Here is a 115,343-nt window from a genome sequence, read left to right as displayed (position 1 = left end):
ATTTTATTTGATCTTGTACTGAATCATACATCTTCTAAACATTATTGGTTTCAAGAAGCACTAAAAGGACCAGATAATCCTTATAGGGACTATTACATATGGAAAGAGGAAGAGGAAAAAGAAAAGTTGCCAAATAATTGGAAATCTTTTTTTGGAGGATCAGTATGGGAGAAAGAATCTGAAACAGGGGATTATTATTTTCACCTTTTTGATAAAGAGATGCCGGATTTGAATTGGCAGAATGAAGCTGTACGAAAAGAAATGATTAAAGTAGCGAAATTTTGGCTTGATAAAGGGATTGATGGATATAGACTGGATGCTTTTATTCATATGGAAAAAGCGGCTGGCTATCCTGATGCTCGCTATGCAGATCCTGGAAAGTTAGCTAGTGCAGAAGAATTTTTTGCTAATTTGCCTCAGGTAGATGACTATCTGAGAGAATTTTCTGCGTGTATTCGGGAAACATACCCTAATGCTTATCTCTTAGGAGAAGCCGCATCCGCAGTTCCAGAAAGAGCCCTCAACTATACGTTTCCAAAGGGGGAAGCGTGTGACTCTATCGTATCCTTCAAATACTTTCCAATGGATGAAAAGAAAAAAGATCACCGTTTTCCGTTAGAAAGTCAAGAAGGTAAATTAGATATCACAGCATTTAAAAAGGTAATGGATGAGTGGCAGCGTAAGGTTGGAGAAGTTAGTGAAATGACGCTTTATTTGAACAATCATGATATGCAGCGAGCTGTTTCTCGGCTAGGGGATCCAATGAAGTTTAGAGAAGAAAGTGCCAAAACGCTTGCAGTAGGGATGTATCTCCAACGTGGCGTACCAGTCATGTTAAATGGAGAAGAAATTGGTATGAAGAACCTTGTATTGAAGCGCTGGGAAAATACGCGAATCGAATGCATTCATGAAGTGTATGCAACGTTACTGGATAGAGGAATCTCCAAAGAGGAAGCACGAAATTATTTAAGTTCGATTAGTATTAATGCAAGTAGAGGTGCCATGCAGTGGACGGATGAACGCTTTGGTGGATTTTCTACCGTTGAACCTTGGAGTGGCGTGAATCAGGAAAGAATGTACAACGTTGCTGTACAAGAAATGGATGCTTCAAGTATTCTGACCTTTTACAAGCGGCTAATTCAAGTGAAAAAAACACCATTATTTACCCATGGAACCTATGAAATGCTAGTTTCTAAAAGTCCGATCATGTCTTATAGACGAGTCTATGAAAATAAACAAGCCTTCGTTTTATCCAATTTAAGCGATGAAACTCAAGAAAGTGAAATCGACTTACCGTTGTTTTCTGATCAAGATGCCGTACTGATCGTCGGAAAGTACAGCTATGGTGAAGGAACAATCAGGCTATCACCTTACGCTTCGCTTGTTATCAAAACTACATTATAAAGGGAGTCAATACAATGAATACAGCAGCACTGTACCATCGAACAGAAAGTGAACATGCCTATTTATACGAAAAAGATCACTTCCATATCCGTCTAAGAACACAAGCAGGCGACGTTGCACAAGTCGAACTGTTAAGTGGAGATCCATACACAATTGAAGGTGACAAATGGTATGAGAATGGAAAAGAAATGCGAAAAATTGCGAGTACGAATTTACATGATTACTGGCTAATTGATACACATGAGCAAACCAATCGTATGTCTTATGGATTCCACGTAACTGGTCGAGATGGGATTGAAGTATTCTATTCGGATCAAGGTGTTTATCCCTATGATGAAGCCTTTTTACAAGAGGCTAGTTTTTATTTTAGAATTCCCTATATCCACGAAATCGATGCATTCAAAGCACCTGAATGGGTGAAGAATACAATCTGGTATCAAGTATTTCCGGATCGTTTTGAAAATGGCGATGCCTCTATTGATCCTGAAGGAACATTACCGTGGGGAGATAAAGAGAACCCATCGCGTGATGACTTTTATGGTGGAGATTTAAGAGGTTTGATTAACCGATTGGACTATTTAGAAGATCTAGGGATCAATGGGATCTATCTCTGTCCGATCTTCAAAGCCTCTTCTAATCATAAATACGATACAATCGATTATTACGAGGTTGATCCTGGATTTGGAGACAAGGAAACCTTTAAAGAGTTAGTTGATAAAGCACACGAAAGGGGCATCAAGATTATGCTGGATGCTGTCTTCAACCATCTAGGCTGGCATTCACCACAATGGCAAGATGTATTGAAACATCAAGAAGCGTCTAAATATAAAGATTGGTTTTATATACACAGCTTCCCTGTCGATAATCTTGGTGACTTGACGACAGAGGAGTTAGAAGATGTTGGACGAGTTAACTATGAAACCTTTGCATTTACTGGACATATGCCGAAATTGAATACAGAAAACCAAGAAGTACAGGACTATCTATTGGCTATTGCAAAATACTGGATAGAAGCCTTTGATATTGACGGATGGCGCTTGGATGTTGCCAATGAAGTGGATCATTTCTTTTGGAAAAAGTTCTTCAAAGAAACAACTGCAGTGAAAGAGGATATCTATATTCTTGGTGAAATCTGGCATTCGTCACAAAAATGGTTGAACGGAGACGAGTTTCATGCAGTCATGAACTATGCGTTTAATGACAACATTGAAAACTACTTTTTGAAAAAAATCATCACACCATCAAGAATGGTATCTGGCTTGAATGCTCAAATGATGTTATACAGACAGCAAACATCGGAAGTGATGTTTAATTTATTAGATTCGCATGATACACCTCGTTTATTGACAAAAGCTAAAGGCGATAAAGAACTGGTTAAATCAGCACTTGCTTTTATGTTTGCACAAAAAGGAACACCGTGTATTTTTTATGGAACGGAAATCGGTCTTTATGGAGAAATGGATCCTGATTGTAGAAAATGTATGATATGGGAGGAAGAGCTACAAGACCAAGAGATGTTGGATTTTACAAGGAACCTAATTGCTTTTAGAAAACATTATCAGAAGATTCTGACCTATGGAGAAGTCAAATGGCATGATGTTCGAGACGATGAACAATTAATTGGATTCAAACGAACATTAGGAAATGAATCATTGATTTTTTATTTCAATCAAGACAAAGACGATGCCTTTTTAGATATGCTCCCGAGGGATGCCATATTATCTTTGGAGACAGCAACAGTTCATTATGACAATCAAGCGGTTCTTCATGAGAATGGTTTTGTGGTTTATTATCATGTGGATACAGAAGCAGAAAAACGCATGCGGACCGAACAAAAACGTCAACGAACAAAAGAAAGAATGAAACGCATGAAAGTTCTGCCTTCACATTTAGTCAGAAATTAAATCAAGCCGAGAGAATAAAGGGTGAATGGATTGAATCAACAAGCGGTCTACCACAAAGCGAATAGTGCTTATGCCTATATGAAAGATGCGCAAACCATGTGTCTGACACTTCGGACAGCGCATGATGTTGAGAGTGCCACATTATTGACGGATCATCCAGATGGATGGGTAAAGGATGAAAAAAAGGGCTATTACTGGAAAAAAACGGAAATAGAGATGAAAAAGCTCTACCAAACAGTACGCTACAGCTACTGGCAGGTTGAACATCATCCGTCAAACCATCAGATGCGATACGGGTTCTTACTGGAAGGAGAACAGGAGTATTTATTATATATCGAAAGAGGCTGGTTCTCACCAAAAGATCCCTTTATTGAAAATGATATCAATAGTTACTTTGCTTTTCCGTATATGCACGAATCCGAAGTCGTTCAAGCACCGAGCTGGGTCAATGAGACGATCTGGTATCAAGTGATGCCAGACCGTTTCTATGATCCTAGCAATCTTTCATGGGGAAGTTCAAAACAGTTTGGTCAATATGATTTTCATGGCGGGACACTGGAGGGGATCAGAGAAAAATTACCTTACTTAAGGAACTTAGGTATCTCCGGTATTTATCTTACACCGATTTTTAAAAGTCCAACAGCACACAAATATGATACTGAAGACTATATGGAAATCGATCCGAGTTTTGGGACTAAGGAAAGTTTCAAGTCACTGGTGGATGCGGCACATGCGCTTGGTATAAGAGTCTTGCTTGATGGCGTATTTAACCACATCGGAGACCAGTCAGTCTTTTTTCAAGATGTACTGAAACATGGGGAGCAGTCTATTTATAAAGACTGGTTTTATATCGAACAGTTTCCACTTGAAGATGAAGAGGATACTCGAATAGTTGACCATTATCGACATTTTACACCCAATATGCCAAAGTTGAATACACTTAATAAAGACGTTCAAACTTATTTAATAAAAGTCGCATTATACTGGGTAGAGGAATATAACATTGATGGATGGCGACTAGATGTGGTTAATGAAATCGATCATGCCTTTTTAAGAATACTGCGTGCGCGTTTGAAAGATGTACGTCCAGACTGTTACATCGTGGGAGAAATCTGGCATCATGCTGATGCTTGGTTACAAGGGGACCAACTGGATGGTGTAATGAACTATCCTTTAGGGAAACCGATTCTTGAATGGATTGCAGCGAATCGATTATCTACGCTTGAATTTCAGGAACAATTTGTACAGGCACTTTTACAATACTCAGAAAATGTTAATCAAGGTATGCTGACGCTGTTGGACAGTCACGATGCACCAAGGCTATACGAATACGCTGGTTATGACCGTGAAAAAACAGGACTATGTCTGGTCATGCTTTACTTATTGCCAGGATCGATTTGCTTATATTACGGCACTGAAATCGGTATGGATGGTGGAGAAGATCCAACAAATAGAAAACCGATGCAATGGACTGACGAGTTTAGTGTAGATTTTAAAACACTCATTAAACGGCTATCTAGTCTGAGGCAATGCAATATAGCCTTGTTTGCAGGAACCCAATTTGAGTTTTTAGCAGTTCAAGAAAATTTACTGGTCTTGAAAAAGAAGACAAAGACTCAAGCGCTGTATCTTTTGATCAATCAATCTCAGGAACAGCAGCGCATCGAGATCACGGAATTGAAAAATAGAAAAGGAAGAGACCTATTAGAGCAACAGCCTATTCTTATAGGAAACGCGATAGTGTTGGCTTCTACATCCTATAAACTTTATAATTTTGAAAATAACTAGAAAAAAACGAATATAAAATACTGATACCGGTAACATAAAGAAAACGATTGCAATGCTATGGTAATAAAATATAATTGAAAATGAAGGCAGGAACAGAAAGCTAGAGGAGGAAAAATAAATGATAAAATTTTACAAATTAGCAATGGCAGGTTCAGCAGCACTACTACTCGCAGCATATGGAAATGGATCAGACGAAAGTTCGGGTTCGGAAGGTGAAACAGAAAAAGATGGCGCAGCAACTGGTGAAATCGGTGGTTCGATTGAAGTGGGTGTTGGTGAAGATTACGTAGAATTCGTTGAAGCAATCGTTCCTGCATTTGAAGAAGAATACGATGTTGAAGTCACCGTATCTGAAAGAGATATGTTTGACACATTAGAAGCTGTACCTTTAGATGGTCCAGCAGGATTATCTCCAGACGTTCTGCTATCTCCATATGATCGAATCGGTGGTATGGGCCAACAAGGTCATTTGTCTGAAATGACACTCGCTGATGATGGGCGATATGATGAAACAGATAAACAACAAGTAACAGTAGATGATACAGTTTATGGTACACCATTCGTGATTGAGTCGCTTGTTCTTTTCTATAATAAAGATTTGATGGATACACCACCAGAAACTTTCGATGAATTGGAAGCACTTACGGAAGACGAGCAGTATGCATTTTCAGGACAAGCAGACACGAGTACAGCGTTCCTAGCAAATTGGGTCGATTTCTATAATTCTTATGGATTGATTTCTGGTTTCGGCGGTTATGTATTCGGCGAAGACGGTGAAGATACATCTGACATCGGTTTGAATTCACCTGAAGCAATTGAAGGGATTGAATATGCTCAAAAATGGTTCAATGATGTATGGCCAGAAGGGATGCTTGATGTAACAAGTGCTGGTGACTTCATTGATGATCAATTCATTCAAGGAAATGCAGCAGCTGTTATCAACGGTCCTTGGGGCGCAGCCAACTACAGAGATAGTGGTGTGAACCTTGGCGTAGCAGCAATCCCTACCCTACCTAATGGAAACGAATATGCACCTTTTGCTGGTGGTAAAGGTTGGGTTGTTCCTTCTTACACTGAAAACTATGAAACTGCAGCAGCATTTGTTGATTTCGTAACTAACGAAGAAAATATGATGATGCTATACGAAGACTACACAAATGAAATTCCTGCTAACCAGAATGCACGAAATGCCATCAATGAAGCAGGAGAGGATGAATTAGCTGTAGCTGTTATCGAACAATACAATAATGCCGTTCCAATGCCCAATATTCCAGAAATGGCGGAAGTTTGGACAGGCGCTGAATCAATGATGTTTGATGCAGGATCTGGAAATAAAAAAGCTGAAGAGGCAGCAAATGATTCTGTACAAATCATCAAAGAAAACATCGAACAAAAATATTAATCTTTAAATAGAAGACTAGATGATTCGGCAGAGATAGTAGGAGGATCTCTGCCGTTTTTATAATTGAAAGGACGTGTTACGGTTGGAAACTAAAAACAATGATCATTCACTTTTATCTGATAAAGATCAGAAAAAAGTCCGTACTGCTACGCTGCTCTCTATTATTCCCGGACTCGGTCAACTTTACAATAAGCAGCTTGTAAAAGGTGCATTATTTCTTGTTATATTTGCTGGATTCGTCATTGAATTAATACTATTTGGCGCCGGAGCAGTTCAGGGTCTGATTACACTAGGTACGGTTCCTAGAGAAGATCACTCTTTGTTCTTACTGATTGAAGGTACGATTCAAATTTTGATTATATTGATTTATTTTGTCTTTATGGCAGCCGTTATGATGGATGCTAACCGTGTGGCGAAGAAAAGAATCGTTAACCCAAACGCAGTCAATTACACTGTAAAATCCACAGCCGTTAGTGTTTTTGAAAATGGCTTTCCTTACTTATTAACGATACCCGCTTACTTGGTTATGATCTTTGCCATTGTATTCCCAGTGCTGGTAACTATATTCATTGCTTTTACAAACTATAATTTTCAAAATGTCCCACCAGCAAACTTAATAGATTGGGTAGGATTTGAAACGTTCAGCAGCATCTTTACGCTGACCGCTTATCGAGATACATTTTTTGCCGTTTTCTCTTGGACGATTATCTGGACGCTAGCTGCAACGACTTTGCAGCTGATCATTGGTGTATTCACAGCATTAGTGCTTAATCAGCCGCATATTCGATTCAATCGGTTCTTCGGAGTGATTATGTTGTTGCCTTGGGCAGTTCCGGCATTCATAACGATTCTGACTTTTTCAAATATCTTTAACCCCAGTGTGGGTGCAATCAATACGCAAGTGATCCCCTTCTTCAACCAGATTATTCCATTCCTTGAAATCCCAGCGATATCTTGGAAAACAGATCCTTTCTGGACGAAAATTGCCATCATTATGATTCAAGGATGGGTGGGATATCCGTACATCTATGTATTAACTTCAGGTATTTTACAGTCTATACCAAATGACTGGTACGAAGCTTCTGTTATTGATGGAGCAACAGCGATACAAAAATTCAAACATATCACTATGCCACATATTTTTGCAGTAGCAGCACCTATTTTTATTACACAATATACCGGTAACTTTAATAACTTCAACTTGATTTATCTATTTAACGAAGGGGGTCCCGGAAGTGTAGGAAGTGGTGCAGGATCGACAGATATCTTGATTTCATGGATTTATAAACTAACGACCGGAACATCACCGCAATACAACATATCAGCAGCCGTCACACTGATTATTTCTGCAATCGTCATTACGATTTCAATGGTTATTTTCAGTCGGACGCGCGCTTTTGAAATGGAGGATTAACATGAATAAACCAAAGCGAATTAAAACACAGAAAAACTCTCGTTTCTGGAACAAATTCTTTTCTTATGCTTATCTGATCGGTCTATCGGCCGTCATTATTTATCCTCTTCTGATCACAGTTACTTCTGCATTCAGAACGGGCAATATTATGGCCTTCGATTTAAACTTCAGAGGACCTTGGTCTCTAGCGAACTTTTCTCGATTATTCAATAATACGCTTTATGGCACGTGGTATTGGAACACCTTGAAAGTTGCGGGGACGACGATGGTCATTCAAGTAGCGGCAATCACGCTAGCCGGATACGCTTATAGTCGGTACCGTTTTATTGGAAGAAAACAAAGTATCAAGTTCTTCTTGATCATTCAAATGGTTCCAACAACCGCTGCTTTGACAGCTTTCTACGTTATGGCACTTCTTGTTGGAGGACTGAATACGCACTGGTTCTTAACGGTTATTTATATCGGTGGAGGAATCCCCATGAATACCTGGCTCATGAAAGGGTATTTCGACACGGTACCACTTGAATTAGATGAATCAGCTAAATTAGATGGTGCAGGACATTTAAGATCATTCTGGCAAATCATTCTTCCATTAGTTAAGCCGATGATTGCTGTTCAAGCACTTTGGGCATTCATGGGCCCATTCGGAGAATATATGCTAGCAAGATTCTTGCTTAGAACACCGGAAGTGTATACGGTAGCGATTGGACTACAAACGTTTATCAGTAATCCAAGAGAACAGCGTGTGACCTTATTCGCCGCTGGAGCCATTTTGATTGCTTTACCGATCTGTATTTTGTTCTTCTACCTACAAAAACACTTTGTATCTGGATTAACAGCAGGCGGAACTAAAGGATAAGATATAAAAATAAATGAGTCTAAAAAGTAGGAATGAGTATGAGAACAGATAGTTTTCCATTAAATTATTTTGCAAATATTTTTACTCCTAAGCGTGCTTTCTTTAATCGTAAGGCCATTGGGTGGCCAACAATCGTGATTGTGTTGATTTTCTTAAACGCATTGATCACGATACCCGTTTCACTGAATTTTGCGCAGACCGACACAATTGGTGTTGAGACGTTTTATCCTGAAGCTTTTGGTTTGATCGACGATGAAGTTGCTGAAACACTTGCTGACATTCCTATAGAAAATGGTACGTTAGCGATCGGTCAATCGACCGTTCAGACAAAAGCAGGAGGTGTGGTAGTAATTGATCAAACGGGCGCGCCATTAGTAGATAGTGACGTTGCAATTGTTTTTGAGCCAACGCTCTTTACCATTAGAGAACAGGGTCAGCCTGAATTAACTGTCAACTACACGAAAGATTTCACACTAGAGGGTGCATCAGTAGAAGAAATAAAAACAGAAATGAACCGACAATGGAGAATCAATAATCGTGTTTACATCGTAGCGGCACTTACTTTTCTGATTTCTTGTATGACACTTGTTATGCTAGTCGTTTTAACGCTAGGATCTGCAGTGTTTCTCTACTTGACGAAAAAGAGCCATTTAACGTCGATTACGACATACAAAGAATCTGTAGCGATTATTCTTTACGGATTAGGCTTACCGACCATACTGGCCTTATTATATGGATTGATTCAGTTTGATATTATCTGGATGATGACGATTCAAACAACAGGTCTATTAATTATCTTGGTGTTAATTTACTTTAAAACACAATTTAACGATGAAAAAGATCAAACTAGAGTACAGGAGTGAAGAGAATAAATGGAGAGATTATTTGGGATTGATCCGTGGAAATTAACGTCGGATACAGTAGGTGATAATAAAAGACTACAAGAAAGTCTTACAGCCATCGGCAATGGGTATATGGGTTTAAGAGGAAATTTCGAAGAAGGGTATTCTGGCGATACACATATCGGAACGTATATTGCTGGCGTATGGTTCCCAGATAAAACAAAAGTTGGGTGGTGGAAGATTGGTTATCCTGACTATTTCGGAAAAGTGATTAATGCAACTAATTTTATTCCAGTTGATATCTACGTTGATGAACATAAAGTAGATTTGGCTATTGATACGGTTGAACAGTTTCACCTAGAGTTAGACATGAAAGAAGGTGTTCTGAGGCGCTCGTTTATATGGAAAAAAGAAGAAGTATCGATTCTATTCCGCTTCACACGCTTCGTTAGCGCTCATACAAAAGAACTAGCAGTAGTGAATATCGAAGCAGAAATGCTGACTGGCATTGCTGAACTAACACTGATTCCGCACTTAGATGGAAATGTTGAGAATGAAGACAGTAACTATGAAGAACAATTTTGGAATGAACTGGAAAAAGGACATGAACCATTTCCATTTTTAAAAACAAAAACCAAAGAGAATCCTTTCGGAACAGAGCGCTTTACAGTAACGACAATGATGAGTAATCAGACTGACACAGCAACAAAAGAGGTTGGAAAAGAACAAGCCATGTATGTAGGCGAACGCTTTTTCTATCCATTGGAAGCAGGTGATCAGCTAACCCTTACTAAATATATAGCAGTCATAACGAGTCGTGATGTAGTATCAGATCAGCAAGTAGAAAAAGCTGCAAACATCATTCAATCAGCTAGGGATAAAGGTCTACAAAGTGTCTTGAAGGATCACTTAGCTGAATGGGAGACGCGCTGGAATAATGCAGATGTTCAAATTAGTGGAGATGACGCCAGTCAACAAGGGATTCGCTTCAATATCTTACAATTATTCTCAACCTATTACGGAGAAGATCCTCGTTTGAACGTAGGTCCAAAAGGCTTTACCGGTGAAAAATATGGCGGTGCAACATACTGGGATACAGAAGCTTGTATTCTGCCAATGTACTTGTCGGTTACGAATGAAGGAACTTTTAGACAGTTACTCGTCTATCGCCATAATCAACTCGAACAAGCTTACGAAAATGCAGCCAAACAAGGGCTCAAAGGTGCGCTATATCCAATGGTAACCTTCACTGGGATCGAATGTCACAACGAATGGGAAATTACTTTTGAGGAAATTCACCGTAATGGTGCGATTGCCCATGGGATTTTTAACTATACAACTTACACAGGAAACGAAGACTATCTTCTGAACCAAGGAATTGATGTACTCGTGGGTATTGCTAGATTTTGGGCAGACCGCGTCCATTATTCTGCAAGAAAACAACAGTATATGATTCATGGGGTTACAGGCCCTAATGAGTACGAGAATAACGTCAGCAACAACTGGTACACCAATACAATGGCACAATGGTGTCTGCAATATACGTTGGAAACATTAGAAAAAGTAACGGATGATAAAATCCGAGAATTGAAGGTCAGCGAAGAAGAACAACAAAAATGGACAGACATCAGCGGCAATATGTATCTACCAAAAGATGAAGCGTTAGCTGTTTTTGTTCAACACGATTCATTCTTAGATAAAGATTTGCGACCGGTTAACAGCCTTGATCCCTCAGAACGTCCTATTAATCAGAACTGGTCATGGGACAAGATACTGAGATCACCATTCATCAAACAAGCAGATGTTCTACAAGGACTGTATTTCTTGAATCATCACTACAGTCAAGAAGAGAAAGAACGGAACTTTAACTTCTATGAACCGATGACTGTTCATGAGTCTTCTTTATCACCGCTTGTTCACTCGATACTGGCATCTGAACTCGGTAAAAAAGAGAAAGCATTTGAAATGTACGAAAGAACAGCAAGACTAGACCTTGATAATTATAATAATGATACGGAAGATGGTCTACACATTACATCGATGAGTGGTGGGTGGTTATCTATCGTCCAAGGATTTGCAGGGATGCGTACACAAACAGGGACATTATCATTTGCACCATATTGTCCAGACCAATGGGATAGTTACCGATTTAAATTGAATTATCGAGAAAGATTACTCAACGTGGCAGTAGAAAAAACTGCTGTAACCTTCCAGTTAGAAGTAGGAGAATCACTGATTTTTGAAGTGTTCGGTCAATCCGTTACATTGGAAGATACTTTAACGATCGCCATTGAAGAAAATTCAAATTAAATTTAAGCAGTATAAAAGATTGGAAGGATGATAACATGATTAGAGGAGTAGTTTTAGATCTTGACGGTGTCATTACAGACACAGCGGAATATCATTACTTGGCATGGAAATCATTAGCAGAAAAAATCGGTATCGATATTGACCGAACATTTAATGAGCAGTTAAAAGGAATCAGCCGTATTGAATCACTAGAGTTGATTTTAGAGCATGGAGGAAAAGATCAAAGTTACTCAGAGGAAGAAAAAGAGATGCTTGCTGGTAAAAAAAATGATGAATACAAAACATTTATTGAGAGAATCACGCCGGCAGACCTTTGCCCAGGCATGAAAAAATTATTGTTAGATGCAAAGGAAGCTGGCCTGGCATTGTCGGTTGCTTCAGCAAGTAAAAATGCGTCAACCATCCTTGAACAGCTGCAAGTGAAGGATCAATTCATCGGAGTTGTCGACCCAAATAGTTTGAAAAATGGGAAACCAAATCCTGAAATATTCTATAAAGGGGCTGAACTACTTGGTTTGTCACCTGCAGAATGCATTGGCATCGAAGATGCAGAAGCAGGGATCGATGCCATCAATGATGCAGGTATGTTTTCTGTTGGTGTAGGATCAAAAGAGTCAATGAAAGCTGCTAACTACTTTGTAGAAAACACGGAAGAGCTTGACTTGAAAAAGATGATCGAAAAAGCAGAAAATAAGTGAAGGAAGTGAAAATGTGAAGTGGTGGCAAAAAGCAGTCGTTTATCAAATTTACCCAAGAAGTTTCCAAGATTCAAATGGAGATGGTATTGGAGATATCAGAGGGATCATTGAGCGACTCGATTATCTGGAAAAACTTGGAATCAATGCGATATGGTTGAGTCCGGTCTATCAGTCTCCTAATGATGATAATGGCTATGACATCAGTGATTACGAGGCGATTCATCCAGAATTTGGAACAATGGAGGATATGAATGAATTGATTGCTGAAGCTCAAAAACGATCCATTCGGATCGTCATGGATTTGGTCGTCAATCACACAAGTGACGAACATCATTGGTTTCAAGAAGCGAAAAAAGGGAAAGATTCACCTTACCGCGATTACTATATCTGGAGAGATCCGGTGAAAGGTAAAGAGCCGAATGATTTGAAGTCAACTTTTAGTGGTTCCGCTTGGGCATACGATAAAACAAGTGATCAGTACTACTTGCATCTTTTCAGTGAAAAACAACCCGATTTAAACTGGGAAAATGAAAAGATGCGTCAAGATATCTATAATATGATGAATTTCTGGTTAGAAAAAGGTATCGGTGGATTTAGAATGGATGTCATCGATTTGATTGGTAAAAAGCCTGATGAAAAAATCACAGGAAATGGTCCAAGACTACATGAATTTTTGCAAGAAATGAATCGAAAAACATTTGGACATTATGACGTAATGACGGTAGGAGAAACATGGAGTGCAACGCCTGAGAATGCTGAACTTTACTCTGGTTCGGATCGAGGAGAACTATCTATGATATTTCAGTTCGAACATATCGCATTAGACCAAGAGCCGATTAGTAAGTGGGCGCTGAAAGACTTGGATTTAGTTGAACTGAAGCAAGTCCTTTCCAAATGGCAGATTGCACTGGGTGAAACGGCTTGGAATAGTTTGTTCTGGAACAATCATGATACTCCAAGAATCGTTTCAAGGTGGGGAAATGACCAAGCGTTTCGTGTAGAGAGTGCTAAATGTTTTGCTGTTCTTTTACACTTGATGAAGGGAACGCCTTATATTTATCAAGGTGAAGAAATCGGCATGACGAATCGACCAGTAGGAAACATTTCTGAGGTCAATGATATCGAGAGCATCAATATGTATAAAGAAGAAATGGAGAATGGTAAAACAGCTGAAGCTTTACTCAATGCGATCAATTATAAAGGGCGAGATAATGCAAGAACGCCAATGCAATGGAATGATCAAGAGAATGGCGGTTTTTCAACTGGAGAACCATGGCTATCTGTAAATCCGAATTTCACGGAAATCAATGTTGAACAAACATTAGCAGATGAGCAATCTGTCTTCTATCTGTATAAGGATTTAATCCAATATAGGAAGGAAAATGAGACGGTTGTCAGGGGTTCATATAACTTATTGCTTCCAGATCATCAAAGTGTATTTGTGTACGAGCGTGTATATAATGAAAATAGGCTACTAGTCATCGCAAATCTTTCTACGGAAGAGAATACGATCGAATTACCGGAAATATCAAAAGAATCAACGATTCGATTTAGTAACTATGATAGACAAGTAGTGGATGCCAAGCAGTGTACATTAGCGCCTTATGAATGCTTTGTAGTTGATGTAAAGTAATATAAGTATACTTTTTGTTTGATACGACAAACGGACTACCTTTTTTTAAGAGGTAGTCCGTTTTCAGTTGGATTCGTCTAATTCCATCAAATAATCTACGTATTCTCTTCTTAAAGAATCCATTAGTTGGAAGATTGGCAATAGGCTGTACATGTCTTCTCCCATGTAGTTGACAGGGGTACTCTGAAAATACAAGTTATAGGTTGCCATAGATGCTAAGACGTTGTTTGATAAATTTGTAATAGAAAGTATAGGGATATTTTTCATTTTCAAAAGTCGAGTTACTTGTTCTGTTTGTTTTATATCACCACTTAAAGAGACAATGATAACGAGATCATCTGGTTGAACGGCACGTTGTACGATGACTTTAAACTCGCTTAAGGATTCTAGTAATAGCGGGAATTTTTTTAAATCTATCATACCACGGTTGAAATTCTTTAATACTGTCCGCTGCCCCCAACCAGTTCCGTAACAATAAATATTTCTAGCAGAATGAAAATGTTCAATGATTGGACGTATCTGTTGCTGGTTAAATAGTTTGGCAGTTCCATTTAAATCGGTCTCTTGTAAACTTGAGAAAGAAGTTGCCGAAAGAGATCTGGTGTCGTCATTATTTTTTAGTGCGTATTTGAATTCACTAAATCCTGAAAATCCCAACTTTTTTGTCAGTCGAAGTACACTAGACTTAGAGGTCAATGTTTCTTTCGCCAACATAGTAATCGTCATTTGTTTAATGGATTTTTTATGTTGCATCATATACTGTACGATATGTAAATCATTCTCATTTAATTCTGAATAATGCTGATTGATTAATGCCTCGAGATTCATCAGATACCTCCCTTGGAATAATAGTATAAGTATAACATACTAAGCAATTTTGAAAGGTATAAAATACTAAGATTAGACAAAAGGTAATAGGTTAATAAAATTATGTAATTAGTAAATAGTTTTTAAGGCAAGTATAGGAAGATTACATTTATCATACTAGATATAGTTTTTATAACTGGAATTTTATTGCAAAATAAAAAAGCTAAACAATTTCAAATGGTTTGCTATATGACTACGTGTGATATTTAAATTAAAATATTCTTGAATTTATTCTGTTTGAAAATTAAAATCCAATAGTTTTATAATTGTAATATATAAAGATGTTGAGAATACTTAATTCAAATAAAATAAAAACCCGGTTCCTTAAGTAAATAAGGGACCGGGTTTTTGCGTGGATTTTTAAGCTTAGTTAAGTTAATTCTGGCCAATATTCTTTATTTACTTCAATTAAATCATCCAAAATCTGTTTCGCTACTCGAGCGTTTGGCATCGTTTTTGAAAGGAAAAGTGCCTGCCATAGTTTTTGGTAAGATCCTTCTGTCCAGGCTTCTACAACGAGTTTTTCTACAGCAACTTGCTGTTCCATCAGACCTTTCTGGAATCGAGGGATTTCACCTTGAGTCAAAGGCTCAGCTCCTTGAGAACCTACGATACAAGGGACTTCTACCATAGCATCCTCATCAAAATTGACGATAGCACCTTTGTTAGGAACAATCAGCAGCATACGTTCTTTTGAATTATAGGCAATCGCTCTTGCTAGATCCACAATGTACGTAGCGTGTTCATCAGCTTCAAGTTTTGCGTCTTCAGCTGTTTGAATATCAGCAATTCTATTACATTCATTAAAAGTATTTTTCTCTCTGTGTTCCATTACTTCATTAGCGCGAGTATGTTCGGGATTACTATGCTCAACTTCGTCTTGAGGGTAGAAGTAATATTTTAAATAAGTGTTTGGTAAAGTATCGGGATCTAACCATTGCACTTCTTTTGCTTTACCAAATGTATAGAACCAGCTAGGTTCGACTTCTTCTTCAGCGGCCCCGTTCAATTCACCAGGAGTAATATACCCATTTTTTGATACCCACTCTTTTAATTCAGGCATCAAGTCTTTTCCGTCTTTATCACGTATATCAGTCCACCATCCAAAATGATTTAAACCATAATATTTTACAGTCATATCTTTTCTGGATTCTAGACCAAGTACATCTTTCATACGATTTTCAATTCCGACAGGCATGTCACAGATATTGATGATTTTACTATTTGGACGTAACTTTCTGGTCGCTTCAGCTACAATAGCTGCCGGGTTAGAGTAATTCAGCATCCACGCTTCTGGAGAGTACTGTTCCATATAATCAATTAACTCTAAAACTCCTCCAATTGAACGCATTCCATAAGCAATTCCACCTGGTCCACAAGTTTCCTGACCGATTACACCATATCTTAAAGGAATTTTTTCGTCTTTTTCTCGCATAGCATATTTTCCTACTCGAATATGGGCCATCACAAAATCAATATCAGTAAATGCTTCTTCGGGATCTGTGGTGGCTACGAATTTAATATGAGGTGCTCGTTCTTTTAATATAACTTCTGTGGCATCGGCAATTTGCTGCTGTCTTTCTTTATCATTATCATAAAATTTTAATTGACGGATGGGGAATTTGTCTAAATTTTCCAAAAGCATTAACACGATTCCGGGAGTAAAAGTACTCCCTCCACCAGCTACTAATATTGACTGTTCTTTAAGTGACATATAAACTACTCCTTTTATTTTATAGATTTAATCTTTTTGTTTTGCGACTTCATTTTCAAAATATTCTCTAACTTGAGGAACATCTAGTCCGACAATAACCTGCAGTGCTTTTCCATTTTTTACTAAACCATGTGCGCCATATTGTTTGAAGAATCCATCTTCTGCAACGAGTGATTCATCCGCAACACTAACTCTTAAACGGGTTGCGCAATTATTGATATTCGTTATATTATTACCACCACCTAATCCTTCTAAAAAGTGAATTGCTTTTTGGGCATTTGGATCTAGATCAGCAGTAGGATCGTTATCGCTCGAACCTTGGTCATGAGATTCTTTGTTTTTCTCTTTAGCTCTCTTCTCACGGTAGTCAGCTTTTTTAAACATCTTTGCTTCTCCAGTATCTTCTCTACCGGGTGTTTTAATATTCCATTTTAAAATAGCAAATCTAAATATGAAGAAATAAATGACACTAAAGACTAAACCGACTCCAAAGAATAGAAGAACAGCATTTAGGTGATTTGATGCCATAGGTACGATAAAATAAGAAATATTAGAAAGTAAACCACCGCCTATAACCGCTGATACACCTAATGAATACAAGGTGAAGCTTAATAAGGCTGCTAATAGGGCGTGTACTGCAAAGAGTTGTGGTGCTAAGAAAAGAAAAGTGAACTCGAATGGTTCAGTAATCCCAGCCATAATCGCTGTTAATGCAGTAGGTAAAACTAAAGCAAAAGTTTTCTTTCGGTTTTCGGGTTTTGCAGTAACGATGAAAGCTGTACCGATCCCGATTGGTGCAAACACTTTGGAAACATTGTGAAATCCAAATCCTGCTTCTGGAATAATATCTCTCAGATTTCCCGAAGTAGAAGCGATCTCATTTAAGTGTTCCATCCAATACGGAACAAGACCTCCTTCAACAACAGCTGGACCATATTCAAAAGGTTGATAAATGAAGTGATGCAATCCTGTAGGAATTAAGATTCTTTCTAAAAACACGTATAAGCCAACGCCAATTGAACCACTGCCTGCCATAAATCCCTGTGCCTGACTAATCAGATCTTGGATTGGTGGCCAGATCCAAACAGTCAAGAATGCAAGAATTAATGTAGTAAAGAATCCAATGATGACGACCATAGAAGTTCCTTGGAAAACACCGAGCCATTCCGGCAGTTTCTTTTCAAAGTAGTGATTGTGGATCCATACAGTAAGACCGGCAATGGCTAATGCACCAATTAAGTTTGTATCCAGGGTTTTGACGCCGCCAATTTCTTTCAGTCCACTGATTCCTCCAACAGTTTGAGAATAGTCAACGCCGAAATTGGAACCCCAAATACCTAAAATCCCAGCAATAAAGTTATTCCAGGTCATATAAACAACAAATGAAGCTAATGCGGCACGAGCACTTGCCTTATTAGCAAGACCGATTGGTAGACCGATTACAAACAATATTTCCATATTGTTAAAGATTGTCCATCCGCCGGCTTCCACTATTGACCAAATGTTACTCCAGAATGTTCCTTCACTTGCAAGTGTTCCTAATATTAATTCGCTTTGCATCGCAATTGAAAAAGCTAATAAAATCCCGTTAAATGCAAATAGTAAAACGGGTGTGAACATTGCACCTCCAAATCGCTGGAGTTTTTCCATCATATTTATACACTCCTTTTTTTCTATTTATAATATTTTGGTTCCGTTTACATTTTTATCTTAATTTAGTTAAGGGAAAGAGTAAATAGCTTGAGAACAAGGAGGGATAGAGTTCGTGGATAGAAAGTTTTCCCGATAACTGAGAAAATTCCCATCAAGCATAAAATATACAATTAAATTGCATAAAAAACAGTTATATATAATAAATAAACTATTTTAACTTATTATATTGCATAATTATCTATCTAATGGTATGATACTTTTCAATGTTAGCAATAGATAGAAATGAAGGTATGCAGATTTTATCCAATGATAGTTAATAAAATTTAGGGGGAAAGAGAATGAAAAAATATATTAAAGGTTTTATCGCATTTTTTGTACTTATAGTCATGTTATTTATTCCGGAGCATATTGCTTATGCTGAAGATGGGGCCTTGGAACAAGTAAAGGAAAACGGAGAATTAGTTATTGGAACAAGTGCCGATTTTCCACCGTTTGAATTTTATGCGGGTGAAGGGGATGAACAGGAAATTGTTGGAATGGATATTTTGATAGCTGAAAAAATTGCAGATGATTTAGGTGTTGAACTTGTAATTCAAGATATGGGATTCGACAGCTTACTACCGGCATTAGAATCAAACAAGATTGACATGATTGTTGCGGGGATGACCCCAACTGAAGAACGTCGTAAAAGTGTTAATTTTTCAGATATTTATTTTCAGACTTTTCAGAATATAATGGTACGTTCGGGGGATAAAGATATTTACGACTCAATTGAATCTTTAGCGGGTCAAACTATCGGTGTCCAGTCAGGTACATTGCAAGAAGAACTAGCTCAACAAATCCCTAATGCAAAAATTACAAAACTTGAGAATATTAATGATTTGATTTTGTCTTTAGAGACTAATCGTATTGAAGCAATAGTTATGCAAGGACCTAATGCTGTAGCACATGCAGAAAACAATGACGAACTGTATACTTATGAAGGAGATTTTGAATTAGATGAGCAGGATCAGGGATCTGCTATTGCCATAAGATATGGAGAAGATTCGCTAGTTGAGGCAGTTAATGAAAGTTTAGCTGAAATCTCTGGAAACAATCTTACGGAAGATTACCTAGCAACAGCGGGAGAATACATGTCACAAGATAAAGAAGGTGGATTTGTTAGTAAATATTGGAGATATTTCTTAGATGGAACAGCTATGACAATTTTCATCTCGCTGATCGGCGTACTTGTAGGATTAGTACTTGGATTTATTCTTTCTCTTATGAGATTAGCTAAAAATGTGATTATTCGTTTCTTGGGTTCCTCCTATGTTGAATTTGTTCGTGGAACTCCTCTATTGATTCAAGTAATGTTCATTTACTTTGGAGTAGGTGTATTCTTTAATTTACCGGCGCTAACAGCTGGGATTATTGCTGTATCGTTAAATAGTGGAGCTTATATTTGTGAAATTATTCGAAGTGGGTTGAATTCAGTAGATTCTGGACAATCAGAAGCAGCACGAAGTTTGGGAATGAGTAGAAATCAGGCAATGCGCCATATTATCTTCCCACAAGCTTTAAAAAATATTTGGCCAGCACTAGGGAATGAATTTATTACGATTATAAAAGAATCTTCAATTGTATCTGTTATTGGAGTTGGAGAACTAATCTTCCAGACAAGAGTTGTTCGTTCTGCATCCTTCGAAGGTATTTTACCGTTAATTATTACAATGATGATTTATTTTGTTTTAACCTTTACGTTAACAAAAATTTTGAATTACTTTGAAGGGAGAATGAATCATGATTAATATACAACATTTGAAAAAAGCATTTGGAAAAAACGAAGTACTGAAAGATATTACTGAAGAAATCAAACAAGGAGAAGTCGTTGTTGTGATTGGACCATCTGGTTCCGGAAAATCTACATTCTTACGTTGTCTTAATTTACTTGAAGAACCGACAGATGGAGAGATAATCTTTGAAGGCACGTCACTAACAGGATTGAATGAACAAAAACTGAATCAGTTGCGTCAGAAAATGGGGATGGTATTTCAACAATTTAATCTGTTTCCACATATGACTGTTCAAAAAAATTTAACGATCTCTCCGGTACAAACAAAAGGAACTAATGAATCTGAAGCGAATAGCAAAGCTGCGAAATTATTACAACAAGTGGGGTTAGAGGACAAACTTGATGCTTATCCATCTAGCCTTTCTGGAGGGCAGAAACAGCGTGTGGCCATTGCACGTGCACTTGCAATGGATCCGGATGTTATGCTTTTTGATGAACCGACGTCAGCTTTGGACCCTGAGATGGTTGGAGAAGTATTGAATGTTATGAATGAATTAGCTAAGTCTGGTATGACGATGGTTGTTGTAACACATGAGATGGGATTTGCTAGGGAAGTAGCAGATCGAGTACTGTTTATGGATGACGGACATATTGTCGAACAAGGAACGCCTGAAGAAATTTTTCAACATCCTGAAAACCCAAGAACTCAAGACTTCTTAGCAAAGATTTTATAATCATAATCAGGAAAGAGAACTAGTGAACATACTAGTTCTCTTTTTTAAAAGGAATTATAGGTTGGAAATATAACTATAATCTCCAAAATACTTATAATTAGTTAAATAATACTTAAAAGTGAAATAGAGCAGTTTATATTTAGCGAAGCAATGTTTATAATAAAAATAAAAAGGAGATTATAAACATGAAAAAATATTTTGTTGTCTTAGTATGGATGCTGGGGATAGGGATCTATTCAATTAATTATTCATCAGCAGAAGCAGCAGAGAATTTTACATACGATCTTGAGAAAGGAGGAGCACAATCAGGGAGTATTGAAATGCCGGACGGAGAAAATATTATCTTAACAGTTGAAGAAATACCAGATAGATTACCCCAAAATAGTATAAAAAGTAGTTTTCGTACTTTTGAAAATATCCAAAATAAGTCATACTTGATAAAAGGCTCGCAAGCGCTCATTTGGAATGCTAGTTTTAAAATTAAGGTACATAATAAGTTAATTACCAAAGCAACTGAGCCTAAAGCTTCTTCTCCAACTGGTCGAGTTTATTATAGTAAATTAAAATTATTTAATACGAAGAAAAAAGCTTCACTATTTTTCAAAATTGATCAATGGATTGGTGGGGTTAGGGCTGTTCAATTAGTTTCAACCATTCAGGGGAGCCAGTTGGTTATTACACATAATTAAAAAAAGCCGATCTTTTTTGTAATGACCGAGCCAACCTATATATATTAGACCAAAGATCTAATGTATAGTGGTTGGCTCATTTTGAGGTCAGCTTATTTTTCGATTTTTTCGAGGATAATTTCTGGTGACGGCTCATTTTCAACAGGCATTTCGGATTCTATAGGAATAACTTCTACATTCGTAAACCAACCAAATTTTGAACCTAGATACCCATAAGCAGTAAGGGTAATCAATAGTAAGGTTGCAACAACAGCGACAGCATAAAAGAGATTTTTCCGTTTATAACGAAGAGCTAAAATAGCCATTGGAAAAGAAATAAGTAAGAAAGCAGGATCTAAAACAATTGGAAATAAGGCAATCAGAAATAAAGCAATAAAATGAAAATTGATTATTTTCAAGAACTCTTTACAATTTTTAAAGGGAGAATTTCTTTTATAAGTATTCGGATTTTTAGATACATCAGATCTATTAAAAGAATTATTAGATGGGATTGAATCCGACTGTGATGCTTCAAAAGTAGCTGTACATGGAAAAGCATCGTCCTGATTCAATAAATCATCTAGAGATATATTGAAAAAATTACTAATTTGTTTTAAAACTTCATGATCAGGCTTACCAGCACCTCTTTCCCATTTTGAAACAGCTTGACGAGTTACATAGAGTTCTTTGGCTAATCCTGTTTGAGAATATCCTTTATCTACTCGTAATTGCTTAATTCTATCAGAAAATTCCAATGTAAACCCTCCTTATCTAAGTATTATTTTACTACACGATTTTAATCAATTAAAGGTAGAACATGAACATTTAATGTATTTTATGCTTGTTACTTGCTGAAATAAAAAGTTTAGTGGAAATATTCTCCAAGTAAAGACTTGACTTCTTTCGTTTACAAATGTAAACTTAAGTCAAATAATTATATTCTATAGAATAGAAGGGGAGATAAGTACTATGGAAAAAGTAACTCTAACTGTTAAAGGGATGAACTGTGAACACTGTGTAAATAAAGTTGAAACAGCGTTACAAAATCAGAATGGTGTTGCAAAAGTGAAAGTAAACTTGAAAAAGGGCATTGCAAAAGTGAAGTATGATGAAACACTTCAAACGATTGATAGACTGGTTTCTGAAGTAAAAGCAGCTGGGTATGAAGCGGAAGCTGTTAAATGAGGGGTTGTTAGGAAATGACGACTAAAACATTGAATATAGAAGGTATGACATGTGCTTCTTGTGCACAGACAGTTGAAAAAGCGACCAGGAATTTAAAAGGCGTGCAAGAAGCTAATGTAAACCTGGCAACTGAAAAGTTGAATATCAGTTACGATGAAAGTCTGCTTTCGGTTGAGGAGATTCAATCCACTGTTGCTCAAGTCGGATATAAAGCATTGACAGGTAGAGAGCATAAATCATTCAATATAGAAGGAATGACTTGTGCATCATGTGCCCAGACAGTTGAAAAAGCTACTGGTACATTAAATGGAGTGATCAGTTCCAGTGTGAATCTGGCAACGGAAAAGATGACAGTCGATTATGATCCCGCAATCTTAACAGTATCTGATATTACTCAAGCAGTTGCTGATTCTGGGTATGCGGCACATGAAGACATCGATTCAATGAATACTGCAGAAGACTCAAAAATGAAAAAGGGAAAATATATCCATTCTATGTGGAAAAGATTTGTAGCATCTGCAATAGTTACTGTTCCCTTGCTGTATATATCTATGGGACATATGGCTGGATTACCTTTACCATCCGTTATTGATCCAATGATGAATCCCGAAATATTTGCACTACTGCAACTGATATTGACCTTGCCTGTTATGTTTTTCGGGCGCCAATTTTTTACTGTAGGGTTTAAAACTTTATTCAAAGGACATCCTAATATGGATTCTTTAGTTGCGTTAGGTACGGGTGCTGCGTTTATTTATAGCGTTGGGGCAACCATTGCGATCTGGTTCGGGTATGGAGACTTTTCTGAAGTATTATATTATGAATCAGCGGCTGTTATTTTGACTTTAATCACATTAGGTAAATATCTTGAAGTTCGTTCTAAAGGAAAAACATCTGAAGCAATTGAAAAGTTAATGGGCCTAGCACCTAAAACTGCTTTAGTCGTAAGAGATGGAAAAGAAATAAAGATTTCTATTGACGAAGTGGCAGTTGGAGATACTGTTATTGTTAAACCAGGAGAAAAAATCCCAGTAGATGGTAAGGTATTAGAAGGGATGACTTCCGTTGATGAAGCGATGCTGACAGGTGAAAGTATTCCTGTAGAAAAAAACCCGGGAGATAATGTTATCGGGGCGAGTATTAATAAAAATGGAACAATTCAATATAAGGCAACAAAAGTCGGTAAAGATACAGCTTTATCACAAATTATTAAGCTGGTTGAAGAAGCTCAGGGTTCAAAAGCACCAATTGCTAAAATGGCAGATATCATCTCTGGTTATTTTGTACCAATCGTTATAGTTATAGCGCTGATTTCTAGCTTAGCTTGGTACTTTGGAGGAGAAGATGGCCTATTTTCTTTGACAATTGCGATTTCAGTACTCGTTATCGCTTGTCCATGCGCCCTTGGTTTAGCTACTCCTACAGCTATTATGGTGGGTACTGGTAAAGGGGCAGAAAATGGTGTACTAATCAAAGGTGGAGTTGCCCTAGAAACAACTCATAAAATTCAAACGATTGTATTTGACAAGACAGGAACGATTACAGAAGGGAAACCTAAAGTTACAGATATTATCACTGAAAATGGAATTTCAGATACTGAATTACTGCAGCTGACAGCTTCAGCTGAAAAAGGTTCCGAGCATCCGCTCGGAGAAGCAATCGTTAAAGGAGCAGAAGAAAAAGACTTGAAATTAAGCAAGTCTGAAAACTTCAATGCTATTCCTGGTCAAGGGATTGAAGTAGAAATTGACGGGAAAAAATTACTAGCAGGCAACAAGAAATTAATGGATACTCGTAATATTTCCTTGAAAACTCTTGCTGAAATAGCAGATACATTAGCTAGAAATGGAAAAACGCCCATGTACGTTGCAATCAATGATCAGATAGCTGGAATTATAGCAGTTGCGGATACGGTCAAAGAAAATAGTGTGGCAGCAATCGAAAAACTCCATAAAATGGGTATCGAAGTAGCGATGATTACAGGTGATAATAAAGGCACAGCGGAAGCAATTGCTAGACAAGTAGGAATCGATAGAGTGCTTAGTGAAGTTCTTCCGGAAGATAAAGCTAATGAAGTGAAAAAGCTTCAGTCTGGAGGGAAAAAAGTAGCGATGGTTGGCGATGGGATTAACGACGCGCCAGCTCTTGCTCAAGCCGAAATTGGCATTGCTATTGGTTCAGGGACAGATGTTGCGATAGAGTCTGCGGACATTGTATTGATGCGAAGTGATTTAATGGATGTTTCAACAGCGGTAGAATTAAGTAAGGCAACGATCAGAAATATTAAGGAAAACTTGTTCTGGGCATTTGCTTACAATATAATAGGCATTCCTTTTGCTATGGGGATTTTCTACTTTTTCGGCGGTCCTTTACTCAACCCGATTATTGCCGGGGCTGCAATGAGTTTGAGTTCAGTATCAGTGTTACTGAATGCTTTACGTCTAAAACGTTTCAAGCCTTCAGTAATATAGTACGATAGAGTTTAATCGAATAAAGGTATTTACTTTTATTAATAAATACAGAAGAAACAGAAATTTATTATAGATAAAAGGCATGTGCTTAGCAAGAAAGCATCATATTAATAAAGCATTTTATAGTTAGTATATTAGTGAAATGAGCTTAGTTTAATTAGTTTTCTACCAACTTTATAGGGCAACTCTTGAAGAGGATATAATATCCTCTTCAAGAGTTTTTTTGCGTAACCTATAAAAATTAACTATTTGAATTTAAATAAATGAACTAGATTTATAAAATAATTAGAGAGATGTCATTAAGAGCACACCATTATTTTTTTGTGTTTTAGGATAATATAGTTACAAATTAATTAGTGGGAGTGAGAGTCAATATTGAAAATCTTCAAAGTTCGAAATGAAATTTAAAAAAATAGTGAATTGTGACAGAAAAAGATATCTATAAAATTAAAATTTTAAACCCTTTTGTTTAGAGGTTTTTAGAGGGGGCAACGAAGCGTTGCTCCCTCTTTTTTTAAAAAAAAGGCATAATATAATTAAGTAAAAGCATTACTTTTTCTAGAGAGTAAATAAATAATTAGTCAAACAGTATATAGAAATTTAAAGAAGGGATAATAGCATGAAATTAATTTTGGCAGGTTTTTTACTTTTATTTATTAAAGTGAATTTCACAATTTTTGATTATAGCTTAATTTACATATTCACAAATATATTTGGTTATCTTTTAATCCGAATAGGGATCGAGAAAACTGATGAATCAGATGAAATTTTTATGAAAGATTCTCTGTGGTTTTATGCTACGATGAACTTAATCCTTTTGCTTTGTATGTTATTCGGAGTGCGACTGGAATCTATTTCACTTAATTATATTGATTCTTATATATTAGCTTTTACAATTTTATTCGCGCATATTTATTTATTTGTTTATCCAATGTATCTTTTTATGCAATTTATTTTTTATCTGGATAGAAAGTCTTTATGTCTAAAGGTGAGTAGAATTCAAAATATTATGAAAGTGACGATCGTTTTGGCAGTTATGATTAGCTTTAGCTCATTTCTTATATCGAGTATTCAGTATTTATGGATTATGGTAATTGGTTTGCAGCTTTATATGTTAATCGTATTAAGTAAAAACTCTAAAATGGATAAGTTAATCAATATTACTAAAAAATAGTAAAAAAACTATTAATGGTGAAAAGAGTATCTTAACTAGGTACTTTTTTTATTTACCTAATAGTCTATTTAGAATAAGGAAAGTGTATGAGTTGATTATTCATCATAATAGACGTAAAATGATTACAAACGTAATCGTTTATAAAATTATTTGTGAGGAGACTAAATAATGGAAAATCATCATCAACATGAGCAGACGAAGGATGAAAATCAAACAGAAGAAATGAATCATCATGGAGCTCATGGTGGACATGCTGGACACCATGATCACCATGCACACATGGTGGAAGATTTTAAAAAAAGATTTTGGATTTCATTGATAGTGGCAATTCCAATAGCCATTCTAGCTCCAATGCTACAGAATCTTTTTGGGTTTGAGGTTTCCTTTCCTGGTTCAGATGTGGTGTTATTTGTTTTAGCTACATTTATTTTCTTTTATGGAGGAAAACCATTTTTAACTGGAATTAAAAGCGAAGTCATTGATGCAAGAACTCCTGGAATGATGACATTAATATCTTTAGCAATTATCACCTCTTATGTATATAGTACGTTGACAACCTTTTTTATTGAAGGTAGCGATTTCTATTTTGAGTTAGCTACGCTGATCGTAGTTATGCTTTTAGGTCATTGGATAGAAATGCGATCTCAGATGGGTGCTTCAAAAGCACTGGAGAGTTTAATCGATTTGATGCCTAATGAGGCAAATAAACTGGATGAATCTGGAAATACAGAGGTTGTTTCAGTTGAAGAACTTCATCCGGGAGACCATATTCTTGTCAAAACTGGAGAAAAAATTCCTTTAGACGGCATTATTCTAGAAGGGAGCTCTTCCATTGATGAATCAATGCTGACTGGGGAATCCGTACCTGTTGAAAAAACGAAAGACCAAGAAGTGATAGGTGGTTCAATAAACGGTGAGGGTACATTGAAAGTTAAAGTAGATAAAGTTGGAGAAGATACTTATCTATCTCAAGTTGTAGAACTTGTCAGAAATGCTCAAATGTCAAAATCAAAAGCTCAAGGATTTGCAGATCTTGCAGCAAAATGGTTGTTTTACGTCGCCGTGGTAGCGGGATTAATTACATTTACGTATTGGATTATTGCTTCTGATTTTGAGTTTGCGCTTGAAAGACTTGTTACTGTTTTAGTCATAGCTTGTCCTCATGCACTTGGACTGGCAATGCCGCTTGTCAGTTCCGTGTCTACTTCTATAGCTGCTAGAGAAGGGCTGTTGATTCGTCATCGGACTCAGTTTGAAGATGCCCGAAAAGTGGATAAAGTCGTCTTTGACAAAACGGGGACTTTAACTGAGGGGAACTTTGGAGTAGAAGCACTCGTTCCAGAAGAAGGCACATCTGAAGAAGAACTTTTACAAGTTGCTTTTTCTATTGAAAAACAATCAGATCATCCTATAGGAAAAGGAATCGTTAGAGAAGCTGAAGAGCGCAATATTGAATCTTTAAAAGTCAGGGACGTTGAAACACTAACGGGAAAAGGATTGAAAGGAATTATCGATTCTAAAGAGATTAAGATTATCAGTCCCGGAGCAATGAAAGAAACAGAGATTAATTTTGATGAAGCTCAATTTCAAGCTCTTTCAGGAAAAGGAAATACAGTTGTTTTTGTCTTGAGAGATCACTCTTTAATGGGAATGATTGCTGTTGGCGATCAGATTCGCCAGTCTTCTTATGAAATTATTCGTGAATTAAAAGAAATGGGAATAGATACAGTCATGATAACAGGAGACAACCAGAAAGCGGCAGATGCGGTCGGAAAAGAATTAGGATTAACTGAAGTTATAGCTGAAGTCCTTCCGGATGGAAAATCAAAAGAGATCGAAAGATTAAAGGAACAAGGCAGTAAAAAAGTTGCGATGGTTGGAGATGGAATCAATGATGCCCCAGCTCTAGCTGCAGCAGATATCGGTATCGCAATAGGTGCTGGTACAGATGTTGCAATTGAAACAGCTGATATTGTATTAGTTGATAGCGATCCACGAGATCTATTAAGTATCTTGAACTTATCTAAAGCGACCCAGCGGAAAAATATCCAAAATCTGATCTGGGCTGCCGGATATAACATTATTGCAATTCCGTTAGCAGCAGGTGTACTCATTAACTTTGGTATCGTCGTAACGCCAGCAATCGGAGCAGCGATCATGTCATTAAGTACAATTGTTGTGGCGATTAATGCTAGATTGCTGAAAATAACACATAATGAATAATATTATAAAGAAGTAATTTTAAAAGATATTTCAATAAGTTAGTGAAACGCAAGATGATAAGACGAGTTTTATGAAACGTATATTAATTGAGACGGCTAATCATGATTTCTTTTCCCAAGTAGGGGCAGGCTATCTAATGGGGAATGCTGAAAACATGTCAGATGAAGACTATGAATTCTAAAAAAATTCAAAAATTGATTTTCCTCAATTTTTAAATTCTTGATCTTGTTTATACTATGAATATCAAGAAAGAGGAGGAAAAGAAAATGAAAAAAGCTGTATATCAATTAGAACCTTTAACATGTCCATCTTGTATTAAAAAAATCGAAACAACGTTAACAAAAACGGCAGGGATTGACTCTGTAAAGGTTTTATTCAATTCCAGTAAGGTTAAAACAGAATTTGATGAATCAATGGTCGAAAGTAATAATATTCAAGAAACACTTCAAAAACTAGGTTACCCAGTACTTTCTGTAAAAACATCATAATCATTAACCATAAATCGAAAAAGGATATCCACATGTCAAAATGGGTATCCTTTTTTTGTACAATATGATACTGAATAATGATTGTATTTCTGACAATAAAGTGATTGAAGACTATAGAAATTTTTATATAGAGAAATTATTAAAAATATAAGATATTCTTGAAATCTTGACCATGATCAATTTATAAACTTCCAAGAGAGCATACAATTTAAATATAGCAAAGAACAAGTACCACTTTTTGGAAAGTAATGTATGAAAATAGGAGGAAGATAAATGATTGGACATATCAATCACCATAAAAATCAGATTACCGCTTTGGCAGGTCTTTTAATCGTTATAGGATTTGTATTAGGGACCTTAGGAAATGAAAATCTACAGAATATTGCTTTAATTATCGCCACGATCATTTCCAGTGTCCCTATTTTTATTAAGGCTATTCAAGCTATACGAATGAAGGCTTTCAGTATTGATTTATTGGTCAGTATTGCTATACTTGGAGCGCTGTATATAGGAGAGTACACAGAATCTTCTGTTGTAACATTTTTATTCTTGTTCGGAGATTATTTAGAAATGAGAACTTTAGAAAAAACCCGATCTTCATTAAGAGAACTAGTAGATATGGCTCCTCAAGAAGCAGTTGTTTTGCGCGAGGGTGGAAATTCAGAAAAAGTGGCAATTGAAAAAGTTGAAGTAGGGGATCGAATCATTATTCGCCCAGGTGGGAAAATACCGGTAGATGGTTCAATTATTTCTGGTAAAGCTTCTATTAACGAGGCGACTATTACAGGAGAATCTATTCCTGCTTCAAAAACAGTTGATGATAAAGTTTTTAGTGGAACAATTTTAGATACTGGATATATTGAAATCGTTGCTGAGAGGGTAGGGGATGACACTACATTTGCAAAAGTCATTGAGCTAGTTGAAGAAGCTCAGGAGTCAAAATCAAAAGCTGAAAAATTCCTCGATAAGTTTGCGGGTATCTATACTCCTGCTGTGGTAGTGTTGGCTATTGTTGTTTACTTGTTTACTCAAGACCTTCATTTAGCCATTACATTTCTAGTTATTGCATGTCCAGGAGCATTAGTTATTGGAGCTCCAGTCTCTAATGTCGCGGGGATTGGAAATGGTGCAAGGAACGGAGTGTTGATTAAAGGCGGAGAGATAATGGATAAATTCTCGAAAGTAGATACATTGGTTTTTGATAAAACGGGAACATTGACTAAAGGAAAACCTGAAGTAACAGATATTCACACTTTCAATCGTTTGGATGAAGAATTCCTGTTGGGATTAGTCGCCAAAGCAGAAATGATTTCTGAGCATCATTTAGGACAGACAATTGTAAAAGCAGCTCAAAATCGAGGAATAGATCTTGCTTCTATGGAACAATCTGATGGAGAAGTAATCAAAGGAAACGGAATTAAAGCTCAAGTAAATGGTCATAGTATTATTGCGGGAAATCGAAAACTGTTACAATCAGAAAAAATTTCCTTAGTAAAAGCTGTTGAACAGTATGCAGTAGGTCGTGAGAAGCAAGGGAACACAGCTATTTTTATAGTCATTGATGGGAAAATTGCCGGAATGATCTCTATAGCTGATCAGATTCGTGAAGATGCTTATAAAGCTCTCGCACAAATGAGAGAAAATGGAATTAAAAAAATTGTGATGTTAACCGGAGATAACAAACATACAGCTAAAGCTGTAGCAACTGCCCTGGAATTAGACGAGTTTCATGCTGAATTATTACCAGAACAAAAAGTAAACTATGTAAAAGAACTAAAAAATTCTGGACATACTGTAGCTATGGCAGGGGACGGGGTTAATGATGCACCTGCGATTGCAACAGCTGATATTGGCTTAGCCATGGGTGAAGGCGGAACAGACATCTCAATGGAAACAGCGGATGTTGTCTTGATGGCAGATAAATTAATGCAGTTTTCTCATGCTTATTTACTGTCTAAGGTAACCATTAGAAATATGAAACAAAATATCTTTATTGCAGTTGGTGTTGTAGCGATCTTGCTAATAGGTGTTCTGATGGGAAGTGTCCATTTAGCATCTGGGATGTTTATTCATGAAGCAAGTGTACTGGTAGTTATTTTGAATGCTATGCGCTTGATCCGATTTAATCATAAGAATATGCATTCTAGCAAAAGGTTAGAAAGTGTACCTGCAAAAGCTTGATTAAAATAAAAATTTATTTGAAAGGGGGGATGAAAGGAAAAACGTATTACAGTTTATATTTAAAACTAATAGGAGGAATTAAAATGACTGAAAAATATACACCTGAAGAGTTACTCGAAAAAGAAATTGCACAAAATGAGAGAGAACATGATCATCATAATCCTACTGCAGCAGCTATGACTAACCATATTATTGCTAATCAAGGTATCTTGAATGTGAAATTACATCAATACCACTGGTACGTTAAAGGTCCAAATTTCTTTTCGTTACATGAAAAATTTGAAGAATTATATAATGAAAACAGTAAATATTATGATGAGATTGCAGAACGCTTAATTGCTTCAGGAGCTAAACCTGCCTCTACTACTGAGGAATACATGAAGTATAGTTTAGTTTCGGAATCTGCTCAAGATAAATACATGTCAGCCGAAAAAATGGTTGGAAATTTAGTAGATGACTTCCGAATCACCAGAGATCTAGCTATAAGGACAATTCGTTTAGCGCAGAATGAAAAAGATGATGTACTCGAAGATATGATGATTAATTATAAAAATTATCTAGATAAAACAATTTGGATGTTACAAGCTTTTCTTAATAAGTCAGCTCTAAAAGGAGAGGAAGAGGAGTAAGAATAGTATTTCGAAAGGCACCTGTCATATTCTTTTGATTATATGGCAGGTTCTTTCAAATAATAAACAAGAAAAAGAAGTTTTTCTTAATACAAAAGATAAAATACTGATATACTTTAAGAGAGAAATCATTAGTGGATTAGGAAATATAGTTTAATGGAGGGAATAAAATGAGCTATAATGCAGAACATGATCATGCTAGTGACCCACACAAAGCATGTGTCTCATTAGTGCCGATTTTTAATCACTTAGAAGATACACAGCTAGCAGAAATTATGGTAACGACTCAATCTGTATCTTATAAGAAAAACGAACTAATTTACCATGCAGGAGATGAGTCTGATTCTCTTTATATTATCAATAAAGGGAGAGTACGAATCTATAGATTAGCCGAATCTGGAAAAGAACAATTAGTCCGTTTTTTAAACCCAGGAGATTTTACTGGTGAAATGGCACTATTTTCAGAGTCTACACATGAATCATATGCTGAAGCGGTTATGGATACAACAATTTGCATGATTAAACGAGCAGATATACAAGAATTCTTATTGAAATATCCTTCTATTTCTCTGAAAGTTCTTGCAGAGTTTTCTAATCGACTGGAGGCATCTGAAAAACAAGCTACCCGCTTTTCAACTGAAAAAGTAGAAACACGTATTGCTTTATTTTTGGTAGAAAGTCTTAGTGAGGAAAAAACAGGAGAGAATGAACTGATTTTACCAATGAGTAAAAAAGACTTGGCTTCCTATTTAGGAACGACACCAGAAACAATCAGTCGCAAGTTTAATGAATTAGAAGATAAAGGCTATATTAAGCAAATAACACACAAAATAATTCGAATCCAGGATGTTGATGGGTTACTACTAGTCTAAAAATGAATATGCTTTAAATTTAGCGATAAAATAATAACTGCAGAACATTCTAGAGACCTTTTTTATTTTTAATGATAAAAGGTCTATTTTGAGTCTCTTTATTGTAACTTTATTAAGGGAATCATTACGTGATTGTTTATATGTTTCTAGGATAAAAACTACTTGACGCTTTAAATTTTTAATAAGTATGTTTAGGATCAAACTATTGTTTAAAGAAACTTATTGATTTTGATTAAGATTAACTTTGAACTAATAAATCCTAAAATAAGAGGAACAACAATTGAAGCTGCTGATGGCCAGAATTCGTTTGATTCAGTGCTATTAAAATAATCATTAAATATCCATAAACCTATGAGCATAAATGCAATACTTAAACCAATCCCGATCACATAAAAAAGAACGGTATGCAGAAATGAAGTAGAACCTGAACTTGATCCCTTTTCATCTTTGTTATTCATGCTGCCGACATCAAAATGTCCAAAGAGACCACTATTATCAGTGTTACTATTCAAGTCGCGACCTACATTAACACGGGCATGCATAGAACTGCTAATATTGCTCTCTCTAGTATGTTTATTTTGTTTATCTCTGTCGCTCATATTTATCACTACCTTTTTTTAGTCAGTATACACTATAAAAAGTTAAAATTGTAATAGGATATTTGATAATGGAAATAAATTGTTTACTTATGAGCAAACTATATTGATGGAGAGTATCAATAATGTCGTTTGGTAATTTATTTAAAGTAGTGTTGCTTTACTATTTCAGTGATCATATCTACATGAATGTATTTATGTAAAAAGTAGGCTCATGGGTAATGAGCTAAATTATTTTTTATTCAAAAACGAACAATATTATTTAAAAGATGATAAAAGTTCGACTAAAGCTTTTTATATCGCCTTTTTATTGTTAAAATACAGAAGAATAGTTTGTGAAAATTAATAATCATACAATAGGGGGCATTTTTTTGACAGTAGAAGTAGCGGTAATTATGGGAAGTACTTCAGATTGGGAGACGATGAAACCTGCTTGCGAAATATTAGATGAATTAGCTGTAGATTATGAAAAAAAAGTCGTATCAGCTCACCGGACACCAGAATTGATGTTTGAATTTGCAGAATCTGCAAGAGATAGGGGCATTAAAGTCATTATTGCCGGAGCAGGTGGAGCAGCGCACTTACCGGGGATGGTTGCAGCTAAAACGACATTGCCGGTTATCGGAGTGCCTGTACAATCGCGAGCGCTTAACGGATTGGATTCATTATTGTCTATTGTACAAATGCCTGGTGGAGTTCCAGTCGCAACTGTCGCGATCGGCAAAGCCGGTGCAACAAACGCAGGATTGCTTGCAGCTCAGATACTCGGAATAACGAATATAGAACTTGCTCAACGGATTGATAATAGAAGAGAAACGCTCAAACAAAAAGTCCTAGAAAGTAGTGAAGATCTTGTCTAATTTAATCGAACCAGGAAGTACAATTGGTATTATTGGTGGTGGACAACTGGGAAGAATGATGGCATTTTCAGCAAAAGAACGTGGATACAAAATAGCCGTTTTAGATCCGGCGAAAAACTGTCCAACTGCCCAAGTTGCAGATCACCATATTGAGGCCGCATATGATGATGCAGAGGCACTGGATAAATTGGCGGAAATCAGTGATGTTTTGACTTATGAATTTGAAAATGTAGATGCAGGCACGATTGAAAAAGTGATCGATCAAGTTAGAGTACCTCAAGGGACAGATTTGCTATTAGTTACTCAAAATCGATTAAAAGAAAAAGAATTTTTAAAAAAATCAGGGATTCCAGTGGCTGCCTATGCTAAAATTAGTACTATAGAAGAATTAGATATTGCAATAAATGAATTCGGGTATCCATCTGTTTTAAAAACCATTCAAGGTGGCTATGATGGTAAAGGGCAATATGTCTTAAAAGCTAAAGCCGACCTATCTGAAGCTGCTTCTTTACTTGAGAATGGGATATGTATCTTAGAAAAATGGGTCGAATTTGAAAAAGAAGTATCTATTATGGTGACTAGAAATGACAGAGGCCATATCTCAACGTTTCCTGCTTCTGAGAACATTCATCGAAATAATATTTTACTTAAAAGTGTTATACCTGCAAGAGTTTCTGAAAAAGTCCAAAATGAAGCAAGAAGGATTGCTGAAGAAATTGCTGAAAAGCTGCAGTTGGTTGGTGTTTTGGGGATAGAGTTATTTGTAACGAAGAATGATCACCTCTATGCCAATGAACTGGCTCCAAGGCCGCATAATTCGGGACACTACTCGATAGAAGCTTGTTCAAATTCGCAATTTGATATGCACATTCGTGCCATTTGCGGTTACAGTCTGCCTAAAGTAGAGCTTTTGAAGTCTGCGATCATGGTCAATATTTTAGGTGAGCATTTAAAAAAGGCACTTGAGTTGAATGAGTCCAAACCTTCTTGGCATGTACATGACTATGGAAAAATGGATGTGAAGATTGGTCGAAAGATGGGGCATGTTACTATTTTGACTGAGAATGTAGAGGAAACTTTAAAAGAAATCAATGAAACTAAAATCTGGTAAAAATCCTGTTATAGGAAATAGAGGAGTCATAAAATGATTGAACGTTATACAAGGCCGGAAATGAAAAAATTATGGTCAGAAGAAAATCGATATAATTCATGGCTAGAAGTAGAAATTTTAGCAGATGAAGCTTGGGCAGAATTGGGAGAAATCCCTAAAGAAGATGTTGAAAAAATACGAGAAAAAGCTTCCTTTGATATTGAACGTATATTAGAAATCGAAAAAGAGACAAAACATGATGTGGTTGCTTTTACACGTGCCGTATCAGAATCGCTGGGCGAAGAGAAAAAGTGGGTCCATTATGGATTAACCAGTACGGATGTCGTAGATACAGCTTATGGGTATCAATTAAAACAAGTAAATGATATTTTGCGCAAAGATTTAAAAAATTTGCTTGAAGTAATCGGAGAGAAAGCGATAGAGCATAAATATACCGTTACAATGGGGAGAACGCATGGCGTGCACGCAGAACCAACGACATTTGGGTTGAAGCTGGCCTTATGGTATTCAGAAATGAAACGCCATATTGAGCGCTTTGAACATGCTGCTAGAGGTGTGGAAGCTGGGAAAATCAGTGGAGCTGTTGGGACATTTGCTAATATTCCAACTTTTGTAGAAAAATATGTCTGTGAAAAATTAGGGACTCGTCCTCAAGAAATCTCTACACAAGTTTTACCGCGCGATCTGCATGCTGAGTATGTAAGTTCTATTGCGTTAATAGCTACCAGTGTAGAAAAATTTGCTACTGAAATCAGAGGACTACAAAAGTCTGAAACACGCGAAGTAGAAGAAGGTTTTGCAAAAGGACAAAAAGGTTCTTCAGCAATGCCACATAAACGTAATCCAATCGGTTCAGAGAATATGGCGGGATTAGCACGTGTGATTCGTGGACATATGATTACAGCGTATGAAAATGTCACTTTATGGCATGAACGAGATATCTCGCATTCATCAGCTGAACGAATCATTTTACCTGACAGTACAACTTTGCTGAACTATATGTTGAACCGTTTTACAAATATCGTCCGTAATCTAACAGTATTCCCAGAAAACATGAAGCGCAATATGGATGCTACATTAGGTCTGATTTATAGCCAACGTGTTTTACTGAAGCTAATCGATAAAGGGTTGAGTCGTGAAGAAGCTTATGACATGGTGCAGCCGCAAACAGCGGTCAGCTGGGATGAACAAAGACCATTCCAACAGCTTGTTTTAGAAGATAAAACGATTATGTCTTATCTGACGAAAGAAGACGTAGAGGATGCATTTGACTATAATTATCATTTGAAAAATGTTGACGAAATTTTTGAACGTGTCGGATTAGAGTAATAAAAAATCTCTTTGTATAGATGTTGAATTCTTACAAAGAGATTTTTAGGTTTAGTCTTTATAAAGGTATCAAGTTAATGGAGTGATATAAATGAAGTTGTTAATGTTTAGTGTCAGAGAAGATGAAAGACCAGCTTTAAAAGCGTGGGAAGAACGAAATGGAATAGAGGTAACCCCGATAACGGACCCTTTAACAACTGAAAATGTTGAATTAGTGATTGGCTATGATGGGATATGTATACAGCAACGAGTAGAGGTAACAGAAGAATTCATTTATGAGAAATTAAAAGAATTTGGAATAAAACAAATTTCGCTAAGAACAGCTGGATATGACATTATAGATCTAAAGGTTGCGAAAAAATATGATTTAAAAATAACGAATGTTCCAGCTTATTCGCCAACATCTGTTGCTGAATTAGTCGTGATGCAGGCACTACGACTAATTAGAAATAGCCCCATTGTAGAAGAGAATATGTCTCATGGAGATTTTCGTTGGGGAGGTCTGATTGCAAAAGAGATTAATACCTTAACTGTAGGAATCATCGGAGCAGGTAAAATTGGAGGAACGGCGGCAAGGTTATTTAAAGCATTAGGTGCAAATGTTATAGCGTTTGATCTGGTTCAAAGAGAAGATTTGAAAGATACTTTAACTTATTTGAATGCTCAAAAAGAAGTACTAGAAAAAGCAGATATCATAAGTTTACACGTACCTTTAGATGAGAAAACGAAACATTTAATAGATGCAGAAGCATTAAAACAAATGAAACCAGAAGCTTATCTTATTAATGCAGCACGAGGCCCTGTAATCGATGTAGAGGCGTTAATCAATGCCTTAATGCAGAAAAAACTAGCTGGTGCAGCTCTAGATACATTACCAAACGAACAATATTTTTTCAATTATGACTTAACTGGTCAAGCTCTACCAGATAAGAATTTAGAAAAGTTAATGAATATGAATAATGTATTGATTACTCCACATATTGGATTTTATACAACTGTAGCGGTACAGAATATGATTGATATTGCGTTAGGAAGTGCCTTAGATATCATTCGAATTGGCGAAAGTGAAAATGAGGTTTCTTAGATAAGTTTAATAGGTAGGAAGAAGTTCTTTATATATTTAAAAAGACAGTCTTTTATTAATTATTAATAACTGGTTAATAAAATATTTAAAAAAACGCTTGCAAGGTTTTTGAACGCATGTTATAGTAGCTTTAACAGATAAATAAAACAGTCTTTCAATGTTAAGGATTGTAACTGGACAAGTTGTCCGGGCAAAACCTAAATTGATCTGAAAACTACTTAATATAAGAGCAAAAACTCTTTGCTGGTAGTTTTGGGATGAGTTTAGGTTTTTTTTGATAAAATTTTATGTGGGGGTGTCATAAAAGTGAAATGAAAATAGAGAAGGTATTGAATAATAATGTGGTATTAGCATTTAATGAATCTGATCAGGAAATGGTCGTTATGGGAAGAGGAATTGCTTTTCAAAAGCATCCTGGCGATGAGATTGAAGAGGATAAAATAGAAAAAACATTTGTCCCTGAAGGCCAAGAGGTAATGGAGCACCTGTTGTCGTTATATCGAGATATTGATCCAGATATTCTTGAAGTGGCTACAAACGTGATAAAGTATGCACAAGGTGTTCTACGAGCAAGATTAAGCAATCATATTTATCTTACCTTACCTGATCACCTTAGTTACGCAATTAGTCGAGCTAAAGAAGGTTTAGACATTAAAAGTCCACTAACATGGGAAATTAAACGATTTTATAAGATTGAACATGAAATTGGATTAAAAGCGTTAGAACTTGTCGAAAAAAATCTGAATATTCAACTTCCTGAAACAGAAGCCGCAGCCATTGCGCTCCATATTGTAAACGCTAGGCAAGACGAACAAGATCTCCAAGTCACGATAAAAATGACTGAAATGGTTCAAGATATTTTAAATATCGTCAGCTATTATTATGGAACAACATTTAATGAATATTCATTTCAATATACTAGGTTTATCACGCATCTTCAATATTTTGCAAGGCGGTTATTACAGCAAGAAAGAAAAGAATCAGGGGATAGTTTTCTTTATGAACAAGTTAAACATAAGTATGAGAAAGCTTTCAAATGTACGGAGCGAATAAATGATTACCTTTCAAGTTCACAAGGAGCTACGCTGACTACGGACGAACAATTATATTTAGCTATTCATATTCAACGTGTTACAACTGAAGAATAATCTATCACAGATGGATTGTTACTGGTCTAATTACTAGATGCAGGCAAAACCTAAGTTGATAGTCAGAAGAAGCATCTCTTTTTAGAGGAGGATGTATTCATGACTATTCATTTAGGTTTTTTTATTACTATAAATACACATTATTTCAAAATAGAGAAAGAAGGAAAATGAAATGGCTTATGAAGAATTAGCAAAAGAAATCCTCGATAACGTCGGGGGCAAAGAGAATGTCAACAGTTTAGCGCATTGTATTACAAGACTGCGCTTTAAATTAAAAGATGAGGGAAAAGCAAACACGGAACATTTGAAAAAAATGGATGGTGTCGTGACCGTTATGAAAAGTGGTGGACAATACCAAGTAGTAATTGGGAACCATGTTCCAGATGTATATGCCCAAGTTGTTAAAGAAGGAAACTTAGATAACGCTTCTGATTCAGACAGTAGTGATTCAAAAGGGGCAAGTAATCCATTTGATGCCTTTATCGACATGATCTCTGGAATCTTCCAGCCAGTATTAGGCGTATTAGCTGCGACAGGGATGATCAAAGGTTTTAATGCCTTGTTTGTAGCAATAGGAGCTTATGCACAAACATCCGGAACTTATCAAATACTAAATGCTGCTGGAGATGCACTATTTTATTTCTTCCCAATCTTCTTGGGATACACAGCTGCTAAAAAATTCGGATTAGCACCATTTATTGGAATGGCTATTGGTGGGGCGCTTGTTTACCCTGATATTGCAGGATTAGCTGGAGATCCTTTATATACTTTGTTCGCAGGAACAATATTTGAATCACCGGTTATGATTGAATTTCTAGGCTTGCCAATTATACTACCACAAGGTGGCTATGGAACGACTGTTATTCCTATCATTTTAGCTGTTTTCTTTGCATCGAAAGTAGAAAAAGTAATGAAGAAAATTATTCCAGATGTAATTAAATTATTCTTAGTACCTTTTACAACAATTCTTATTGTTGCACCAATTACATTTTTATTAATTGGTCCTCTTGCAAACTGGGGAGCTAACATTATTGGGTCAGCAACTTTAGCTGTTTATGCCTTTAGTCCAGTACTAGCAGGACTTTTGATTGGTGGTTTCTGGCAAGTATTTGTTATCTTTGGATTACATTGGGGACTTATTCCAATCGCATTGAACAATATGACTACCGCTGGATATGACCCAATTTTAGCAATGTCATTTATTGCTTCATTTGCTCAAACTGGCGTAATTATTGGGGTATTATTGAAAACAAAAGAAAGAAAACTAAAAACATTAAGTATTCCAGCAATTATCTCTGGTATCTTCGGAGTAACCGAGCCAGCAATTTATGGAATTTCATTACCACTTAAAAAACCATTTATCATTAGTTGTATTGGCGGTGCGTTAGGTGGAGCAACCTTGGCATACTTTAGTGTAAGCACTTATGTACTGGGTGGTTTAGGTGTATTTGGTTATACAAATATGTTAGATCCTAATGTATCAGGTCTTCAAGATTTACCATTGATCATAGGTATATCAGTAGTTGCTGTAATTTTCGGTGCAGTGGCAACTTATTTAATGGGATTCGGTACTTTATTTGATGATACTGAAGTAGCAACAGATCAAGGAATCGAAACTAAAAATGCAGCAACTACTGAAGGTGCTATCGTTCAAGCAAATGGTGAATCATATGTTGAAAAAGAAGTAATCGAAAGTCCGGTAGCAGGACAAGTCTTACCATTGAGTGAAGTGAAAGATGAAGCATTTTCTTCAGGAGCAATGGGTAGAGGAATCGCAATAGAACCCACAGAAGGAAAAGTGGTTTCCCCTGTTAAAGGTAAAGTAACTGCTTTATTCCCAACAGGTCATGCAATTGGAATTACAAGTGATGAAGGAGTAGAATTACTCATTCATGTTGGCATGGATACCGTTCAACTTGATGGGGAAGGGTTTAAAACATATGTTGAAAATGGGGATACTGTCGAAGTAGGTCAGACATTGATCGATTTCGATATTCAAGGAATTAAAGAGGCTGGCTACCTAGTAACAACGCCAGTTTTAGTAACAAATGCAGATAATTATCTAGATCTTCTGACAACGGATAGTAAAACAATTGCCATGAATGATTATTTAATGACAGTTGTAATATAAAAATTGACCCAGGTAGCGTTTAGGCGCTGCCTGCTCAATTAATGATTGAAAGGTGGAAATATTTTGTCAACTAATGGATTTAGAAAAGATTTTTTATGGGGTGGCGCAACAGCTGCTAATCAATATGAAGGTGCATATAACGAAGGCGGAAAAGGATTATCTACTGCTGATATGGTCAAATTTGTGCCAAAAGAAGAACGTACTGGTGGTCATGCACTAGATGTTACAAAAGAAGAAATCAAAGAGATTTTAGAAGGCAAATCGACGGCAACTTTTCCAAAACGTTTTGGTACCGACTTTTATCATAGATATGAAGAAGACATTGCTTTATTAGCCGAAATGGGCTTTAAAGTATTTCGTATCTCTATCAACTGGGCTCGTATCTTTCCAAATGGAGATGATACGGAACCAAACGAAGAAGGGCTAGCATTTTATGATAAAGTATTTGATGAATGTGTAAAGTATGGAATTGAGCCGCTTGTTACTCTTTCTCACTATGAGACACCACTAGGATTAACGTTGAACTATAATGGCTGGACAGATAGAAGAGTAATAGATTTCTTCTTGAACTACGCTGAAACTGTCTTCAAACGTTACAAAGACAAAGTGAAATACTGGTTAACATTTAATGAAATAAATGTAGTTACTATGAGCCCTTATACAGGGGCTGGAGTACTAACAGAAGATGCTGAGAATCCTCTTCAACTAAGCTATCAGGCAGCACATCATCAATTTGTAGCGAGTGCATTAACCACTAAATTAGCACATGAAATAAATCCTGAATTCCAAATCGGATGTATGTTGGCACGTTCTACATTCTATCCAGAAACTAATAATCCAGAAGATGTATTACTAGCTCAACATGAAAACCAATTAAACTTATTCTTTACGGATGTACATGCACGTGGAGAGTATCCAAGTTATATGAACCGTTACTTTGAAGAAAAGGATATTCATATTCAAAAAGAACGTGGTGATGATGAAATCTTAAAAGCCTATACAGTCGATTTCATTTCTTTCAGTTATTACATGTCACTTTCAGCAAGCTCGAAAGAAAGCGATGATAGTGTTGGTGGAAATCTATTTGGTGGAGTGAAGAATACCTATCTGGAAACTTCGGACTGGGGATGGCAAATTGATCCAGTTGGCTTACGGTACACATTAAATGATATGTATTCACGTTATCAAAAACCTTTATTCATCGTAGAAAATGGTTTAGGTGCTTATGATAAAGTAGAAGAAGACGGCAGCATCCATGATGATTACCGTATCGACTACTTGAGAAAACACATTGAACAAATGAAAGAAGCTGTTAAAGACGGAGTAGACTTATTAGGATACACCAGTTGGGGATGTATTGATCTAGTCAGTGCCTCAACAAGTGAAATGTCTAAACGTTACGGTTTCGTGTATGTGGATCAAGATGACTTCGGTAACGGATCACTTGACCGTTCAAGAAAAGACTCATTCTACTGGTACAAAAAAGTCATTGAATCAAATGGTGAAAATTTAGGATAATAGAATAAAAAACTTATAAACGCAGCCATACCTTGCAGACTTTCTGATTGAATGCTCTGTAAGGTAGGGTTAGTTTATGTGGTGAAATCATGGTGCAAATGGGCATAATTAAAGAGAAGAGATTTTGCATTAATATTGTGATAGCGTTTTAAAAAAGCTGAATTTTTCGTAAACGATTAAAATTAATCTGAGTGTATTTCAGTATAGTTCTCTCTTTTTTATTCTTGAAAGGAATTAAAAAGAGTCAATAAATAATAGCTTTTATAAATCTATGTAGGAGAAGGAAATTATGAAAAAAATGAAGAGAAGCAGCAAAAGCTTCATATGGACTTCTGTTTGTGTCAGTGTCTTGCTTTCAGCGTGTTCTCAACCCAGTGGGAATTCAGCAACGAAAACAAATGAGAATGAGTCAACTGAAAAAACGACTGTCAGCGATACTGCAGCAACAAATGAAACTGTAGTCACTCAAACCAATCAAGAAAAGGCTAGAACAGTAATCACGACAGACGGGGAAGTTGATGACATGAATTCCGTTCTACGGGCTTTATTATATGCCAATGAAATGGATATCAGCGGAATTGTCTTGACCAGCTCAATGTATCATTATGCTGGTGATAAAGAAAAAGGTATTGAACCCTATAGATGGACAGGGACAGAATGGATTTATGATTTCATAGATGATTATGATAAAGTTTATGATAATCTAAAAGCTCATGACAGTGAATATCCAGAATCTGATGATTTGAGAGCGGTTACTAAAATAGGGAATATCACTGATAAAGGTGAAATGGAGGAAGAAACAGAAGGATCAGAATTTTTGGAAACTCTGTTTTTAGATAATGATAAGCGTAAGTTGTATGTACAAACATGGGGAGGAACAAACACTACAGCTCGAGCATTAAAATCCATTGAAGAAGACTATAAAGATACTGATCAGTGGGAAGAAATTCAGCAGAAAATTTATGATAAACTAATCCTCTATATTATCCTAGATCAGGACAATAGTTATAATGAATACATCGCAAAAAACTGGCCTGGACTGGAAACAATAAATGATCGCAGCAATTTCTGGCATTTTGCTTATGCTTGGCAAATGCATAGCGATGAACTGAATGAAACTTTAAAAGGAGACTGGACTTATGAGAATCTTGTGAAAGATAAAGGACCCTTCATGGAAAACTATGCTTTGATGGGCGATGGAAAAATGATTGATGGGGAACTTTACGAGGAACAGCGTGGGACTCAAAATTACTTAGATACTAATCCCCAGTATAGTCAATATGATTTCATTTCTGAAGGAGATTCTCCGTCATTCTTATATTTAGTAGACACAGGTTTAAGAAGTTTGGAAGACCCTTCATATGGTGGATGGGGCAGCCGGTTTGGTTCAGAGAACGATTCTTTGTACGTGAATAATGTGCTGGATTATAACCCTTACAGTGAACAACTCGAGGCTCAATATACGCTCAGCCGGTGGTTTACTGATATGCAGAACGATTTTGCGGCTCGTGTAGATTGGACTTTAACTGATGATACAGAGAGTACAAACCAAGCTCCTAGTGTTAATGTAGAAGAAGGAATTGATATTCAAGCAGATGCAGGAGAGACCGTTACGCTGACTGCAAATGGAGAAGATCCTAATGGTGATCAACTCACTTATAAATGGTGGCGTTATGCAGAGGCTGACACATATGAGGATAGCCCAGTAACTAATGAATCAGAAGTAGAAGAAATTGACGGGTTGCAAATCGATGTCACACGTCAACTTGGAGAAAATGAAAAATTAGATACGATTGAACTAGAAAATAGTGATACAAATCAAACTTCACTGGTTATTCCTGAAGATGCTGAATCTGGAGATACCATTCATATAATTGTAGAAGTACAAGATGATGGAGCGCATCAACTGAAGCATTATCAACGAGTGATTATTACCGTGAAATAAAACAAACTATAAAAATCTCCTAAGTATATTGATACTATCAAGTAGACAGTTCAAGAAAAGACTCATTCTACTGGTACAAAAAAGTCATTGAATCAAATGGTAAAGACTTAGGATAACTTTATAGTATTTAACAAGCAGAGAAGTAATCAATCTTTTCTGCTTGTTTTGTTTATCAGATGGAGAAGGTATCACTTGACTTAAACTGAACTTTAAGTGATAAAGTTAAGGTATCTAATAAGAAAAGGAGAGCGACAGAATGGAAACAGTTAAATTCGGCAACACAGGTATGGATGTTACACCAATCTGCTTAGGCGCAATGAGTTTCGGTGACCCTGAAAAATGGACACATGACTGGGTTTTGAAAGAAGAAGACAGTCGCAAGATTATTAAAAGAGCACTAGATCTTGGAATCAATTTCTTTGATACTGCAAATATCTATTCAAAAGGGGAAAGCGAAAAAATCCTAGGTCGTGCCTTAAAAGATTATGCTGATAGAGAGAAAATTGTGGTTGCTTCTAAAGTCTATTTTGATATACATGATGGACCTAATGCGAAAGGACTTTCAAGAAAATCAATTTTACATGAGATCGATCAGACCTTAGAAAGGCTAGACATGGACTATATTGATTTATATATCATTCACCGCTGGGATTATAATACTCCAATCGAAGAAACGATGGAAGCTTTACATGATGTAGTTAAGTCCGGAAAAGTCCGCTATATTGGCGCATCGGCAATGTATGCTTGGCAGTTCCAGAAAGCACAGTATGTGGCTGAAAAAAATGGTTGGACGAAGTTTGTTTCCATGCAGAATCACTATAATATGATTTATAGAGAAGATGAACGGGAAATGATTCCTTTCTGTGAAGATCAGAACATAGCGTTAACACCTTACAGTCCTTTAGCTTCAGGCAGACTTGCTCGAGACTGGTCCGTTCAGACAAAGCGCTCTGAAACAGATCAAGTACAAAAATCGAAATACGGATCGACAGAAGAGCAGGATAAAGAAGTTGTAAATCGTCTAGCAGAACTAGCTGAGAAAAAAGGTGTTCCTCGAGCACAATTGGCACTTTCCTGGTTACTACACAAACCACAAGTGGTCTCACCAATCATCGGTGCAACGAAAGAAAAATATCTGGATGATGCCGTAGCGGCTCTAAAAATTTCATTAACGAAAGAAGAAATAGAGTATCTGGAAGAATTATATGTTCCTCATAATGTAGTCGGAGCACTTTCGGATCCCAATAAATAGTCAAAATTAGTTTTCTAGCTAAGAAAGGTTTGAAGCCATGGGGCAACGATACGTTGCTCCTATTTTTTTATTGAACAAGATAATTCTGAAGGGTATAGTAAAAAAGAGAAGAGAGCATTTTGAGAAGGAGGTTAGGAAATGGATCGATTAAATTATTTATTAAAAAAATATCGAGACAGATTGATTATCATTGAAGAAAAGAAAAGCGACTTGGAAGTTCTCAGAGATTTAGTGGATTTAAGAGAATGGGATTTAAGTATTCTAGCACCTGTTCAAAGAGAAATATTTGAAAATAACATTCGTTTACAGCCGGAATATAGAGGAGAAGCAATTAATCTACACTTATTTACAGTGGTAGAAAATGCTAAAAGTCGATTGTACTATGAAGAGATATTGGCTCTAGGACGTAATATGTATCTACCATATTTTGATGAGCCTAAAATTATGGTCATTGGTGATGAAACCTTTGGCTTGCAGGAAGTAGACAGTAACCTCTTATACCAAGGTTGCATACTGTTAAGAGGACTAACACTTAGTGATATTGAAGAAAAGGATGTCTATCTAATGCATTACTTAGCTGCAATCGATTCCTGGGAAACTTCGCAGGAAGAATCTAGTGCTAAAGAGATCATATTTTTCAAATGATGGATAAATACTTTGAAAAATAAGAGCTCTTTCTCTTTACTTAAAGTTAACTTCAGGTGATATACTAAGTGCATATTGAAGGAGGCCGTAATATGAATATATCAAAAGTAGCAGAAGAGATGAATATGACTCCGTCGACTATCCGATATTATGAAAGTATTGATCTGATCCCTCCAATAACCAGAAATGAATCAGGTGTACGTATATTTGATGAACAGGATCTGAAATGGATTGATTTCGTAAAATGTATGCGTTCAGTTGGGTTACCTCTTGATGTGTTGAGAGAATATACTCAGCTTGTTAGAAAGGGTGCAGATGAAGCGTTAGAAAAAAGAAAACAAATATTAGTAGAAGAACGTGAAAATCTACTGAAGAAAAAAGAAGAAATGGAACAAGTTCTAAACCGATTAGATTATAAGATCAATGACTACGAAGGTCGACTTTCAGAAAAAGAGAATACAATGAAAAAACTAGTTAAGTAACATACAAAATGCTCTATACACTCTGAAAATGTAGAGTGTATAGAGCATTTTTCGATAGTAGTCTTTAAAACGCACAGCTGCCGTCTTCACATAAGCTGTCAGTGCTGCCGCCGACCACTTGTAAATCAGGCTTGATACCCATTTCATCGGCAACTTTTTTCAGTGTATCTTGAAACAGAGCCTGTGGCTGAGCTCCTGAAATGGCATATTTTCTTTCGAGTACAAAGAAAGGAACTCCTTGTAAGCCGATTGCTCTCGCTTCTTCTATATCTTGAGCAACTTCATCTGCATATTGATCACTAGAAAGTACTGCTTGAGCATCATCGCGAGATAATCCCACTGATTCTGCAACATTCACCAAAACTTCGTTATCATTTAATGCAAGATTATCTGTGAAGTGAGCAGACAATAAAGCCTCATCTATATCTCAGTCTTTGCCAACACTTTCCACTTCAAGCTTTCTTTCGCTCAAACATTGTACTTAGTACTACAATTCATCATATGAAACCACTCTCAATTCTTTAAAAAAACCTTCGGTTCCAATATCGACCCAAAGGCCGATACCACCTTGTGCATTGGGACCTTGTTTCAGGTCATTAACGATTAAGATTGGATAAGTGGAGTTGTTCAAATAGAGCTTGGCACGCTCATCTGTTACTTCAATTTTCAAGTCGATCCATTCGTCTAGCCCCATATCGGCATAGGATTCATATTTCTTGGGAGACTCTTCTCGAAAACGGTCGAATTTATAATCAGGATAGGAAAAGTATTGTGTCGAGGAATTTCTTCTAGATTGATCTTCACTTCTTCCATTCGTCGGGCGGATATAAATGCCTTCAAAATGTGCATTTTGTTCATCAATTCTAAATGCAACGCCGATGAATCCTCTCGCATATTCAGGAGCATCGGATAAAAGTCTGCTTAGTACCTTTACTTCAATCGTTCCGTTTTGAAATTCAATATCATTTATTCTTGCAAACGTCGGTTCATCTACATCGGTTACTGCTGAATCTTTAACTACTCGAAGAACTTCATTATTATCAATAGAGACGTTTTCGACAAATGTTTGAACAGGTACCCAAGAATCCATTCTTAAATTGATCTTATTCGTATATTGTGTCATGTAATTTCCTCCGTCTTTTATTGCAGTTAATTATATTTCTCCTATTTGTTAATGCACGATAAAGGTGAAACTTCTTTAATCTTTTATTTGTCAAAATCCCATACACTGATTCCTGTTAGAGGATCAATCATTCTTCCGATCTTGTTCTGTACGGGGATAATGGTAATTTCTCCTGTATATCGAACAGTAGCTTCCGTCAGATGCCCCGCAATGATAGAAGGCTCATTTGCGTCATTTAAGTACGAAAAGCTTGCATGACTATGCAGAAGAGGACTTTTATTATCATCCATTGAAATATTCCCCATTAATGATACTAGTTCAAGCATGCCCGTTTTTTTATGATCTATAAAATCATCTTTTTCCGACAGATAGGTAGAGACAATGACTTCTTTACAGGCTCCGATTCCTTGAAAATAGCCGGATAAAATATTTTCTTTTTTACAAATCTGCTGAATATGATCCAGAATTTCTTCATCCTTATCAATTCTCACAAAAATAATATCGTCTATTTTTTTATAATCCATATACTCTTCCTTTCAAAATACAACAAGATTTAAATTTACTTGTTATCATTTCTATCAAATTATGCTTGCTTAAGTTCTTTTCTTAATATAACAACTTTTCCAAAGCTATGGCTGCTTTCGAGAAACTCATGAGCTTTAGCGATATCTTTCAATTCAAATACTTTCTCTGGTTTGATTACAATTTTATTTTGCTCAATAAATTCCAACAATTGGTTCAACTTATTTCCATCAACATTAGCTGAGTGAAAACTAGTCATATAACTATTTATCTGAATATCCATAATGGGATCAAACTCTTCTAAAAACCATTTTCCACCCAGTTGGCCAGTACTGCAAAGAATGCCTTGTTCATTCATATGTTTAAAGCTATTTTTCACTGTTGCTGGACCAATTAATTCCAATATTTTATCGTAGTTTTTTTGAGTCTGTAATTGACCACTGCTGTCTTCTATGACATCATCAAACCCCGCTTGAATTAAATCATATTTTTTAGACAAGCTTCTACTCGTTCCATCTACCACAATATGGTTAAACTGCCCTTTTACTAAATTTAAAAAGGCAATTCCGACACCACTAGTGGCTCCACGTACTAAAACTTTATCACTTTCTTTAATCAGCAGGTTTTTCATCGAACCGAAAGCAGTATAATACGTTTCAGGAATCGTTGCTAACTCTTCCCATGATAAATGGGTATCTACGGGGTAAATTTGTTCATTGGGCAGCAAAACATACTCTGCATAGCTTCCATCAAAGGCTCTCCCCATTTCTCCCATAATTGAAATGACTTTTTGTCCTACAGGCAATAAATTTTCGTCGCTGGTTTCTTCAACAACCCCTACACACTCAATACCTAGAATGCGAGGAAATTCTACGGATGGAGATTGACCTTCTCTAGTAAATATCTCAGAATGATTGACGCCGAAACCCATAACTTTAACTAAAGACCAGCCTTTCTTTAAAACTGGTTTTGGTACTTCTTCATAAATTAATTTATCGGGTCCTCCAGCTTCGTAAACAGTTACTGCTTTCATATTAGTCCTCCAATTCTAAGTTTCTTAAAGTGAACTTTTCAATTAAATATAAAATGACATTACTGCAAATGCATAAAAAGATTGTCAGCAGTGATCCCCAGACAATTTTTACTATGCTTTGTGTTCTTAATCCATCAAATAAAACAGTTCCTAAGCCACCAGCATTGATTGTAGCTGCAATGGTTGCTATTCCGATGATTGAAGTCAACGCTAAACGAATACCACTGAATATGGATTTAGAGGCTAGAGGTAATTGGATTCTGAAAAAAACTTGATGATCAGTCATGCCCATTCCTCTGGCAGATTCAATAATCGTAGGGTCAATCTGTTTAATACCTGTTGAAAATGTGCGTAATAGAATATATTCACTATATAAGGATAAAACAATGACAGCCGTAGTGGTTCCTAAACCACTTAAGGGAATCAAAAGGGCAAAAAAAGCATAGCTGGGGATAGAATATAGTGCTGAAAAAAAATAAGTTAAACTACTTACCCATTTTTGATTATTTAAACAAGTAAGAATAACGACCATCGCAATAGCCAGCGCTACGACTATAGATATGGTGACTAACTGTAAATGATCTAATAATGCTTCTATCAATCTTGTATGGTAATCACGCCAGTACTCAATCATTTTAACATCCTCCATAGAGACTCTTCTTCATAAATGGTATCTAACAGATCTTTGACAAATTCAGTCTCGGGATTTTTAATAATATTTTTAGGTGTATCATATTGACTGATTTTTCCTTTGTCCATGATCATTACTTTGTCTCCAAGATAAAAGGCTTCATTGATATCATGTGTGACAAATAGGAAAGTTTTTCCATTTAGTTCCTGGTGTATCAGTTTGATTTGTTTTTGCAGTTCTTTTCTTGTGATGGCATCTACCGCACCAAAAGGTTCATCAAGCAACATGATCTGAGGATTAGCTGCTAAGGCTCTAGCCACTCCTATACGCTGTTGTTGTCCGCCAGATAGCTGATTTGGGTGACGATCACTATATTCTTCATAAGGAAGTTTGACTAATTCCATCAGTTCTTTTACACGAGACTGAGTTTTTGTTTTATCCCAACCTAATAGCTCCGGGACTGTCGCAATATTTTTTTCAACGGTCAGATGAGGAAATAAACCGATTTGTTGGACTACGTATCCAATTTTTCGTCTCAATTCAATCAAATTGATTTGTTCGATATTCTGTCCGTTAATTTCAATCACTCCGCTATCAGGTTCAACTAAGCGATTAACCATTTTCAATGTTGTTGTTTTACCAGATCCTGAGGAACCTAATATTGTAATAAATTCTCCAGCTTCTACCTCAAAGGAAAGATTTTCAATGATTGTTTCTGCTCCAAAAGTTTTTTGTATATGTTTAAAATTAATTGCTGAATTCGACACGGTTTTTCGACACCTTTCTAATAATACAGTCTAGGATAAACATACTGAATAAGGATAGGATCGTAACGGTTCCTCCACCAATCAATAATAAGTCCATGCGGTATAATCCTAAGCCAGTAAAAATTAAAGTTCCAAGGCCGCCGGCACCAATATAGGTTGCAAGATTAGCACTAGCGATGATCTCTACTAATGATAACTTTATCCCATTTAATATAAAAGGGATGGCTAAGGGAATTTCGATTTTGAGCATTAATTGATTTGAGTTCATACCTAATCCTGCAGCGACTTCTTTTGTAATGGCAGGAATTTCATTGAATCCAAGAATTGTATTAATCAGAATGGGTGGAATAGCTAAAAAGACCAGGGCAATTAAAGCAGGTAATTCTCCTACACCAATAATTGGAATTAAGATAAATAAAATGGCTAAGCTTGGAATGATTCTTAGTAACTGAGAGGACGTTGTGAAAAATTCAGCAACCTTCTTATGTTTATAGCTGATATATCCCAGAGGAACTCCTATAATCAAGGCAATCAGTAAAGCAATCATGCTTAATCGAATATGCTGTATGAGGTATTCTGCATACTGAGTTCCATTGCTTTCAAAATATTGAATGATTTCTGTCAACAAATTAAACTCCTCCATAAAACTGATGAGATTCTAACCAGTAGTCAAAATCAGTAATAATTTTATTTAATTCCCGTGCTCTTTTGGTCAATTCAAATCGTGTTCCTGAATAATGGTTTATTTTTATCAATAATTGATCATTATACATTTCCCATATGCTTGTTACTAAGAGTAATCTCTCTGGGGATAAACAATCAATTGAAAAGAAATCCATTAATTCATTAAAGGATACATTTGTTCCTTCACTTTCTTCCATAAATTTTAAAACCATAATTTTTATAGGATGATTGATGACTGTAAAAAAAATTTCTAGAGAATCCATATTAATAACTCCTCTCTATTTTCATTATAAATTTATAAATAAATAAAAGAAGTACGCACTTTTTTATTAGATACTTACAAAAAGGTAAGTGACTAATAAAAAAGTGCGTACTTCTCAACTAATGACTATCGACTTACAATAGAGTAAGAAAGCGAGGAATCTAATTATGAAAAAAATTGTAAGTATTTTAGCTGCAGTCTTTGTATTGCTTTTAGCAGGTTGTTCATCTAGTGAGTCAAACAAAGAAATAAAAGTTGGTTCAAAAGATTTTACTGAAAGCTTAGTAGTCAGTGAACTCTATGCTCTAGCATTAGAAGATCAAGGATATACTGTTGAAAGAGTACCGAATATTGCAAGTTCAGTCATTCCAGAATCTATTGAAAATGGAGAAGTAGATTTGTATCCAGAATATACAGGTACAGCTTTATTAACGATCTTTGAACTTCCATTGGAAACTGATCCGGATTCTGTTGCAGAAACAGTTAAAGAAGCATATGAAGAAGATGGAGTATTAACGACCCTTGAATATGCAGAAGCGAATGATTCTGCCGGTATTGCAATCAAGACGAGTGTATCAGAAGAATATGACATTACAACATTGAGTGATTTACAAGCGAATGCGGATAAAATCCGTTTTGCTTCTCAAGGTGAATTCGATCAGCGTGAAGATGGTTTGCCTGGTTTGGAACAGGTGTATGGAGAGTTTAACTTCCAATCTTCAACAGTTTACGATAATAGTCTGAAGTATCAAGTCTTACTGAATGATGAAGCAGACGCAACTCCTGCCTATACGACAGAAGGACAATTGTCTAATACCGATGAGTTCACTATTTTAGAAGATGACAAAAAATTCTGGCCACCGTATAATCTTGTTCCTGTTGTTCGTCAAGACGTTCTAGAAGAAAATCCGGAAATAGAAACAATCATTAATGGTATCAACGAAAACTTAGATACAGAAACAGTTATTGAACTTAATGCTCAAGTGGATATTGATGGAGAAGATTATCAAAAAGTTGCACAAGATTATTTTGAATCATTAAATTAATGCAAAATTGTTTAACAACATCATAGTAGGAGGAAATAATATGTCAAATGGTATTTTATATTTAGTGGAACTAGAAGTCTCTGAAGGAAAAGAAGAGGCATTACGCGAATTAGCAAAAGAAATGGTAGAAAGTACAGCAAAAGAACTCGGAACGTTAAACTATCACTGGGCATTAAATGGAAATATTTGTCATACCATAGAACACTACGAAAGTAATCAAGCTACAGCTGATCACTTAGCACATTTTAATGAAAATTTTGCTGACAGATTTATGGCATTGGGTACGGTAACAAGCTGTACTGTATATGGTGAACCAAATGAAGAAGTAAAAAATATTTTAGATGGATTTGGCTCAAAATATTTTTCAACTATTGAAACATACTCTCGTTAAGGAGAGTTAAACAGAAATAACCGACTAAATAAAAAAGATGATTCAAGAAAGAATATTTCTTGAATCATCTTTTTTACATCAAATTTTCTTTAATATAACTTGTTCCCCAGTCACTCATTGAATTAATAATTGGTCGTAATGAATCTCCTAACTCACTTAAAGAATATTCAACTTTTGGAGGAATCACTGCATACGCTTTGCGACTGATAATACCGTCTTCTTCCATTTTGCGCAAGTTTTCCGTTAAGACTTTCTGACTGATACCTTCTATTGATTTGTGCAATTCATTAAATCGTTTGGTTCCCTTAAGTAGTTCGCGCATAATCAATAATTTCCATTTGTTTCCGATTAAATCTACCGTGGTAGCAACTGGACAAAAAGGCAATTCATCTTTGCTTAACATATAATCCCTCATTTCAGTTATTTAAGGTTTCGAAAAGTAAGTTACTTCTTAAGTGATTGTATGATAATCTAGATACAAAATCAATACTATATAAAAATAACTGGACGCTTTTATGAATTATGTGCTGATAATTTAAATTAAATAGCGAAAGACGTAAGCATAGGCAATACGGTAATGCAGTGCTTTTTGTAAGGACACAAGTCAGTTCTTGAATTTTGAGAGTTGTAACAAAATAGTGTAAATAAAAAACTTGCCAGCAGAATCAAATTAATAATCAAAAAAAGTCGATATCTTCTGTTATAGCAGACAGATATCGACTTTTTAGCTCAATTATTTAATAGGACGACTGATTGAGAATTAATTAAAATGCACAGCTGCCGTCTTCACATAAGCCTTCATTGCTGTCGCCGACCAATTGTAAACCGGGCTTGATCCCCATTTCGTCTGCGACTTTCTGTAGGGTTTCCTGGAACAAGGCTTGCGGTTGCGCACCTGAAATCGCGTATTTACGTTCTAATACAAAGAAAGGAACGCCTTGTACACCGATTGCTCTCGCTTCTTCTATATCTTGAGCAACTTCATCTGCATATTGGTCACTAGAAAGTACTGCCTGAGCCTCTTCTTGTGATAGTCCTACTGACTCTGCAATACTCAACAATACTTCGTCATCATTCAATGCAAGGTTATCTGTGAAGTGAGCAGATAATAATGCTTCATCTATATCTGATCCTTTGCCTTGGCTCTCCGCAAATTTAGCCAGACGATGCGCTTTTTTTGTATTCGCATTTTTCATTTTAGAAAAGTCATAGTTCAATCCTACAGATTTAGCACGATCTGCTACGCTTTCAAACATTCCTTCAACTTGACTTTCAGACATTCCTTTTTTCTTCATCAAGCTTTCTTTAACCGGCGAGTCATCTTCTATAGAAGTTGTAGGATCCAATTCATAAGCTTTAAATTCGACGGAAACTTTACCGGCCAATCCAGTTTCTCTAATAGCTTGTTCTAATTCTCTTTTACCGATATAACAAAATGGACAAACATAATCTGACCATACTTCGATTCTCATCATTAAATGTCACTTCTCTTCCTAAAAGTAAGTTAGGTTCACTATAACAAGAGTACATCATAAAAACAATTAAATTTTATAATAAGGGAGAAAAATTTTGATAAATTTAAAGAGATAGATGCTTTAAAATAAATTGTATAGTTCGGGTTTTTTAGTCATAATCTGCTTTTTAATTTTTAAAAATTTTTAAGTATATTAAAAGGCGAACTATATATTAAAATAAGATGGCAAATACTCGCTAATAGGTTGACTATGATAGGGAGTATATTTAGTATGAAGTTAAATGAATACATTGGTTAATTGTTTAATGAAAATTGTTCGTGTTTTATTTGTTTATTCTTGAGAGGAGAACTTTATTTGGAAAAAAAAGAGTTGCTTTACGAAGGAAAAGCGAAAGAGCTTTATGAGACCGATGATCCAGATGTTCTTTGGGTCAAATATAAAAATCAAGCAACAGCAGGTAATGGTGCCAAGAAAGAAAATATTACCGGTAAGGGTAAATTGAATAACCAAATTACTAGTATGCTATTTGAAAAGTTAAAAGTAAAAGGAATCAATAGTCACTTCATTAAACAACTCTCTGAAACAGAGCAACTCATACAAAAAGTCAGTATGTTTTCACTGGAAGTTGTCGTTCGTAACGTAGCTGCAGGAAGTTTTTCCAAGCGTTTAGGCGTAGAAGAAGGAGAAAAACTCTCATTCCCCATATTAGAATTTTATTTAAAAGAAGATGCATTGAACGATCCTATTCTCAATGATGATCATGTCCGCGTATTAAAGCTTGCTACGGATAATGAAGTTTTGGAAATCAAAAAAAAGGCAATGGAAATTAATCAAGTGTTGATTGGATTATTTGAAAAAATGAACATTCGACTAGTTGATTTCAAATTGGAATTCGGAAAGACAAGTGATGGATCCATCATACTGGCAGATGAAATTTCACCAGACACTTGTCGTTTATGGGACTTGGATACAAATGACCGTCTGGATAAAGATGTGTTCAGAAAAGATCTGGGAGATATTATTCCGCTTTATCAGGAAGTTTTGACTCGTTTAAACCAACTTTAAAAGGAGAACTGATCATGTATAACGTAAAAGTATATGTAACCTACAAAGAATCCATTCTAGATCCTCAAGGAGAAGCCGTACGCGGTGCTGTTCATCGTATGGGATTCGATGAGATTGAAGATATCAGAATGGGAAAGTATTTTGAAATCAAAGTAGCAAAACAAGCAGACCGAACAGTTGAAGAAACGATTGAAACCATTTGTGATAAGTTGCTCGCTAATGTAGTAATGGAAAGTTACCGTTATGAAATTGAAGCAGTAAAGGAGACGGTATAACTATGCGGTTTGCAGTTATTCAATTCCCCGGTTCAAATTGCGATGTGGATCTGCTTCACGCAATCAGAGATGGTGTTGGCGAAAAAGCTGAATACGTCTCACATATGGAAACAAGTTTAGATGGATTTGATGGGATACTTTTACCTGGGGGATTCTCATATGGAGACTATCTGAGAAGTGGTGCAATCTCTCGTTTTTCAAATGTTATGAGCGAAGTCAGACGTTTCGCTGAAGAAGGCAAGCCAGTTTTTGGTACATGCAATGGATTTCAGATTTTAGTAGAAGCAGGCTTGCTTCCAGGTGCATTACAGAGAAATAAACATCTGCACTTTATCTGCAAATCTGTCCAATTGAAAGTTGAAAATAACAAGACGAATTTTACTTCATTATATGAACAAGGCGAACAATTAACGATTCCGATTGCACATGGAGAAGGCAGCTACTACTGCGACCCAGAAACCTTGGAAGAACTGGAAAGAAATAATCAGATCGTCTTCACCTATGCGTCAGAGAATCCTAATGGTTCAGTAGCAGATATTGCAGGAATCATCAACAAAAAGGGAAATGTACTGGGTATGATGCCACATCCTGAACGAGCAACAGAAGAATTGCTTGGCTCAAGTGACGGCTTAAGGTTCTTTCAGTCCATGATCAAGAACTTTGTAAAGGAGACCGCTAACGTATGAAAACCATTCAGGAACCGACAGCACAAACCGTTAAAGAACAGCGTATCTATGCAGAATGGGGCTTAACGGACGAAGAATATCGCATGATCTCAGAAGATATTCTGGGACGCTTACCGAATTATACGGAAACTGGACTGTTTTCAGTGATGTGGAGTGAGCATTGTTCTTACAAAAATTCTAAACCAGTTTTACGTAAGTTTCCAACTAGCGGTCCACAAGTTTTACAAGGTCCTGGAGAAGGAGCCGGAATTGTTGATATCGGTGATGGACAGGCAGTTGTCTTCAAAGCAGAAAGCCATAATCATCCTTCTGCCGTTGAACCTTATGAAGGAGCAGCTACTGGAGTTGGCGGAATCATCCGCGATATTTTCAGTATGGGTGCGCGTCCAATCGCATTACTGGATTCACTTCGCTTTGGCGAATTAGACAATGAACGGACAAAATACTTGCTGGAAGAAGTCGTAGCTGGAATTGGTGGATACGGAAACTGTATTGGAATCCCGACTGTCGGCGGCGAAATCGGGTTTGACCCAGTATACAAAGGAAACCCACTAGTCAATGCGATGTGTGTGGGCTTGATCGACCATAAAGACATTCAAAAAGGCCAGGCAAAAGGTGTCGGCAATACGATTATGTATGTAGGCGCCAAAACAGGTCGAGATGGTATTCATGGAGCCACATTTGCCTCCGAAGAATTCAGTGATGGAGAAGAATCTGAACGTTCAGCGGTTCAAGTTGGAGATCCATTTATGGAAAAATTATTGATGGAAGCTTGTCTGGAACTGATCCAGAACTATCAGGATATATTGATCGGAATCCAGGATATGGGTGCTGCCGGTCTTGTTTCATCCAGTTCAGAAATGGCTTCAAAAGCGGGAAGCGGCATGGTACTGAATCTAGATGATGTCCCGCAACGTGAAACCAATATGACGCCTTATGAAATGATGCTGTCCGAATCACAGGAACGCATGCTAATCTGTGTGAAGGCAGGATCGGAAGACAGCGTTAAAGAACTGTTTTCAAGATATGAATTAGATGCTGTAAATATTGGACATGTTACAGACGATGGGCAGTACCGTTTATTCCATCATGGAGTACAAGTAGCAGACTTGCCAGTCGATGCACTGGCAGAAGAAGCGCCTGTCTACAACAAACCTTACACTGAGCCAGAGAGAATCAAAAGATTTAAAGCATTAAAAGCATTTGAGCCTGTCGTAACCAATGCAGGGGAAACGTTGAAGCAGTTATTAAAACAACCAACAATCGCGTCGAAAAAATCGATTTTTGAAACATATGATTCCATGGTCCGCACGAATACTGTCGTAGGACCGGGAAGCGATGCGGCTGTCTTACGGATTCGCGGAACCCAGAAAGCTTTAGCAATGACGACAGACTGCAATGCCAGATACCTTTATCTGAACCCGGAAAGAGGCGGACAGATGGCTGTCGCAGAAGCAGCAAGGAATATTGTAGCAAGCGGAGGAGAACCACTAGCGATTACAGATTGTCTGAATTACGGAAATCCGGATAAACCAGAAGTATTCTGGGAACTTTGGACGTCTGCTGATGGCATTTCAAAAGCTTGTGAAACACTTGGAACCCCAGTGATTTCGGGAAATGTTTCTTTATACAATGAGACGAACGGTGAAGCCATTTATCCTACACCAATGATCGGGATGGTCGGGTTAGTCAAAGAACTCGCTCATGTAACCACTTCTGACTTTAAACAAATTGGGGATAAGATTTTTGTAGTTGGCGAAACAAAACCTGACTTTAACGGAACGGAAATTCAGAAAATGCAGCTTGGTCGTATAGAAGGTGAACTTTTCGACTTTGATATTGAAAAAGAAAAGGACATTCAAGATAAAGTATTGGAAGCGATCAGACGAGGATGGATTCAAAGTGCTCATGACCTTTCTGAAGGTGGACTAGCAGTAGCTTTAGCAGAATCAGCCTTTAAAAAAGGATTCGGTATGGACGTGACGGTTGATATGCCAAAAGATTGGTTATTCTCTGAATCACCATCCAGATTCGTACTGTCAGTGAAACCCGAAAATGCAACGGCAGTAAAAGCATTATTTGATCAAGATGTTACTGAGATCGGTAAAGTGACAGATTCAAAAACAGTCGTCATAAAAACACAAGATGAGAAAACCGAATTAGAAACCAATGAACTAAAAAAGGTATGGGAGGAGGCGATTCCTTGGTTGCTGAAATCAAAAGCTTAAATGAAGAATGCGGCGTCTTTGGTGTTTGGGGACACTCAGAGGCAGCAAGACTGAATTACTTTGGATTGCATAGCCTGCAGCACCGCGGTCAAGAAGGAGCGGGGATTGTTGCCAATAATCATGGTCGTTTAAAAGGACACCGAGATTTAGGTTTGCTTTCAGAAGTGTTCAAGGATGAAAGAGAAATCGAACGATTGACAGGAGACGCAGCAATTGGTCATGTTCGGTACAGTACAGCAGGAAGCAACAGTATTTTAAATATTCAGCCTTTCTTGTTCAAGTTTCATGATGAAGAATTGGCGCTCGCGCATAATGGGAATCTAATCAATGCGACGACTTTGAGAAAAGGTCTAGAAAAAGAAGGTGCAATTTTCCATTCTAATTCTGATACAGAGATCTTGATGCATCTGATTCGCAGAAGTAAACAAAGCACGCTGATGGAAAGAATCAAAGAAAGCTTGAACGCCATTAAAGGCGCATTTGCCTACTTGATTCTGACTCCAGATGCCATGATTGGAGCACTTGATCCGAATGGTTTCAGACCTCTGTCGATCGGGCAGTTGGAGAATGGTGCTTATGTTTTGGCAAGTGAGACATGTGCATTAGATGTAGTTGGAGCGACGTTTGTTCGTTCTGTTCAACCTGGAGAAATCGTCATCGTAAATGATGATGGTTACCAGATCGAGAAATATACAGAAGATACAATGCTTCAAATCTGTTCTATGGAATACATCTACTTTGCTAGACCCGACTCTAATATTGCAGGTGTAAATGTGCATACGGCCAGAAAAAATATGGGTAGAAGACTCGCACAGGAAGCGCCGATCGAAGCAGACATGGTGATAGGTGTGCCGAATTCTTCGTTATCTGCGGCAAGTGGATATGCAGAAGAAAGTGGGATTCCTTATGAAATGGGATTAGTGAAAAATCAGTACGTTGCTAGAACGTTCATTCAACCGACGCAAGAATTGCGGGAACAAGGTGTACGAATGAAATTATCAGCTGTCAGCGGGGTCGTAGCAGGGAAGAAAGTGATCATGGTTGATGATTCGATCGTTCGTGGTACTACAAGTAGACGGATCGTACAGCTCTTGAAAGATGCCGGTGCAGCAGAAGTTCATGTTCGAATCTCTTCACCGCCACTAAAATATCCATGTTTTTATGGAATCGATATCCAAAATCAGAAAGAATTAATTGCAGCGGAGCAGACAGTGGAAGAAATCCGGGAAACCATTGGAGCAGACAGCTTATCCTTTTTAAGCGTAGATGGAACAGTAGAATCTATTGGACTACAATTTGACGCACCTTACAATGGCTTATGTATGGCTTACTTTACTGGTGATTATCCAACGCCATTATATGATTACGAAAAAGATTACAGGAATACACTAGAAAAAAACAATGAACGTGCTCCACTGACAACATAAAAATTTTAGAATCAATTAAATCACAAAAAGAAGATAGGAGATCTAGCACAATGGGAAATGCTTATGCCAACGCTGGGGTAGATGTTGAAGCAGGGTACGAAACGGTTGAACGCATCAAGAAACATGCAAAACGAACAGAACGATTAGGTGTTATGGGTGCTTTAGGTGGTTTCGGAGGGGTGTTTGACTTATCTCAAATAGAGGTTAAAGAACCTGTGCTCGTTTCGGGAACAGATGGCGTAGGAACTAAACTGCTGCTGGCGATCCAGCAGGACAAGCACAATACGATTGGAATCGACTGTGTCGCAATGTGTGTGAATGACATTCTGGCTCAGGGAGCTGAACCTCTTTATTTTCTAGATTATATTGCAACAGGAAAAACTGTTCCAGAACGAATGGAACAGATCGTTGCCGGAATTTCTGATGGGTGTGTACAAGCCGGCGCAGCGTTAATTGGGGGAGAAACAGCTGAGATGCCAGATATGTATGAAGAAACTGCGTATGACCTTGCAGGATTTTGTGTAGGGGTAGCAGAAAAATCCGGATTACTCACAGCAGATAAAGTAAAAGCTGGAGACAAATTGATCGGACTGCCATCAAACGGTATTCATTCAAATGGGTATTCACTAGTAAGAAAAGTGTTTTTTGATAAGAATGGATATACATTGGAAACGATGTTTGAAGAATTAAACGGCAAAACGCTTGGGGAAGAGTTGCTGGAACCGACAAGAATTTATGTTTCAGCCGTTTTGCCTTTAATAAAAGAACAATTGATACAAGGTATTTCTCACATCACTGGAGGAGGATTTGTAGAAAATCTTCCTAGAATGCTGCCGGAAGGGTTGGCAGCTAAGATAGAAAAAGGGACATGGGAAATACCGGGTATTTTTAAATTGCTTGAAAAGGAAGGGCAATTAAAGCCTGAAGAGATGTATGAGATTTTCAATATGGGCATCGGTATGGTACTGGCCGTTTCTGAAGATAAGGTTGAGAAAGTTCTGAAAGAGCTAAAACATACGGGAGAAAAAGCTGCTATAATAGGTGAAGTTGTTGAATCTTCAGGAGATACAAATGAGGCGATTGTGTTTGAATAAAGAAAAAAATATTAAAATCGCCATTTTTGCTTCGGGAAGCGGAACAAATTTTGAAGCTGTCGCCCAAGCGGTCAAACACGGAAAAGTCAAGGGAAGTCTTGAGTTGCTGGTTTGTGATAATGTTGAGGCTTATGCTTTAAAACGAGCTGAAAAATTAAAGATTCCTGCCGCAGTTATTTTGCCTAAGTCTTTTATATCAAAAAAGGAATTTGAATTAAAAATATTAGAGCAACTACGGGTACATTCGATCGATCTGATTGTCTTGGCAGGATACATGCGCATTGTAGGAGATACATTACTTGAAGTTTATCCTGAGAAGATTTTGAATATCCATCCTTCTTTGCTGCCTGATTATCCTGGAAAACAAGGAATCAAGGATGCTTATAATGATGGAGCAATAGAAACTGGTGTAACGGTTCATTTAGTAGATCAGGGGATTGATACAGGACCAATATTGGCACAAGAAAGAATCATGATTGAACCCGAAGAAACACTCAATTCTCTTGAAGAAAGGATACACAGAGTAGAACATAAATTGTATCCAGCAGTTATTCAACAGTATATTGAAACGCTACAAAAGGAGCAGGTATATAGATGAAACGAGCATTAATCAGTGTATCAGATAAAACAAATATTGTAGAATTCGCACAAGCTTTAGTCAAGCAGCGAGTTGAAATTATTTCAACAGGCGGAACAAAAAATGTGCTTGATGAAGCCGGCGTACCCACTGTTTCTATTGATGAAGTAACTGGATTTCCAGAGATGATGGATGGACGGGTCAAAACTTTGCATCCCCTGATTCATGGAGGACTACTTGGTCGTAGAGATTTAGATAGTCATTTAGATGCAATGAAGGAACACAACATCCAACCGATTGACTTTGTCTGTGTAAATCTTTATCCATTCAAAGAAACAATTTCAAGAATGGATGTAACACCAGAAGAAGCGATTGAGCAAATCGACATTGGTGGCCCAAGTATGCTGCGCAGTGCTGCAAAGAATTTTGCTTCGGTTACAGTGGTGGTTGATGCAGCAGATTATACAAAGGTAATAGAAGAACTGCAGACAAATGGCCAAACAAGCTTAGAAACCAGAAAAGCATTAGCGGCTAAAGTGTTTCGCCATACGGCCAGCTATGATGCGCTGATTGCAGATTACTTAACTGAACTGTCGGGAGAAGACGCAGAGTCGGTAACCGTTACTTATAATAAAAAGCAATCCCTGCGCTATGGAGAAAACAGCCACCAGTCGGCAGTATTTTACGAAGATCCTATGGCGAGTGGGTTTTCTATCGCAAAAGCAACACAGTTACATGGGAAGGAACTGTCTTACAACAATATTAAAGATGCAGATGCAGCGATTCGTATGGCACGTGAATTTGACGAACCGGTTGCAGTTGCAGTGAAACACATGAATCCATGTGGAATCGGAATTGGTGAAACAATTGAAGAAGCTTTTAATCGAGCTTATGAAGCAGACAGTATCTCTATCTTTGGAGGGATTGTTGTTATAAACCGTGAAGTCTCTCTTGCCGTAGCGGAGAAACTACATCAAATCTTTTTGGAAATCGTTATTGCTCCTTCTTTTTCAAAAGAGGCATTCGATTTACTGAGCTCCAAGAAAAATATCCGACTACTGGAACTGGATTTTTCTAAAGCTGCTGAAGCGGGTAAAGAAATGGTCTCTGTTCTAGGTGGTTTACTGATTCAGGCTCAGGATTGGATAGCTGAATCGGACAAGCCTGAATGGAAAGTCGTTACGGAAACAAAGCCAACAGACGAACAAATAAAAGCATTAGCGTTAAATTGGAAAGTTGTAAAACATGTTAAAAGTAATGCCATTGTTGTCGGTAATACAACCCAGACACTAGGAATTGGTGCTGGACAGATGAACCGAATTGGAGCAGCGAAAATTGCAATCGAGCAAGCTGAAGACCAGGCTGAAGGTGCAGTGCTGGCAAGTGATGCCTTTTTCCCAATGGATGATAGTGTAGAATATGCAGCGAGACATGGCATAAAAGCCATTATTCAGCCCGGTGGAAGTATTAAAGATCAAGCTTCTATTGATAAGGCAAATGAGTATGGTATTGCCATGGTCTTTACTGCTACTCGTCATTTCAGACATTAAAGAACGAACGAAAGAGAGTAGGATCTCTTTCGTTTATTACATAACCTGTGAAAAGAGGAACTGTTATGAATCTATTTGTTATCGGTAGTGGAGGACGTGAACATGCATTAGCTAAAAAGTTAAAACAAAGTACGAAAGTAAAAACTGTATTTTGTGCTCCCGGTAATGCGGGAATGAAAAAAGATGGTATAGAAGTTATAGATATTGACCAATTAGAGCATACGCAATTGATAAAATTTGCGAAAGATAACAATATCGAGTGGACGATTATCGGCCCAGAAGTGCCCTTGCTTAACGGATTAGCAGATGACTTTAAAGATGCAGGACTAAAAGTATTCGGGCCTTCAAAAAAAGCCGCAAAAATTGAAGCTTCTAAAGAATTTGCAAAAGAATTAATGATCAAAAAGCAAATCCCCACAGCCAAATATAAATCATTTAATCAATATGAAGAAGCGAAGCAATACATCAATGAACAAGGAGCTCCAATCGTTATTAAAGCAGATGGCTTAGCTGCTGGGAAAGGTGTAGTAGTAGCGGAGACGATAGAGGAAGCACAAATGGCTTTGACAGAAATGATGCAAGAAAATAAATATGGAAAGTCTGCTTCAACAGTTGTAATCGAAGAATGCTTAAAAGGAGAAGAATTTTCTCTAATGGCTTTTGTGAATGGGGAAAAAGTTTATCCGATGCAGATTTCCCAGGATCATAAAAGATTACTAGAACAAGATAAAGGTCCGAATACTGGAGGGATGGGAGCGTATTCTCCAGTCCCTCATATTTCAAAGGAAATAGTAGAAGAATCCATAGAGAAAATTCTTAAACCTGTGGCACAAGGAATGGTAGAAAATCAGACGCCCTTTACAGGAGTATTATATGCTGGAGTAATGGTAACTGAAACAGGTCCGAAAACAATCGAATTCAATGCGCGATTTGGAGACCCAGAAACTCAAGTTGTCTTAAACAGACTAGAGTCCGACCTGGCAGAAATAATTACCACTATCTTAAACAATGAAGAACCACTTTTGAAATGGAAAGAAACCGGTGTGGATTTAGGTGTAGTTGTTGCAGCAAAAGGCTATCCAGAAGATTATCAAAAAGGGATACCGTTGGCTTTTCTTGATACAATGGATATTGATATCTATTATGCAGGTGTAAAAAATAAAGGCACGAAACTTATTTCAAATGGTGGTCGGGTCTGCTTGTTAGAAGCCTTTGGAGAAACGATTGAACAGGCGCAAGAAAAAATTTACAGTGAGCTGAACAAGGTGAATGATGCGCAGTTTATTTACCGCAAAGATATTGGGGATAAAGCAAAGTGAGTGAAGTGATAGTCTGAATGCTGGCGTACGGGCGTTCCTATTTATTTTTTCGCCAAAAGAGCTTGCTTCTGGTATATAATTGATAAAATAAATAAGCTATCGATGCGACTCTTATTGAGAAGCATTCGATAGCTTTTTACGTAATTAAGGTAAAGTATAAAAATATAGAATTTTTTGAGTCGCAAAAAAATGAGAAAAAAGATTTGTGTAAAAATTCTACTGGATATTAGCAAGATATTATTCAAAATTAAGGGAGATATCGTTTGTCTCTTTTGCCTAATGTTCTAGAAGAGAGTGCCTGAAGCAGTCCACTGTTGACTGAAAGACCTAACGCAATTGCGCCTGAAACAAGGAACGTTTCCGTTGCGTACATAAAGGCGAGATCAGAATTACCTTCAATAAAAGAACGCATCATATTATAAGCAGATCCTCCAGGCACTAAAGGAATGATACCAGGGATTGCAAATACGATTACCGGCATTCGGTAGTAACGAGCAAACCATTGACTGCAGTTCGCCACTAAAAAAGCAGCAGCTCCAGCACCAACAAAATAGTCTAACTCTAGCTGGAAGGATAAATAATGATAAACAACCCAACCTGTCGCACCAGCTAAGCTAGACGCTAGAATTGTACGGGTAGGAACATTATATAAAATCCCAAAGCCTATCGTCGCTATAAATGCAGCAAGAAAATAAGTAGTATAATCCAGTAACATGGTAAGTTCCTCCCTGTGATAAAGTTTTTAGAGTATTCTGCAGTATCTTATAAAAATGTTAATACCATAGCAATGCCAATTCCTATTGCACCGGCCGTCAGTAGGGCTTTTGCAACGACTGCTACACCTGCTAAAAGGTGTCCGGCCATTAAATCTCTGAAGCTATTGGTGATTGCCATCCCGGGAACTAGGCACATCACGCTTCCAATAATAATTGTATCAACATTATTTCCTAATCCTAAGGAAATAAATAGAACAGCACATAAGCCAATAAAAAAAGCAGCAAGCATTTCAGCAAAAAAACTGACATTCGTCCAGCGGTTTACGAAATCAAAAAGCATATGACCTAGACCGCCAGCAATAAATGAAGGTAACATATCTTCATAGGTTCCTCCGAACAGTAAAGGGAAACACCCACAAGCACAGGCAATGGCTAAGTTTCTCTGCCACTGCTTGAAATTCCGGGGCGTATATTTTATTTCTTTTAATTTATCTTTTACTTCATCAGGTGAAAGAATCTGTTGGGATAATTGTCTAGAAAGGTCATTTACTTTAGCAACTTTTTCAAGGTTTGTTTGTCTATCTGTCATTCGCAGTAATTCAGTATGATCCTGTTTGTCTCTACCTTGGACCGTTAAAATCAATGCGGTGGGGACAACAAAGACGTTGATATAAACTAGATCATAACTTTTAGCAATACGATATAATGTATCTTCTACACGATAAGTTTCTGCTCCATTTTCAAGCATAACTCGTCCGGCTTCTACGCAAACATCTAATATGTCAGCTACTGGATAAGATTCCAACGCTTCCCTCCTTCTAGAATTCTCAATATGCTTAGTATAACGATTTTGGCAGAAAAAATCGATAGTGAAACCAGTCGATAGCAAATTTAAAAGTAAAGTGAGAATTGATAGAGATTCTCTCAATAATTTATTAAGTAAAACAAGGAATTCACATAATAATATAATTAAGTGAGGCGCAATTAATTTGAATATGATTTATCTCTTTTGTACCAACAAAATTATGCTACAATAAACAGGATGCGAAGATGAATGTATAGACAAAAATATTTAACTTTTTATAATCTATAAAAAACACAAGAACTTGAAAGGATTGATTATTATGTTAGACCATCACGTAGGAAAGTTTACGGAACAAAGTCAGTTAATCAAAGAGATTGCTTCTGGTTTAGAAGTTTTTTGGGAGAATCCATCTTACTTACCAGTCGAAGAAGCAAATAGAAAAACAAAATATTCAATGAAAGATATTGAAGATGCGGAGGCGCGATTACAAAGATTTGCTCCGTACATTAAAATCGCTTTTCCTGAAACAGAAGAATCAAATGGTATCATTGAGTCCGAAATAATAGAGATTACAGCGATGAAAAAATGGTTGAATGAGATCAATAATAAAAATGTGGAAGGAAATCTCTGGCTGAAAAGAGATGATATGCTTCCGATTTCTGGAACGATCAAAGCAAGAGGTGCGATCTATGAAGTTCTCAAACATGCAGAAACGATCGCGTTAGAACAAGGATTACTCAAAAGTATTGAGGAAGATTATTCGGTTTTTTCCAGTAAAGAATTCAGAGATTTTTTTGCAACACGTCATATAGCAGTTGGAACAACAGGGAACTTAGGCATAAGTGTTGGAAGAATGGCCAGCAAGCTTGGATTTAATGTTACTGTTCACATGTCGGTTGAAGCGAAACAATGGAAAAAAGATTACTTGCGTTCTAAAGGTGTTAAAGTTATTGAGCATAAAACGAACTTTTCAAAAGCTGTAGAGCAAGGGCGTGCAGAATCTAATGCTAATCCTAACAGTTATTTTGTAGACGATGAACATTCTGAAGAATTATTCCTAGGATATACCGTTGGGGGATATCGTATGAAGAAACAACTTGAAGATAAAGGAATTATTGTCGATGAGAACCATCCACTGTTTGTTTATTTACCATGTGGTATTGGGGGATCTCCTAGTGGAATCACATTCGGACTGAAACAAGCTTTTGGAGATAATGTTCACTGTATTTTTGCAGAGCCAACTAAAATGCCTAGTATGTTACTTGGTTTAGAGTCAAAACTTTATGATGAGATTTCGGTAGAAGAAATTGGACTCGGCGGAATTACTGTAGCAGATGGGTTAGCTGTACCTAGAACATCTGGTTTAGTAGCTAAATTAATGCATAATTATTTCAGTGCTGGCTATAGTCTTAAAGATGAAACATTCAGACGGCTCCTTTGGAATCTGTATGATAAGGAATCTGTGTTTCTGGAACCAGCCGCTGTGGCTGGACTAGCAGGTCCGCACAAATTATTAGTAAGCAAAGAAGGCCAAAACTACTTGAAAAAGAATAACTTAGAAAATAAACTACATCAAGCAACACATATCGCCTGGGCTACTGGAGGATCCATGGTGCCAGATGATAACAGAGAAGTTTTCCTTGAAGAAGGAAAAGCAGTGAGCGAACAACTGGCTAAATTTTAATAGTGAAAAGATTTTTATAAATAATTATAAAAAATAGAATTAAAACTGAGTGAAATATAGGTGTAAATACATATATCACTCAGTTTTTTTATAATAATTCAGCAGATAATAAACAAATTTAAAGTTAATTTAAGAAAAACTCTTTACATTTTATACCCTAGGGGGTATATTAGGGTTGTTGATGAGACATTAGTGAATTGTAAAACGTATAGAAAATTTTGGAATAAGGAAATTGGTAAAAGAAAGAAGGAAAAAGATGATTAATTTCCCTATAGCGAATTCGATTGAGGAAATCAGAAATTTTGTTTCAGCGAATACTGTATCATTTATATATATATCAAGAGAAGGATGCAGTGTGTGTCATGCAGTAAAACCAAAAGTCCAAGAAATGTTAGAGGAATTTCCAGAGATAAAACCTATGCAGGTGAGTGCAGATGATGTCCCGGAAGTAGCAGGAGAATATACGGTTTTTACAGTGCCGGCATTATTGTTGTTTATAGAAGGGAAAGAAATGTTTCGCGAAGCACGCTTTGTAGTAATGGATGATTTGCATGATAAATTTGAACGGATAGTAAATAATTACGAAATCGCATAAAAAAGTGTAGTTATGTAAAAATGATAGGAATATAAATAAATGAAGGAATAGGAGCAGTAATATGTTATTTAAAAAAATACCGGCAATTTCTACGAAAGAGTTAGAAAGAAAATTAATGGACAAACCTCAGATTATTGATGTAAGAGAACCGCATGAATTTCGCGGTGGGCATATACCAGGAGCGAAAAATGTACCATTAAGAAAAGTAGAGAGTTTCACTCCAAAAGGAAAGACTTATGTAGTCTGTCAATCAGGTATGCGTAGTAAAAAAGCAACGAAAATATTATTAAAAAAAGATGCTGATGTTGTAAATGTTCGTGGAGGAATGATGGCTTGGTCAGGTTCTACAAGAGGAGGAAAATTATAATGAGAATTTTAATCATTGGAGGAGTTGCCGGGGGAATGTCCGCTGCTACTCGACTAAGAAGATTAAATGAAGATGCAGAAATCATTATTTTAGAAAAAGGTCCCTATGTTTCTTTTGCAAACTGTGGATTGCCTTATTATGTAGCAGGTGAGATTGAGGAACGCAGCAAGTTACTGGTTCAGACCCCTGAGAGTCTGCAGGCAAGATTTAATTTGGATGTCCGGCCTGAAAGCGAAGCGATTGCAATTAATGCTCAAACTAAAGAAGTTACAGTTAAAAATGATAAAGAAGAATACACTTTGGAATATGATAAGTTGATTCTATCGCCAGGCGCAAAACCGCTTATTCCACCAATTGATGGTATAAAAGAAGCGGAGAATATTTTTACATTAAGATCTGTTCCTGATGTTGATGCAATCTCCGCATATATTGATAATCATAAACCTGAAAAAGCAGTAGTTATCGGGGCCGGATTTATTGGATTAGAAATGGCAGAGAGTCTAGTGCAGCGAGGATTAGAGGTTACAATCGTAGAAAAAGCTCCACATGTCTTGCCTCCGTTAGATGAGGAAATGGCTGCTTATATCGCTAAAGAATTACACGATAAAGGTGTAGAAATCTATACAGAGCTAGCTGCTTCTGCTTTTGAAGAAAGCGGGAAGGTCGTTGTGCTTGAAAATGGTGTGAAGCTTGATAGTGATCTTACCTTGTTATCAGTAGGGGTTAAACCCAATACGGATGTAGCTTTGACGGCTGGTATCGAAACTGGGTTCCGCGGAGGAATAGTGGTTGATGATCATTATGAAACCAATCAGAAAGATATCTATGCTGTGGGAGATGCTATTGTGGTTAAGCAGCAAATCAACAATCAAGATACGATGATTGCACTGGCTTCTCCAGCAAATCGTCAAGGAAGACAGGTAGCAGATATAATTAGTGGGCTGAACCGCTTTAATAAAGGAAGTATTGGAACAGCAATTGTACGTGTATTTGAACAAGTTGCAGCTTCAACAGGATTGAACGAAAAGCAGTTGGAAAATTCTGGGGAACAATATGATGTTATTCATGTTCAAGGGAAAAGTCACGCTGGATATTATCCAAATGCTGGAACCGTCCTATTGAAGTTATTATTTAATCCAGTTTCTGGGAAAATTTATGGTGCTCAAGCAGCCGGAACAGATGGAATTGATAAGCGTATCGATATCTTAGCGACAGCAATCAAAGCAGGTCTGACCATTCAGGATTTACCTGAATTAGAGTTCACCTATGCACCGCCTTTTGGTTCTGCTAAAGACCCAGTAAACATGGCCGGGTATGCAGCTTTAAACATAATTGAAGGAGTTAGTGAATCTATTCAATGGCACGAGCTTGAAGAAAAACAGTCTGATGGGCATATTTTACTGGATGTAAGAAATGAATCTGAACTCATTGCAAACGGCCAATTACCAAATGCATTAAATATACCACTTGATTCACTTAGAGAACGTATATCAGAAATTCCCAAAGATCAACCGGTGATTGTAAGTTGTCATAGTGGTCTACGCAGTTATATTGCAGAGAGATTGCTTAAACAGAACGGATATAAAGTCAAAAATCTAGATGGAGCATTTGCACTTTATTCGACGATCAGACCAGAGAGGATAATCAAATAATGTATAATTCAATATCAATGAATGAGTTTGAAAAAAAATGGGCTAACAAAGACATTAAATTAATCGATGTAAGAGAGCAAGACGAATGGGATGCTGGGCACTTGAATGGTGCTCAACATTTCCCATTAAGTGAATTAGCTGAACTTAAGGATAAGCTAGACAATAAGGAAACTTATTATGTTATGTGCCATTCAGGCGGGCGTTCGGCAGCTGCTTGTGATTTCCTATCTAAAGAAGGGTATAACGTAACGAATGTCCTTGGTGGAATCTCTGCTTGGAGAGGAGAAACGGTTTAATGGAATACAATGCGAAAATTGTCAATCGATTAAAACGTTCTAAAGGTCAATTGGAAGGGGTATTAAATATGATTGCAGATGAAAAAGATTGCGCTGCAATTGTTACCCAGCTTTCAGCTGTAAGGTCGAGTTTAGACAAAGCGATTGGATTGATCGTTGCTGAAAACCTTGTTGAATGCGTGCAGAACAACCAAAATGGTCAAGACACTGAAGAAGAAAAAATTCAGCAGGCAATCAAGCTATTGATGAAAAGCCGCTAAATATTTTAGAAATTAATCTAAAAAGAGTCTAACTTTCCTATAATCATGGAAAGTTAGACTCTTTTTAAATAGAATTATGTTAAAATGCAAGATATAAAGTTTCAAGAAGGGTTAAATGATGAATCAAAAAATTGAACAATATAAAAATGCATTTTTAAAAGCAACAAACAGAAGTCTTGAAACCGAGGTAGAAATTTTTTCTTTTGGTGATACTGCAGAAATGGCTGATGAGTTAGGAAAGCTTGTACTACAAGGGAAAAAAACAGGTACTTCAAGCGGGTATGATTTATACGCAGAAGACGAAACTAAACCTTACAAAGGACAGCTTTCTATTGTATTGGATAGTGAAGACTCGCCTATATGTGTGATTGAAAATATAAATGTTGAAACGATACCATTTAATAAAGTTACAAAAGAACATGCAAGAAAAGAAGGTGAAGGAGATCTGTCATTAGAATATTGGAAAAAAGCGCATCTAGACTTTTTCCCTAGGTATTATAAAGAAGAATTAGACATCGAATTCAGCGAAAACCACCGTCTTATCTATGAAGAATTCAAAGTCGTTTTTATTTAGCGAAAAAGAAAAGGTTAAAAAGGAGGTGGCTTAATGAGTGCGTTTCTTTAGCATAAAGATAAGTTTAAAGAAGGAGCATAAAATATGATTGAGAAAAAACAAAAACTAATGGTAAATGAATTAGAAACTATTTCTAACATATGGTTGGATGTAAATATTGAAGCCCATCATTTTATAAAGGAATCATATTGGACGGAAAATTATATATCCGTTAAGGAGTCATTAAATAAAGCCATTATATATTTGTATAAACAGGATGGAAATGTATATGCATTTTTAGGGATGGTAGATAATTATATAGCAGGAATTTTTGTAGATAAGCGTTTCAGGAAAAAGGGGATTGGTAAAGAGTTATTATCAACTGTAAAAAAAGAGTACAAGAGTTTAGAACTTTCAGTATATGTGAAAAATGTTCCAGCAATAAACTTTTATCTTTCCCAAGGATTTAATTGCGTTAGTAAAGAATTGGATTCAGAGACTCTAGAAGAAGAATGCAAAATGCAATGGATATCTTCTGTATCTTATGATTGAAGACTGAATTTTAAATAAAACCGCCCGCTTACTATTTTTATGTAGTGGGCGGTTTTGTTTAATGTGATTTTGAGAGCTTTTTGGCGTTTTTGGCAGCAGTATATTTTTTGAGTTTGAAGAAGTGATAGCCTATACGAACAATGGTCGCAATGATAAACGTAACAAGTATGAACATATAAGCTTTTTGGAAATTGGATTCAAGTGTAGTTGGATAGTCGATTTGAGACTGAACATATAAAAGCCATGTCCAGATACCTGCAATAAATAAATTGCTAACAATATGGAATAGTCGTTTATTTCGCTCGTTCTTAAACATATTTAACCTCCTTACTGCTTTGAATGACTAGTAAATATTTCGGTATATACAGTCTCTAAAGATAGAACTTTTCTAATATCTTTTTTGTAGCGTTATTTATTATCTTCTTGTTTATTAGAAATTTCTTTTAACTTTCTATAATTATGAAGTGCACGAGCAATTGCTAAAACTAACAGGATCCACATAAAAGTAATGAAAAACGTTCGAAAACCAGAATCCAAAATAGTAGAATCTTCATATACGAAATATTCTAGGATCAGTATAACAATGGGTAGAGCAATTGAAATTAAGCTAGAATAATAGTAGAATTTTCTTTCTCGTTTTTTCCCCTTAAACATAGATAACCTCCCTAATGATATCCATCATGATATCGTTTTATCACTTATATTTTATCACTACGCTATGAAAATAGACAGACTTTAATAGAATAATATGATTAAATAATAAAAAATGGTCCTGTGAGTTGAAGATAGGGGTATAAAAACGGTATTATAGAGTATAAGAATAAATAAAAAATTAATATACAATAATTAGGGAATACGGTATAAGGAGACTTGTAAAGAGAATGGAAAAATTTAAACGTATGCCGAAGCATATTGGAGTTATTCCAGATGGCAACCGCCGTTGGGCAGTCGGTCGAGGATTGCCAAAAAAAGATGGGTATAATCATGGAATTGATCCAGGCTTAGACTTATATGAAGCATGCTTAAAGCTTGGAGTAGAAGAGATGACCTTTTATGGATTTACAATGGATAATGTAAAGCGTCCTTCTCTGCAAACAAAGGCGTTTCAGAAAGCATGCGTAGATTCTGTAAATGAATTAAAAAAACGTGATGCTGATCTTATGGTAATTGGCAATACAGATTCAAAAGTATTTCCTAAGGAACTTTTACCCTACGCGATGAATCGTACTAGATTCGGCGAAGGCAAAATGAAAGTTAATTTCTTAGTGAATTATGGTTGGAACTGGGATTTGAATTATGCTTTAAAAAACAAAACAGCTATTGAATCTGAGGATTTAATTAACCACATTGCATCTAAAGATATTTCTCGTATGGATATGGTTTTAAGATGGGGCGGACGCCGTAGGTTAAGTGGTTTTTTACCGATTCAATCTATTTATTCTGATATTTATGTCATTAATGAATTTTGGCCAGACTATAAAGATCAGCACCTTTTTGATGCGTTAGGCTGGTACCAGAAAACGGATGTTACTTTAGGTGGATGATCATTTTACATTCCAAGGAGAGTGTTTATGAGAAATAAATGCATTATTGTTATGGTTGGTCCAAGTGGTAGTGGTAAAACTACAGTAGGAGAAGAACTCACACGTAGAGGGATTCCCAAACTCGTGACAACGACCACAAGAGAGCCACGTGCTGGTGAGCAGGATGGTATAGATTATCACTTCAAAAAGATGGAAGACATGAACCCGGAAGATTTTATTGAACAGACCATTTATAATCATAAAGTTTATGGTCTTACAAAGTCTGAGGTCAGTAATGCTTTGAATATACATGATATCGTTCATGTTTCTTTAGACCGCAATGGAGCAGAAGCTATGAAAAACTTCTTTCCCAATGAGACTGTTGTTGTTTTTATTCATATTTCCAAAGAAACGATGATAGAACGGATGCGAAAACGGGGAGATAGTGAAGAAAAAATTGCTGAAAGAATTAGTCATAGTCATGAGAATAATGAATTAATCCCACCAAAAGAAACAGATCTTATAATTGAGAATATAGATGTCGAGTTGACTGTTCAGGAAATTTTGTCACATTTGAAACTTTCAGTTTAGGAGTGAGTCAGTATGTCGCAACCTGAATTTGATCCTAAAACATTAGTATGGTATCCATTATTCTCATTTATCATGTTTCTGTTTTTTTACATATTTTTTGACATACCTTTTTGGATATTTTTCTTAGTACTTTTTGCTATAGTATTGTATTTTGTTGTATTTATTATTATAGAAATTAATAGAAAAGAATAAAAAAGCACCAACCAGTTCCTATTGAACTGATTGGTGCATTTTTTTAAGGTTGGAAATTAGAAGAAGTAGCAAAGCTATCTGGAACGTCAATTCCACTAGCATTATAGTTTTCACCATTCATAATAGAATTTTTAACAATAACATAATCTACTTTACGTAGTGCTTCAATATCGTTGCCACCTGCATAGGATATTGAAGATTGTAAATCTTGTTTCATTTCAAGTAAGGTATCTGAAATATCACCTTTATAAGGTGTTAACATTTTTTTACCTTCTACGTTCTTTCTTTCTCCTTTTTGATGTGCAGAAGCACTACCAAAATATTCTTTATAAGGACGGCCGTTTACTTCGACCAATTTACCTGGAGATTGATCATGTCCGGCAAATAGTGAACCAATCATAACCATTGTAGCACCGAAACGCATGGATTTAGCGATATCCCCATGTGTACGAACGCCTCCATCAGCGATAATCGGTTTACGCGCAGCTTTAGAACAGTGAGAAACTGCAGCTAATTGCCACCCGCCAGTTCCAAATCCAGTTTTTAATTTAGTTGTACAAACTTTTCCTGGTCCAATTCCGACTTTAGTAGCGTCAGCTCCAGCATTTTCTAACTCACGAACAGCTTCCGGAGTTCCTACATTTCCGGCAATCAGGAAGGTTTCTGGAAGGTGATTTTTAACATGTGTAATCATATCGATGACCATTTGGGAGTGACCGTGTGCGACATCGATTGTTATATATTCAGGGACTAAATGATGATCTGCTAATTTTTTGACAAAATCATATTCTTCTTTTTTTACTCCTAAACTAATAGAAGCATACAATTCTTTTTCATGCATTTTTTTTATAAAATCTGCACGTGCAGATTCATCAAAACGATGCATGACATAAAAGTAACCATTGGATGCTAACCAAGCTGATAATTCTTCATCAACTACTGTCTGCATATTAGCTGGAACAACCGGCATCATGAACCGACGTCCACCTAGTTCTACAGTCGTATCACATTCTGAGCGACTTGAAACAACTGCTTTAGCGGGGATTAATTGGATATCTTCGTAATCAAAAACTTTCATTTAACAACAAACTCCTCTATAGTAGTGATTATACTTTTCCAATATAGGATGTTATCAGTATAACAGACTTGTTTTTTTTTGAGTAACATTCTAGTACTGGAGGTGATATCAAGAGGGGAGTATTTCAGATTCCCTTGACTACTTTACCTAATGCAGCGAAAGAAGTCAAAGAAGTTTTTGATAAAAAAAGATGTTACTTGAAATATATTTCAAAACGTTAGACAATGGAAGATAGAAATGTTTCAAAAATAGGTAAATGTCAGTGGAGGAACAATATGTTAGAATTAATAAATAAATACAGAAAACTTTTTTGGAAGCCCAAGACTATGTTTTATCTTGGTATGATTACGATCATTCCATTTTTGATCTTAGCAGTAGCAAGTTACTTTGAGTGGGGACTATTGGGAATGTTTGATGATTGGATTGGTCGGGAAGTTCATGATGAAAGAGATTCCTTATTGACTATTTTGTTCACTCTAATTACTCGAGTTGGGGATGGGTGGTTTGTAGCCCTATTTACTTTAATTGTTAGTACAGTAATCCTTTTTAAATTTAAGAATAAATGGTTATCGATATGGTATTTCTTAACAGTGGCCTTAGGAGCCGGGGGGTTAAATCAGATACTGAAATTTATTTTTAAAAGGGAACGACCAAGTGATGTAGAGCATTTGATCAGCCAGGGTGGTTATTCCTTTCCAAGTGGACATGCAATGGGATCGATGATTGTATATGGGGCACTGATCTTTCTGTTTATCCGACTAGCTAGAAAGAAAATAACATATGTGGCTGCCACAGTTGGTTTTGGTGCTTTGGTAGCGTTAATAGGCATCAGCCGGGTCTATCTGGGCGTGCATTATCCTTCTGATATTATAGGAGGGTACTCTGTAGGACTGATGTGGATAGCCTTTAGTATTGGTATGTATGGTCTATCTCTAACAAGAAGACCAGAAATGGATAGATTAGAAGAATAATGAATCAACCAAAAGATCCCTTTTATCTGGAAGATAAAAGGGATCTTTTGGACTCTAATAACCAATGCAGTAGTTAGACGAGATCCAGTTTAATTATTTATTTGTTTGTCAAGTACAGGCCGGCTAGACTCACCCTAGGAATCTTAAGAAATTAACTCAAAAAAACCTGAGAATTTTATTAAAGGAAAACCATAGTAATCATAACCCTCAGTATTACAAATTAAAATCTTTTATTTGATTGACTGTATATAATTCTCGATAGGATAATCTTCTAGAGGTAGAGAAGTTGGTCTTTTTAATACCAATTGTGCCAATTCTTTTCCAACTAAAGGTCCGGCAGTTAAGCCCGTTGATCCCAGACCACTAGCAGCATAAACGTTTAGCAAATTAGGAACAGGACCGAAAAACGGAGTGAAATCTGAAGTGTAAGCTCTCGTTCCAGACCGATAATCCACTACGGCTGCTTTTCTGAAACCATCAGAAAAACTAGTTGTTGCATCTTGAAGCATATGTGATAACTGCTTTTTATCAATTTCTAAATCAAATCCTTTATCATTTTCATGGGTAGCACCAATAATAATGCGTCCATTATCAAAAGGAATAATATCTGTTTCTCCTTCAGGCATGATTACCGGCCAGTCTGTCGTGGCTGTATTATTTAATTCAATTTCTAATAATTGACCTTTTTGTGGTCGAATATCTACTTTATAGTCAAGTGGTTCAAGTAAGTTTGGTAACCAAGCTGCTACAGCTAAAACAACAGTGTCAAACTGCGCTTTGTGTTGAGTCGTTTTAAGGACTGGATAATGTCCATTTATAGTTAAGGTTTCAACATGATCCTTTATGAATTGAGCACCTTGGTTAATGGCTTTTTGGATCAATAAGTCGACTAGGTACTTACCGTCTACTCTAGCGCCTCCGGATGCCCAAAGGGCAGAGTCATTTCCAGTGTATAAAGGAACTTTTCGTTTTATTTCTGCAGGGGACAAGATCTTTAATTCACCGATCTCAGGGGCACCTTCTCGTCGTTTCATCCCGATTTTTAATAAATCTTCAAGATGTTCAGGATTATTTTTAAATAAAAGAGTTCCGACTTGGTTGTAGACAGTTTTCGGAATATCAGAGCCATCCATAACTTCAGATAGAAACTTTGGATAAAAAGCGGCCCCTTCTTTTACCATACGATACCATTTTTTATTTCGTCGTTTTGATAGCCAAGGACTAATGATGCCAGCAGCAGCAGAGGTGCCTTGTCCGACTCCTGCATCATATAGAGTGACTTCAAGCGTAGGTTCTTTACTTAAGAGATAAGCTGCTGAGGCACCAACAACTCCGCCTCCAACAATAGCGATTTTCTTTTTTTTCATATATAACACCTTTCTATTCTCTCCATTAATAGTTTACCATGATTTAACTTCAAGAATGTAGAGGGGATTTGGTTTATTGATATGAATAAAAATAGGAACAGGGATTTATATCTAATTTGTTGACAAGTTGAATTTTACACTGTAATATAAAAATCACATTAGAGATGACAAAAGGAGAAAAACTCATGAACTTCGATTCTAAGCAAACAGTACAATTGAATATGAATTGGCAAAGCTGGCGTAGATCGTTGTAGATATGAGACAACTCATAGATACAACGTTTAGAAAACATTCTAAATTTTGTATCTATGCGGGCTTATTTCTCAAGAAATTTTAGATAAATAACCACATGGATATCACTATATCTATGTGGTTTTTGCATATTTTAAAGGCAATTTCCACTACTCAAAATAAGTGTGGGGATTGCCTTTTTTATTTTATCTAAAATAAAAAGTGCTCAAATGAAAACACTATATGCAAAGGATTAAGGGGCTGATACAGATGAACGCTGACTGGGACTGGAAATCAATATATAGGAAATATAAAAATTAACTGGAGAGGAAATATAACTGATGAAAAGAAAAGGTATGTTCGTAACATTTGGATTGATCTTTGCTGTACTAATAATAGGGTTCTTTTTTCCGAATGAACAAAGTAATAATCAACAAACGATAAGTGGGGAAAGCGAAGATTCAAGTATTTCGGAAGAAACTTTAACAGTGGGATTACTTCAAACGACTAGTCATCCATCATTAGATGAAATTCGGGAAGGGACGATTCAGGGATTAGAGGAAAATGGATACGGTGAGGCAGAGAATATAGAAATTAATTTCCAAAATGCCCAAGGAGATCAGAATTTGATGAATACAATGGCAAATTCTTTAGTTAATGAAGGTGCAGATATTTTAATAGGGATTGGAACGCCTGCGAGCCAAGCGTTGAAGAATGCCTCTAGCGAAATCCCTGTAATCATGGCTGCCGTTTCAGATCCTGTGGGTTCTGGATTAGTTGAATCTGAGGAAAACCCTGGCGCTAATGTAACAGGGGTGAAAAATCAGGCTCCAGTCGAAGATCAGATCAGATTAATGACAGATATTTTGCCAGATGTAGAAACTGTGGGACTACTTTATAGTTCAGGAGAAGATAATGCGCGAGCAGAAGCTAGAAGAGCAGAATCTGCTATCGAACAAGCTGGTTTGACTCCTGAAACGTATACTGTTTCTAGTACAAATGAGATTCAGCAAATGGTCGCTAGCATGGCTAAAGAGGTAGATGTCATATACTTACCGACAGATAATACGATAGCTAGTGCATTTAATACAGTGGTCAGCGAAGCAGACCGTTACAATATGCCCCTAATACCTACAGTAGATATCATGATTGCTCAAGGTGGACTGGCAACAGTTGGGATTAGTCAAGTTCAGCTCGGTGTTGAATCCGGTAGAATGGCAGCGGAGGTACTGGATGGTAAAAATCCAGCAGAATTTCCAGTATATATCGTAGAAGGTGGAGATCAGTTGATTAATGTTCAAAAAGCAGAATCAATTGGAGTCACCATATCTGAAGAAATTTTAGAGAACAGCAAGATTATTGAACCAGAAGCAGGAGGAGAATAAATATGATTATTTCAGCGATCGCACAAGGGTTTTTATGGGCCGTACTCGGAATAGGATTATACCTAACGTACCGCATATTGAAATTTCCAGATTTAACAACGGAAGGATCCTTTCCTTTAGGTGCAGCAGTAGCCGTAACAGCCATTGTTTCAGATGTACCACCGATCCTAGCGATATTCTTGGCGATTATTGCCGGAATGGGCGCAGGGTTAGTGACAGGACTCCTTTATACAAAAGGAAAAGTCCCTGTTATTCTAGCAGGAATACTAGTGATGTCAGGACTGCATTCCGTTATGTTATTCATTATGAAACGACCAAATATCAACTTGCTCAACCAAGAAACAATTTTTGATTTATTTAATGGATTGCCTAATTATTATGATGTGGTGTTTATTGGCGTTATTGTGTTAGTAATACTGATCAGTGTGGTTTTAGCATTCTTTTATACAAATTTAGGACAAGCATTTATCGCTACTGGAGATAATGAAGACATGGCACGTTCATTAGGGATTCGTACTGATAACATGAAAATACTAGGTCTCGTTATTTCAAATGGTGTCATTGCATTGGCCGGAGCGCTGGTTTCACAAAATAATGGCTATGCAGATGTAAATGGCGGGACTGGTGTTATCGTCATCGGGTTAGCGTCACTAATCATTGGGGAAGTCATGTTCAAAGATTTAAAACTAGGCGAACGCTTATGTACAATTGTTATCGGAAGTGTTTTATATCAAATCCTATTATTAGGTGTTATTGAATTAGGATTCGACACTACGTATATTCGAATCTTCAGCTCTGTGATTTTAGCAATCTGTTTAATGATTCCACAAATCAGAAAAAGCTTGAATTTAGGTACATTAATCGGGAGAGGAGAAAAAGCATGAGCGCATTATTACAATTAACGAATCTTACAAAAGTTATCGCGAATGAAGCAGATGAAGATAATCGTATTTTAGATGGCGTAGATTTCACTTTGAATGAAGGGGAGTTTGTCACCGTACTTGGAGGAAATGGTGCTGGGAAATCAACTTTGTTCAATAGTATTACTGGGTCTACTGAGGTAACAGACGGAACAGTGATGCTGAAAGATAAAAATATTACAAAGTGGAAAGAAGAAAGAAGAGCCAATCTGATTTCAAGAGTTTTCCAAGATCCTAAAATGGGTACAGCACCCAGAATGACTGTGGCAGAAAATTTGTTGCTAGCGAAGCTAAGAGGAGAAAGAAAAACACTCCGCTCTAGAAACTTGAAGAAAAATAAAGAGCAATTTATAGAACTGTGCAGCACAATCGGTAATGGGCTAGAAAAGCAAATCGATGCGCCGGCAGGAAACTTATCCGGTGGGCAAAGGCAATCGTTGAGTTTACTGATGGCGACGTTGACAGAGCCTTCTTTGTTGCTCTTAGATGAGCATACCGCAGCTTTGGATCCTAAGACATCGAAGAAGTTGATGCAACTAACCAATGAAATTATTCAAGAGAAAAAATTGACGTGTATGATGATCACACATCAAATGGAAGATGCGCTAGTTTATGGAAATCGACTGATTGTAATGAAAGACGGAAAGATCACGCTGGATCTAAATCAGGAAGAAAAAGAAAAAATGACATTAAAAGATTTGCTGAAATTATTTGAAGAAGATAAATTGACTCCGACTATTTAATCGGTAGGTTCAGTTAATGAATAAAAACCAAAATACTGAATAAAAGGGAAAAAGGAGTGCGATGGTTGATGATGACAAATCAAGAAGGCTATTTTGGAATTTTTGGAGGCAGCTTTGTACCACCTGAATTGAAAGCAGTACTAGATAACTTGGCTAATAAATTCGAGAAATATAAAAACGATCCGGATTTTAATCAAGAATTCAAGGAAACATTGAAAGAATACGTAGGGAGAGAGAATCCACTTACCTATGCTTCAAGACTGACTAAAGAATTCAATGGTCCGAAAATCTACTTGAAACGAGAAGACCTGAATCATACTGGTGCTCACAAAATCAATAATGTTGTTGGACAGATTCTGCTTGCCAAACGAATGGGGGCGCACAGGATCATCGCTGAGACAAGTGCTGGACAGCATGGAGTTGCGACGGCTACAGCCTGTGCAATGTTTGGAATGGATTGTACCATCTACATGGGCAAACTGGATACCGAACGACAAGCATTAAATGTCTTTCGTATGGAATTGTTAGGGGCAAAAGTCATCCCTGTAGAAAAAGGACAAGGCAGATTAAAAGACGCAGTCGATGTTGCATTGGCTGATCTAGTAGAAAACTATGAATCAACATTTTATTTATTGGGTTCAGCTGTCGGTCCACACCCTTTTCCTTCAATGGTCAAACATTTTCAGTCTATTATTAGTGAAGAATCAAAAAAACAAATATTAGAACAAGAGGGAAATCTTCCAGCGGCAGTTTTAGCAGTCGTTGGAGGGGGTAGCAATGCGATTGGGTCTTTTGCCCATTATATTGATGAACCTTCTGTACGTTTGATCGGAGCAGAACCAGAAGAAGCTGCAACAATGGCAAAAGGGGCTCCGGCAGAAATACACGGGTTTAAAACACTGGTACTTCAAGATGAAAATGGTGAACCTGCACCGACCTACTCTATTGCTGCGGGATTAGATTACCCAGGTATAGGTCCCGAACATAGTTATTTAAAAGAAACTGGACGAGCAGAATACTATACAGTCTCAAAAGAAGAAGTATTAGAGGCATTCAAACTATTATCTTCAAAAGAAGGAATTATTCCGGCATTAGAAAGTGCACATGCGATAGCTCTAGCTAAAAAGCTGGCACCACAATTCAATAAAGAAGAATCGATTATCATAACAATTTCAGGTCGAGGAGATAAGGACGTAGTGCATGTACATGATTTACTGAAAAATGGATAGTAAAGAAACTTGTTGAGTATATTATTTTGAAATGCCAAAAACCCTTTCCTTAATTTTTAAACAGATTCTTTTTTTATAAACGTATATTTAATGATAAAGTTATAATCTAAATTTCATCATATTGTAGTATTTAGTTAGAGATTGCGTTAGAATAGAATCAATTCATTGATTTGGGGGAGAGTTATATGTCAAAAGTTATGATTAAAAATGGTCAGCTGATTGACGGGAATGGGGGCATTCCTATAGAGAAAGGCATTGTTGTAATTGAAGAGAATTTAATTGTGTTTGTCGGTAATGAAGGGGACTATACCGATGAAGTGGATGAAATTATTGATGTTGAGGGTGGCACAATTGTTCCAGGATTTATCGATACGCATGTGCATATGATGATGGAATATTCTTCGGTCCAGAGCAGACTAGAAACCCCGTTTTCCTATAAGTTTTATCAAGCAATTGAATACATGAAGAAAACTCTAGATGCGGGTATTACTTCTGTCCGTGATGCTTTAGGTGCTGATTTAGGGGTGAAAAAGGCAGTTGAAGATGGCATAGTTGAGGGTCCACGGATGCAACTAAGTATCAATGCTTTAACGATCACAGGGGGTCATGGAGATGGATATACAACTTCAGGACAAACGGTCGAACTGCTTCAAGCTGGTTATCCTGGTATGCCTGATGGGAAAGCAGATGGCGTCGAAGAAGTCAGAAAGAAAACAAGAGAAATGTTAAGAGCGGGAGCGGAAGTCATTAAAGTTCACGCGACAGGCGGTGTTTTGAGCGCAACTGATCACCCCGAATTTACTCAATTCTCATTAGAGGAATTAAAAGTGATTGTAGAAGAAGCAACATTCCGTAAAGACGTAAAAGTCATGGCGCATGCTCAAGGAGCAGAAGGAATCAAACAAGCTGTTAAAGCGGGCATCCATTCAATTGAGCATGGCATTTTCTTGGATGATGAAGTAATCGAGTTAATGAAAGAGCATGGTACTTACTTAGTCCCGACATTACTCGCACCAGTTGCGGTATTGGAGTTAGCTAAAGAAACTGGGATGCCAGACTCAGCTGTTCAAAAAGCAAGCGAAGTCATTGAGATTCATAAAGAGAGCTTTTCGAAAGCCCATAAAGCAGGCGTGAAAATTGCAATGGGAACAGATGCAGGTGTCATGCCACATGGAACAAACTTGAGAGAGTTGGCCCTAATGGCTGAAGCTGGAATGACACCTATGGAGGCCATTGTAGCTACAACGAAAATAGCGGCTGCTTGCTTGGGTTGGGAAGACAAAGTTGGAACGCTCGAAAAAGGAAAACTAGCTGACATCGTAGTTGTCAAAGGGGATCCATTAAAAGACATTGCGAGTCTTGGAGATCAAGATACGATCCAGCTCGTCATCAAAGACGGTAAGATAGTAAAAAATTTAATGAAATAGTTTAAAAAAGGGAATCAGCCGATTTAATCGGCTGATTTTTTACTTTATTTAATGGAAATGCATTATATATACTAACTGCAGTGTCAAAGTGAGCTGAGTTTTAAGAGAAAGAGATGATATGTTACAACTGAGAATCAAAAAAGGAATGAGTAATAAGAAAAGAAAGGAATATGTGATAACTGAGAGTCCAAAAAGAACTGAGTAGTAGGTGAAAGAGAAAGTATGTGCCAACTGAGACTTGATAATAGAAGGAGTAATAGTAGAAAGATGTTATTTCTATTAACTGAGAGATCAAAAAGAAATAAGTAGTAAGAGAAAAAGTAGATATATCTCAACTGGGTATGGAACACCAACTGAGTAGTAAGAGAAAGTACTTATATATGCTAACTGAAGTTTGGAAATATGATAAGTAGTGAAATAATATAATGGACTTTTATTTAAAAAGATAGTTTTACTAGTGAGGTGAAAATTTAATGAAAATAGCAAAAAATAGAGAAAAATCAAAACTAATGATAGGAATGGAATATTTAAATAGACGAATAAATCTAACGGAAAAAGACAAAAGACTATTACTAAATCTTGAAAAAGGATTCGATGGAGAAAAAGAATTTGATAAAAAAATTGAAACATATTTATGTAATGAAATTATTGTATTGAATGACTTATTGCTTGTAAATAATGGAACAACATTTCAAATTGATTCATTATTAATAACTTCGGATACTATTTATATATATGAAGTAAAAAACTATTCAGGGAATTATTTGATAAATTCTGGGGAGTTAATGACTAGTAATGGAACAGAAGTTAATAATCCTTTATTTCAGCGTAAGAGAATAGAACATAATATATTGTCTTTGTTAAAAGAATGGGGGTTAAAATATAAAGTAGAGGTAAATGTAGTATTTATAAATTCAGCTTTCACCTTATACCAAGCTAGAATAGAAGATCCCATTATCCTACCGACTCAGATAAAAAATCATTTTCTGGAAATTAATAATACTAGCAGACTTTTAACTAAAAATAATCATTTTCTAGCGGATATGTTTATTAGACTGCATAAAAGTAGTATTACATTTCAAAAGCAGTTACTAGTTATCATTTTGATCAGTGCAAAAAAGGGTTGTGTTGTTCTAATTGTGGCTCTTTTGATCTCATTCTTAGTCAACGGTCTTGTTTATGTAAGGATTGCGATAAAAACGCCACCATTAAAGAAGTTACATTGAAAAATATTCAAGAGTTTATGTTTCTCTTTCCTGAGAAAAAATTAACAACACGAATAGTTTCAGAATGGTGTGGTAATAGGCTAAGTTTGCATAGAATACGCAATATTTTAAAAGATCAGTTCACAGTTGTTGGTTTAAATAAGAGTACTTATTATGAATAAAAGTATTTTGAATATAATTTGGGTAATTAAAAATGTGGGCTACGACATTGTTATAGGTAACAGTTAAATACGTTGAAATGAAGGTCTGAATTTTCGGGTTTATTCGATGGATTTAACGAAAAACTATTACACTTTTGGACTTTATAGTGGGTTACAAAAAACCGCCTGCTTAAGCAGACGGCTAAAAAGGAGATGATCTTGAAACTTGGAGGAGTAACAAAATCAAAAAATAAGTTGGTTGTTTGTGGGTATAAAGTTAGTATAGAGTTCAAATTTGAAGAAGATATGATGAAGAAATGAAAAAGTAGTAAATATTATGTAGAGATAATAAAAAAATCGCCTTTCCACTGTGGAAAGACGATTTAGGGGATAAGACTTCTTTAGTCTTCTATGTCTCTATAATAAGCTGTTATGCAATTCAATCAGGGGAGAAAGAAAGTTCAGCTTTTATAGATAAGTTTCTTTTCAAAAGAATCAAATAAAGTGGGGGGCCACTTTATATATTCAATATTAGGGGGAGAAAAGAAAAGTGTTTTAAATTTTACACTAAGAGTATTCTACCAATAAAAGACAAAGTTATCCTTAGAAACTATTAAGCTTTTAGCATTGAAAAATAATAATTTACTCAGCTAGTCGTAATTATTGTAATGCATTTACCATTGCTTCGTTAAAAGCTGGTAGATCATCTGGGGTACGGCTAGAAATCAACCCTGAATCATCAATGACTACTTCTTTGTCATGGAAATTAGCTCCAGCATTTTTCAGATCGATTGCTACTTGAGATACTGAAGTGATATCTTTTCCTTTTACAACTTCTGCATTGATCAATAATTGTGGACCATGACAAATTGAGAAGATTGGTTTTTTATTATTTGAAAAAGAACGAGTGAAATTTAAAAAGCGCTCATCTTTTCTTAATTGATCTGGAGAAAATCCACCAGGAATCAATAAAGCATCAAAGTCTTCTGGGGAGACATCATCAATACTTTTATCAATCGTTACAGAAGCCTTTCCCTTTTTACCTTCTACTGTTTCACCAGCATTAAATCCGATAGTAACGACTTCGTGTCCTGCTTTTTCTAATTCTTCTTTAGGTGAGGTGAATTCTACATCTTCGAATAATTTTGTTATAACAGTTGCTACTTTTTTACCCATTATTGAATTCCTCCTTGTTTTATCTATACATAGTGTATCGCGTGTTAAGTACACGAGCAAATTTTATGCTTATAGGATAAAAATGCCTTTTCAGTATAATCACTCTTACAAGGTATGTTATTATAAAGGAAATATTTTATCAGGAAAAAGTTTGGATATTTTTTTAATATAGGAGTGAATCATGATGAAAATTGCTTTGATTGCCCATGATAAAAAGAAAGATGAGATTATAAAATTAGCGACAGCATATAAAACGATTTTAGAAAAACATGAATTATTTGCCACTGGTACCACAGGAAAACGAGTTGCTGACGAGACGGGATTAAATATTCATTGTTTTAAATCAGGACCACTTGGAGGAGACCAGCAGATAGGAGCGTATATATCGGATAATAAGATGGATCTTGTTCTTTTTATAAGAGATCCATTGACTGCTCAGGCTCATGAACCGGATATTTCTGCTTTGCTTAGACTGAGTGATGTCTATGAAATTCCATTGGCTACCAATGTGGGAACGGCAGAAGTTTTATTAAGAGGATTAGATGCAGGGTTCTATGAATGGCGAGATTTCTATCGTGGAAAAGGTAGAGAGGAGTTACCTTTTTAATAAATAGATAAAAAAGAGTAGAACAAATAAGAAAGGGAATTTAATGGAGCTATTAATTGTAATTGGCGTACTACTGTTAGTTTATGGAGGCGTATCGCTCAGGTATCCTAAAAAGCTGAATAAGAATGGAGCTACACCAGCAAATAAAGAAGAGAAGTACGTAGCGTGGTATTTAGCAATATCAGTATTTGGTAGTTTAGCAGCACTGATTGCTGGCCTACTTCTTATACTGGCAGGCATTATTTTATCATAATAAGGTAATATAGAAATTATAGTATTTTTAATTATTTTATTGTCCATCCTTATTGGAAATAAAATGTAGATAACGTAAATGAGATTAAATAAAAAAGCGAGTTATTATAAAAAATATAGTAACTCGACTTTTTATTTATGTTTATATAAATCCCTTGTTACTTCAGACGATCAATAAGGTTACCTGTCTTTCAGTCTGCTTCCACCTCTAGGAGTAAAAGAGAAGTACTTGAAGCACCATAAGGAACTTAATCCAATGAGGATATAAACAATGCGCGTGCCCCATTCTTCTGGGCTGCCAAGTACATATTCTACAATATTGAATCCAATCAATCCAATAAGCAGTAAATGTATACCTCCTAGTATCAGAATGGCTAGCGCAGCTCTATCTAAAATTTTCAAGTTATGTCCTCCTTTTATACTAACTATTTTTATTTTACGAAATAAAAGCAAGAATGTCGATTGATAAAATGGGAAAAAGTAAATAAGTTTCAAAAAAACTTGAAAATTGATTGAAAAATAAAATTCTAAAGAAGTTGTATTTTTGATTTCGTTCGTCTATGAGTGTGTTATACTAGTTTTGACTGCTTATCATTTACATAATATTAAAATAACGAACGATAAAAACTTTAAAGTATGTTTATATTCGTTTTATAAATGGAGGAGAATAAATGGAAACTGATATCGAAATTGCACAATCTTCAAAAATGATGTTAATTGAAAAAATTGCAGCAAAAATAGGGATTTCAGAAAATAAGCTGGAACATTTTGGGAAGTATAAAGCAAAAGTCACGATAGATAAAAAATCAAGTGAACCAAAAGGGAAACTGATTTTGGTTACAGCTATTAATCCAACTCCAGCAGGAGAAGGGAAAACCACTACATCTGTAGGTCTAGGAGATGCCTTGCAAAAAATTGGTAAGAAAACTGCAATTGCTTTACGGGAGCCCTCTTTAGGACCGGTTTTTGGATTGAAAGGTGGAGCTGCAGGGGGAGGATATGCTCAAGTTGTACCAATGGAAGATTTGAATTTACACTTTACTGGAGATATTCATGCAATTGGAGCAGCAAACAATTTAGTAGCGGCGATGGTCGATAATCATATATACCAAGGAAACGAATTGAAAATAGATCCTAGACGTGTTACTTGGAGAAGGGCCATTGATATGAATGATCGTCAATTACGTTCGGTAATTAGTGGAATCGGCGCACAGGCTAACGGCATGCCTAGAGAAGATGGATTTGATATAACTGTGGCTTCAGAAGTCATGGCTGTTCTTTGTCTATCTAATTCGATTGATGAGATGAAGCAGAAGCTTCGTAACTGTATAGTGGGTTATACATTCGATAATAATCCTGTTTCAATTGGAGATCTTAAAGCAGAAGGAGCAGTAGCAGCTCTTTTAAAGGATGCATTAAAACCAAATCTGGTTCAGACATTAGAGAATACCCCTGTGTTTGTTCATGGAGGTCCCTTTGCTAATATTGCGCATGGGTGTAATAGTTTGTTAGCTACAAAAACAGCACTAGCACATGCTGATTACGTGGTTACAGAAGCAGGTTTCGGGGCTGATTTGGGGGCAGAAAAGTTTTTAGATATCAAATGTAGAATGGGCGGATTAAAACCAAACGCTGTAGTGATTGTGGCTACAGTTAGAGCGCTCAAAATGCATGGCGGTGTATCAAAACAAGATTTAAATGAAGAAAATTTAGAAGCATTAGAAAAAGGAATACCTAATTTGCTTAAACATGTAGAAAATATTGAAAATGTTTTTGGATTGAATGCTGTGGTTGCAATCAATACTTTTCCAAAAGATACAGAACAGGAGCTAAGACTTCTTAAAGATACTTGTTTTGAAAAAAATATTTCAGTTATCCAGTCTGATGTTTGGGAAAAAGGAAGCGAAGGGGGAGTAGCTTTAGCTGAAAAAGTAGCAGCAATTTGCGAGCGCCCTTCTCAGTTGACCTTTGCTTATGATCTAAGTGATACAATTGAAGAAAAAATCGAAAAGATTGTTCAAAAAATTTATGGTGGATCTGGCACTGAATGGACAAGTAAAGCCAGGAAAACAGCCGCTAAGCTAACAGCGTTAGGGTATGGAAATCTCCCAGTTTGTATGGCTAAAACACAGTACTCTTTATCGGATCAGGCAGCGAAAATAGGACGCCCAAAAGACTTCGAGGTAAATATTAGAGAACTATCTATTTCTGCAGGAGCAGGATTTATAGTGGTGTTGACAGGGAATATTATGCGGATGCCGGGTTTACCTAAAAAACCAGCTGCTGAACAAATAGATATTAGTAGAGAAGGAAAAATAACAGGGCTATTTTAACGAAATGAGGGTATGTAAGATGATAGAGCAATCCATAACTGCTTATCTTGACCAATTGCAGTCAAAAGAAGGATTACCTGGTGGAGGTAGTGCGACGGCCATAATCGGAGCAATGAGCTCAGCGCTAAGTCATATGGTCTCGGATATTCAAAAAGATAAAAAAAATTTTCAAGCGTATAAAAATGATTTAGAAGAAATTTTGAGAGAAGCGAAAAAAATTCGTGCTCGTTTTGAAGTACTAAGTGAAGAAGATGCGATGGCTTTTGAACCAGTCTCAAAAGCTTATAAGTTACCTAAAGAAACAGATGAGCAAAACAGAAATCGTCAAGAAGCAATTGAGTCAGGATTGAAAGGAGCGGTACAGCCCCCGTTAGAAATGATGAAAGAAACATTAAAGTTAATTGATTTATACAAAGAATTGAGAAAAATCGACATTAAAGGTTCCATTGTTAATGATATTGCGGTGGGGATATTGTTTGCGAAAACAACATTGCAATCAGCTTATCTTAATGTGCTAGTTAATACTGATTTTATAAAAAATGAATCAATCAAGCTAGAATTAGAGGGCCTCGGAAATGCTTATCTCGTTCAGGGAGAGGTAAAGGCAGATCAAATTTATGCGGATACTAAATATTATCTTGTGCATAAAAAGTGGCCAGTATTAGGTGAAAGAGGAGTGAAATAATGGTAAAAGTATTACAAGGTAAACCAGTAGCAGAAAAACTCAATAAGCAGACAGAGCAAGTGGTACAGGATTTGAAATCCATTCAATGTACACCTGCACTAGCAATTGTTCGCATTGGAGATGACGATTCTTCTATAGCTTATGAATCAGCTGCAATTAAAGTAATGAATCAAGTTGGAATCGAAGTATCTTCTCTTACTTTTTCAACAGATACAGCACATGATGCTCTCTTTTCTGCTATTGATGAACTGAATGAAGATCAAAATATACATGGCATTCTTGTCATGCAGCCCCTTCCAGAAGGAATTTCTAGAAATGAAATTGCTGAGCGTATTGATCCAGAAAAAGATATAGATGGCTTGACACCAAGTAACCTTGGAAAACTAGTGGAAAATAATTTGACTGGATTATGGCCAAGTACTCCAAAAGCAGTAATGGAGTTATTGGAATTTTATAACATAGAGTTAAAAGGAGCCGATGTTTGTGTAATAGGAAGCAGTCCGATAGTTGGAAAACCTCTGACCATTTTATTATTGAATGCAGAAGCAACTGTATCGAACTGTCATGTACATACAAAAGATTTGAAAATGTACACAAGGAAAGCAGATATTGTTATATCTGCAACGGGATCGGTTCACTTAATAACCTCTGAACACATTAAGGAGGAAGCTATTGTTATAGACGTGGGATATGGAGAGCGCGATGGTGAAATTTGTGGAGATGTCCAGTATGATAAAGTTGAGCAAAAAGCAGCGGCAATTACTCCCGTTCCAGGTGGAGTTGGCCCGATAACCACAGCTGTACTTGCAGAACAAGTAGTCAAAGCTGCTTGGACATTTGTAACAGAGCGGAAAAACAACTAGAAAGGCAGAACATATGATAGAGAAAGAAAAAATCCGAAATGAAGTTATTTTAATGCTTCAATCCTTTTCAGAAACTGAAAAAAAATCAATTGAACAAACATTCTATACAAATTTGTTTGCCTCAAAGTTTTGGAAAAAAGCAAATTTAATCGGGATAACGTTATCTAAAGGTTTTGAATGGAGTACAATGCCGATCATAAAAAGGGCTTGGCAAGAAGGTAAAAAGGTTAGTGTTCCACGATCTATACATGCTTCTAGAGAATTGCATTTCTACCAAATTGAACAGTTTAGTCAAGTGAAAGTAGGATATTTTGATATAAAGGAACCCATTGTGGAACAAACAAAACGAATTCACAAAGAAGATATTGAATTAATGCTAGTTCCAGGTGTTGCATTTACAAAAAAAGGATATAGAATAGGATTTGGTGGAGGGTATTACGATCGCTTTTTAAGGGATTATCTTAATCCGACATTGTCACTGCTGCATTCAAAACAAATAGTAGCAAAAATTCCAATTGAGACTCATGATGTGCCAGTGGACTATTTAATTACAGAAAGGGGCATTTTCTCAACAGCTGTAACGGAACAAAAAGAATGAATAGCTACATTATAATCTGACCTACGTATAAACTAGAATACAAAAGAGTAAGAGGCGAGCGTTAAGTGCTGAGTGGATGGGATGTTGCCCTCAGACGAAAAAACAGTTATGTTTTGCGACTCCTCTCTGCATCCGCTTGAAAGCTTTAATAGTTTTTTAGCGAGGACTCTTTAATTGAATTTACCTGAATTTAAATAATAAACAGGTAGAAACTGTATCTTAATTCATACGGTACGCAATTAAAATTAAAGGAGATCTTCGAATGACAAATAATCAGAACACTAATATATATAAAAATAGAGATCATAAGGCGAATTGGAAATTAGGAACAAAAGAGTTAGCTATAGTGGGTGTGCTTATTGCGATGAACCTGGCATTAATCAGAGTAGGCGTCAGTACACCAATTGTAAGAATTACTTTTTCTTATTTGCCGATTGCTTTGATTGGAATATTATTTGGACCGTTTATTGCGGGCGTATCAGCAGCTTTAGCAGATATTCTAGCGTTTATGGTTGGTGGAGGAGCTGGGGGATTTTTCCCAGGATTTACTCTTTCTGCTCTATTGGGCGGAATAGCTTATGGCGTGTTTCTTCATAAAAAGGAGATTCAATGGTGGAGAGTGGTGGCTGTGGAAACATTTATAGCCATATTTATTAATCTTACTCTTAATACATTCTGGATCTCGATTCTTACAGAAAATCCAATCGCTGTTATTTTGCCACCGCGACTAGTCCAAAATGCAGTCACTATAGTTGTGCGTATTTTGACGATTTGGTTTTTAGTGAATAATAAACAGTTGAGAAGTGTTTATCAGAAATATTCAACAGCTAGAAAATAGTAATAGAGAAAATGAAAGTTGTGCTTAGTTTGAAAAGCGATTGATTCGCTATTTCCGAACTGAGCACATTTTTTATAGATTTTTTTACTTTTGTATACCAGAACGATGTCCACCTAGTAGTTTTGCGCGCTGAATGGCCATTCCTCCACGAACCAAACTGCTAGCATGCAATAGGGAAGTGTAGCCATATCTTTGACGGATATGATCAATTGTCTTATCCAATTCTTCTCGATGAATTGAATTCTGCGGTTGTTCAAATAAGTTTAACTGTAAAGCCTGTTTTGGTCTTATATCACCGTAAGTGACATTGATGATTCGTACAGGCTGATAAGTATAGTGACGTTCAAATAACAAGATCAAAGAAGCAATCAATTCTCGGGAAGAATCGGTTGCTTCCACTAACATCTGATGACTAAAGCCTTTATCTTCAACATACTTGGAATAGCCTAATGTCAATTTTACTAGACTCGTAGTTACACAATGTCGACGTAGTCTCATAGCATTTTCTTCAGCCATCTCTCTGATGACAATCTCTATTTCATGTTTATCAAGATAGTCCCGATTCAATATCTGATTCTTACTATAAGAAGTTGATTTAGGTACAAAAGTTTCTGATAAACGAGTTCGGTCAATGCCGTGAGCATGATAAAAAAGCTGTTCGCCGATTATACCAATTTTTTTCTTCAATACACGAACATCAAACTGTGATAATTCATAAATAGAAGAGATACCCATTCGCAGCAAGCGTGCTTCAGTTCTCGAACCAATTCCCCAGAATTCAGTCATAGGATGAATCTTCCAAAGAGTGTTTTCAACTGTTTCATAGCGCCAATCTGCAATAAAATTTTTTGTTTTATTGTGTTTTGCTTCATGATCTAAAGCAAGTTTTGCTAGTAGAGGGTTATCTCCAATGCCCACTGTAACCACTAAATTTAATTTTTTCCAGATTAAATACTGAATTTTTTTGGCAATTTCCTCAGCTGTTCCAAAGAGTTTGTGAGAATGTGTAATATCCAGAAAAGATTCGTCGATACTATAGACTAACAAGTCATCGTTTGAAACGAATTGTTTAAAAATAGTAAGAATTTCAATATTTTTCTTTAAATAAAAGGCCATTCTTGGTTCTACAATCTGAATTTTTGAGCGTGCTGGAATATCGTAAACCCGAGAACCAGTTTTAATGCCGTAAGTTTGTTTGACCATAGGAGAAGAAGCTAGAACCAGTCCCCCATTATTTTCGGGCTTACTGACTACTGCAATATAAGCTTCAAGCGGATGTAAATTCCGTTCGGCTGCTTCAACGGAAGCAAAAAATGATTTTACATCGATACATAAGATATTGCGTCTTGGCTCATGGGTATAATCCATTCTCTGGATCATAGTGATTGCTCCTTTGAGGAAAGTAAGTTCTTTTTAATTATAGGAACATACTTTCCCTTAGTCAAGAGGGATAAATAAAAACAAAAAAAGACTAGGCAATTTTTTCACCTAGTCTTAGTCAATCTATAAGATTATTTACCTTCTACATAAGGTACTGCGCTGACTGATACATCGATATTTCCCATGGTAGCTTTAGAATATGGGCAGTATTGATGTGCTTTTTTTGCTAATTCTTCAACTTCAGATTCACTCATGTCTTCGATTCCAACTTCGATTTCTACACCAAGCTTGAATCCACCATCACTAGGATCTTTGAGTAAGTGAACGGTTAACGTTACTTGAGACTTGTTTTTGATTTTTTCTTCACGTTTGTAGTGATCTAGTGCAGAGTGATAACAAGCGCTGTAACCTAGTGCAAAGAGTTGCTCAGGGTTGGTACCATTACCTTTTCCACCCATTTCTGTAGGTGTGTCGATGTTAACTTCATATGAACGATCTGGAGTATGACTTTCTCCACTTCGTCCACCTGTATTGACGGATGAAGTTGTGTAAACTGGTTGGTCTGCCATGTTAAATCTCTCCTTTATTTTTTAATCTATAAAAAGTATAACACTCATTATCTGAAGCGAAAAACAATACGTTCACAAAAAAACTGTCTTCTAAATAATAGAAGACAGTTTATATTTTCCGGAATTATAAAGCGTAATCACGAATCGCTTTAGCAACGCCGTTTTCAGCATTTGAAGTCGTGAAAACATCTGCTACTTCTTTTAATCCATCTCTTGCATTTTCCATCGCTACCCCGGTCCCGGCATATTCAATCATATGCACATCATTTCCACCATCGCCGATAGCCATAACTCGTTCTCTAGGGATATCTAAGCTATTCGCTAAGTCTTCAAGTGCAATCCCTTTATTAGCTTTTTTATTTAGAAATTCTAAGAAGAAAGGCTCACTCCGCAAGATTGTATATTGTTCCCATAATTCTTTTGGAAGTTTCGCGATAGCGGCCTCTAAAAGATGTTCATCATCAATCATCATCATTTTATTATAACCTTTTTCTTTCTCCATGTCCTCAGGCGCACTATAGAATAGAGGAACTTCGTTGATAAAAGATTCTAGTACTGAATATTTTCCAATATCTTTGTTTGGAGTGTAAATGCCATCGTTTCGAATAGCGTGAAAGTGAACACCGGTTTCTCTAGCTGAGCTTTCAAGTGTCAGGTAATCTTTATGATCCATAGTATGATGGGAAATAATTTCTTCTGTATCTGTTTTTTGAACGAGAGCCCCATTATAAGTAATGACATAGTCACCTGAATTTTTAAGATCTAATTCTTCTAAATAAGATAGGACACCAGGATAAGGACGTCCGGTGCATAAAACAATTTTTATGCCAGCCATTTTTGCTTCATGAATGGCCGCTTTGACTTCGTCTGTTACTTTTCGTTCTGGGTTTAAAAGGGTACCATCCATATCAATTGCGATTAACTCTATCTTCATGCGTTATTCAGTCTCCACTTCTAGTTTTTATTTGGATTTTTAATCCGGTCATTCACGATATATTTCTGAAATTCGTCATAATCTTCCTGGAACATACTGACCTCTTTATTTTTTTGATTGTTTTCCAGGAATTCTTTCGGTACATACAAGCGATGATCTCCGTGGAGATTTCCGCTAAGCGATTTTACAATCGGGCTGGCTTCGCTTAATTCAATAAGGGATCCGTCAGCCTGCATCAAATGAATAGGTGTCTTGCTTTTCAACTTATAATCATAGGGTAAATCTGAACTGCTGTTGATTCTAGTAAATAGTTCTTTGTCATATTTTAAATTACCAACAATGTCTCGTAATTTTTCAATTATGGGTTCATCTCGTCCTTTATCGTAAGCAACTGATTTAAAGGGTCTTCGATTTAAAAACATTGTTGAAAGTTCACTTAGATAAGCGTCATCACTAGTCGTCCATAAATTAATCGCAGTTTGCAATACACTATCGTCTAATCTAAGATAATCTTCAATTGTGTAGTCGTCTTTAAAAAATGGATCCAAAAGTGAAAAATGGGGATACAGCTTCTCTTCTTGATATAAAAATTTAGCCCGATAAAGTAATCGATCTAATGTTACTTCCATCCCTCGAGAAGCTGGATGAAAATACACTTGCATATACATTTGGAAGCGGCTGACAATATAATCTTCTACGGCATGCATTCCTTGATACTGAAAAGCAATCCCGTTCTCATAAGGGCGGATCACACGTAAGATCCTTGATAAGTCAAAAGCACCGTACGTTGCACCGGTAAAGAAAGCATCGCGCTGCAAATAGTCCATTCTGTCAGCGTCTATTTGACTGGAAATCAGTTGCACCACTTGAGGATTTTCATGTTCTTTAGTGATTACGCTAGCTACTTGGTTCGGAAAATCAGGAGAAACACGGCTTAAAACTTCATGAATCTCTGTCTCTTCGGATAAAATGATATCAGTTGTAAATTTTTCGTGATCAGAACCAATAATTTTTTCGAAAGTATGTGAAAAAGGACCATGACCCAAATCGTGCAATAAAGCAGCACATAGAGTGACTAAGCGCATATTGGGGTCCCATTCATCGGAATAATTACGCTCGAACATATCTACAATCTTACGAGTAATCTCGTATACTCCAAGTGAATGAGAAAAGCGAGAATGTTCAGCGCCATGGAATGTGAATTGAGCAGTACCTAATTGCTTGATGCGACGTAAACGCTGAAATTCTTTAGTATCGATTAAATCAAGTATAATCCGGTGTCTAACATGGATATAATCATGTACAGGATCTTTGAAAACTTTCTCAAAAGGCAAGCGGTCGATTCGTTCGAATTTATCTGCACTCATATCATTCTGCTGTCGCTACTAAACCTCCAATTGATTTAAAAGATGTAGTATGCTGGTACGACTGGCAGACAACTCCTCTCTATTGTTCAGCAAAGTTTATTGTCTTCGTAATGTTTTTCATAGTAATTTTTCATTGCGCTTTTTCATTTTCTTCATTCCAATATCATAACTCTGGTGGATCAATTCTGTATAAACTCCAGCACTCAATTGTGCATTATTCATTTTCTGCAAGGTTAGAGTAATGTTGTGTTTAACTTGTGGAAGGGTAAAAGGAATAGCAAAAGCTTCTTCTAAAGTTGTCATGGAATTTGGGTTAATAGTTGGAAAGTCCCATTTTGTTTTTGTTCCGTCTAATCCTTGTTGATAAAAGTTCCGAATTAATGCTCCTCTATTAGCTTGGTCTCCATTAACACTGATATAGATCATAATAGCAATACCGCCTTTAATTCGTCGTTGAGAAATTCCAGCTATCTTTCTACCGTCAATACTTAAATCATACTCACCAGGGCAATAAGAATCAGCTATTTCAGCAGCATCAATTGATTTTCCATAATCTTTGAAAGTCTCCGCAATCAAGTAATGCATCCGCCGGTATCCTTCATCAATAGATATACGCTGCTCTTCTTCAGGGAAAATGAGAGATAGATTAAGGATCCCAGGATCACTCACCACAGCTAATCCGCCAGAATTTCTAACAACATACTCATAATGAGCGTCTCCTAGAACAGATAAAGCGGGTTCGAAAAATGGTAACTTTGTATCCATCATGCCTAAAATCACTAATGGATCCGTAGACCAAAAATGAAGAATGGGTTGTTTCACAGCAACAGAATATTCAATAAAGGCATCTGTTAAGGCGAAAGGCGATAACGATGTTAATGTAAAGGGTGCTGACTTTGAATCATATAATAAAAAGGGTGCTTGAGTAGGAATAGGTATTTCATTTAAGGAAGTCATATCAAATCTTCTTTCGCTAGTCTTTGTTTTCTATAATATTCAGTATAACAAAGAATGGTTTTTTTGCCTATATTACAATAAAGAAAAGGAAGTGTGAGACGTTCTAGTAATTTTATGATAAACTAAAGCGTATAGAATGAATGATTTAACTGCATATAAAAATATAAATATTGAAAGGAGATTCAGCTGTGCCTTCAAAAGAATTAGCGAACGGAATGCCTGCAGAAGTGGTTATGGAAACATCATATGTTCAAAATGAAGAAACGCATCATCATGTATTCGAAGAAAAAGGGCGCGTTATTTATATGAACAATAGTTATTATATAAGATATGAAGAAAGTCATCTGAATGAATCTGCAGTTCCTGTCACAGTCAAAATCAATCCTAACGGAGTAGTCAATTTAATTCGCAGAGGAGAAAATATGACGCGTCTGACATTTAGCAGCGATGAAATAACGGAAACACAATATAAAACGCCTGCGGGTATCATGCCGATTCGTATCGAAACACAAGATCTTAAAGTTAGTTACTATGATCGTCCTTTTGCTGGAAGGGTGGCTGTTGATTACAGACTACATTTTAATGGAGAACTTTTAGGTTCTTATCAAATTAGATTGCGTTTTACAACTTGATAAGGTAGTATAAATTAGATGCCGTAAAAGCAATTAAAAAAATCAGATAGTATATTTCGGTTATCAGGAATAAATAAGTGTTATGATTGAATAGGAGTAAAGATCAGAAAGGTCGTGTGGGTTTTGGAACTCAAACAATTCGATGGACAATCAAAAGATGAACTAGCGATGGTAGATGTAGCGCATGCTATATTAGAACAAACTGGAGAAGTAACAAATTATAATGATTTATTAGTGCAAGTTGCTGAGTACCTAGAATTAAGTGACAATGAATTAGAAACAGAAATGATCCAATTTTACACGGACTTAAACATTGATGGGCGTTTTATTTCTTTAGGAACTAATCGTTGGGGACTGCGTGGCTGGTATCCGATCGATTCAATTGATGAAGAAATTACCCATGACAATGATGAAGAAGATGAAAAACCACGCCGTAAAGACTATCAAGGATTCGATGATGTTGATGTTGAAGAATTAGAAGATGAAGAAGAGGAAGACGGAGTTGACTACGGAGAACGTGTAGCTGTTGATGAGCATGGCGTAATGGTAGACGATGAAGATGAAGAAGACCTTGGGGAATATAAAGAAGATTTAGAAGATTTAGGCGATGAAGATGAAGAAGATGAGAATATCGTAGGCCTAACAGTAGTGGATGATGACGATGTTTTAAGTGATGATGAGGAAGAAGACGAATAATCCTCAAGTAAATAATCAAATATAAAATAAATACAAAGGCTGGGTTCGAGAAAATAAATCCTTGACGAACACACCAGAAATCTATATTATATTTATTGGGCACCCTAAGAGGTTGAACAGTAAACTTTTAAGAAAGTTTACTGTCATCCATTCTATAGGGCAGAGCGGAACACTTATATATAAAGCTCCCTATTCTACTAAAGAATAGGGAGCTTTCTATTTTTTGGAGTAAATACTCTGTAGTGAGAAAATAGGTTAGTAATTTGAGAATCTAATTAACTACAGAGAAGGCCTGCACTGAACTTTCCCAACAGAAAAAACACAGGAGGATTTTTTTATGACAAAATATATTTTTGTAACAGGTGGGGTAGTTTCTTCAATCGGAAAAGGAATTGCAGCAGCATCTCTAGGACGGTTATTAAAAAACAGAGGTTTGAAAGTAACGATTCAAAAATTTGATCCTTACATCAATGTAGATCCGGGAACAATGAGTCCTTATCAACACGGAGAAGTTTTTGTAACAGATGATGGTGCAGAAACAGACTTAGATCTAGGACACTATGAGCGGTTTATCGATATTAATCTAAACCAATATTCTAATGTAACCACAGGGAAAGTTTATTCAGAAGTGTTGAATAAAGAAAGACGCGGCGATTATCTAGGAGCAACTGTCCAGGTTATTCCTCACATCACAAATGAAATCAAACAGAAAATCATGCGTGCAGCCCAGACTACAGATTCAGATGTCATCATTACTGAAGTTGGTGGGACAGTTGGAGATATTGAATCTCTTCCATTTCTTGAAGCACTTCGTCAGATGAAGAGTGAAGTAGGGTCTGATAATGTAATGTATATTCACACGACGCTGATTCCTTATCTAAAAGCGGCTGGAGAAATGAAGACTAAACCTACTCAACACAGTGTTAAAGAACTACGTAGTTTAGGAATTCAGCCTAATTTACTGATTGTTAGAACTGAATATCCATTAGATCAACATACAAAAGATAAATTGGCTTTATTTACCGATGTCGATCCTAAAGCAGTTATAGAATCACTAGATGTAGAAACGTTATATACTATCCCATTGAATCTACAAAAACAGCACATGGATCAGATTGTAGTAGATCATTTGAAGCTAGATGTTCCAGAAGCTGATATGACAGAGTGGAAAAAATTAGAAGAAAAAGTTCAAAACTTAAAATATTCAACTAAAATTGCTATCGTAGGAAAGTATGTTGAACTTCCAGATGCTTATTTATCAGTTGTTGAAGCGTTGAAGCATGCTGGGTACGCAGTGGATTCTGATATCGAAATCAAATGGATTAATGCAGAAAAATTAGCCCCTTCTGAATTGATGAGTAAACTTCAAGATGTTGATGGAATTTTAGTACCCGGAGGATTTGGTTCGAGAGGACTTGAAGGGAAATTATTAGCGATTCAATATGCAAGAGAAAATAAAGTACCTTATTTTGGAATTTGTTTAGGTATGCAGCTAGCTACAATAGAATATGCTCGAAATGTTGCGAAAATCGAAGGAGCAGGTTCTGCGGAAGTTGATCCGGATATTGAGCATAATATCATTGATTTAATGCCGGATCAGAAAGATGTTGTAGAAATGGGTGGAACACTAAGGTTAGGCCTTTACCCATGTAAGTTAGAAAGAAATACCGTAACTGCTGAAGCATATGGAAATCAGGAAGTAGTTCAAGAACGTCACAGACATCGTTATGAATTTAACAATGAATATAGAGAGATTCTTGAAACTAATGGACTTGTCTTCTCAGGGGTATCTCCAGACAATCGCTTAGTAGAAGTTGTTGAGATTACTGATCACCCGTTCTTTGTAGGATGTCAGTTCCATCCAGAATTCATTTCAAGGCCGGACCGTCCACAACCGCTATTTGCAGCATTTGTTGCAAAATCTTTACAGAAAAATCGTAACAAATAAATATAGTGTCGTGAGGAAGTAGAAAAAAGCTAATTAAATCAAAAAAAATAATGGATTGAAATCATAAAATCGATTTCAATCCATTTTCTACAGATTTGACTAGTTTTATTTGTGAATTTTGTATATAATAAAGTGGAAACCGATAGTAAACTCTCGGTTTAAAAGTGCGAAAAATTTAAGGAGGAAATATTGCATGACTCGTTTAGTAAGTATGACAGAAATGTTGAACAAAGCCTTAGAAGGAAAGTATGCTGTAGGACAATTCAACATTAACAACTTAGAATGGATTCAAGCTATTCTAACAGCAGCTCAAGAAGAAAAATCTCCAGTAATTTTAGGAGTTTCAGAAGGAGCAGCTAAATACATGGGTGGGTTTTCAGTTGTAACAGCCATGGTAAATGCTTTGATGGAAGAAATGGACATCACTGTACCAGTAGCGGTACATTTGGACCACGGCTCTTCACTTGAAACATGTACCGCAGCAATCAATGCTGGATTTTCTTCAGTAATGATCGACAACTCTAAATTCCCAATTGACGAAAATATTGAAGCAACCAGAAAAGTTGTTGAATATGCACACTCAAAAGGTGTTTCTGTTGAAGCGGAAGTGGGTTCTGTTGGCGGAACTGAGGACGGAATTACTGGTGGCGTAATGTACGCAGATCCTGAAGAATGTAACCGTATGGTAACTGAAGCTAAAATTGATGCTTTAGCAGCTGCGTTAGGATCAGTTCACGGAGACTATGATGGAGAACCTAAATTAGGATTCGATGAAATGAAAGAAATTTCTGAGTTAACTGGTGCTCCTTTAGTATTACACGGTGGATCTGGTATTCCAACTCACCAAATCAAAAAAGCAATCGAATTTGGTCATACTAAAATTAACGTTAATACTGAATTACAACAAGTATGGACTAAACGTACTCGTGAAGTTCTTGCTAACAATGATAAAGTTTATGATCCTCGTAAAGTTATCGGACCTGGTAAAGAAAATATCACTGCAACAACTAAAGCTAAAATGCAAGAATTTGGATCTTCTAACCAAGCATAATTATGCCTAATAGAACTAATAATAGGACGACGCCTGATATTTTCAGGCGTCGTTTTACATAGGAATGAAAACTTAGTTGAAGAAGGCTATCATTCTTACTTTTAATATTGTAATATAAAGGCTTATTGTTTATACTTATTTGTGTTTAAAACTATGAAAAAGCAAAGGGGATTGCTTTGAAAAAATTATCAACTAAAGACCTTGTACAGATTGCTGTGCTAACTTCTATGCTTTCTGTTGCATCTGTTTTTGTCATTCCGATTGGTCCTATACCCATTACTTTACAAGTTTTCTTTTTTCTATTAATTCCAGCTTTAATGGGCAGATATAAAGGGGCTTTAACAATTTTACTTTACATGCTTCTAGGGCTAATTGGTTTTCCAGTATTTGCAGGAGGGTCTGGTGGATTCCAGAGTGTTTTATCTCCAGCTTTTGGATACATTATTGGAGCTGTTTTAGTCAGTCTAGTTGTAGGAAGGTTACACGAAAAAAGAGTATCAAGTATGGAAGTAATCAGTACAATGATAGTAGGAATCTTATTGTTGTATGTTGTAGGAATAACTTATCAGTACGTCATTATGAATGTTTATTTACAGACCCCTATAACGTGGCAGGCTATTATTTTAACGAACATTACCACATTTTTACCCATTGACATGGTTAAAGCATTTGCAGCGGGTATAGTTTGCCGCCGACTTGAAGCGGTCTTAATTCGTACAGCTTAAATCTATCGAGTGTATCATTAAGAGCACAGTAAAAAAATATTTTTTTAAAAGAGAGGTTTAATAGAAGTTATTATGAAGAAAATAATAATCAATGGTGGAGAACCATTAACGGGCGAAGTGACTATCTCAGGAGCTAAAAATAGTGCAGTTGCGTTGATACCTGCAGCAATATTAGCAGATTCTCCTGTTACACTAGAGGGTGTTCCGGATATTCAAGATGTACATTCTCTTATTGAGATTCTCAATGAAATGCGCGTTAAAACAGAATTTGATGGATCTACATTAGTCATTGATCCTTCAGAAATGGTATCAATTCCCATGCCTAACGGAAAAATAAAAAGTCTCCGGGCTTCTTACTATTTTATGGGGGCTTTATTGACTAAGTTTGGGCAAGGAGTAGTCGGTTTACCTGGAGGATGTTTTCTGGGGCCGAGACCAATTGATCAGCATTTAAAAGGTTTCCGAGCGTTAGGTGCTTCTGTTGAGAATGAAATGGGCGCGATGTATTTAAAAACACAAGAAGAAGGCTTAACTGCGTCAAGAATCTATTTTGACGTAGTTTCTATTGGAGCGACGATCAATGTTATGCTTGCTGCTGTTAAAGCAAAAGGCAAAACAATCATAGAGAATGCTGCGCGTGAACCAGAGATTATTGATATCGCAACGCTCCTGAATAACATGGGTGCTAAGATTCGAGGCGCTGGTACAGATATTATTCGAATCGATGGTGTGGAAAAAATGCATGGATGTCGACACACTGTAATTCCAGATCGCATCGAAGCTGGAACTTATTTAATTATGGCAGCAGCTGCAGGTGAGAATGTATTAGTGAAGAATGTAATTGTAGAACATATGGAAGGTCTAATCGCAAAAATGGAAGAGATGGGCGTACCAATGGAAATTGGGGAAGACTCTGTGCGTATTACTAAACCAATCCAAAAATTAAAAGGGGTCTCTATCAAGACGCTCCCTTATCCAGGATTTGCAACAGATTTACAACAACCCTTTACACCACTTTTAATGATGGCGGAAGGCGAATCAATGATTGTAGATACAATCTATCCTAAAAGAGTTAAGCATATCCCGGAATTAAATCGAATGGGCGCAAAGGCACGGATTACGAGTGATACTATCCTAATTGAAGGGAATCATACATTAGATGGTGCTGAAGTGGTCGCTAGTGACTTGAGAGCAGGAGCGTGTCTGATGATCGCAGGTTTGATTGCTAAAGGGAAAACGGAAATTACGGGAGTCGAAAATATCCTACGAGGTTATTCTCATATAGTTGAAAAAGTGACAGCTTTAGGAGCAGATATTCGAATGGAAGAAGTTCCGGAAACAGAATAAAGAAAATAAATGGATGAATAGGAGAAACAGTAGTGGCAAACTTTTTAACGTTTGACGATTTGCAAAAAAAGACATTAAAAGAAATCTATGAACTTGCTAAAAACCTTAAAATTCCATATTATAGCCAGATGAATAAAAAAGAACTATCTTTGGCAGTTCTTCGAGTCCAAGAAGAAAAACAAGGTTATTTTCAAGTCTCGGGTGTGCTAGACAAAATTTATAATCAAGACTTTGGCTTTTTACGCCCAATTAATTATTCTCATAGTAATGAAGATATTTACATTTCAGCTTCGCAGATGACACGTTTTGGATTGAGAAATGGAGATAAAATAACAGGAACAGCTAGACCTCCTAAATCAGGAGAGCGTTATTACGGGTTGATGAATGTCCGCCAAGTAAATGGAAAAGATCCAGAAGAAGCACGGGAGAGACCTCATTTTCCAGCGTTAACACCCTTATACCCTAATAGACAAATTCAACTTGAATCTTCCCCAAATGAACTTTCCGCACGTATACTAGACCTGATTGCACCAATAGGATTCGGTCAGCGTGGGTTGATCGTAGCTCCCCCTAAAGTAGGTAAAACAACAATATTAAAAGAGATTGCAAATGGAATCAAACAAAACCATCCTGAGGTTGAACTGATTGTCTTGCTTATAGATGAACGTCCCGAAGAAGTAACGGACCTTGAAAGAAGCATCGATGGAGAAGTTGTGCACTCAACCTTTGACCAACAACCGCAGAATCATGTAAAAGTAAGTGAACTAGTGCTGGAACGTGCTAGACGCTTAGTTGAAGATAAGCGGGATGTAGTAATCTTGATGGATAGTATTACAAGATTAGCTCGAGCATACAATTTAGTAGAACAGCCAAGCGGTCGTACGTTGAGTGGAGGGATTGACCCTGCTGCTTTATATCGACCTAAACGTTTCTTTGGATCAGCAAGAAATGTAGAAGAAGGTGGTAGTTTGACCATTGTTGCTACAGCATTAGTTGATACCGGTAGCCGAATGGATGATGTAATTTACGAAGAATTCAAAGGCACAGGGAACATGGAACTTCATCTTTCAAGAGACCTCGCGGAACGCAGAATCTTCCCAGCAATCGATATCAAACGCTCCAGTACACGTAAGGAAGAAATGCTTCTATCTAAAGAACAGTATGAAGCTGTTTATAAGTTGCGTCGAGGTATGAGAAATGATTCTTTAGAATATACTGATCAATTTATCAAAACCTTACGAAGATATAAAAAGAATGAAGAATTTGTACAAAAGATGTTAAAACAAAAATAAAGTTCTACTTAAAAGTAAACATTCAGTCAGATGTAAAAAGAAAATCTACTAAAGGATGTAGAAAAGCATTGCAAGCACTTTTTAATCATGCTATGATAAGTAGTGTTGCACATAACTTAAAAAGTAGCGTAAATTACCTGCTTTTGCTAGGGTAGACATCGTAAAACTAAGGTTTATGATAAAAGACAACTATGAAATCGTATAGATTTTATGGCATAAGGAGTGAAAAGAATATGAAACAAGAAATCCATCCAAAATATCATCAAGTCGTATTTATGGACACTACTACAGGATTCAAATTCTTGTCAGGTTCAACTAAAGCATCTAATGAAACAGTTGAATGGGAAGACGGAAATGAATATCCATTAATTCGTATGGAAATTTCTTCTGATTCTCATCCGTTCTATACTGGTCGTCAAAAATTTGCACAAGCAGATGGACGTATCGATCGTTTCAACAAGAAATACAATTTGGGAGAAAACGAATAGTTTGTTCCCTAAGAAAAGCTCTGGGTATCCAGGGCTTTTCTTTTTTTACTTAAATCTAAAAGATTTACATAACCTAGTATAGTTTTAGTTGTTTAAGCAAGGTTTTGTTGCTAAAATAATCGATAGAGTATCTTACCAGAATTATATGCAAATCATACTAAAACAAGGGCAATGTAAAGGAGAAAATAGAATGAATATCTTTTTAGTTTACGGAGGAAAAAGTGCAGAACATGATGTATCAATTTTATCTGCCTATTCAATTTTAAAAGAAATTTATTACAATTACTATACTGTGACTCCCGTCTACATCACGCGTGAAGGAAAGTGGCTGAAAGGCAACGAAATAACGGATCCCAGCCAAGTAAATAGTTCTCAGGAACTGATTTTAGAAGATATTGGGGAAGGTCTTCATTTTTCTGATATTCCAAAAGAAAATACGATTGTATTTCCTGTATTGCATGGACCAAACGGAGAAGATGGTACGGTTCAAGGGCTGTTAGAAATGCTTGAAATTCCATATGTGGGTGCAGGTGTTTTGGCAAGTGCTACTGGAATGGATAAAATTATCAGTAAAATTTTATTCAAAGAAGCGGGCTTGCCAATCGTTCCTTATTTCCAAGTGAAAGTAATAGACTGGCATGTAAACCAAGAGATGGTTATAAGCGAAGCGGAAAGTACTCTGTCTTATCCTATGTTTGTAAAGCCTTCTAATATGGGTTCGAGTGTAGGGATTTCTGAAGCGAAAGATCGTAATGAACTAGTAGAGGCTATTGCAAAAGCTTTTGAGTATGATCGTCGTGTGTTGATTGAACAAGGGATACAAGCTCGTGAAATAGAAGTAGCCGTACTTGGGAATGAAGATATTAACACTTCCGTTCCAGGAGAACTTGTCAAAGAGCAACAGTTCTATGATTATGAATCCAAATATATATCAAATGAAGTTGTTCCACAGATTCCAGCAGAATTATCAGAAAAAACGACAAAAACTTTACGAGAATACGCTGCAAAAGCTTTTATGGCAATCGACGGAAACGGGCTAACACGAGTAGATTTCTTTTTGACGGAAAATAATGAAATCTATATCAACGAAGTAAACACATTCCCGGGATTTACAAACTATAGTATGTATCCTAGGTTATGGGAAAAAACAGGATTAGCATACGGAGACTTAATTGAAGAAATGATCCAATTAGGATTACGCAGATTTAAAACTAGACAAAATCAATCTTTGAAAGATAGATAGCATTAGTTATCAAGGTTAACGGAGAGAAAAAAATGACAAAATGGACATTAAATGAGATAGCAGAGGCAACAGATGGAGTCATCTATGATGCTGAGAATCAAGGAGTTAGTATTTCTAACATTTCTTTTGATTCTAGAAACCTTTCAGAGGGCAGCTTGTTTGTACCGCTAATAGCCGAACGAAATGGGCATGAATATATTGATAGTGCAATTCAAAACGGTGCTAGTGCAGCTTTTTGGAGCGAAGATATAGAAAAAGCACCAAAGAATTTTCCGATTATTCAAGTGAAGGATACCTTGCAGGCTCTACAGCAATTTGCAAAATGGTATCTAAAAAAAGTGAATCCTAAAGTAGTTGGGATAACAGGGAGTAATGGGAAGACAACCACTAAAGATATGACGGATGCAGTACTTTCAGCTAAATATAAGACTCATAAAACAGTAGGTAATTTTAATAACCATATTGGGTTACCTTATACAATTCTGGAAATGCCAGCAGATACTGAAGCAATAATTTTAGAAATGGGTATGAGTCAGGCAGATGAAATTCGAGTTTTGTCTATTTTAGCTGAACCTAATGTAGCGGTAATCACTATGATTGGGGAGTCGCATATTGAATTCTTTGGTTCGAGAAATGGAATTGCGGATGCAAAAATGGAAATAATAGACGGGTTAAAACCTGGCGGAGTATTGATTTATCCTGGAGAAGAACCGTTACTTGTAGAACGGACAGCTGGATTGCCCAAAGAAAGTATTCGAACATTCGGTAGAACGGATAAAGAAAAGTTGTATGCTACAGATATTGAAGTGAAGAGTCGTTCTACTTCATTCTCAATTAACCTTAAACCGGAATTGACTATTACTCTTCCAATACCTGGTGAATACAACGTTCAAAATGCTTTAGCTGCAATCTTAGTGGGGATAGAATTTGGAATCTCAATTGAAGCAAGTGCTGAAAAATTAGAACAATTTCAATTAACAAAAAACCGGCTTGAATGGATTGAAGGCTTTAATGGTGCTCAACTTTTAAATGATGCCTACAATGCGAGTCCTTCTTCGATGAAAGCTGTATTAAATTATTTTTCTTCAATCGAAACAACAGGGGCAAAAATAGTCGTTTTAGGAGATATCTTAGAATTGGGACAATTAAGTGAAGAGTTGCATCGTAGTGTAGCAGCTTCTATCGATGCAAATTCTATTGACCACCTAGTTCTTTACGGAGAAAAGATGGGAATAGTTTATGAAGAAGTGAAAGATTCCTTTAACCCTGAAAAAATCAGACATTTTTTAAACGATAAAAAACCAATGGTTGATTATTTAAGAAAAACCATTCAAAGTAAAGATGTCGTTTTGCTGAAATCTAGCTTAGGGACAAATATCTTAGAGGTTGTTGAGAAATTAAAGAAATAAATATTGATATAAAACGTATTCATTTTGAATATGGTTAGAATAAGTTGAAAATAAAGATTATGCATGCTATGATGTCTGTTGAACAATGGTTCGATATTGTTTATTTTATCTTTAACTTAAAATATTTAAAGATAGAACACAGATAATAAAATATGAGTCAAGAAGAATTTAAAGCCCTGGTGTGTCGCATCGCGCGTTTCGGATACGAACAGTAGGGTATTTATATGAAAAAGAAACGACGAACTATCTTCAATAGTTATTGAGGTGATAAGTTTCTTTTAAGTAGTGCCTACTTATTGAGTTGAATTTAAACTCTTGTAAAAGCATTACTCCTTGGCTCCAAGACAAATAGAAGCCAAGGAAAATAATAGGAGGAATTTTTTTTTGAAATTTAACGAATTGAACATTGCACCAGAAATACTAAAATCAGTAGAACGAATGGGCTTTGAAGAAACAACGCCAATTCAGGAACTAACAATACCTTTAGCATTAGAAGGTAAAGATGTTATCGGACAAGCACAAACAGGTACAGGAAAAACGGCAGCGTTTGGTCTGCCAATGTTACAAAAAATTGATCCAAGCAACCGCAATGTCCAAGGACTTGTTATTGCACCGACTCGTGAGCTAGCTATTCAGACACAAGAAGAAATATTTCGTTTAAGTAAAGATAAACGTGTACGTGTAACTTGTGTTTATGGTGGAGCGGATATCAGAAGACAGATCAAACAAATTCAAGGTGGCGCACAAATTGTTGTGGGAACTCCTGGACGTTTGTTAGATCATATCAGACGTAAAACATTAAAATTGGATAAAGTTGAAACCTTAGTGTTAGATGAAGCAGACGAAATGTTGAATATGGGATTTATTGAAGACATCGAGTCTATTATTAAAGAAGTACCGAGTGGACGTCAAACTTTACTTTTTTCTGCAACAATGCCGACACCGATTAAACGAATTGCTGAACGTTTCATGAAATCTCCTGAAACTGTTAAAATCAAGACAAAAACGCTATCAGCAGCAACGATAGAACAATTTTATACAAAAGCACGTGATAATGAAAAATTTGATGTATTAACTCGTCTAATTGACGTACAGAATCCTACTTCTGCAATTATCTTTGGTAGAACTAAACGTCGTGTTGATGAATTAGCTAAAGGCCTAGAGATGCGCGGCTATCAGGCGGAAGGTATCCACGGAGACCTTTCACAAAGTAAACGTATGAGTGTCTTAAGTGATTTTAAAAAAGGGAAAATGGATATTCTTGTTGCAACAGATGTAGCTGCCCGTGGACTAGACGTTACTGGCTTAACACATGTGTACAACTATGATATTCCTCAAGATCCTGAAAGTTATGTTCATCGTATCGGAAGAACAGGACGTGCTGGTGAAAAAGGTGTATCTGTAACGTTTGTAACGCCTCAAGAGATGGGGTATTTACGTACGATCGAAAACCTTACTAAACAGGAAATAAGCTCACTTCGTCCACCTACAAATGATGAAGCGTTAGAAAGTCAGCTAGAGTCTGCGATGGATGACATTAGAAAAACAATTACTGAGAATGGTCTAGATAAATACCATACTGCAGCTGAAAAGCTATTAAGTGCGTATTCTTCAGAAGATATTGCAGCAGCATTGGTTAAATCTATGGTTAAAGATCCGACAGACGTACCTGTAACGATCACTCCACAAAGACCCTTACCATCTAAAGACCGCAAGCGTAAAGGCGGAAATAGCGGTGGCGGCAGAGGCGGAAACCGAAGAAATAGTAACCGTAGTGGCAGCAGTAATAATAAACGTAGTGGTAACAGACGCGGCGACAGCAAAGGCCGTCGAGACAATTATCGTAAAAAAGATAGTAAATAGGTATTAATTTAAAAGGGGTCCATTAATAGTGGGTCCCTTTTTTAATATTATGTAATAAACCCTGTATAAGTTATAAAAAAAGTATAGTTGAAGAATAAAAAATGCTTATGTAGATAAAGTACATAAATTACAAGTAAGTAACAGCACCGCCTTATATATGACTTTTTATAATGATTCTGGTAATATGGATTTTAAGCAATTAGCAGTGTGGAACCACTGTGTAACCATTGATGCAAAAAGAGGGAATTCTATGATTGTAGGAATAGGGTTAGATGTGGTAGATATTGTAAGAATAAAAAAAGCTTGTGAACGAAGAAGAGGGTTCCCAGAACGAGTTCTCACTAATAAGGAATTTCTTATTTATCAAAAGTTGACAGGTAAGCGCAAAGAAGAATTCTTGGCTGGGCGTTTTTCAGCAAAAGAAGCTTTTTCAAAAGCACTGGGAACAGGAATAGGAAAAGTAAAGTTTCATGATATTGAGATTCTCAATGACCAGTTTGGGAAACCGGAAATAAAAAAAGCGCCATTTGAAGGTAATGCCTGGGTTTCTATTACGCATACTGATTCAATAGCGGCAGCCCAAGTTGTATTAGAAAATTAATAACAGAAATACCTTTGTTTTACATTATTGGTCATAATTTCGTCACAGATCAACTTGTAAGACCTGTTTTAATAATCGTTCTTTCATGATAAACTTGTCTATAAGATAAAACTTTGCACGATTCGATTCTAGATGAATCCAACATACTTGATGTAAGCCAAGTGTTTGCTTAATCTCTATTAAATGTAGGGAATAGGTTAATCTTGGAAGTTTGTAGATAAGCGATAATCTTTTGGAGGGCACAGTCATGGATGAACAGCGCAACAAGAAAATGATTATTGAATTAGATCAATCAGTTTATGAAGATTTAGTAGAATTTTGTGTTGAAACAAACATGGATGAATCTCAGCTAATGTCTGAAATGGTAAAGTATTGCTTAAAGGAAAGTATGAATAAAATGGATGTCATGCGGAAAGGATATGTAGAAATGGCAAACATCAATTTAGAGATATGCTCTGAATTTGATTGTTGTGACAGTGAAGCCCATTCTTATATCTAAGGAAAGTAACGTGCGAAGCTGGAAAAAGTTATTGAAGATTCGGACGAAACGAACCATATTCCACAGGGCAAATTCGAGGAGAAAAAGCCTATGGTTAAGCGGGGAGATATTTTTTATGCGGATCTATCACCGGTTGTTGGGTCGGAACAAGGCGGAATGAGGCCTGTCTTGATTATTCAGAACAACGTCGGTAATAAGTATAGTCCGACTGTTATCGTTGCAGCAATTACAACGAAGATTCAAAAAGGTAAAATGCCTACACACGTAGAGGTAGGAGCAGATCAGGGACTTGAGAAAAATTCTGTTGTGCTCTTGGAACAAATACGCACAATAGATAAACAGCGTCTACGGGATAAAGTTACACATTTACATGCAGAAACTATGGATGCGATAGATGAAGCATTGTCGATTAGCGTAGGTTTATCTAATAAATACAAACATATTTAGTAGTAGTTAAGCCAATTTACTTAGTGAAAAGGGTGGGGTCCGCTTTATAAGGCTCTATCCTTTTTTTTGTGTAACAGAGTTTGAATATGGAATGTCCTTTTTTAAAATGATATTGCAACTTATATCGAAAACATGATACACTACTTTCGTTGTACATCAACCGTGGTTCGAAAGTGCCAACCCACGTTATCAAAAACTAGGAGGAAAAGAATTGAAATTAAAACAATGGGTACTAAATGCAATTATTGGGTCGTTATATATTATTATCACTTTTGTCATTGCTCCATTAGGGTATGGAGCAATTCAACTGCGTTTGTCAGAAATGCTTAACCATTTAGTCGTATTTAATAAAAAGTATGCATATGGTTTGAGTATTGGGGTTGTCTTGGCAAATGTATTGATATCTCCATATGGGATAATTGATTGGATATTAGGAGGAGGACATACTATTCTCTCTCTAATTGTAGTGATGTTTATAACGAAAAATATGGCCTCAATCAAAAAGAAAATGTTGATTAATACAATAGTGTTTTCTGTTTTTAGTTTTATAATTGCTATACTGCTCATTATTTCAGGAGCAACAAAAGAAGCTTTTTGGGTAACTTATATAACTTTATTTATCAGTCAATTTATTACAATGGCTATTGGAATACCAGTTATGCTCTTCCTGGATAGCAAAATAGATTTTAATGCACAAATGGAAAAATAAGAAGTATAAATCAGCATAAAAGAAGGCAGTTCCCATTACAACTTTGTAATGGGAACTGCCTTCTTGATAGAGTAATTCAATTAATCATTATGAAGATTTTCAACCCCTACGACTTTGAATCCCTTACGTTCTAGATGATTTGTGACTTCATCTAATGTTCTTTTTGATATATTGGGCTCTAGAGTCATAATTGTACGACGGACCATCTTGTCCCGTTTAATATCTAAAGTAATACAACTCATAATTGAACAGTACCGATTAATAATTTTAGAAATTGCAGTAAGATCTCCTTTTTGTCCTGGAGAAGCAATGGTTAATACATAACTACCCTGATCAATACTCCAAGACTGCTGCAGCAAATCAATAATAGAACTATGAGTCAAAATCCCATAGAAATGATTGTTTTCATCAAGAACAGTAATATATGGCAAATCTTTGATCATAAAAAAAATCTTAAAAAATGAAGAATTCATATGAATATACTTTGTAGCATTTTTTAAAAGATGGGTAACAGGGAGGTTCATGTCTCCGCCATTAGCTTTGTGACGATAGATATGCATTTTATAGATATTGCCGCGAAATATTTTTCCGCTTTCGTCCAATACAGGCACACATCTAAAGCCTGTTTCTTCTAATAGTTCAATCGATTCTTGCAAAGTTGCTTTTTCGGATATTGTATTTACTGCGCTTTTGGGGACCGTTAATTGTTTGATCAGCATTATTTATTTGCTCCTTCTCATTTTTTTATTCGTATTCTCACATATTTATTATACCAGATAATTGCTTGGAGAAATACAGGAATACATGTAAAATGTAAAGGGAATTCTTAATAAGAAAGTAGAGGTTAAATAGAATGCATAAAATAAATGAAATGATGGATCGTCCAGTCGTTTTAGACGAAGTCAGAACATTCCTGAGAACCGCTCAAAAACAATTAGATGGTAAACTAGGAGAAATTGAAAAAGAAGCAAATGATAATCGGGTACCAATTATTCCTCACGAAACAGTAACGTTTTTTATATGGCTTTTTGGTCAGATAAAACCTAAAGAAATTCTAGAAGTAGGAACAGCGATTGGATTTTCAGCTGGATTGATGACACAATATATGGATCAAGAAGGAAAGATCACTACAATTGAGCGTAATCCCACAATGATAGAAAAAGCTAAAGATAATTTTAAAACATTACAGATAGAAGATAAAGTAACGTTGTTAGAAGGGCAGGCGGATGAATGGCTAGAAAAATTGGAAAGTCATAAATATGATTTCATTTTTATGGACAGTGCTAAAGCAAAATATTATGATTTTTTCCCCAATTGCATGCGAATACTAAAGCAAAACGGTGTATTAGCAGTAGATGATGTCTTACAAGGAGGTACCATTCTAGAAGAAGAAAAAGATATTCCAAGGCGGAGAAGAAAAATCCATAAAAAATTGAATGCCTTTTTGAAAATTGTCATGGACCATCCAGCTTTAGAAACAACATTGTTACCTCTTGGAGATGGATTACTACTTATTACAAAAAAAGAAGAATTCGATTTTTCATATATGTATGAAACGTAAAAAAGAATAACAATTAAAAAAGGTTGTTGTATCAACCTTTTTTAATTGTTATCGAAAAATATTTCAAAAAATCAAAGAAAAATATTGACGTAACTAATAATAACTGGTAAAGTATTACTCGTTGCTGATAAATGAAACGCAAGCGAGATTTCTAATCTCAGATGCTGCTCGTAAATCAGTTGAAAAATATTTAAAAAAAGTTGTTGACATTATCGTTAAGATAATGTAACATAATATGAGTCGACAAGTTGAGTTGAAGTTTGCAAGAACCGCTTAACATGAAGGCTTGAACGATTGATCTTTGAAAACTGAACAAAGTAAAATTAACCAAATGTGCAGGGGTCTTCGATTCTTTATTGGATCAAGACAACTATCGGATGAACAAGGTTCATCCACAATTAATACAATGAGCTTTTCAAACTTAAAACGAGAGTTTGATCCTGGCTCAGGACGAACGCTGGCGGTATGCCTAATACATGCAAGTCGAACGATGAAATCCTCTGCTTGCAGAGGATGGATTAGTGGCGAACGGGTGAGTAACACGTGGGTAACCTGCCCATAAGAGGGGGATAACATTCGGAAACGGATGCTAATACCGCATATCTCTTCGAGACGCCTGTCTCTTAG

General features: G+C 36.4%; 112 protein-coding genes, 1 rRNA gene, 1 pseudogene and 1 riboswitch (1 of these 115 running past the window's edge). Of the genes and pseudogenes, 85 read left to right on the top strand and 29 right to left on the bottom strand.

Annotated elements, in window-relative coordinates:
• From BLT22_RS06215 to BLT22_RS06170, 10 genes are all read left to right on the top strand, one after another.
• On the top strand, window positions 1-1,404 hold the 3' portion of the coding sequence (locus BLT22_RS06215; RefSeq protein ID WP_091761686.1) for a glycoside hydrolase family 13 protein. 285 nt of this gene lie to the left of the window's left edge; the window shows 1,404 of its 1,689 coding nt (coding positions 286-1,689); its start codon lies beyond the left edge, outside the window; the stop codon is at window positions 1,402-1,404.
• A gap of 14 nt (window positions 1,405-1,418) precedes the next feature.
• Window positions 1,419-3,308: a glycoside hydrolase family 13 protein gene (locus BLT22_RS06210; RefSeq protein WP_091761684.1), complete on the top strand. Its 1,890-nt coding sequence runs from the start codon at window positions 1,419-1,421 to the stop codon at window positions 3,306-3,308.
• Window positions 3,309-3,338: 30 nt separating this feature from the next.
• A complete protein-coding gene (locus BLT22_RS06205) occupies window positions 3,339-5,096 on the top strand; it encodes a glycoside hydrolase family 13 protein (protein WP_143020632.1) in 1,758 nt (585 codons plus the stop codon).
• A 118-nt stretch (window positions 5,097-5,214) separates the two neighbouring features.
• On the top strand, window positions 5,215-6,498 hold the full coding sequence (locus BLT22_RS06200; protein ID WP_091761679.1) for an extracellular solute-binding protein: 1,284 nt from the start codon (window positions 5,215-5,217) through the stop codon (window positions 6,496-6,498).
• Between the two features lie 82 nt (window positions 6,499-6,580).
• Window positions 6,581-7,912: a carbohydrate ABC transporter permease gene (locus tag BLT22_RS06195; RefSeq protein WP_091761703.1), complete on the top strand. Its 1,332-nt coding sequence runs from the start codon at window positions 6,581-6,583 to the stop codon at window positions 7,910-7,912.
• A gap of 1 nt (window position 7,913) precedes the next feature.
• Window positions 7,914-8,771 (top strand): sugar ABC transporter permease, encoded by an 858-nt coding sequence (locus BLT22_RS06190; RefSeq protein ID WP_091761677.1) that lies wholly within the window; start codon window positions 7,914-7,916, stop codon window positions 8,769-8,771.
• Window positions 8,772-8,809: 38 nt separating this feature from the next.
• Entirely contained in the window at window positions 8,810-9,634 is an 825-nt protein-coding gene (locus BLT22_RS06185; protein ID WP_176935357.1) for a DUF1189 family protein, read from the top strand.
• A gap of 9 nt (window positions 9,635-9,643) precedes the next feature.
• Window positions 9,644-11,923 (top strand): glycoside hydrolase family 65 protein, encoded by a 2,280-nt coding sequence (locus BLT22_RS06180; RefSeq protein ID WP_091761673.1) that lies wholly within the window; start codon window positions 9,644-9,646, stop codon window positions 11,921-11,923.
• A 35-nt stretch (window positions 11,924-11,958) separates the two neighbouring features.
• Complete coding sequence (gene pgmB / locus BLT22_RS06175) at window positions 11,959-12,621, top strand: beta-phosphoglucomutase (RefSeq protein ID WP_091761671.1); 663 nt, start codon at window positions 11,959-11,961, stop codon at window positions 12,619-12,621.
• Between the two features lie 13 nt (window positions 12,622-12,634).
• Window positions 12,635-14,254 (top strand): glycoside hydrolase family 13 protein, encoded by a 1,620-nt coding sequence (locus BLT22_RS06170; protein ID WP_091761669.1) that lies wholly within the window; start codon window positions 12,635-12,637, stop codon window positions 14,252-14,254.
• Between the two features lie 63 nt (window positions 14,255-14,317).
• Here the strand turns inward: BLT22_RS06170 and BLT22_RS06165 are convergent, their stop codons facing one another.
• The 3 genes from BLT22_RS06165 to BLT22_RS06155 all read right to left on the bottom strand — a co-directional run bounded on the left by BLT22_RS06165 (window position 14,318) and on the right by BLT22_RS06155 (window position 18,488).
• Complete coding sequence (locus BLT22_RS06165; RefSeq protein WP_091761667.1) at window positions 14,318-15,082, bottom strand: MurR/RpiR family transcriptional regulator; 765 nt, start codon at window positions 15,080-15,082, stop codon at window positions 14,318-14,320.
• A gap of 409 nt (window positions 15,083-15,491) precedes the next feature.
• Window positions 15,492-16,835 carry a 6-phospho-alpha-glucosidase gene (locus BLT22_RS06160; RefSeq protein WP_091761665.1) on the bottom strand — a complete coding sequence of 448 codons (1,344 nt, stop codon included), beginning with the start codon at window positions 16,833-16,835 and terminating at the stop codon, window positions 15,492-15,494.
• Between the two features lie 27 nt (window positions 16,836-16,862).
• Entirely contained in the window at window positions 16,863-18,488 is a 1,626-nt protein-coding gene (locus tag BLT22_RS06155) for an alpha-glucoside-specific PTS transporter subunit IIBC (protein ID WP_091761663.1), read from the bottom strand.
• 338 nt (window positions 18,489-18,826) lie between these two features.
• On the opposite strand from BLT22_RS06155, the gene BLT22_RS06150 reads away from it, so the two are divergent.
• The 3 genes from BLT22_RS06150 to BLT22_RS06140 all read left to right on the top strand — a co-directional run bounded on the left by BLT22_RS06150 (window position 18,827) and on the right by BLT22_RS06140 (window position 21,685).
• Complete coding sequence (locus tag BLT22_RS06150) at window positions 18,827-20,278, top strand: ABC transporter substrate-binding protein/permease (protein WP_091761660.1); 1,452 nt, start codon at window positions 18,827-18,829, stop codon at window positions 20,276-20,278.
• Window positions 20,271-20,996, top strand: coding sequence for an amino acid ABC transporter ATP-binding protein (locus tag BLT22_RS06145; protein ID WP_087060042.1), 726 nt, complete (start codon window positions 20,271-20,273; stop codon window positions 20,994-20,996). Before BLT22_RS06150 ends, BLT22_RS06145 begins: the two co-directional genes overlap by 8 nt.
• 185 nt (window positions 20,997-21,181) lie before the next feature.
• Window positions 21,182-21,685 carry a DUF5626 family protein gene (locus BLT22_RS06140; protein WP_091761658.1) on the top strand — a complete coding sequence of 168 codons (504 nt, stop codon included), beginning with the start codon at window positions 21,182-21,184 and terminating at the stop codon, window positions 21,683-21,685.
• A 92-nt stretch (window positions 21,686-21,777) separates the two neighbouring features.
• Here BLT22_RS06140 and BLT22_RS06135 read toward each other — a convergent pair whose 3' ends face one another.
• Window positions 21,778-22,419, bottom strand: a complete 642-nt coding sequence (locus BLT22_RS06135; RefSeq protein WP_091761656.1) for a helix-turn-helix domain-containing protein — start codon at window positions 22,417-22,419, stop codon at window positions 21,778-21,780.
• A gap of 214 nt (window positions 22,420-22,633) precedes the next feature.
• Here BLT22_RS06135 and BLT22_RS06130 point away from each other — a divergent pair, with 214 nt between their 5' ends.
• The 9 genes and pseudogenes from BLT22_RS06130 (at window position 22,634) to BLT22_RS06095 (ending at window position 32,887) form a co-directional block, all read left to right on the top strand.
• Window positions 22,634-22,849: a copper ion binding protein gene (locus tag BLT22_RS06130; protein ID WP_091761654.1), complete on the top strand. Its 216-nt coding sequence runs from the start codon at window positions 22,634-22,636 to the stop codon at window positions 22,847-22,849.
• A 14-nt stretch (window positions 22,850-22,863) separates the two neighbouring features.
• Complete coding sequence (locus BLT22_RS06125) at window positions 22,864-25,320, top strand: heavy metal translocating P-type ATPase (protein WP_091761652.1); 2,457 nt, start codon at window positions 22,864-22,866, stop codon at window positions 25,318-25,320.
• 619 nt (window positions 25,321-25,939) lie between these two features.
• On the top strand, window positions 25,940-26,494 hold the full coding sequence (locus tag BLT22_RS06120; protein WP_091761650.1) for a hypothetical protein: 555 nt from the start codon (window positions 25,940-25,942) through the stop codon (window positions 26,492-26,494).
• A gap of 168 nt (window positions 26,495-26,662) precedes the next feature.
• Window positions 26,663-28,717, top strand: coding sequence for a heavy metal translocating P-type ATPase (locus tag BLT22_RS06115; protein ID WP_091761648.1), 2,055 nt, complete (start codon window positions 26,663-26,665; stop codon window positions 28,715-28,717).
• Between the two features lie 70 nt (window positions 28,718-28,787).
• Window positions 28,788-28,898 (top strand): annotated as a pseudogene (locus BLT22_RS12200) (class 1b ribonucleoside-diphosphate reductase subunit beta); the annotation flags it as partial.
• 85 nt (window positions 28,899-28,983) lie between these two features.
• Complete coding sequence (locus BLT22_RS06110) at window positions 28,984-29,205, top strand: heavy-metal-associated domain-containing protein (protein WP_091761646.1); 222 nt, start codon at window positions 28,984-28,986, stop codon at window positions 29,203-29,205.
• A 273-nt stretch (window positions 29,206-29,478) separates the two neighbouring features.
• The gene (locus BLT22_RS06105; RefSeq protein ID WP_091761644.1) at window positions 29,479-31,386 is read left to right on the top strand and encodes a heavy metal translocating P-type ATPase; all 1,908 of its coding nucleotides are present in this window, start codon (window positions 29,479-29,481) and stop codon (window positions 31,384-31,386) included.
• Window positions 31,387-31,469: 83 nt separating this feature from the next.
• Entirely contained in the window at window positions 31,470-32,015 is a 546-nt protein-coding gene (locus BLT22_RS06100) for a Dps family protein (protein WP_091761642.1), read from the top strand.
• Between the two features lie 170 nt (window positions 32,016-32,185).
• Window positions 32,186-32,887 carry a Crp/Fnr family transcriptional regulator gene (locus BLT22_RS06095; RefSeq protein WP_091761639.1) on the top strand — a complete coding sequence of 234 codons (702 nt, stop codon included), beginning with the start codon at window positions 32,186-32,188 and terminating at the stop codon, window positions 32,885-32,887.
• Window positions 32,888-33,096: 209 nt separating this feature from the next.
• Here BLT22_RS06095 and BLT22_RS06090 read toward each other — a convergent pair whose 3' ends face one another.
• On the bottom strand, window positions 33,097-33,486 hold the full coding sequence (locus BLT22_RS06090) for a hypothetical protein (protein ID WP_072693892.1): 390 nt from the start codon (window positions 33,484-33,486) through the stop codon (window positions 33,097-33,099).
• Between the two features lie 338 nt (window positions 33,487-33,824).
• Between BLT22_RS06090 and purE the strand changes: the two genes are divergently transcribed.
• The 11 genes from purE to BLT22_RS06035 all read left to right on the top strand — a co-directional run bounded on the left by purE (window position 33,825) and on the right by BLT22_RS06035 (window position 46,988).
• Window positions 33,825-34,343: a 5-(carboxyamino)imidazole ribonucleotide mutase gene (purE, locus tag BLT22_RS06085; RefSeq protein ID WP_370684746.1), complete on the top strand. Its 519-nt coding sequence runs from the start codon at window positions 33,825-33,827 to the stop codon at window positions 34,341-34,343.
• On the top strand, window positions 34,336-35,454 hold the full coding sequence (gene purK / locus BLT22_RS06080; RefSeq protein WP_091761637.1) for a 5-(carboxyamino)imidazole ribonucleotide synthase: 1,119 nt from the start codon (window positions 34,336-34,338) through the stop codon (window positions 35,452-35,454). Before purE ends, purK begins: the two co-directional genes overlap by 8 nt.
• A 33-nt stretch (window positions 35,455-35,487) precedes the next feature.
• On the top strand, window positions 35,488-36,783 hold the full coding sequence (gene purB / locus BLT22_RS06075; protein ID WP_091761635.1) for an adenylosuccinate lyase: 1,296 nt from the start codon (window positions 35,488-35,490) through the stop codon (window positions 36,781-36,783).
• 91 nt (window positions 36,784-36,874) lie between these two features.
• A complete protein-coding gene (locus BLT22_RS06070; RefSeq protein ID WP_091761633.1) occupies window positions 36,875-37,867 on the top strand; it encodes a D-2-hydroxyacid dehydrogenase in 993 nt (330 codons plus the stop codon).
• 311 nt (window positions 37,868-38,178) lie between these two features.
• Window positions 38,179-39,015 carry a BglG family transcription antiterminator LicT gene (gene licT / locus BLT22_RS06065; protein WP_091761631.1) on the top strand — a complete coding sequence of 279 codons (837 nt, stop codon included), beginning with the start codon at window positions 38,179-38,181 and terminating at the stop codon, window positions 39,013-39,015.
• 172 nt (window positions 39,016-39,187) lie between these two features.
• Window positions 39,188-41,146: a beta-glucoside-specific PTS transporter subunit IIABC gene (locus BLT22_RS06060; RefSeq protein WP_091761629.1), complete on the top strand. Its 1,959-nt coding sequence runs from the start codon at window positions 39,188-39,190 to the stop codon at window positions 41,144-41,146.
• A gap of 63 nt (window positions 41,147-41,209) precedes the next feature.
• The gene (gene ascB / locus BLT22_RS06055) at window positions 41,210-42,664 is read left to right on the top strand and encodes a 6-phospho-beta-glucosidase (RefSeq protein WP_176935355.1); all 1,455 of its coding nucleotides are present in this window, start codon (window positions 41,210-41,212) and stop codon (window positions 42,662-42,664) included.
• 289 nt (window positions 42,665-42,953) lie between these two features.
• Entirely contained in the window at window positions 42,954-44,609 is a 1,656-nt protein-coding gene (locus BLT22_RS06050; protein WP_091761627.1) for a DUF1593 domain-containing protein, read from the top strand.
• Between the two features lie 256 nt (window positions 44,610-44,865).
• Window positions 44,866-45,861: an aldo/keto reductase gene (locus BLT22_RS06045; RefSeq protein ID WP_072693901.1), complete on the top strand. Its 996-nt coding sequence runs from the start codon at window positions 44,866-44,868 to the stop codon at window positions 45,859-45,861.
• A 138-nt stretch (window positions 45,862-45,999) separates the two neighbouring features.
• Entirely contained in the window at window positions 46,000-46,506 is a 507-nt protein-coding gene (locus BLT22_RS06040; protein ID WP_091761625.1) for a hypothetical protein, read from the top strand.
• A gap of 92 nt (window positions 46,507-46,598) precedes the next feature.
• On the top strand, window positions 46,599-46,988 hold the full coding sequence (locus BLT22_RS06035) for a MerR family transcriptional regulator (protein ID WP_072693903.1): 390 nt from the start codon (window positions 46,599-46,601) through the stop codon (window positions 46,986-46,988).
• Window positions 46,989-47,052: 64 nt separating this feature from the next.
• Here the strand turns inward: BLT22_RS06035 and BLT22_RS06030 are convergent, their stop codons facing one another.
• The 8 genes from BLT22_RS06030 to BLT22_RS05995 form a co-directional block, all read right to left on the bottom strand.
• Window positions 47,053-47,397, bottom strand: a complete 345-nt coding sequence (locus BLT22_RS06030; protein WP_176935353.1) for a DsbA family oxidoreductase — start codon at window positions 47,395-47,397, stop codon at window positions 47,053-47,055.
• Window positions 47,398-47,475: 78 nt separating this feature from the next.
• Window positions 47,476-48,111 (bottom strand): hypothetical protein, encoded by a 636-nt coding sequence (locus BLT22_RS06025; RefSeq protein ID WP_371861800.1) that lies wholly within the window; start codon window positions 48,109-48,111, stop codon window positions 47,476-47,478.
• Between the two features lie 83 nt (window positions 48,112-48,194).
• Window positions 48,195-48,635 (bottom strand): PPC domain-containing DNA-binding protein, encoded by a 441-nt coding sequence (locus BLT22_RS06020; protein WP_091761621.1) that lies wholly within the window; start codon window positions 48,633-48,635, stop codon window positions 48,195-48,197.
• Window positions 48,636-48,694: 59 nt separating this feature from the next.
• Window positions 48,695-49,666: a zinc-binding dehydrogenase gene (locus tag BLT22_RS06015; protein WP_091761619.1), complete on the bottom strand. Its 972-nt coding sequence runs from the start codon at window positions 49,664-49,666 to the stop codon at window positions 48,695-48,697.
• Between the two features lies 1 nt (window position 49,667).
• A complete protein-coding gene (locus tag BLT22_RS06010; protein WP_091761617.1) occupies window positions 49,668-50,300 on the bottom strand; it encodes an ABC transporter permease in 633 nt (210 codons plus the stop codon).
• Window positions 50,297-51,064 carry an ABC transporter ATP-binding protein gene (locus BLT22_RS06005; RefSeq protein WP_091761615.1) on the bottom strand — a complete coding sequence of 256 codons (768 nt, stop codon included), beginning with the start codon at window positions 51,062-51,064 and terminating at the stop codon, window positions 50,297-50,299. Before BLT22_RS06005 ends, BLT22_RS06010 begins: the two co-directional genes overlap by 4 nt.
• Window positions 51,045-51,707, bottom strand: a complete 663-nt coding sequence (locus BLT22_RS06000; protein WP_091761613.1) for an ABC transporter permease — start codon at window positions 51,705-51,707, stop codon at window positions 51,045-51,047. The genes BLT22_RS06005 and BLT22_RS06000 overlap by 20 nt, the downstream gene beginning before the upstream one ends.
• On the bottom strand, window positions 51,694-52,011 hold the full coding sequence (locus tag BLT22_RS05995) for a hypothetical protein (protein WP_091761611.1): 318 nt from the start codon (window positions 52,009-52,011) through the stop codon (window positions 51,694-51,696). Before BLT22_RS05995 ends, BLT22_RS06000 begins: the two co-directional genes overlap by 14 nt.
• A 166-nt stretch (window positions 52,012-52,177) precedes the next feature.
• Here BLT22_RS05995 and BLT22_RS05990 point away from each other — a divergent pair, with 166 nt between their 5' ends.
• Both BLT22_RS05990 and BLT22_RS05985 read left to right on the top strand, forming a co-directional pair.
• The gene (locus BLT22_RS05990; protein WP_091761609.1) at window positions 52,178-53,056 is read left to right on the top strand and encodes a glycine betaine ABC transporter substrate-binding protein; all 879 of its coding nucleotides are present in this window, start codon (window positions 52,178-52,180) and stop codon (window positions 53,054-53,056) included.
• Window positions 53,057-53,096: 40 nt separating this feature from the next.
• Window positions 53,097-53,447 (top strand): putative quinol monooxygenase, encoded by a 351-nt coding sequence (locus tag BLT22_RS05985; protein WP_091761607.1) that lies wholly within the window; start codon window positions 53,097-53,099, stop codon window positions 53,445-53,447.
• A 73-nt stretch (window positions 53,448-53,520) separates the two neighbouring features.
• Here the strand turns inward: BLT22_RS05985 and BLT22_RS05980 are convergent, their stop codons facing one another.
• Both BLT22_RS05980 and BLT22_RS05975 read right to left on the bottom strand, forming a co-directional pair.
• Window positions 53,521-53,850: a winged helix-turn-helix transcriptional regulator gene (locus tag BLT22_RS05980; protein ID WP_091761605.1), complete on the bottom strand. Its 330-nt coding sequence runs from the start codon at window positions 53,848-53,850 to the stop codon at window positions 53,521-53,523.
• 361 nt (window positions 53,851-54,211) lie between these two features.
• Window positions 54,212-54,922 carry a DsbA family oxidoreductase gene (locus tag BLT22_RS05975; protein WP_218127245.1) on the bottom strand — a complete coding sequence of 237 codons (711 nt, stop codon included), beginning with the start codon at window positions 54,920-54,922 and terminating at the stop codon, window positions 54,212-54,214.
• Window positions 54,923-55,276: 354 nt separating this feature from the next.
• On the opposite strand from BLT22_RS05975, the gene purC reads away from it, so the two are divergent.
• The 9 genes from purC (at window position 55,277) to purD (ending at window position 65,143) form a co-directional block, all read left to right on the top strand.
• Window positions 55,277-55,987: a phosphoribosylaminoimidazolesuccinocarboxamide synthase gene (gene purC, locus BLT22_RS05970; protein ID WP_091761603.1), complete on the top strand. Its 711-nt coding sequence runs from the start codon at window positions 55,277-55,279 to the stop codon at window positions 55,985-55,987.
• Between the two features lie 14 nt (window positions 55,988-56,001).
• Window positions 56,002-56,262, top strand: coding sequence for a phosphoribosylformylglycinamidine synthase subunit PurS (purS, locus tag BLT22_RS05965; protein ID WP_087058131.1), 261 nt, complete (start codon window positions 56,002-56,004; stop codon window positions 56,260-56,262).
• Window positions 56,263-56,264: 2 nt separating this feature from the next.
• Window positions 56,265-56,948: a phosphoribosylformylglycinamidine synthase subunit PurQ gene (gene purQ, locus BLT22_RS05960; RefSeq protein WP_091761601.1), complete on the top strand. Its 684-nt coding sequence runs from the start codon at window positions 56,265-56,267 to the stop codon at window positions 56,946-56,948.
• Window positions 56,945-59,176: a phosphoribosylformylglycinamidine synthase subunit PurL gene (gene purL / locus BLT22_RS05955; RefSeq protein ID WP_091761598.1), complete on the top strand. Its 2,232-nt coding sequence runs from the start codon at window positions 56,945-56,947 to the stop codon at window positions 59,174-59,176. Before purQ ends, purL begins: the two co-directional genes overlap by 4 nt.
• A complete protein-coding gene (gene purF, locus BLT22_RS05950; protein WP_091761596.1) occupies window positions 59,152-60,603 on the top strand; it encodes an amidophosphoribosyltransferase in 1,452 nt (483 codons plus the stop codon). Before purL ends, purF begins: the two co-directional genes overlap by 25 nt.
• Before the next feature lie 50 nt (window positions 60,604-60,653).
• On the top strand, window positions 60,654-61,697 hold the full coding sequence (gene purM, locus BLT22_RS05945; RefSeq protein WP_091761594.1) for a phosphoribosylformylglycinamidine cyclo-ligase: 1,044 nt from the start codon (window positions 60,654-60,656) through the stop codon (window positions 61,695-61,697).
• A 10-nt stretch (window positions 61,698-61,707) separates the two neighbouring features.
• Window positions 61,708-62,295, top strand: coding sequence for a phosphoribosylglycinamide formyltransferase (gene purN / locus BLT22_RS05940; RefSeq protein ID WP_091761695.1), 588 nt, complete (start codon window positions 61,708-61,710; stop codon window positions 62,293-62,295).
• Window positions 62,292-63,824, top strand: a complete 1,533-nt coding sequence (purH, locus tag BLT22_RS05935) for a bifunctional phosphoribosylaminoimidazolecarboxamide formyltransferase/IMP cyclohydrolase (RefSeq protein WP_091761592.1) — start codon at window positions 62,292-62,294, stop codon at window positions 63,822-63,824. The genes purN and purH overlap by 4 nt, the downstream gene beginning before the upstream one ends.
• A 65-nt stretch (window positions 63,825-63,889) precedes the next feature.
• On the top strand, window positions 63,890-65,143 hold the full coding sequence (gene purD / locus BLT22_RS05930; protein ID WP_091761590.1) for a phosphoribosylamine--glycine ligase: 1,254 nt from the start codon (window positions 63,890-63,892) through the stop codon (window positions 65,141-65,143).
• 247 nt (window positions 65,144-65,390) lie between these two features.
• On the opposite strand, the gene BLT22_RS05925 is transcribed toward purD, so the two are convergent.
• Complete coding sequence (locus BLT22_RS05925) at window positions 65,391-65,858, bottom strand: threonine/serine exporter family protein (RefSeq protein ID WP_091761588.1); 468 nt, start codon at window positions 65,856-65,858, stop codon at window positions 65,391-65,393.
• Window positions 65,859-65,905: 47 nt separating this feature from the next.
• Complete coding sequence (locus BLT22_RS05920; RefSeq protein WP_072693917.1) at window positions 65,906-66,664, bottom strand: threonine/serine exporter family protein; 759 nt, start codon at window positions 66,662-66,664, stop codon at window positions 65,906-65,908.
• Between the two features lie 319 nt (window positions 66,665-66,983).
• Here BLT22_RS05920 and dsdA point away from each other — a divergent pair, with 319 nt between their 5' ends.
• The 8 genes from dsdA (at window position 66,984) to BLT22_RS05880 (ending at window position 72,623) form a co-directional block, all read left to right on the top strand.
• Window positions 66,984-68,348 (top strand): D-serine ammonia-lyase, encoded by a 1,365-nt coding sequence (dsdA, locus tag BLT22_RS05915; protein ID WP_091761586.1) that lies wholly within the window; start codon window positions 66,984-66,986, stop codon window positions 68,346-68,348.
• 256 nt (window positions 68,349-68,604) lie between these two features.
• Entirely contained in the window at window positions 68,605-68,943 is a 339-nt protein-coding gene (locus BLT22_RS05910; protein WP_091761584.1) for a thioredoxin family protein, read from the top strand.
• A 61-nt stretch (window positions 68,944-69,004) separates the two neighbouring features.
• Window positions 69,005-69,310, top strand: coding sequence for a rhodanese-like domain-containing protein (locus BLT22_RS05905; RefSeq protein WP_091761582.1), 306 nt, complete (start codon window positions 69,005-69,007; stop codon window positions 69,308-69,310).
• On the top strand, window positions 69,310-70,962 hold the full coding sequence (locus BLT22_RS05900; RefSeq protein WP_091761580.1) for an FAD-dependent oxidoreductase: 1,653 nt from the start codon (window positions 69,310-69,312) through the stop codon (window positions 70,960-70,962). Before BLT22_RS05905 ends, BLT22_RS05900 begins: the two co-directional genes overlap by 1 nt.
• On the top strand, window positions 70,962-71,258 hold the full coding sequence (locus tag BLT22_RS05895) for a rhodanese-like domain-containing protein (RefSeq protein ID WP_091761578.1): 297 nt from the start codon (window positions 70,962-70,964) through the stop codon (window positions 71,256-71,258). The genes BLT22_RS05900 and BLT22_RS05895 overlap by 1 nt, the downstream gene beginning before the upstream one ends.
• On the top strand, window positions 71,258-71,518 hold the full coding sequence (locus tag BLT22_RS05890) for a metal-sensitive transcriptional regulator (protein WP_072693929.1): 261 nt from the start codon (window positions 71,258-71,260) through the stop codon (window positions 71,516-71,518). Before BLT22_RS05895 ends, BLT22_RS05890 begins: the two co-directional genes overlap by 1 nt.
• A 115-nt stretch (window positions 71,519-71,633) precedes the next feature.
• Entirely contained in the window at window positions 71,634-72,092 is a 459-nt protein-coding gene (locus tag BLT22_RS05885; RefSeq protein ID WP_244945728.1) for an ASCH domain-containing protein, read from the top strand.
• 84 nt (window positions 72,093-72,176) lie between these two features.
• Complete coding sequence (locus BLT22_RS05880) at window positions 72,177-72,623, top strand: GNAT family N-acetyltransferase (RefSeq protein ID WP_091761576.1); 447 nt, start codon at window positions 72,177-72,179, stop codon at window positions 72,621-72,623.
• 58 nt (window positions 72,624-72,681) lie between these two features.
• Here BLT22_RS05880 and BLT22_RS05875 read toward each other — a convergent pair whose 3' ends face one another.
• Window positions 72,682-72,939, bottom strand: a complete 258-nt coding sequence (locus BLT22_RS05875; RefSeq protein WP_087058166.1) for a hypothetical protein — start codon at window positions 72,937-72,939, stop codon at window positions 72,682-72,684.
• A 92-nt stretch (window positions 72,940-73,031) separates the two neighbouring features.
• Entirely contained in the window at window positions 73,032-73,277 is a 246-nt protein-coding gene (locus tag BLT22_RS05870) for a hypothetical protein (protein WP_087058168.1), read from the bottom strand.
• Between the two features lie 227 nt (window positions 73,278-73,504).
• Here BLT22_RS05870 and BLT22_RS05865 point away from each other — a divergent pair, with 227 nt between their 5' ends.
• Together BLT22_RS05865 and BLT22_RS05860 are read left to right on the top strand one after the other, a co-directional pair.
• Window positions 73,505-74,167, top strand: coding sequence for an undecaprenyl diphosphate synthase family protein (locus BLT22_RS05865; protein WP_091761574.1), 663 nt, complete (start codon window positions 73,505-73,507; stop codon window positions 74,165-74,167).
• Between the two features lie 27 nt (window positions 74,168-74,194).
• A complete protein-coding gene (locus BLT22_RS05860) occupies window positions 74,195-74,737 on the top strand; it encodes a guanylate kinase (protein WP_091761572.1) in 543 nt (180 codons plus the stop codon).
• 235 nt (window positions 74,738-74,972) lie between these two features.
• Here the strand turns inward: BLT22_RS05860 and BLT22_RS05850 are convergent, their stop codons facing one another.
• A complete protein-coding gene (locus BLT22_RS05850; RefSeq protein WP_091761571.1) occupies window positions 74,973-76,007 on the bottom strand; it encodes a GMP reductase in 1,035 nt (344 codons plus the stop codon).
• Between the two features lie 275 nt (window positions 76,008-76,282).
• Between BLT22_RS05850 and BLT22_RS05845 the strand changes: the two genes are divergently transcribed.
• Window positions 76,283-76,978, top strand: a complete 696-nt coding sequence (locus BLT22_RS05845) for a phosphatase PAP2 family protein (protein ID WP_087059919.1) — start codon at window positions 76,283-76,285, stop codon at window positions 76,976-76,978.
• Between the two features lie 230 nt (window positions 76,979-77,208).
• Here the strand turns inward: BLT22_RS05845 and BLT22_RS05840 are convergent, their stop codons facing one another.
• On the bottom strand, window positions 77,209-78,345 hold the full coding sequence (locus BLT22_RS05840) for an NAD(P)/FAD-dependent oxidoreductase (RefSeq protein WP_091761691.1): 1,137 nt from the start codon (window positions 78,343-78,345) through the stop codon (window positions 77,209-77,211).
• 572 nt (window positions 78,346-78,917) lie between these two features.
• On the opposite strand from BLT22_RS05840, the gene trpX reads away from it, so the two are divergent.
• The 6 genes from trpX (at window position 78,918) to BLT22_RS05810 (ending at window position 85,506) form a co-directional block, all read left to right on the top strand.
• Window positions 78,918-79,961: a tryptophan ABC transporter substrate-binding protein gene (trpX, locus tag BLT22_RS05835; protein WP_091761567.1), complete on the top strand. Its 1,044-nt coding sequence runs from the start codon at window positions 78,918-78,920 to the stop codon at window positions 79,959-79,961.
• A gap of 2 nt (window positions 79,962-79,963) precedes the next feature.
• A complete protein-coding gene (locus tag BLT22_RS05830) occupies window positions 79,964-80,845 on the top strand; it encodes an ABC transporter permease (RefSeq protein ID WP_087059923.1) in 882 nt (293 codons plus the stop codon).
• Window positions 80,842-81,624, top strand: a complete 783-nt coding sequence (locus tag BLT22_RS05825) for an ABC transporter ATP-binding protein (protein WP_087059926.1) — start codon at window positions 80,842-80,844, stop codon at window positions 81,622-81,624. The genes BLT22_RS05830 and BLT22_RS05825 overlap by 4 nt, the downstream gene beginning before the upstream one ends.
• A 71-nt stretch (window positions 81,625-81,695) precedes the next feature.
• A complete protein-coding gene (trpB, locus tag BLT22_RS05820; RefSeq protein ID WP_218127246.1) occupies window positions 81,696-82,853 on the top strand; it encodes a tryptophan synthase subunit beta in 1,158 nt (385 codons plus the stop codon).
• Between the two features lie 185 nt (window positions 82,854-83,038).
• Window positions 83,039-84,280 (top strand): metal-dependent hydrolase family protein, encoded by a 1,242-nt coding sequence (locus tag BLT22_RS05815; RefSeq protein ID WP_091761563.1) that lies wholly within the window; start codon window positions 83,039-83,041, stop codon window positions 84,278-84,280.
• 473 nt (window positions 84,281-84,753) lie between these two features.
• On the top strand, window positions 84,754-85,506 hold the full coding sequence (locus tag BLT22_RS05810) for a nuclease-related domain-containing protein (protein WP_091761560.1): 753 nt from the start codon (window positions 84,754-84,756) through the stop codon (window positions 85,504-85,506).
• Between the two features lie 800 nt (window positions 85,507-86,306).
• On the opposite strand, the gene BLT22_RS05805 is transcribed toward BLT22_RS05810, so the two are convergent.
• Complete coding sequence (locus tag BLT22_RS05805; RefSeq protein WP_087059934.1) at window positions 86,307-86,822, bottom strand: type 1 glutamine amidotransferase domain-containing protein; 516 nt, start codon at window positions 86,820-86,822, stop codon at window positions 86,307-86,309.
• Window positions 86,823-87,006: 184 nt separating this feature from the next.
• On the opposite strand from BLT22_RS05805, the gene mgsA reads away from it, so the two are divergent.
• Window positions 87,007-87,429, top strand: coding sequence for a methylglyoxal synthase (gene mgsA / locus BLT22_RS05800; protein WP_087059936.1), 423 nt, complete (start codon window positions 87,007-87,009; stop codon window positions 87,427-87,429).
• Window positions 87,430-87,472: 43 nt separating this feature from the next.
• Complete coding sequence (locus BLT22_RS05795) at window positions 87,473-87,682, top strand: hypothetical protein (protein WP_091761557.1); 210 nt, start codon at window positions 87,473-87,475, stop codon at window positions 87,680-87,682.
• A 179-nt stretch (window positions 87,683-87,861) separates the two neighbouring features.
• On the opposite strand, the gene BLT22_RS05790 is transcribed toward BLT22_RS05795, so the two are convergent.
• A complete protein-coding gene (locus BLT22_RS05790; protein WP_087059939.1) occupies window positions 87,862-88,083 on the bottom strand; it encodes a DUF378 domain-containing protein in 222 nt (73 codons plus the stop codon).
• 269 nt (window positions 88,084-88,352) lie between these two features.
• On the opposite strand from BLT22_RS05790, the gene BLT22_RS05785 reads away from it, so the two are divergent.
• From BLT22_RS05785 to BLT22_RS05765, 5 genes are all read left to right on the top strand, one after another.
• Window positions 88,353-90,014 (top strand): formate--tetrahydrofolate ligase, encoded by a 1,662-nt coding sequence (locus tag BLT22_RS05785; protein WP_091761555.1) that lies wholly within the window; start codon window positions 88,353-88,355, stop codon window positions 90,012-90,014.
• Between the two features lie 19 nt (window positions 90,015-90,033).
• The gene (locus tag BLT22_RS05780; protein WP_176935350.1) at window positions 90,034-90,699 is read left to right on the top strand and encodes a cyclodeaminase/cyclohydrolase family protein; all 666 of its coding nucleotides are present in this window, start codon (window positions 90,034-90,036) and stop codon (window positions 90,697-90,699) included.
• Complete coding sequence (locus BLT22_RS05775) at window positions 90,699-91,562, top strand: bifunctional 5,10-methylenetetrahydrofolate dehydrogenase/5,10-methenyltetrahydrofolate cyclohydrolase (protein ID WP_091761549.1); 864 nt, start codon at window positions 90,699-90,701, stop codon at window positions 91,560-91,562. The genes BLT22_RS05780 and BLT22_RS05775 overlap by 1 nt, the downstream gene beginning before the upstream one ends.
• Window positions 91,563-91,575: 13 nt before the next feature.
• Window positions 91,576-92,160, top strand: coding sequence for a 5-formyltetrahydrofolate cyclo-ligase (locus tag BLT22_RS05770; RefSeq protein WP_091761547.1), 585 nt, complete (start codon window positions 91,576-91,578; stop codon window positions 92,158-92,160).
• Window positions 92,161-92,201: 41 nt separating this feature from the next.
• A riboswitch (THF riboswitch) is annotated at window positions 92,202-92,300 on the top strand.
• A gap of 122 nt (window positions 92,301-92,422) precedes the next feature.
• Window positions 92,423-92,998, top strand: coding sequence for a folate family ECF transporter S component (locus BLT22_RS05765; protein ID WP_091761545.1), 576 nt, complete (start codon window positions 92,423-92,425; stop codon window positions 92,996-92,998).
• Window positions 92,999-93,082: 84 nt separating this feature from the next.
• Here BLT22_RS05765 and BLT22_RS05760 read toward each other — a convergent pair whose 3' ends face one another.
• The 5 genes from BLT22_RS05760 to BLT22_RS05740 form a co-directional block, all read right to left on the bottom strand.
• The gene (locus BLT22_RS05760; protein ID WP_091761543.1) at window positions 93,083-94,378 is read right to left on the bottom strand and encodes a Y-family DNA polymerase; all 1,296 of its coding nucleotides are present in this window, start codon (window positions 94,376-94,378) and stop codon (window positions 93,083-93,085) included.
• 131 nt (window positions 94,379-94,509) lie between these two features.
• Window positions 94,510-94,947 carry an organic hydroperoxide resistance protein gene (locus tag BLT22_RS05755; RefSeq protein ID WP_091761541.1) on the bottom strand — a complete coding sequence of 146 codons (438 nt, stop codon included), beginning with the start codon at window positions 94,945-94,947 and terminating at the stop codon, window positions 94,510-94,512.
• 124 nt (window positions 94,948-95,071) lie between these two features.
• The gene (yidA, locus tag BLT22_RS05750) at window positions 95,072-95,881 is read right to left on the bottom strand and encodes a sugar-phosphatase (protein ID WP_091761538.1); all 810 of its coding nucleotides are present in this window, start codon (window positions 95,879-95,881) and stop codon (window positions 95,072-95,074) included.
• Window positions 95,882-95,901: 20 nt separating this feature from the next.
• Window positions 95,902-97,248 (bottom strand): HD domain-containing protein, encoded by a 1,347-nt coding sequence (locus BLT22_RS05745; RefSeq protein WP_087059956.1) that lies wholly within the window; start codon window positions 97,246-97,248, stop codon window positions 95,902-95,904.
• 117 nt (window positions 97,249-97,365) lie between these two features.
• Window positions 97,366-98,205, bottom strand: a complete 840-nt coding sequence (locus tag BLT22_RS05740) for a lipoate--protein ligase family protein (RefSeq protein WP_087059959.1) — start codon at window positions 98,203-98,205, stop codon at window positions 97,366-97,368.
• A 188-nt stretch (window positions 98,206-98,393) separates the two neighbouring features.
• Here BLT22_RS05740 and BLT22_RS05735 point away from each other — a divergent pair, with 188 nt between their 5' ends.
• The 15 genes from BLT22_RS05735 (at window position 98,394) to BLT22_RS05665 (ending at window position 113,155) form a co-directional block, all read left to right on the top strand.
• Window positions 98,394-98,837: a YwiB family protein gene (locus BLT22_RS05735; RefSeq protein WP_087059960.1), complete on the top strand. Its 444-nt coding sequence runs from the start codon at window positions 98,394-98,396 to the stop codon at window positions 98,835-98,837.
• A 114-nt stretch (window positions 98,838-98,951) separates the two neighbouring features.
• Window positions 98,952-99,533: a DNA-directed RNA polymerase subunit delta gene (gene rpoE, locus BLT22_RS05730; RefSeq protein WP_307723883.1), complete on the top strand. Its 582-nt coding sequence runs from the start codon at window positions 98,952-98,954 to the stop codon at window positions 99,531-99,533.
• 337 nt (window positions 99,534-99,870) lie between these two features.
• On the top strand, window positions 99,871-101,481 hold the full coding sequence (gene pyrG, locus BLT22_RS05725; RefSeq protein WP_091761536.1) for a CTP synthase: 1,611 nt from the start codon (window positions 99,871-99,873) through the stop codon (window positions 101,479-101,481).
• Between the two features lie 193 nt (window positions 101,482-101,674).
• Window positions 101,675-102,532 (top strand): class II fructose-1,6-bisphosphate aldolase, encoded by an 858-nt coding sequence (gene fba / locus BLT22_RS05720; protein ID WP_091761534.1) that lies wholly within the window; start codon window positions 101,675-101,677, stop codon window positions 102,530-102,532.
• Between the two features lie 176 nt (window positions 102,533-102,708).
• Entirely contained in the window at window positions 102,709-103,257 is a 549-nt protein-coding gene (locus BLT22_RS05715) for a biotin transporter BioY (protein ID WP_091761532.1), read from the top strand.
• A gap of 72 nt (window positions 103,258-103,329) precedes the next feature.
• Window positions 103,330-104,604, top strand: coding sequence for a UDP-N-acetylglucosamine 1-carboxyvinyltransferase (murA, locus tag BLT22_RS05710; RefSeq protein WP_091761530.1), 1,275 nt, complete (start codon window positions 103,330-103,332; stop codon window positions 104,602-104,604).
• A gap of 32 nt (window positions 104,605-104,636) precedes the next feature.
• The gene (rho, locus tag BLT22_RS05705; protein WP_091761528.1) at window positions 104,637-105,896 is read left to right on the top strand and encodes a transcription termination factor Rho; all 1,260 of its coding nucleotides are present in this window, start codon (window positions 104,637-104,639) and stop codon (window positions 105,894-105,896) included.
• A 233-nt stretch (window positions 105,897-106,129) separates the two neighbouring features.
• Window positions 106,130-106,384, top strand: coding sequence for a type B 50S ribosomal protein L31 (locus BLT22_RS05700; RefSeq protein ID WP_087059970.1), 255 nt, complete (start codon window positions 106,130-106,132; stop codon window positions 106,382-106,384).
• 190 nt (window positions 106,385-106,574) lie between these two features.
• A complete protein-coding gene (locus tag BLT22_RS05695) occupies window positions 106,575-107,627 on the top strand; it encodes a D-alanine--D-alanine ligase (protein WP_087059972.1) in 1,053 nt (350 codons plus the stop codon).
• A 32-nt stretch (window positions 107,628-107,659) separates the two neighbouring features.
• Window positions 107,660-109,036: a UDP-N-acetylmuramoyl-tripeptide--D-alanyl-D-alanine ligase gene (locus tag BLT22_RS05690; protein ID WP_091761526.1), complete on the top strand. Its 1,377-nt coding sequence runs from the start codon at window positions 107,660-107,662 to the stop codon at window positions 109,034-109,036.
• Window positions 109,037-109,420: 384 nt separating this feature from the next.
• The gene (gene cshA, locus BLT22_RS05685) at window positions 109,421-110,899 is read left to right on the top strand and encodes a degradosome RNA helicase CshA (RefSeq protein ID WP_087059976.1); all 1,479 of its coding nucleotides are present in this window, start codon (window positions 109,421-109,423) and stop codon (window positions 110,897-110,899) included.
• A 250-nt stretch (window positions 110,900-111,149) separates the two neighbouring features.
• Window positions 111,150-111,500, top strand: coding sequence for a holo-ACP synthase (gene acpS, locus BLT22_RS05680; RefSeq protein WP_091761523.1), 351 nt, complete (start codon window positions 111,150-111,152; stop codon window positions 111,498-111,500).
• 247 nt (window positions 111,501-111,747) lie between these two features.
• Window positions 111,748-111,999: a hypothetical protein gene (locus BLT22_RS05675; protein ID WP_091761521.1), complete on the top strand. Its 252-nt coding sequence runs from the start codon at window positions 111,748-111,750 to the stop codon at window positions 111,997-111,999.
• A 90-nt stretch (window positions 112,000-112,089) separates the two neighbouring features.
• Entirely contained in the window at window positions 112,090-112,446 is a 357-nt protein-coding gene (locus BLT22_RS05670) for a type II toxin-antitoxin system PemK/MazF family toxin (protein ID WP_087059980.1), read from the top strand.
• Window positions 112,447-112,657: 211 nt separating this feature from the next.
• Window positions 112,658-113,155, top strand: coding sequence for a QueT transporter family protein (locus tag BLT22_RS05665; protein WP_091761519.1), 498 nt, complete (start codon window positions 112,658-112,660; stop codon window positions 113,153-113,155).
• 80 nt (window positions 113,156-113,235) lie between these two features.
• Here BLT22_RS05665 and cbpA read toward each other — a convergent pair whose 3' ends face one another.
• Window positions 113,236-113,874, bottom strand: a complete 639-nt coding sequence (cbpA, locus tag BLT22_RS05660; protein WP_091761517.1) for a cyclic di-AMP binding protein CbpA — start codon at window positions 113,872-113,874, stop codon at window positions 113,236-113,238.
• 134 nt (window positions 113,875-114,008) lie between these two features.
• Between cbpA and BLT22_RS05655 the strand changes: the two genes are divergently transcribed.
• Together BLT22_RS05655 and BLT22_RS05650 are read left to right on the top strand one after the other, a co-directional pair.
• On the top strand, window positions 114,009-114,716 hold the full coding sequence (locus tag BLT22_RS05655) for an O-methyltransferase (RefSeq protein ID WP_087059986.1): 708 nt from the start codon (window positions 114,009-114,011) through the stop codon (window positions 114,714-114,716).
• A gap of 422 nt (window positions 114,717-115,138) precedes the next feature.
• Window positions 115,139-115,343: ribosomal RNA gene (locus BLT22_RS05650) — 16S ribosomal RNA — on the top strand; the annotation flags it as partial.

Source organism: Marinilactibacillus psychrotolerans (assembly GCF_900101525.1).
Taxonomy (GTDB): Bacteria; Bacillota; Bacilli; order Lactobacillales; family Carnobacteriaceae_A; genus Marinilactibacillus; species Marinilactibacillus psychrotolerans.
This window is presented reverse-complemented; position numbering and strand designations above follow the sequence as displayed.

Excerpts from the sequence above, each read along its gene's own strand:
- BLT22_RS06210 (WP_091761684.1), top strand. The coding sequence starts at position 1,419 with ATGAATACAGCAGCACTGTACCATCGAACAGAAAGTGAACATGCCTAT.
- BLT22_RS06200 (WP_091761679.1), top strand. The coding sequence starts at position 5,215 with ATGATAAAATTTTACAAATTAGCAATGGCAGGTTCAGCAGCACTACTA.
- BLT22_RS06190 (WP_091761677.1), top strand. The coding sequence starts at position 7,914 with ATGAATAAACCAAAGCGAATTAAAACACAGAAAAACTCTCGTTTCTGG.
- BLT22_RS06185 (WP_176935357.1), top strand. The coding sequence starts at position 8,810 with ATGAGAACAGATAGTTTTCCATTAAATTATTTTGCAAATATTTTTACT.
- BLT22_RS06180 (WP_091761673.1), top strand. The coding sequence starts at position 9,644 with ATGGAGAGATTATTTGGGATTGATCCGTGGAAATTAACGTCGGATACA.
- pgmB (WP_091761671.1), top strand. The coding sequence starts at position 11,959 with ATGATTAGAGGAGTAGTTTTAGATCTTGACGGTGTCATTACAGACACA.
- BLT22_RS06165 (WP_091761667.1), bottom strand. The coding sequence starts at position 15,082 with ATGAATCTCGAGGCATTAATCAATCAGCATTATTCAGAATTAAATGAG.
- BLT22_RS06160 (WP_091761665.1), bottom strand. The coding sequence starts at position 16,835 with ATGTCACTTAAAGAACAGTCAATATTAGTAGCTGGTGGAGGGAGTACT.
- BLT22_RS06155 (WP_091761663.1), bottom strand. The coding sequence starts at position 18,488 with ATGATGGAAAAACTCCAGCGATTTGGAGGTGCAATGTTCACACCCGTT.
- BLT22_RS06150 (WP_091761660.1), top strand. The coding sequence starts at position 18,827 with ATGAAAAAATATATTAAAGGTTTTATCGCATTTTTTGTACTTATAGTC.
- BLT22_RS06145 (WP_087060042.1), top strand. The coding sequence starts at position 20,271 with ATGATTAATATACAACATTTGAAAAAAGCATTTGGAAAAAACGAAGTA.
- BLT22_RS06140 (WP_091761658.1), top strand. The coding sequence starts at position 21,182 with ATGAAAAAATATTTTGTTGTCTTAGTATGGATGCTGGGGATAGGGATC.
- BLT22_RS06130 (WP_091761654.1), top strand. The coding sequence starts at position 22,634 with ATGGAAAAAGTAACTCTAACTGTTAAAGGGATGAACTGTGAACACTGT.
- BLT22_RS06125 (WP_091761652.1), top strand. The coding sequence starts at position 22,864 with ATGACGACTAAAACATTGAATATAGAAGGTATGACATGTGCTTCTTGT.
- BLT22_RS06120 (WP_091761650.1), top strand. The coding sequence starts at position 25,940 with ATGAAATTAATTTTGGCAGGTTTTTTACTTTTATTTATTAAAGTGAAT.
- BLT22_RS06115 (WP_091761648.1), top strand. The coding sequence starts at position 26,663 with ATGGAAAATCATCATCAACATGAGCAGACGAAGGATGAAAATCAAACA.
- BLT22_RS06110 (WP_091761646.1), top strand. The coding sequence starts at position 28,984 with ATGAAAAAAGCTGTATATCAATTAGAACCTTTAACATGTCCATCTTGT.
- BLT22_RS06105 (WP_091761644.1), top strand. The coding sequence starts at position 29,479 with ATGATTGGACATATCAATCACCATAAAAATCAGATTACCGCTTTGGCA.
- BLT22_RS06100 (WP_091761642.1), top strand. The coding sequence starts at position 31,470 with ATGACTGAAAAATATACACCTGAAGAGTTACTCGAAAAAGAAATTGCA.
- BLT22_RS06095 (WP_091761639.1), top strand. The coding sequence starts at position 32,186 with ATGAGCTATAATGCAGAACATGATCATGCTAGTGACCCACACAAAGCA.
- BLT22_RS06090 (WP_072693892.1), bottom strand. The coding sequence starts at position 33,486 with ATGAGCGACAGAGATAAACAAAATAAACATACTAGAGAGAGCAATATT.
- purB (WP_091761635.1), top strand. The coding sequence starts at position 35,488 with ATGATTGAACGTTATACAAGGCCGGAAATGAAAAAATTATGGTCAGAA.
- BLT22_RS06070 (WP_091761633.1), top strand. The coding sequence starts at position 36,875 with ATGAAGTTGTTAATGTTTAGTGTCAGAGAAGATGAAAGACCAGCTTTA.
- licT (WP_091761631.1), top strand. The coding sequence starts at position 38,179 with ATGAAAATAGAGAAGGTATTGAATAATAATGTGGTATTAGCATTTAAT.
- BLT22_RS06060 (WP_091761629.1), top strand. The coding sequence starts at position 39,188 with ATGGCTTATGAAGAATTAGCAAAAGAAATCCTCGATAACGTCGGGGGC.
- BLT22_RS06050 (WP_091761627.1), top strand. The coding sequence starts at position 42,954 with ATGAAAAAAATGAAGAGAAGCAGCAAAAGCTTCATATGGACTTCTGTT.
- BLT22_RS06045 (WP_072693901.1), top strand. The coding sequence starts at position 44,866 with ATGGAAACAGTTAAATTCGGCAACACAGGTATGGATGTTACACCAATC.
- BLT22_RS06040 (WP_091761625.1), top strand. The coding sequence starts at position 46,000 with ATGGATCGATTAAATTATTTATTAAAAAAATATCGAGACAGATTGATT.
- BLT22_RS06035 (WP_072693903.1), top strand. The coding sequence starts at position 46,599 with ATGAATATATCAAAAGTAGCAGAAGAGATGAATATGACTCCGTCGACT.
- BLT22_RS06025 (WP_371861800.1), bottom strand. The coding sequence starts at position 48,111 with ATGACACAATATACGAATAAGATCAATTTAAGAATGGATTCTTGGGTA.
- BLT22_RS06020 (WP_091761621.1), bottom strand. The coding sequence starts at position 48,635 with ATGGATTATAAAAAAATAGACGATATTATTTTTGTGAGAATTGATAAG.
- BLT22_RS06015 (WP_091761619.1), bottom strand. The coding sequence starts at position 49,666 with ATGAAAGCAGTAACTGTTTACGAAGCTGGAGGACCCGATAAATTAATT.
- BLT22_RS06010 (WP_091761617.1), bottom strand. The coding sequence starts at position 50,300 with ATGATTGAGTACTGGCGTGATTACCATACAAGATTGATAGAAGCATTA.
- BLT22_RS06000 (WP_091761613.1), bottom strand. The coding sequence starts at position 51,707 with ATGGAGGAGTTTAATTTGTTGACAGAAATCATTCAATATTTTGAAAGC.
- BLT22_RS05995 (WP_091761611.1), bottom strand. The coding sequence starts at position 52,011 with ATGGATTCTCTAGAAATTTTTTTTACAGTCATCAATCATCCTATAAAA.
- BLT22_RS05990 (WP_091761609.1), top strand. The coding sequence starts at position 52,178 with ATGAAAAAAATTGTAAGTATTTTAGCTGCAGTCTTTGTATTGCTTTTA.
- BLT22_RS05985 (WP_091761607.1), top strand. The coding sequence starts at position 53,097 with ATGTCAAATGGTATTTTATATTTAGTGGAACTAGAAGTCTCTGAAGGA.
- BLT22_RS05980 (WP_091761605.1), bottom strand. The coding sequence starts at position 53,850 with ATGTTAAGCAAAGATGAATTGCCTTTTTGTCCAGTTGCTACCACGGTA.
- BLT22_RS05975 (WP_218127245.1), bottom strand. The coding sequence starts at position 54,922 with ATGATGAGAATCGAAGTATGGTCAGATTATGTTTGTCCATTTTGTTAT.
- purS (WP_087058131.1), top strand. The coding sequence starts at position 56,002 with ATGTATAACGTAAAAGTATATGTAACCTACAAAGAATCCATTCTAGAT.
- purQ (WP_091761601.1), top strand. The coding sequence starts at position 56,265 with ATGCGGTTTGCAGTTATTCAATTCCCCGGTTCAAATTGCGATGTGGAT.
- purL (WP_091761598.1), top strand. The coding sequence starts at position 56,945 with ATGAAAACCATTCAGGAACCGACAGCACAAACCGTTAAAGAACAGCGT.
- purM (WP_091761594.1), top strand. The coding sequence starts at position 60,654 with ATGGGAAATGCTTATGCCAACGCTGGGGTAGATGTTGAAGCAGGGTAC.
- purH (WP_091761592.1), top strand. The coding sequence starts at position 62,292 with ATGAAACGAGCATTAATCAGTGTATCAGATAAAACAAATATTGTAGAA.
- purD (WP_091761590.1), top strand. The coding sequence starts at position 63,890 with ATGAATCTATTTGTTATCGGTAGTGGAGGACGTGAACATGCATTAGCT.
- BLT22_RS05925 (WP_091761588.1), bottom strand. The coding sequence starts at position 65,858 with ATGTTACTGGATTATACTACTTATTTTCTTGCTGCATTTATAGCGACG.
- dsdA (WP_091761586.1), top strand. The coding sequence starts at position 66,984 with ATGTTAGACCATCACGTAGGAAAGTTTACGGAACAAAGTCAGTTAATC.
- BLT22_RS05910 (WP_091761584.1), top strand. The coding sequence starts at position 68,605 with ATGATTAATTTCCCTATAGCGAATTCGATTGAGGAAATCAGAAATTTT.
- BLT22_RS05905 (WP_091761582.1), top strand. The coding sequence starts at position 69,005 with ATGTTATTTAAAAAAATACCGGCAATTTCTACGAAAGAGTTAGAAAGA.
- BLT22_RS05900 (WP_091761580.1), top strand. The coding sequence starts at position 69,310 with ATGAGAATTTTAATCATTGGAGGAGTTGCCGGGGGAATGTCCGCTGCT.
- BLT22_RS05895 (WP_091761578.1), top strand. The coding sequence starts at position 70,962 with ATGTATAATTCAATATCAATGAATGAGTTTGAAAAAAAATGGGCTAAC.
- BLT22_RS05890 (WP_072693929.1), top strand. The coding sequence starts at position 71,258 with ATGGAATACAATGCGAAAATTGTCAATCGATTAAAACGTTCTAAAGGT.
- BLT22_RS05885 (WP_244945728.1), top strand. The coding sequence starts at position 71,634 with ATGATGAATCAAAAAATTGAACAATATAAAAATGCATTTTTAAAAGCA.
- BLT22_RS05880 (WP_091761576.1), top strand. The coding sequence starts at position 72,177 with ATGATTGAGAAAAAACAAAAACTAATGGTAAATGAATTAGAAACTATT.
- BLT22_RS05875 (WP_087058166.1), bottom strand. The coding sequence starts at position 72,939 with ATGTTTAAGAACGAGCGAAATAAACGACTATTCCATATTGTTAGCAAT.
- BLT22_RS05870 (WP_087058168.1), bottom strand. The coding sequence starts at position 73,277 with ATGTTTAAGGGGAAAAAACGAGAAAGAAAATTCTACTATTATTCTAGC.
- BLT22_RS05865 (WP_091761574.1), top strand. The coding sequence starts at position 73,505 with ATGGAAAAATTTAAACGTATGCCGAAGCATATTGGAGTTATTCCAGAT.
- BLT22_RS05860 (WP_091761572.1), top strand. The coding sequence starts at position 74,195 with ATGAGAAATAAATGCATTATTGTTATGGTTGGTCCAAGTGGTAGTGGT.
- BLT22_RS05850 (WP_091761571.1), bottom strand. The coding sequence starts at position 76,007 with ATGAAAGTTTTTGATTACGAAGATATCCAATTAATCCCCGCTAAAGCA.
- BLT22_RS05845 (WP_087059919.1), top strand. The coding sequence starts at position 76,283 with ATGTTAGAATTAATAAATAAATACAGAAAACTTTTTTGGAAGCCCAAG.
- BLT22_RS05840 (WP_091761691.1), bottom strand. The coding sequence starts at position 78,345 with ATGAAAAAAAAGAAAATCGCTATTGTTGGAGGCGGAGTTGTTGGTGCC.
- trpX (WP_091761567.1), top strand. The coding sequence starts at position 78,918 with ATGAAAAGAAAAGGTATGTTCGTAACATTTGGATTGATCTTTGCTGTA.
- BLT22_RS05830 (WP_087059923.1), top strand. The coding sequence starts at position 79,964 with ATGATTATTTCAGCGATCGCACAAGGGTTTTTATGGGCCGTACTCGGA.
- BLT22_RS05825 (WP_087059926.1), top strand. The coding sequence starts at position 80,842 with ATGAGCGCATTATTACAATTAACGAATCTTACAAAAGTTATCGCGAAT.
- trpB (WP_218127246.1), top strand. The coding sequence starts at position 81,696 with ATGACAAATCAAGAAGGCTATTTTGGAATTTTTGGAGGCAGCTTTGTA.
- BLT22_RS05815 (WP_091761563.1), top strand. The coding sequence starts at position 83,039 with ATGTCAAAAGTTATGATTAAAAATGGTCAGCTGATTGACGGGAATGGG.
- BLT22_RS05810 (WP_091761560.1), top strand. The coding sequence starts at position 84,754 with ATGAAAATAGCAAAAAATAGAGAAAAATCAAAACTAATGATAGGAATG.
- BLT22_RS05805 (WP_087059934.1), bottom strand. The coding sequence starts at position 86,822 with ATGGGTAAAAAAGTAGCAACTGTTATAACAAAATTATTCGAAGATGTA.
- mgsA (WP_087059936.1), top strand. The coding sequence starts at position 87,007 with ATGAAAATTGCTTTGATTGCCCATGATAAAAAGAAAGATGAGATTATA.
- BLT22_RS05795 (WP_091761557.1), top strand. The coding sequence starts at position 87,473 with ATGGAGCTATTAATTGTAATTGGCGTACTACTGTTAGTTTATGGAGGC.
- BLT22_RS05785 (WP_091761555.1), top strand. The coding sequence starts at position 88,353 with ATGGAAACTGATATCGAAATTGCACAATCTTCAAAAATGATGTTAATT.
- BLT22_RS05780 (WP_176935350.1), top strand. The coding sequence starts at position 90,034 with ATGATAGAGCAATCCATAACTGCTTATCTTGACCAATTGCAGTCAAAA.
- BLT22_RS05775 (WP_091761549.1), top strand. The coding sequence starts at position 90,699 with ATGGTAAAAGTATTACAAGGTAAACCAGTAGCAGAAAAACTCAATAAG.
- BLT22_RS05770 (WP_091761547.1), top strand. The coding sequence starts at position 91,576 with ATGATAGAGAAAGAAAAAATCCGAAATGAAGTTATTTTAATGCTTCAA.
- BLT22_RS05765 (WP_091761545.1), top strand. The coding sequence starts at position 92,423 with ATGACAAATAATCAGAACACTAATATATATAAAAATAGAGATCATAAG.
- BLT22_RS05760 (WP_091761543.1), bottom strand. The coding sequence starts at position 94,378 with ATGATCCAGAGAATGGATTATACCCATGAGCCAAGACGCAATATCTTA.
- BLT22_RS05755 (WP_091761541.1), bottom strand. The coding sequence starts at position 94,947 with ATGGCAGACCAACCAGTTTACACAACTTCATCCGTCAATACAGGTGGA.
- yidA (WP_091761538.1), bottom strand. The coding sequence starts at position 95,881 with ATGAAGATAGAGTTAATCGCAATTGATATGGATGGTACCCTTTTAAAC.
- BLT22_RS05745 (WP_087059956.1), bottom strand. The coding sequence starts at position 97,248 with ATGAGTGCAGATAAATTCGAACGAATCGACCGCTTGCCTTTTGAGAAA.
- BLT22_RS05740 (WP_087059959.1), bottom strand. The coding sequence starts at position 98,205 with ATGACTTCCTTAAATGAAATACCTATTCCTACTCAAGCACCCTTTTTA.
- pyrG (WP_091761536.1), top strand. The coding sequence starts at position 99,871 with ATGACAAAATATATTTTTGTAACAGGTGGGGTAGTTTCTTCAATCGGA.
- fba (WP_091761534.1), top strand. The coding sequence starts at position 101,675 with ATGACTCGTTTAGTAAGTATGACAGAAATGTTGAACAAAGCCTTAGAA.
- murA (WP_091761530.1), top strand. The coding sequence starts at position 103,330 with ATGAAGAAAATAATAATCAATGGTGGAGAACCATTAACGGGCGAAGTG.
- BLT22_RS05700 (WP_087059970.1), top strand. The coding sequence starts at position 106,130 with ATGAAACAAGAAATCCATCCAAAATATCATCAAGTCGTATTTATGGAC.
- BLT22_RS05695 (WP_087059972.1), top strand. The coding sequence starts at position 106,575 with ATGAATATCTTTTTAGTTTACGGAGGAAAAAGTGCAGAACATGATGTA.
- BLT22_RS05690 (WP_091761526.1), top strand. The coding sequence starts at position 107,660 with ATGACAAAATGGACATTAAATGAGATAGCAGAGGCAACAGATGGAGTC.
- acpS (WP_091761523.1), top strand. The coding sequence starts at position 111,150 with ATGATTGTAGGAATAGGGTTAGATGTGGTAGATATTGTAAGAATAAAA.
- BLT22_RS05675 (WP_091761521.1), top strand. The coding sequence starts at position 111,748 with ATGGATGAACAGCGCAACAAGAAAATGATTATTGAATTAGATCAATCA.
- BLT22_RS05670 (WP_087059980.1), top strand. The coding sequence starts at position 112,090 with ATGGTTAAGCGGGGAGATATTTTTTATGCGGATCTATCACCGGTTGTT.
- cbpA (WP_091761517.1), bottom strand. The coding sequence starts at position 113,874 with ATGCTGATCAAACAATTAACGGTCCCCAAAAGCGCAGTAAATACAATA.
- BLT22_RS05655 (WP_087059986.1), top strand. The coding sequence starts at position 114,009 with ATGCATAAAATAAATGAAATGATGGATCGTCCAGTCGTTTTAGACGAA.